Origin of the sequence: Gilliamella apis (genome assembly GCF_030758615.1) — a bacterium.
Taxonomy (GTDB): domain Bacteria; phylum Pseudomonadota; class Gammaproteobacteria; order Enterobacterales; family Orbaceae; genus Gilliamella; species Gilliamella apis_A.
In genome coordinates this window covers 980,417-1,095,759 of the sequence record NZ_CP132381.1, presented here as the reverse complement: position 1 = coordinate 1,095,759, position 115,343 = coordinate 980,417, and the positions used below count along the sequence as shown (strand labels likewise).

General features: G+C 34.7%; 94 protein-coding genes, 1 tRNA gene and 4 pseudogenes (2 of these 99 running past the window's edge). 52 read left to right on the top strand and 47 right to left on the bottom strand.

The window, feature by feature from the left end; genetic code table 11:
- The 3 genes in view from birA to murB are tightly spaced (at most 49 nt apart) and all read right to left on the bottom strand, a layout consistent with a single transcriptional unit that may run on beyond the window.
- Window positions 1-873: the 5' portion of a bifunctional biotin--[acetyl-CoA-carboxylase] ligase/biotin operon repressor BirA gene (gene birA, locus RAM17_RS05060; RefSeq protein WP_110448259.1), read on the bottom strand. It extends 81 nt beyond the left edge of the window; 873 of the gene's 954 nt are visible here — the first part of the coding sequence; it begins with the start codon at window positions 871-873; its stop codon lies off the left edge, out of view.
- 8 nt (window positions 874-881) lie between these two features.
- The gene (locus RAM17_RS05055) at window positions 882-1,994 is read right to left on the bottom strand and encodes an MFS transporter (protein ID WP_110448260.1); all 1,113 of its coding nucleotides are present in this window, start codon (window positions 1,992-1,994) and stop codon (window positions 882-884) included.
- A 49-nt stretch (window positions 1,995-2,043) separates the two neighbouring features.
- Window positions 2,044-3,054, bottom strand: coding sequence for a UDP-N-acetylmuramate dehydrogenase (murB, locus tag RAM17_RS05050; protein ID WP_110448261.1), 1,011 nt, complete (start codon window positions 3,052-3,054; stop codon window positions 2,044-2,046).
- Between the two features lie 535 nt (window positions 3,055-3,589).
- Here murB and RAM17_RS05045 point away from each other — a divergent pair.
- From RAM17_RS05045 to RAM17_RS05000, 10 genes are all read left to right on the top strand, one after another.
- Window positions 3,590-4,819: a phosphopentomutase gene (locus RAM17_RS05045; RefSeq protein WP_110448262.1), complete on the top strand. Its 1,230-nt coding sequence runs from the start codon at window positions 3,590-3,592 to the stop codon at window positions 4,817-4,819.
- 57 nt (window positions 4,820-4,876) lie between these two features.
- A complete protein-coding gene (gene deoD, locus RAM17_RS05040) occupies window positions 4,877-5,590 on the top strand; it encodes a purine-nucleoside phosphorylase (RefSeq protein WP_110448263.1) in 714 nt (237 codons plus the stop codon).
- Window positions 5,591-5,789: 199 nt separating this feature from the next.
- Window positions 5,790-7,043, top strand: coding sequence for a nucleoside permease (locus RAM17_RS05035; RefSeq protein ID WP_110448264.1), 1,254 nt, complete (start codon window positions 5,790-5,792; stop codon window positions 7,041-7,043).
- 335 nt (window positions 7,044-7,378) lie between these two features.
- Window positions 7,379-8,548: an adenosine deaminase gene (add, locus tag RAM17_RS05030; RefSeq protein ID WP_110448265.1), complete on the top strand. Its 1,170-nt coding sequence runs from the start codon at window positions 7,379-7,381 to the stop codon at window positions 8,546-8,548.
- Between the two features lie 26 nt (window positions 8,549-8,574).
- Window positions 8,575-10,551 carry a bifunctional 2',3'-cyclic-nucleotide 2'-phosphodiesterase/3'-nucleotidase gene (locus tag RAM17_RS05025; RefSeq protein WP_110448266.1) on the top strand — a complete coding sequence of 659 codons (1,977 nt, stop codon included), beginning with the start codon at window positions 8,575-8,577 and terminating at the stop codon, window positions 10,549-10,551.
- Between the two features lie 181 nt (window positions 10,552-10,732).
- Complete coding sequence (locus tag RAM17_RS05020) at window positions 10,733-10,906, top strand: hypothetical protein (RefSeq protein ID WP_220000089.1); 174 nt, start codon at window positions 10,733-10,735, stop codon at window positions 10,904-10,906.
- Window positions 10,907-11,056: 150 nt separating this feature from the next.
- Entirely contained in the window at window positions 11,057-12,358 is a 1,302-nt protein-coding gene (locus RAM17_RS05015) for a pyrimidine-nucleoside phosphorylase (protein ID WP_110448267.1), read from the top strand.
- Window positions 12,359-12,387: 29 nt separating this feature from the next.
- Entirely contained in the window at window positions 12,388-14,073 is a 1,686-nt protein-coding gene (gene ushA / locus RAM17_RS05010; RefSeq protein WP_110448268.1) for a bifunctional UDP-sugar hydrolase/5'-nucleotidase UshA, read from the top strand.
- 130 nt (window positions 14,074-14,203) lie between these two features.
- On the top strand, window positions 14,204-15,751 hold the full coding sequence (locus RAM17_RS05005; RefSeq protein ID WP_198221821.1) for a YjjI family glycine radical enzyme: 1,548 nt from the start codon (window positions 14,204-14,206) through the stop codon (window positions 15,749-15,751).
- Window positions 15,726-16,598 (top strand): YjjW family glycine radical enzyme activase, encoded by an 873-nt coding sequence (locus tag RAM17_RS05000; RefSeq protein WP_110448270.1) that lies wholly within the window; start codon window positions 15,726-15,728, stop codon window positions 16,596-16,598. Before RAM17_RS05005 ends, RAM17_RS05000 begins: the two co-directional genes overlap by 26 nt.
- Before the next feature lie 212 nt (window positions 16,599-16,810).
- Here the strand turns inward: RAM17_RS05000 and RAM17_RS04995 are convergent, their stop codons facing one another.
- Both RAM17_RS04995 and RAM17_RS04990 read right to left on the bottom strand, forming a co-directional pair.
- On the bottom strand, window positions 16,811-18,295 hold the full coding sequence (locus tag RAM17_RS04995; RefSeq protein ID WP_146208343.1) for a hypothetical protein: 1,485 nt from the start codon (window positions 18,293-18,295) through the stop codon (window positions 16,811-16,813).
- 639 nt (window positions 18,296-18,934) lie between these two features.
- Window positions 18,935-21,100, bottom strand: a pseudogene (locus RAM17_RS04990) (Tex family protein); the annotation flags it as partial.
- Between the two features lie 44 nt (window positions 21,101-21,144).
- Between RAM17_RS04990 and greB the strand changes: the two are divergent.
- From greB to RAM17_RS04975, 3 genes are all read left to right on the top strand, one after another.
- Window positions 21,145-21,627: a transcription elongation factor GreB gene (gene greB / locus RAM17_RS04985; protein ID WP_110448273.1), complete on the top strand. Its 483-nt coding sequence runs from the start codon at window positions 21,145-21,147 to the stop codon at window positions 21,625-21,627.
- Between the two features lie 95 nt (window positions 21,628-21,722).
- The gene (locus tag RAM17_RS04980) at window positions 21,723-22,823 is read left to right on the top strand and encodes a YcbX family protein (RefSeq protein ID WP_110448274.1); all 1,101 of its coding nucleotides are present in this window, start codon (window positions 21,723-21,725) and stop codon (window positions 22,821-22,823) included.
- 65 nt (window positions 22,824-22,888) lie between these two features.
- A complete protein-coding gene (locus tag RAM17_RS04975; RefSeq protein WP_110448275.1) occupies window positions 22,889-24,556 on the top strand; it encodes a tetratricopeptide repeat protein in 1,668 nt (555 codons plus the stop codon).
- A gap of 110 nt (window positions 24,557-24,666) precedes the next feature.
- Here the strand turns inward: RAM17_RS04975 and RAM17_RS04970 are convergent, their stop codons facing one another.
- Window positions 24,667-25,248, bottom strand: coding sequence for a cell division protein ZapC (locus RAM17_RS04970; protein ID WP_198199184.1), 582 nt, complete (start codon window positions 25,246-25,248; stop codon window positions 24,667-24,669).
- A 293-nt stretch (window positions 25,249-25,541) separates the two neighbouring features.
- Complete coding sequence (gene ilvC, locus RAM17_RS04965; RefSeq protein ID WP_065614117.1) at window positions 25,542-27,020, bottom strand: ketol-acid reductoisomerase; 1,479 nt, start codon at window positions 27,018-27,020, stop codon at window positions 25,542-25,544.
- Window positions 27,021-27,197: 177 nt separating this feature from the next.
- Between ilvC and RAM17_RS04960 the strand changes: the two genes are divergently transcribed.
- From RAM17_RS04960 to fis, 5 genes are read left to right on the top strand one after another with little or no spacing between them, the layout of a single operon-like run.
- Window positions 27,198-27,425, top strand: a complete 228-nt coding sequence (locus RAM17_RS04960; protein ID WP_110448276.1) for a YhdT family protein — start codon at window positions 27,198-27,200, stop codon at window positions 27,423-27,425.
- Window positions 27,426-27,436: 11 nt separating this feature from the next.
- On the top strand, window positions 27,437-28,888 hold the full coding sequence (gene panF / locus RAM17_RS04955) for a sodium/pantothenate symporter (RefSeq protein ID WP_110448277.1): 1,452 nt from the start codon (window positions 27,437-27,439) through the stop codon (window positions 28,886-28,888).
- Window positions 28,863-29,729: a 50S ribosomal protein L11 methyltransferase gene (gene prmA, locus RAM17_RS04950; RefSeq protein ID WP_110448278.1), complete on the top strand. Its 867-nt coding sequence runs from the start codon at window positions 28,863-28,865 to the stop codon at window positions 29,727-29,729. The genes panF and prmA overlap by 26 nt, the downstream gene beginning before the upstream one ends.
- 35 nt (window positions 29,730-29,764) lie before the next feature.
- The gene (dusB, locus tag RAM17_RS04945) at window positions 29,765-30,763 is read left to right on the top strand and encodes a tRNA dihydrouridine synthase DusB (RefSeq protein ID WP_306240883.1); all 999 of its coding nucleotides are present in this window, start codon (window positions 29,765-29,767) and stop codon (window positions 30,761-30,763) included.
- Between the two features lie 16 nt (window positions 30,764-30,779).
- Entirely contained in the window at window positions 30,780-31,076 is a 297-nt protein-coding gene (gene fis / locus RAM17_RS04940) for a DNA-binding transcriptional regulator Fis (protein WP_034883623.1), read from the top strand.
- Between the two features lie 92 nt (window positions 31,077-31,168).
- On the opposite strand, the gene RAM17_RS04935 is transcribed toward fis, so the two are convergent.
- The 6 genes from RAM17_RS04935 to rbsD are packed head-to-tail and all read right to left on the bottom strand — an operon-like array spanning window position 31,169 to window position 36,957.
- Window positions 31,169-32,161 (bottom strand): substrate-binding domain-containing protein, encoded by a 993-nt coding sequence (locus tag RAM17_RS04935; RefSeq protein WP_110448280.1) that lies wholly within the window; start codon window positions 32,159-32,161, stop codon window positions 31,169-31,171.
- 11 nt (window positions 32,162-32,172) lie between these two features.
- The gene (rbsK, locus tag RAM17_RS04930; RefSeq protein ID WP_110448281.1) at window positions 32,173-33,102 is read right to left on the bottom strand and encodes a ribokinase; all 930 of its coding nucleotides are present in this window, start codon (window positions 33,100-33,102) and stop codon (window positions 32,173-32,175) included.
- A gap of 48 nt (window positions 33,103-33,150) precedes the next feature.
- Window positions 33,151-34,026, bottom strand: coding sequence for a ribose ABC transporter substrate-binding protein RbsB (gene rbsB, locus RAM17_RS04925; protein ID WP_110448282.1), 876 nt, complete (start codon window positions 34,024-34,026; stop codon window positions 33,151-33,153).
- Between the two features lie 31 nt (window positions 34,027-34,057).
- Window positions 34,058-35,008, bottom strand: a complete 951-nt coding sequence (gene rbsC, locus RAM17_RS04920; protein WP_110448283.1) for a ribose ABC transporter permease — start codon at window positions 35,006-35,008, stop codon at window positions 34,058-34,060.
- Window positions 34,995-36,509, bottom strand: a complete 1,515-nt coding sequence (gene rbsA, locus RAM17_RS04915) for a ribose ABC transporter ATP-binding protein RbsA (protein WP_110448284.1) — start codon at window positions 36,507-36,509, stop codon at window positions 34,995-34,997. The genes rbsC and rbsA overlap by 14 nt, the downstream gene beginning before the upstream one ends.
- A 28-nt stretch (window positions 36,510-36,537) precedes the next feature.
- Entirely contained in the window at window positions 36,538-36,957 is a 420-nt protein-coding gene (gene rbsD / locus RAM17_RS04910; protein ID WP_110448285.1) for a D-ribose pyranase, read from the bottom strand.
- A 255-nt stretch (window positions 36,958-37,212) separates the two neighbouring features.
- Here rbsD and RAM17_RS04905 point away from each other — a divergent pair, with 255 nt between their 5' ends.
- Together RAM17_RS04905 and ruvC are read left to right on the top strand one after the other, a co-directional pair.
- Entirely contained in the window at window positions 37,213-37,956 is a 744-nt protein-coding gene (locus RAM17_RS04905; protein WP_110448286.1) for a YebC/PmpR family DNA-binding transcriptional regulator, read from the top strand.
- The gene (gene ruvC / locus RAM17_RS04900) at window positions 37,956-38,444 is read left to right on the top strand and encodes a crossover junction endodeoxyribonuclease RuvC (RefSeq protein WP_110448287.1); all 489 of its coding nucleotides are present in this window, start codon (window positions 37,956-37,958) and stop codon (window positions 38,442-38,444) included. The genes RAM17_RS04905 and ruvC overlap by 1 nt, the downstream gene beginning before the upstream one ends.
- A gap of 177 nt (window positions 38,445-38,621) precedes the next feature.
- Here the strand turns inward: ruvC and RAM17_RS04895 are convergent, their stop codons facing one another.
- Both RAM17_RS04895 and RAM17_RS04890 read right to left on the bottom strand, forming a co-directional pair.
- Complete coding sequence (locus RAM17_RS04895) at window positions 38,622-41,831, bottom strand: efflux RND transporter permease subunit (RefSeq protein WP_110448288.1); 3,210 nt, start codon at window positions 41,829-41,831, stop codon at window positions 38,622-38,624.
- A 19-nt stretch (window positions 41,832-41,850) separates the two neighbouring features.
- Window positions 41,851-43,047, bottom strand: a complete 1,197-nt coding sequence (locus RAM17_RS04890) for an efflux RND transporter periplasmic adaptor subunit (protein WP_110448289.1) — start codon at window positions 43,045-43,047, stop codon at window positions 41,851-41,853.
- Window positions 43,048-43,425: 378 nt separating this feature from the next.
- On the opposite strand from RAM17_RS04890, the gene zipA reads away from it, so the two are divergent.
- The 4 genes from zipA (at window position 43,426) to RAM17_RS04870 (ending at window position 47,381) form a co-directional block, all read left to right on the top strand.
- Complete coding sequence (zipA, locus tag RAM17_RS04885) at window positions 43,426-44,349, top strand: cell division protein ZipA (RefSeq protein WP_110448290.1); 924 nt, start codon at window positions 43,426-43,428, stop codon at window positions 44,347-44,349.
- A gap of 176 nt (window positions 44,350-44,525) precedes the next feature.
- Window positions 44,526-46,598, top strand: a complete 2,073-nt coding sequence (gene ligA / locus RAM17_RS04880; RefSeq protein WP_110448291.1) for an NAD-dependent DNA ligase LigA — start codon at window positions 44,526-44,528, stop codon at window positions 46,596-46,598.
- A gap of 69 nt (window positions 46,599-46,667) precedes the next feature.
- Window positions 46,668-47,183, top strand: coding sequence for an S-ribosylhomocysteine lyase (gene luxS, locus RAM17_RS04875; protein ID WP_110448292.1), 516 nt, complete (start codon window positions 46,668-46,670; stop codon window positions 47,181-47,183).
- A gap of 9 nt (window positions 47,184-47,192) precedes the next feature.
- Entirely contained in the window at window positions 47,193-47,381 is a 189-nt protein-coding gene (locus tag RAM17_RS04870) for a 2-hydroxymuconate tautomerase (protein ID WP_034901609.1), read from the top strand.
- 127 nt (window positions 47,382-47,508) lie between these two features.
- Here the strand turns inward: RAM17_RS04870 and ribA are convergent, their stop codons facing one another.
- Entirely contained in the window at window positions 47,509-48,114 is a 606-nt protein-coding gene (gene ribA, locus RAM17_RS04865) for a GTP cyclohydrolase II (RefSeq protein ID WP_110448293.1), read from the bottom strand.
- 101 nt (window positions 48,115-48,215) lie between these two features.
- Here ribA and RAM17_RS04860 point away from each other — a divergent pair, with 101 nt between their 5' ends.
- From RAM17_RS04860 to RAM17_RS04835, 6 genes are all read left to right on the top strand, one after another.
- Window positions 48,216-48,935 carry a phosphatase PAP2 family protein gene (locus RAM17_RS04860; RefSeq protein ID WP_110448294.1) on the top strand — a complete coding sequence of 240 codons (720 nt, stop codon included), beginning with the start codon at window positions 48,216-48,218 and terminating at the stop codon, window positions 48,933-48,935.
- A gap of 77 nt (window positions 48,936-49,012) precedes the next feature.
- The gene (locus RAM17_RS04855; protein ID WP_198199171.1) at window positions 49,013-49,318 is read left to right on the top strand and encodes a LapA family protein; all 306 of its coding nucleotides are present in this window, start codon (window positions 49,013-49,015) and stop codon (window positions 49,316-49,318) included.
- Window positions 49,319-49,329: 11 nt separating this feature from the next.
- Window positions 49,330-50,508: a lipopolysaccharide assembly protein LapB gene (gene lapB, locus RAM17_RS04850; protein ID WP_110448296.1), complete on the top strand. Its 1,179-nt coding sequence runs from the start codon at window positions 49,330-49,332 to the stop codon at window positions 50,506-50,508.
- Window positions 50,509-50,519: 11 nt separating this feature from the next.
- Complete coding sequence (locus tag RAM17_RS04845) at window positions 50,520-51,302, top strand: YchF/TatD family DNA exonuclease (RefSeq protein ID WP_110448297.1); 783 nt, start codon at window positions 50,520-50,522, stop codon at window positions 51,300-51,302.
- Window positions 51,295-52,407, top strand: a complete 1,113-nt coding sequence (locus RAM17_RS04840) for a ribosomal protein uL16 3-hydroxylase (RefSeq protein ID WP_110448298.1) — start codon at window positions 51,295-51,297, stop codon at window positions 52,405-52,407. The genes RAM17_RS04845 and RAM17_RS04840 overlap by 8 nt, the downstream gene beginning before the upstream one ends.
- A gap of 288 nt (window positions 52,408-52,695) precedes the next feature.
- Window positions 52,696-53,937: an MFS transporter gene (locus RAM17_RS04835; protein WP_110448299.1), complete on the top strand. Its 1,242-nt coding sequence runs from the start codon at window positions 52,696-52,698 to the stop codon at window positions 53,935-53,937.
- Between the two features lie 61 nt (window positions 53,938-53,998).
- Here the strand turns inward: RAM17_RS04835 and RAM17_RS04830 are convergent, their stop codons facing one another.
- From RAM17_RS04830 to RAM17_RS04815, 4 genes and pseudogenes are all read right to left on the bottom strand, one after another.
- Entirely contained in the window at window positions 53,999-54,478 is a 480-nt protein-coding gene (locus RAM17_RS04830; RefSeq protein WP_110448300.1) for a hypothetical protein, read from the bottom strand.
- Between the two features lie 181 nt (window positions 54,479-54,659).
- A pseudogene (locus tag RAM17_RS04825) lies at window positions 54,660-55,546 on the bottom strand (SDR family oxidoreductase).
- Between the two features lie 439 nt (window positions 55,547-55,985).
- Window positions 55,986-56,159: a hypothetical protein gene (locus RAM17_RS04820; protein WP_181414686.1), complete on the bottom strand. Its 174-nt coding sequence runs from the start codon at window positions 56,157-56,159 to the stop codon at window positions 55,986-55,988.
- A 321-nt stretch (window positions 56,160-56,480) separates the two neighbouring features.
- The gene (locus tag RAM17_RS04815; RefSeq protein WP_110448302.1) at window positions 56,481-56,918 is read right to left on the bottom strand and encodes a hypothetical protein; all 438 of its coding nucleotides are present in this window, start codon (window positions 56,916-56,918) and stop codon (window positions 56,481-56,483) included.
- Between the two features lie 491 nt (window positions 56,919-57,409).
- Between RAM17_RS04815 and ilvG the strand changes: the two genes are divergently transcribed.
- The 6 genes and pseudogenes from ilvG (at window position 57,410) to RAM17_RS04785 (ending at window position 64,619) form a co-directional block, all read left to right on the top strand.
- The gene (gene ilvG, locus RAM17_RS04810; RefSeq protein ID WP_110448303.1) at window positions 57,410-59,086 is read left to right on the top strand and encodes an acetolactate synthase 2 catalytic subunit; all 1,677 of its coding nucleotides are present in this window, start codon (window positions 57,410-57,412) and stop codon (window positions 59,084-59,086) included.
- Between the two features lie 3 nt (window positions 59,087-59,089).
- Window positions 59,090-59,320: an acetolactate synthase 2 small subunit gene (gene ilvM, locus RAM17_RS04805; protein ID WP_110448304.1), complete on the top strand. Its 231-nt coding sequence runs from the start codon at window positions 59,090-59,092 to the stop codon at window positions 59,318-59,320.
- Between the two features lie 157 nt (window positions 59,321-59,477).
- Window positions 59,478-60,407: a branched-chain amino acid transaminase gene (locus tag RAM17_RS04800; RefSeq protein ID WP_110448305.1), complete on the top strand. Its 930-nt coding sequence runs from the start codon at window positions 59,478-59,480 to the stop codon at window positions 60,405-60,407.
- 123 nt (window positions 60,408-60,530) lie between these two features.
- Window positions 60,531-62,380, top strand: a pseudogene (gene ilvD / locus RAM17_RS04795) (dihydroxy-acid dehydratase).
- A 1-nt stretch (window position 62,381) separates the two neighbouring features.
- Window positions 62,382-63,920, top strand: coding sequence for a threonine ammonia-lyase, biosynthetic (ilvA, locus tag RAM17_RS04790; RefSeq protein ID WP_258334371.1), 1,539 nt, complete (start codon window positions 62,382-62,384; stop codon window positions 63,918-63,920).
- A gap of 189 nt (window positions 63,921-64,109) precedes the next feature.
- Window positions 64,110-64,619: a CbrC family protein gene (locus RAM17_RS04785; RefSeq protein ID WP_110448308.1), complete on the top strand. Its 510-nt coding sequence runs from the start codon at window positions 64,110-64,112 to the stop codon at window positions 64,617-64,619.
- Between the two features lie 95 nt (window positions 64,620-64,714).
- On the opposite strand, the gene RAM17_RS04780 is transcribed toward RAM17_RS04785, so the two are convergent.
- Window positions 64,715-65,365: a DUF7424 family protein gene (locus RAM17_RS04780; RefSeq protein WP_110448309.1), complete on the bottom strand. Its 651-nt coding sequence runs from the start codon at window positions 65,363-65,365 to the stop codon at window positions 64,715-64,717.
- 514 nt (window positions 65,366-65,879) lie between these two features.
- Window positions 65,880-66,803 (bottom strand): L-lactate dehydrogenase, encoded by a 924-nt coding sequence (locus RAM17_RS04775; protein ID WP_110448310.1) that lies wholly within the window; start codon window positions 66,801-66,803, stop codon window positions 65,880-65,882.
- A gap of 222 nt (window positions 66,804-67,025) precedes the next feature.
- Here RAM17_RS04775 and RAM17_RS04770 point away from each other — a divergent pair, with 222 nt between their 5' ends.
- The 5 genes from RAM17_RS04770 to RAM17_RS04750 all read left to right on the top strand — a co-directional run bounded on the left by RAM17_RS04770 (window position 67,026) and on the right by RAM17_RS04750 (window position 72,992).
- Window positions 67,026-69,128, top strand: a complete 2,103-nt coding sequence (locus tag RAM17_RS04770) for an autotransporter outer membrane beta-barrel domain-containing protein (protein ID WP_110448311.1) — start codon at window positions 67,026-67,028, stop codon at window positions 69,126-69,128.
- 389 nt (window positions 69,129-69,517) lie between these two features.
- The gene (locus RAM17_RS04765; RefSeq protein WP_110448392.1) at window positions 69,518-70,396 is read left to right on the top strand and encodes a metal ABC transporter substrate-binding protein; all 879 of its coding nucleotides are present in this window, start codon (window positions 69,518-69,520) and stop codon (window positions 70,394-70,396) included.
- Window positions 70,396-71,292 carry a manganese/iron ABC transporter ATP-binding protein gene (locus tag RAM17_RS04760; RefSeq protein ID WP_110448312.1) on the top strand — a complete coding sequence of 299 codons (897 nt, stop codon included), beginning with the start codon at window positions 70,396-70,398 and terminating at the stop codon, window positions 71,290-71,292. The genes RAM17_RS04765 and RAM17_RS04760 overlap by 1 nt, the downstream gene beginning before the upstream one ends.
- Entirely contained in the window at window positions 71,293-72,159 is an 867-nt protein-coding gene (locus tag RAM17_RS04755; RefSeq protein WP_110448313.1) for a metal ABC transporter permease, read from the top strand.
- A complete protein-coding gene (locus RAM17_RS04750; protein ID WP_110448314.1) occupies window positions 72,156-72,992 on the top strand; it encodes a metal ABC transporter permease in 837 nt (278 codons plus the stop codon). Before RAM17_RS04755 ends, RAM17_RS04750 begins: the two co-directional genes overlap by 4 nt.
- A gap of 59 nt (window positions 72,993-73,051) precedes the next feature.
- On the opposite strand, the gene dnaB is transcribed toward RAM17_RS04750, so the two are convergent.
- From dnaB to RAM17_RS04735, 3 genes are read right to left on the bottom strand one after another with little or no spacing between them, the layout of a single operon-like run.
- Window positions 73,052-74,476, bottom strand: a complete 1,425-nt coding sequence (dnaB, locus tag RAM17_RS04745; RefSeq protein WP_086321043.1) for a replicative DNA helicase — start codon at window positions 74,474-74,476, stop codon at window positions 73,052-73,054.
- A gap of 49 nt (window positions 74,477-74,525) precedes the next feature.
- Window positions 74,526-75,317, bottom strand: coding sequence for a tRNA pseudouridine(38-40) synthase TruA (truA, locus tag RAM17_RS04740; protein WP_110448315.1), 792 nt, complete (start codon window positions 75,315-75,317; stop codon window positions 74,526-74,528).
- On the bottom strand, window positions 75,304-76,323 hold the full coding sequence (locus tag RAM17_RS04735; protein ID WP_110448316.1) for an aspartate-semialdehyde dehydrogenase: 1,020 nt from the start codon (window positions 76,321-76,323) through the stop codon (window positions 75,304-75,306). The genes truA and RAM17_RS04735 overlap by 14 nt, the downstream gene beginning before the upstream one ends.
- 178 nt (window positions 76,324-76,501) lie before the next feature.
- Here RAM17_RS04735 and RAM17_RS04730 point away from each other — a divergent pair, with 178 nt between their 5' ends.
- Window positions 76,502-77,551 (top strand): LacI family DNA-binding transcriptional regulator, encoded by a 1,050-nt coding sequence (locus RAM17_RS04730; RefSeq protein ID WP_110448317.1) that lies wholly within the window; start codon window positions 76,502-76,504, stop codon window positions 77,549-77,551.
- A 30-nt stretch (window positions 77,552-77,581) separates the two neighbouring features.
- On the opposite strand, the gene truB is transcribed toward RAM17_RS04730, so the two are convergent.
- From truB to RAM17_RS04670, 12 genes are all read right to left on the bottom strand, one after another.
- Window positions 77,582-78,484, bottom strand: coding sequence for a tRNA pseudouridine(55) synthase TruB (gene truB, locus RAM17_RS04725; RefSeq protein ID WP_372339516.1), 903 nt, complete (start codon window positions 78,482-78,484; stop codon window positions 77,582-77,584).
- A gap of 65 nt (window positions 78,485-78,549) precedes the next feature.
- Complete coding sequence (gene rbfA / locus RAM17_RS04720) at window positions 78,550-78,927, bottom strand: 30S ribosome-binding factor RbfA (protein ID WP_110448319.1); 378 nt, start codon at window positions 78,925-78,927, stop codon at window positions 78,550-78,552.
- Between the two features lie 66 nt (window positions 78,928-78,993).
- Window positions 78,994-81,645, bottom strand: a complete 2,652-nt coding sequence (gene infB, locus RAM17_RS04715) for a translation initiation factor IF-2 (protein ID WP_110448320.1) — start codon at window positions 81,643-81,645, stop codon at window positions 78,994-78,996.
- Window positions 81,646-81,662: 17 nt separating this feature from the next.
- Window positions 81,663-83,138: a transcription termination factor NusA gene (nusA, locus tag RAM17_RS04710; RefSeq protein ID WP_110448321.1), complete on the bottom strand. Its 1,476-nt coding sequence runs from the start codon at window positions 83,136-83,138 to the stop codon at window positions 81,663-81,665.
- 16 nt (window positions 83,139-83,154) lie between these two features.
- Complete coding sequence (gene rimP / locus RAM17_RS04705) at window positions 83,155-83,616, bottom strand: ribosome maturation factor RimP (RefSeq protein ID WP_110448322.1); 462 nt, start codon at window positions 83,614-83,616, stop codon at window positions 83,155-83,157.
- Window positions 83,617-83,808: 192 nt separating this feature from the next.
- Window positions 83,809-83,885, bottom strand: a tRNA-Met gene (locus RAM17_RS04700).
- 216 nt (window positions 83,886-84,101) lie between these two features.
- Window positions 84,102-84,908 (bottom strand): tryptophan synthase subunit alpha, encoded by an 807-nt coding sequence (gene trpA, locus RAM17_RS04695; RefSeq protein ID WP_110448323.1) that lies wholly within the window; start codon window positions 84,906-84,908, stop codon window positions 84,102-84,104.
- Window positions 84,905-86,098, bottom strand: coding sequence for a tryptophan synthase subunit beta (gene trpB, locus RAM17_RS04690; RefSeq protein ID WP_110448324.1), 1,194 nt, complete (start codon window positions 86,096-86,098; stop codon window positions 84,905-84,907). Before trpB ends, trpA begins: the two co-directional genes overlap by 4 nt.
- A 23-nt stretch (window positions 86,099-86,121) precedes the next feature.
- Window positions 86,122-87,504, bottom strand: a complete 1,383-nt coding sequence (gene trpCF / locus RAM17_RS04685; protein WP_110448325.1) for a bifunctional indole-3-glycerol-phosphate synthase TrpC/phosphoribosylanthranilate isomerase TrpF — start codon at window positions 87,502-87,504, stop codon at window positions 86,122-86,124.
- A 15-nt stretch (window positions 87,505-87,519) separates the two neighbouring features.
- Complete coding sequence (gene trpD, locus RAM17_RS04680) at window positions 87,520-89,151, bottom strand: bifunctional anthranilate synthase glutamate amidotransferase component TrpG/anthranilate phosphoribosyltransferase TrpD (RefSeq protein WP_110448326.1); 1,632 nt, start codon at window positions 89,149-89,151, stop codon at window positions 87,520-87,522.
- Window positions 89,151-90,713 carry an anthranilate synthase component 1 gene (locus tag RAM17_RS04675; protein WP_086359749.1) on the bottom strand — a complete coding sequence of 521 codons (1,563 nt, stop codon included), beginning with the start codon at window positions 90,711-90,713 and terminating at the stop codon, window positions 89,151-89,153. Before RAM17_RS04675 ends, trpD begins: the two co-directional genes overlap by 1 nt.
- A 307-nt stretch (window positions 90,714-91,020) precedes the next feature.
- Window positions 91,021-94,104, bottom strand: coding sequence for a tetratricopeptide repeat protein (locus RAM17_RS04670; protein ID WP_110448327.1), 3,084 nt, complete (start codon window positions 94,102-94,104; stop codon window positions 91,021-91,023).
- A gap of 293 nt (window positions 94,105-94,397) precedes the next feature.
- Here RAM17_RS04670 and RAM17_RS04665 point away from each other — a divergent pair, with 293 nt between their 5' ends.
- Both RAM17_RS04665 and RAM17_RS04660 read left to right on the top strand, forming a co-directional pair.
- The gene (locus tag RAM17_RS04665; protein WP_086359750.1) at window positions 94,398-95,306 is read left to right on the top strand and encodes an SPFH domain-containing protein; all 909 of its coding nucleotides are present in this window, start codon (window positions 94,398-94,400) and stop codon (window positions 95,304-95,306) included.
- Between the two features lie 92 nt (window positions 95,307-95,398).
- The gene (locus RAM17_RS04660) at window positions 95,399-95,863 is read left to right on the top strand and encodes an NfeD family protein (protein WP_198221897.1); all 465 of its coding nucleotides are present in this window, start codon (window positions 95,399-95,401) and stop codon (window positions 95,861-95,863) included.
- 247 nt (window positions 95,864-96,110) lie between these two features.
- On the opposite strand, the gene RAM17_RS04655 is transcribed toward RAM17_RS04660, so the two are convergent.
- The 7 genes and pseudogenes from RAM17_RS04655 to dapD form a co-directional block, all read right to left on the bottom strand.
- Window positions 96,111-97,781 carry a bifunctional metallophosphatase/5'-nucleotidase gene (locus tag RAM17_RS04655; protein WP_110448328.1) on the bottom strand — a complete coding sequence of 557 codons (1,671 nt, stop codon included), beginning with the start codon at window positions 97,779-97,781 and terminating at the stop codon, window positions 96,111-96,113.
- A gap of 248 nt (window positions 97,782-98,029) precedes the next feature.
- Window positions 98,030-100,177: a carbon starvation CstA family protein gene (locus tag RAM17_RS04650; RefSeq protein ID WP_232351540.1), complete on the bottom strand. Its 2,148-nt coding sequence runs from the start codon at window positions 100,175-100,177 to the stop codon at window positions 98,030-98,032.
- Between the two features lie 286 nt (window positions 100,178-100,463).
- A complete protein-coding gene (gene btsR / locus RAM17_RS04645) occupies window positions 100,464-101,183 on the bottom strand; it encodes a two-component system response regulator BtsR (protein WP_110448330.1) in 720 nt (239 codons plus the stop codon).
- Window positions 101,183-102,877, bottom strand: a complete 1,695-nt coding sequence (locus RAM17_RS04640; RefSeq protein ID WP_110448331.1) for a sensor histidine kinase — start codon at window positions 102,875-102,877, stop codon at window positions 101,183-101,185. The genes btsR and RAM17_RS04640 overlap by 1 nt, the downstream gene beginning before the upstream one ends.
- Before the next feature lie 53 nt (window positions 102,878-102,930).
- Window positions 102,931-105,208 (bottom strand): annotated as a pseudogene (gene bglX / locus RAM17_RS04630) (beta-glucosidase BglX).
- A gap of 248 nt (window positions 105,209-105,456) precedes the next feature.
- On the bottom strand, window positions 105,457-105,948 hold the full coding sequence (locus tag RAM17_RS04625; protein ID WP_110448333.1) for a YajQ family cyclic di-GMP-binding protein: 492 nt from the start codon (window positions 105,946-105,948) through the stop codon (window positions 105,457-105,459).
- 94 nt (window positions 105,949-106,042) lie between these two features.
- The gene (gene dapD, locus RAM17_RS04620; protein WP_110448334.1) at window positions 106,043-106,876 is read right to left on the bottom strand and encodes a 2,3,4,5-tetrahydropyridine-2,6-dicarboxylate N-succinyltransferase; all 834 of its coding nucleotides are present in this window, start codon (window positions 106,874-106,876) and stop codon (window positions 106,043-106,045) included.
- Window positions 106,877-107,094: 218 nt separating this feature from the next.
- On the opposite strand from dapD, the gene RAM17_RS04615 reads away from it, so the two are divergent.
- From RAM17_RS04615 to RAM17_RS04600, 4 genes are read left to right on the top strand one after another with little or no spacing between them, the layout of a single operon-like run.
- Window positions 107,095-107,571 (top strand): prepilin-type N-terminal cleavage/methylation domain-containing protein, encoded by a 477-nt coding sequence (locus RAM17_RS04615; RefSeq protein WP_110448335.1) that lies wholly within the window; start codon window positions 107,095-107,097, stop codon window positions 107,569-107,571.
- The gene (locus RAM17_RS04610; RefSeq protein ID WP_110448336.1) at window positions 107,565-108,128 is read left to right on the top strand and encodes a prepilin peptidase-dependent protein; all 564 of its coding nucleotides are present in this window, start codon (window positions 107,565-107,567) and stop codon (window positions 108,126-108,128) included. Before RAM17_RS04615 ends, RAM17_RS04610 begins: the two co-directional genes overlap by 7 nt.
- Before the next feature lie 40 nt (window positions 108,129-108,168).
- Window positions 108,169-108,549 (top strand): DUF2509 family protein, encoded by a 381-nt coding sequence (locus RAM17_RS04605; RefSeq protein ID WP_181414688.1) that lies wholly within the window; start codon window positions 108,169-108,171, stop codon window positions 108,547-108,549.
- Window positions 108,542-108,865 carry a type IV pilus modification PilV family protein gene (locus tag RAM17_RS04600; RefSeq protein ID WP_146208344.1) on the top strand — a complete coding sequence of 108 codons (324 nt, stop codon included), beginning with the start codon at window positions 108,542-108,544 and terminating at the stop codon, window positions 108,863-108,865. Before RAM17_RS04605 ends, RAM17_RS04600 begins: the two co-directional genes overlap by 8 nt.
- A gap of 49 nt (window positions 108,866-108,914) precedes the next feature.
- Here the strand turns inward: RAM17_RS04600 and RAM17_RS04595 are convergent, their stop codons facing one another.
- The 3 genes from RAM17_RS04595 to RAM17_RS04585 form a co-directional block, all read right to left on the bottom strand.
- Window positions 108,915-109,088, bottom strand: coding sequence for a hypothetical protein (locus RAM17_RS04595; protein WP_181414689.1), 174 nt, complete (start codon window positions 109,086-109,088; stop codon window positions 108,915-108,917).
- A gap of 31 nt (window positions 109,089-109,119) precedes the next feature.
- Window positions 109,120-109,656: a LysR family transcriptional regulator gene (locus tag RAM17_RS04590; RefSeq protein WP_110448339.1), complete on the bottom strand. Its 537-nt coding sequence runs from the start codon at window positions 109,654-109,656 to the stop codon at window positions 109,120-109,122.
- Between the two features lie 369 nt (window positions 109,657-110,025).
- Window positions 110,026-110,775, bottom strand: coding sequence for an alpha/beta fold hydrolase (locus RAM17_RS04585; protein ID WP_086363685.1), 750 nt, complete (start codon window positions 110,773-110,775; stop codon window positions 110,026-110,028).
- Window positions 110,776-110,898: 123 nt separating this feature from the next.
- Here RAM17_RS04585 and RAM17_RS04580 point away from each other — a divergent pair, with 123 nt between their 5' ends.
- The 4 genes from RAM17_RS04580 to RAM17_RS04565 all read left to right on the top strand — a co-directional run.
- The gene (locus tag RAM17_RS04580) at window positions 110,899-112,839 is read left to right on the top strand and encodes an exoribonuclease II (RefSeq protein WP_110448340.1); all 1,941 of its coding nucleotides are present in this window, start codon (window positions 110,899-110,901) and stop codon (window positions 112,837-112,839) included.
- Between the two features lie 188 nt (window positions 112,840-113,027).
- Window positions 113,028-113,270 carry a YecH family metal-binding protein gene (locus tag RAM17_RS04575; protein WP_110448341.1) on the top strand — a complete coding sequence of 81 codons (243 nt, stop codon included), beginning with the start codon at window positions 113,028-113,030 and terminating at the stop codon, window positions 113,268-113,270.
- A gap of 168 nt (window positions 113,271-113,438) precedes the next feature.
- Window positions 113,439-114,104, top strand: coding sequence for a hypothetical protein (locus RAM17_RS04570; RefSeq protein ID WP_110448342.1), 666 nt, complete (start codon window positions 113,439-113,441; stop codon window positions 114,102-114,104).
- Between the two features lie 71 nt (window positions 114,105-114,175).
- Window positions 114,176-115,343, top strand: the 5' portion of a protein-coding gene (locus tag RAM17_RS04565; RefSeq protein WP_444848747.1) for a glucan biosynthesis protein G. Its footprint extends 341 nt past the window's final position; only the first 1,168 of its 1,509 coding nucleotides appear in the window; the start codon lies at window positions 114,176-114,178; the stop codon falls past the right edge of the window.

Sequence of the window (115,343 nt, the reverse complement as noted above, 5' to 3'; positions counted from 1 at the left end):
TTCATTTATTCCTTTAGCAACACCACGAATGACATTATCACCAATTAATAATTTAACTGGACGATCAACAAAATTGTCGAGTCGTAGCCAATCATCAAGAAATGGTGCTAAACCATGTTGTTCAAAGTCAGTAAGTTTTGATGTTAAGTTCTTGACCACTTTGGCCACTAATAAATTGCGGTCAACTTTACCTAAGTTAGCCCATTTCTGATTAACAATATTAGGATCGGGATTAGTCATCATTAAATTGACACCAATACCAATAACAACATGAGCACAGTCACCTGTTTTACCAGCAAGTTCAACTAATATACCCGCAAGTTTTTGATCATCTAGATACAAATCATTAGGCCATTTAACTTTGATATCTTGACCAGAAATTGCCCTTAACGTATCAGCCATTACAATACCAACCACTAAACTCAGTCCCATAGCAGCAGCAATGCCCTGATCGAGTCGCCAATACATCGAAAAATAAAGATTACTGCCAAATGGTGCGAACCATTGACGCCCTCGCCTGCCTCGGGCTTTGGATTGAAACTCGGCAACACAACTGTCACCCGTTGTTAATCTTTCTATATTATTTAATAAATATTGGTTAGTCGAATCAATGATAGGCAACACTTCGACGTGACTATCTGCGCCATAATAGTTATCGATTTTAGTTTTATCGAGTAAGTCAATAGGTGATGCTAAGCAGTAACCTTTACCTTGTACAGAAGATAAAGTAATCCCCCACTCTCTTAGTACTTTGATATATTTGTTGATACCCGCACGAGTAATACCAAATAGATTAGCTAACTCTTCACCAGAATGAAACTCTCCATCAGCTAATATATTAATCAGCTTCAATGGATTTTGGTTACTGCGCATTAAATCCCTCACTTTTTGACTAACAATAAAACAACAAAATATAGTGAAATTATAGCAAAACTGATGAATAAATAAGTATTGCTTAACTTATCCATTATAAAGGCTATAACCGCTGGTGCAACTAAACTACCAAGAGTATTAGTTAATAACATCGCTTGATTCATTGATACAATTTCTTGTTTGCGTACACACGAACAAGCCCACGCCATAGATATTGGATAAATGGTATAAATGGTTGAACCTAATAAAATAATGGCTAATACGCCACAAACATTAAATATCAGCAAGCTACAAGCAAACATCATTAAGATTGATTCGACCAGTAGCACTATACGCCTTCCAAACTTGTCAGCACACCAGTTGGCAGGCATTTGAGCAATAACACCTGAAAGTATCAGCAATACCATCCAATTTGCTACTTGATTATCAGTATAACCTAAGTGAGAGTAGTAAGCAGGCATTAGTGAATAAAGTGATCCAATTAACATACCAGCAATAGCACAACCAATTAAACCAACTCGAGAAGGTTTGTATAATATCATTGGCATAATATTAAAACTGCTTTTTTTCTTTTTCGGCAATTTATAGTGGGTTAGCAATATAAATAAGATGGCTAATCCCATTAGTACGGTAATCACTAAACCAAAATAGAGTACGTCTTGCGGAAAATATTGTAGCAATGCTTGTCCTAATACAGTACCTAAGTAATAGGTAGTTAGATATACAGCAAGCATTTTTCCTCGGGTGCGTACTGTACCAGTGACTAAAATACAACTTTCAATCACAACCCAAGTGACAGCACAGGCAATACCAATAAAAAAACGCCATATTGCCCAACTGTAAAAATCCATAGAGAAACTTAAACCAATTGTGGCAATCGCAAAAATGATGCAACTGTAGGTATAAGTAAATCTGGCGTTAAATCGGCTAATAAACCAATTTGCCATAATCGTGCCAAGCAAGTTACCAGTGAAATAGCTTGAACCAACTAAACCTATCTGTCCAAGCGAAAAATCTTCACGGACTAGCCAAAGCGGCACTTGCGTATTGAGTGCCGATAAGGCAATGGTAACAAATAATAAACTTGTTAATAAAATAGGAAATGAATACGAATGTTTCATAGTTTTATTGTTTATAAGTAGTTTTATTATCTATAAAGCGTTTGCCACTTTATAAAAAGTTATCCACGTCAATTTCACCTGTCGAGCCCATAAATCGAATTTCTGGCGATAGGTGCACCGAGAACTTTTGTAATACTGCATCTTTGATATAACGCGCTAACGCAACTACATCTTGCGCTGTAGCATTATCTTTATTGACTAATACCAGAGCTTGTTGTTGATGAACTGCTGCACCACCAATTTGATAACCTTTTAGACCACACTGATCAATTAACCAACCAGCAGCTAATTTTATTTGATTATCTATTTGAGGATATATAGGCATTGATGGGTATTTTTCAAGTAGTTTATCAGCAAGTTTTTTATCTACCACGGGATTTTTAAAAAAGCTACCACCGTTACCGAGTACTTTTGGGTCTGGCAATTTACTACGACGAATCTCACATACTTTGTCGAAGATCATTTGGGCTGTAACATTCTGCGGATCAAAATTTTTTAATTCCCCATAAGTTAGCACTGGGGTCCACTGTTTTGGTAATTTAATTCCTACATAGACAACCGCATAACCTTCGGCGTATTTTTGTTTAAAAATACTTTCACGATAACCATATTGACCATCAGTAATGCGAATAATTTGACCAGTCGCAAATTCAAGCAATTCAACATAATCTGCTACTTTTTCAAATTCAACACCATAAGCACCAATATTTTGGATTGGTGCAGAACCAACACATCCAGGAATCAGAGCTAAGTTTTCAAGTCCAGAAATATTTTGGTTAATAGTTTGAGCAACAATATCATGCCAATATTCACCGGCACCAACTTTTAAATGCCAGTGTGTTTGCGTTTCAGTAATAGTTAATCCTTTGATTCGATTAACAATGATTGTGCCAGCAAAATTTTCGGTAAATAACGTATTACTACCTTGCCCAATCATCATGATTGGCTGATTATTGGGGTTGTTTTTCCAAACTTGCATTAGTTGTTCAACTGTTGCGATAGTTTCAACTTGTTTAGCATAAACATCTAAGGCAAAAGTGTTAGGAATTTTTTGATTCATTAATAATGACCTTTTATAAAAACAGACTTTTAATTTTGTTTAAACCAATCTTATTTGGCATTTTTATGAATTATTCCATTTGTTTGATTAGTTTTAGCGTTTAAAAACATCAAATTAATGGCTTTATCAATTGCATATATGATATAGCTTCTTTATGCAATTGTATTTACTCTTCATTTAGTTACTATTTTAGCACAATGCAAAACGATCTTTTATTTATTAAAATTTTTTTACAGATCTTAATGAGTTACTTGAGCAAAAAAGTGCCAAAAGATTAAGCAAATAATCAAGTAATGTAGATCGATCTCTTTTTTGTTTTTTTTTATCATGTATTATAGTCAGCCAAGCGATCTTTTTTATAAATTGAGTTAAAATCTATTTTACTCAAACTAATGGTAAACGTTATTATTAAAAGGCTTTTAAAAAGCTGATAAATCAGTCATTGATCCTATTTTCTAAAGATCATGGCTTTAGATGGCTTAATAATTTAGAATTGTTGCTATATTTAAAAAGTAGTTGAGATTTAGAGGAAAATATGAAAAGAGTTTTTATTATGATCCTCGATTCCTTCGGGATCGGTGGTGCAGAAGATGCAAAAAAATATGGTGATGAAGGTTCTAATACATTAGGTCATATTGCCGAAGCTTGTGCTTTAGGTAAAGCTGATAACGGCCGTCATGGACCATTAAGTTTACCAAACTTAGGAAAGTTAGGTTTAATTGAAGCTGCCTACGAATCAACTGGTTCATACCCAAAAGGAATGGCTACTGAAGGTAATGTTATTGGTGCTTATGGCTATGCCAGTGAAATTTCATCAGGTAAAGACACACCATCAGGTCACTGGGAAATCGCTGGTGTTCCTGTGCTATTTGATTGGGGATATTTTACTAATACTACTAATAGCTTTCCGCAAGAATTATTAGATAATATCGTTAAACGCGCCAAGTTGCCTGGTTATCTTGGCGATTGTCATTCATCAGGTACAGTGATTCTCGATGAACTTGGCCTTGAACATATGGCTACTGGTAAACCTATCTTTTATACTTCCGCTGATTCTGTGTTTCAAATCGCCTGCCATGAAGAAACTTTCGGTTTAGATAAGCTTTATGAAGTGTGTGAAATTGCTCGTGATGAACTTAATAAAGGCGATTATAACATTGGCCGAGTTATTGCTCGACCATTTTTAGGTAATAAACCAGGTGAATTCGTGCGTACTGGTAATCGTCATGATTTAGCTGTTGAACCACCAGCACCGACGATGATTAAAAAATTGGTTGATGAAAAACAAGGTAACGTTGTGTCAATCGGTAAAATTGCTGATATTTACGCCGAGGTAGGTATCACAAAGAAAGTGAAAGCAACTGGCATTGAAGCACTATTTAATGCTTCACTTGATGAAATTAAACAAGCTAAAGACAACACTATTGTATTTACCAATTTTGTTGATTTTGACTCATCATACGGCCACAGACGTGACGTTGCTGGTTATGCTGCAGCATTAGAATATTTTGACCGTCGTTTACCTGAAATGTTAGAACTGATTCAACCTGGTGATCTATTAATTATTAGTGCCGATCATGGTTGTGATCCTACTTGGCCGGGAACAGATCATACTCGTGAACATATTCCTGTTTTAGTTTATGGTGATAGTGTTCCTGCTGGGTCATTAGGTCATCGAAAAACATTTGCTGATATCGGACAAAGTGTTGCGGATTATTTTGATTTATCACCGATGGATTATGGTGAGTCATTTATTCGCAAATAGTAAACTGTTTTTTTGTTAGTGTAGTAACGTATTTTAGACATAAATCAGGAGAGTTAAATGCCTACCCCACATATTAACGCCGCCGATGACGCTTTCGCTCAAACGGTTTTGATGCCCGGCGATCCATTACGCGCTAAGTTTATTGCCGAAACTTTTTTAGAGAATGCTAAAGAAGTAACCAATGTTAGAGGAATGCTAGGTTTTACCGGTGACTATAAAGGTAAGAAAATTTCTGTTATGGGGCATGGTATGGGCATTCCATCCTGTTCTATATACACAACCGAACTGATTAAATTTTATGGTGTTAAAAACATCATTCGTATCGGTTCCTGTGGCGCCATCAGCCCCGCTGTCAATCTTGGTGATGTGGTTATTGGTATGGGTGCCTGTACTGATTCAAAAGTCAATCGGTTACGTTTTAAAGATCATGATTTTGCTGCGATTGCTGATTTCGGTTTAATTTGTAATGCAGTTAATGCTGCTAAACAATTAAATGTTAATGTGAAAGTGGGTAATCTTTTTTCTGCTGATCTATTTTATAGCGTCGAGCCAGATCTTTTCGATATCATGGAAAAATACAATATTTTAGGTGTCGAAATGGAGGCCGCTGGTATTTATGGTGTAGCAGCAGAATACGGAGCTAAAGCATTAGCGATCTGTACTGTTTCAGATCATATTCGCAAAGGCGAAGCTATGTCATCTGAACAGCGCCAGCTGGGTTTTAAAGAGATGATTACAGTCGCTTTAGAATCGGTATTAGTTAATTCATAATAAATAATGGCAGAATATCTGCCATTTTTTTTGGTTACTCAAAAAAGAGGAACCAATAGTTTTAACATTGACGTTATTATTAACGGTAAATGTTGTTGAGCGTTATAACTAGGTTATTAATAGTAATAACAAAATTTTATCTTTATTCATTAATTTTTATCTAATAGGTTAGAAAGATCTCATTTAATAAGGAATCGAAATGAATACCAAGCTACAACTGAAAGTTATATTATTCTTACAATTTTTTATCTGGGGGAGTTGGCTAATTACCTTAGGCTCCTATATGATGATTAAATTAAAATTTACTGGTATTGAAGTTGGCGCCGTATATGGCACCATGGGTATTGCTTCAGTATTTATGCCTAGTCTGCTTGGTATCGTAGCTGATAGATGGATACCTGCTAATCGCTTATATGTGTTATGCCATTTGGTTGGCGCAGTAACCTTATTTATCGCTGCATCTATCACATCGCCATTTTTAATGATGATTGTGATGCTTATCCATTGCCTTGCATTTATGCCAACTATTGCCATTTCTAATTCAATTTCTTACTCTTGTTTAGAATCACAAGGACTAGACGTTATCGAACAGTTCCCTGCTATTCGAATCTTCGGCACTATCGGCTTTATCGTAGCAATGTGGATGGTTAGTTTTATGCAGTTAGAACTCAGTAATATGCAACTTTATATTGCAGCTGGTAGTTCAGTTTTATTAAGTCTCTATTCATTAACCTTACCTTTAATTGAAGTTGCAAAAAATGATGGCAAAGAAAAGTCTATTGTAAGTTCATTAGGTTTAGATGCATTTGTATTATTAAAACAACCTAGATTGGCTATCTTCTTTTTATTTGCTGTATTATTAGGTGGGATTTTACAAATTACTAATACTTTTGGTAATCCGTTTCTACATGACTTCGACAAAGTACCAGAATATGCTGATAGCTTAGTGGTTAAATTCCCATCAGTGTTATTATCTATTTCACAAATTTCGGAAGTTGTATTTATCTTATTTGTACCATTTTTTATGAAAAAACTTGGTATTAAATATGTCATGTTAATCAGTATGCTGGCATGGGTTGCTCGTTTTGGTTTATTTGCTTATGGCGATCCATCACCATTCGGCTTTGTGCTGTTACTGTTATCGATGATCGTTTATGGTTGTGCCTTTGATTTCTATAATATTTCTGGCTCAATGTATGTTGAAAAAACAGTATCACCTAACATCCGTAACAGTGCTCAAGGTTTATTTATGACAATGACTAACGGTATTGGTGCTTATTTAGGTTCAATGATTAGTGGTATTGTTGTTGATCACTATACTTCAGAAGCGGGTATTGATTGGCATAATGTATGGCTTGTCTTTGCAGGTTATTCATTAGTGCTTGCAATTATTTTTGTTTTCATTTTCCAAAATGATACCGCTCAGCAAAAAACAGAAACCATTAGCAGTTAACTAAAATAAAATTCAAGTCAAAGAACCTTCTTTGACTTGAAATATTCAATTAATATTATAGTAAATAGTTGAATCAGATTATTCGTTAATAACTTGATAACATCAACAATTAGGCAACCGTTAAATAGTTGCCTAATTCTTAACTAGGCTAAAATGTTACCAGCCTCACAGAAATTTGATAAGTCACACAAAATGTATGGAAAATAAGTGTCTTATCAAGGTAGAATAAAACGCTTGTAAATAGGGCTTCAATTCGGCTTTTATTACTTAAATCAATTACCGAAATATGACTATTACAAGTGCCCTATAAGCATAATTGAACAGATTAGAACTAGATGAATAAACAAATAATCCCAAAAGTTATACTTCATGAGCATGTAGAAGGCAGTATTACTCCCTTTATGGCTAAAAAACTAGCCGATAAAAATCATTTACCTTTTCCTGATTCATTGTGTTATCAAATCGGCGATTATAATGAGATCGAGTATAAAAATGGTCGATATAATTATGATGAATCTGACTTTGTTTCATTTATCCAAACCTATGATACTGTTTCTAACTTTGTTAAAAGTCCTGACGATTATTACCTAATTACCTATGATTTTTTAAGTAGAAATGCTAAACAAGGGTTAATTTATTGCGAATTATTTTTGTCACCTTATCATATTTGTGCAACAGAAAACCAAGGTAAAGTTGTTTGGGATCAAGCAAGATTTCAACAAACACTAAATCAAATGGATAAAGCAATCATAGATGTTCAAAAAGAGCATAATATAACCGTACGATATCATGTTATTGGTGTACGCCATCTTGGCGCCGATGTAGTATACGATACATTGCAATTTATCGAAAATAATCCGCATCCATTTATTACTGGATTTAATATTGCAGGTAATGAAAAAGCTGGGCATTTTGATGATTTTGAAAAAGCTCATCAACTTGCTGAAAAATTAAATTTAAAAAAATCCTACCATGCAGGTGAAATTGATTCGGCTGAAAGTATTATTCAAGCCTTAAAACATGGTGCAAATCGAATCGGACACGGTATCGCGGCAATTGAAGATGATAGCTTGATTAAACAATTAGTTGATAATGAAATCACGTTAGAAATAGCTCTTACCAGTAATCGTATTTTAGTCAATAATTTACATGGTGATATTCATAAGCACCCAATTCGACAACTTTATGATAAAGGGGTAAGAATTACCCTTAATACCGATGATGCTGGTATTTTTGGTACCGATATCGAAAAAGAGTATCAGCTAGCCGAGCAAGCGTTTCATTTTTCACGTTTGGAATTATTTGATATTACCCTTTGTGGAATTGATGCCGCATTCGTTGAGTCTAACGAAAAATCACGTTTACTCAAGGAGGTTCTATCTTGTTTTAACGACAATGATAAGCAATCTTTACAACAAGCAATTAATACTAAGCAGTATCATCCGGCTATTATTGCCAGATTAAAAAAATACCAAGATTTATTATTACAACATGTTAATGGATAACCATATCAGAAAAATAGGAAATAAATATGAATAAAACTCGATTAACCCTAAGCCTACTGACCCTATTAATTTCTGGAACACTGCAAGCTGCAACGGTTGATTTAAGAATTATTGAAACGACTGATCTGCACGGCAATATGATGAATTACGATTATTTTAAAGATCAGTATATTGATACCTTTGGTTTAGCTAAAACAGCCAATTTAATTCATCAAGCGAGGGAAGAGGTAAAAAATAGCGTATTAGTTGATAATGGTGATCTGATTCAAGGCAGTCCAATGGCTGACTATGCGCTTAATAAAGGACTAAATAAAGGTGATATTCATCCAGTTTACAAAGCCCTTAATACCCTTGATTATGTTGTTGGTAATATTGGTAATCATGAATTTAATTTTGGTTTGGATTTTTTACAAAAAAGTCTAGCAGGGGCAAATTTTCCTTATGTTAATGCCAATGTTTATGATGCAAAGAGCAATAAGCCTTTCTTTAAGCAATATATTATTTTAGATAAAAAAGTGGTTGATAGAGACGGTAAGCAACACTCTATAAAAATTGGTTATATTGGGTTTGTACCACCACAAATTATGCAATGGGATAAACTTAATTTGGAAGGTAAAGTGATAGTTAAAGATATCACTGAAACCGCCAAAAAATTAGTACCAGAAATGAAAGAGCAAGGCGCTGATATCATCGTTGCTATTCCTCACTCCGGTGTTTCTGCGGAACCTTATAAAGCATTAGCTGAAAACTCTGTTTATTATTTAACTCAAGTTGAAGGTATTAATGCCATTATGTTTGGCCATTCTCATGGCGTATTCCCAAGTGAGGATTTTAAATCGCTACCTAATACCGATATTAATACCGGAAATATTAACAATATTCCTGCAGTGATGCCCGGACAATGGGGAAGCCATTTAGGGGTAGTCGATTTAGTGATTGAGGGAGACAAATCTAACTGGAAAGTAGTTTCTGGTAAATCACAAGCCCGCCCTATCTTCGATAGTAAAAATAAAAAAGCACTAGTTGATGCAGATAAAAATATAACCAAGGTATTAAAAGATGATCATGAAGGTACCCGTGAATTTGTTGGTAAGCCAATTGGTAAGGTATCAACGGATATCAATAGTTATTTAGCCTTAATCGAAGATACATCTGCTTTACAGATTATTAGCGATGCCCAAATTGATTATGTAAAACAATTTGTTCAAGGTGATCCTGATCTAGATGGGTTACCAATTTTATCGGCTATTGCACCATTTAAAGCTGGCGGTCGCAAAAATGATCCTACAGCTTATGTTGATGTGAAAAAAGGTGATTTAACATTTAGGAATGCAGCCGATATCTATCTTTATCCTAATATTTTATCTGCCGTAAAAATTACAGGAAAAGAGGTTAAAGAGTGGTTGGAATGTTCGGCTGGTGTTTATAATCAAATTGACATCAATTCCTCAAAACCACAATATTTGATTAATTGGGATAAATTTAGAACTTATAATTTTGATACTATCGATGGAGTAAGTTATGAAATTGATATCACTAAACCAGCACGTTACGATGGTAGTTGTCAATTAATTAATCCTGAATCAGAACGTATTATAAACTTAACCTATCAACAAAAAACAATTGATCCAAATCAAGCATTTTTAATTGCTACTAACAACTATCGTGCTTATACCGGTGCATTCCCTGGTACAGGTGGTAAAAATGTTAAATTTAATTCACCTGATGATTTAAGAGTTATTCTTTCAGCTTACATTACTAATTACACTAAAAAACAGGGACAAGTTGATGTAACTGTTGATAGTAACTGGCGAATTGCACCAATTACCAGCCAAACTAATTTGGATATTCGTTTCGAATCATCACCAACTGATGAAGCTAAAACCTATATCGAAACACATTCATTGTATCCAACTAAGTTTGTTGAAAAAGATAATTTAGGCTTTGGTGTCTATCAACTTAATTTACAAGCACCAATAAATTTACAATCTAAAAAACAATAACATCTTGATGATGACAAGGATTATGACTATGCAAATTGAATAATTAATCGAACTAGCAAAAATAGCCCACTTTAAGGCTTATGTACCCTATCCTAAATTTCAAGTAGGTGCGGTATTAATAATCGAAGATGACGAAGCAATTTTAGGTTGTAACATTGAAAATACTTCCTATGGAATTGTTGTGATTGATTATACTAAAGAACCAATCTCAACTTATGTTGCTTGTCGTAAAATAATTATTGAGCTTTGTACTAAAGATATGCCAGAGATTTTGATCAATATGCAAGAGAAAATCCAAGAAACCACTGTTGGTGAATTGTTGCCTTGGTGTTTTTCACAAAGTGATTTAGATTAATTTTATTGTTGAACAATGTAATTTAACATATTGAAAAAGAAAAATAGCGATTGATGATAGTTAACCAAGATCAGCTCACTCATCAGTCCAAATTTTGGATGAGAAGAATATAATACTAATTTGCTTTATTAATATTAAGAGAGAAGTGTAATGAGATTTGTAGATATTATTGAAAAAAAACGTGATGGTAATGCTTTAACAACCGAAGAGATTCAATTTTTTATAACTAACTATACCAATGGTTCTATTCCTGATTATCAAGTCAGTGCCTTACTTATGGCGATTTATTATCAAGGCATGACTTCAAAAGAGTGTGCTGATTTAACTAGTGCGATGATGTATTCAGGGGATACCGTTGATCTATCATCAATTAAAGGCATTAAAGTTGATAAACATTCAACCGGTGGTGTGGGTGATACAACTACTTTAGTGTTAGCACCATTAGTTGCTGCATTAGATATTCCAGTAGCTAAAATGTCAGGTCGTGGATTAGGCCATACTGGTGGAACGACTGATAAATTTGAAACAGTACCGGGTTTTAAAATTGAATTAGATAAACAAGAATTTATTGATCAAGTTAATCAAAAAGGTGTCGCTGTTATTGGTCAATCCGGCAACCTAACCCCTGCCGATAAAAAACTTTATTCATTACGTGACGTAACAGGTACGGTTAACTCTATTCCTCTTATTGCTAGCTCAATTATGAGTAAAAAACTCGCAGCTGGTGCAGATGCTATTGTTTTGGACGTTAAAACAGGTGACGGTGCTTTAATGAAGACCATGGAAGACTCAGAAAAATTAGCTCATGAAATGGTTAATATTGGTAATCAAATTGGTCGTAGAACCATGGCGATTATCTCTGATATGTCTCAACCTTTAGGTTATGCGATTGGTAATGCGTTAGAAGTTAAAGAAGCCATAGATACATTAAACGGCCATGGTCCTGCTGATTTAACTGAACTGGTATTAACACTTGGCAGTCAAATGGTGGTGTTAGCGAATAAAGCTGAAACACTAGATGAAGCAAGAAAAAAACTACAAGAAGTGATTAAAAATGGTAAGGCCATTGAAAAATTCAAAACATTAATTGAAGCTCAAGGTGGTGATAGTTCAGTGGTTGATTACCCGGAGAAATTAGCTAATGCGCCTTACCAAATTGATCTACCAGCGCAAAAAGCAGGTTATGTATCACGCATTATTGCTGATCAAATTGGTATTGCTGCGATGCAACTGGGTGCAGGTCGAGCAACTAAAGAAGATGTTATCGATCCTGCGGTTGGTATCGTACTACATAAAAAAGTAGGTGATAAAGTTGAAGTAGGTGAAACACTGTTAACTATTCACGCAAGTAGTGATCGTATTGATACAATAAAACAAAAACTATATGACAATATTACTATTAGTGATAGCGCTGAACAGCCACAATTAATTTTTAAAGTAATTACGGAATAGCTTTAATAAATACGGATTCAGGAGACATCATGCATCGTTTAAAATTAAACAAAAAACTGTCACTACTTGTTATTTTAAGTTTGTTTTCAGTCAATTCATTCGCAGCTGTTGCTACCAAACAGTCTACGGCACCTGCTTGGGAAAAAGACAAGTCCTATTCTTTTACTATTTTACATACTAACGATCATCATGGCCGTTTTTGGCAAAATGATATTGGTGAATATGGGTTAGCAGCACAAAAAACAGTTGTTGACCAAATAAGAAAAGAAGTAGCAGAAAAAGGCGGAAAATTACTTCTGCTTTCTGGCGGAGACATTAATACTGGTGTTCCTGAATCCGATGTGTTACAAGCAAAGCCCGATTTTATCGGTATGAATGAAATTGGCTATGATGCAATGGCAGTAGGTAATCACGAATTTGATCATCCGTTAGCGATTATTCGTGAACAACAAAAATGGGCTCATTTTCCATTTTTATCAGCAAATACTTACTTCAAAAATACCGATAATCGTGTTTTTGATGCCTATAAAATATTTGATTTAAATGGTATTAAAGTTGCAGTATTTGGTTTAACCACTGATGACACTATTTTCCTTGCTTCGCCTAAAAATACCGATGGTGTTGAATTTCGTAAAACGCTACCAGAAGCGGAAAAAGTCATTAGCCAAATTAAAAGCAATGAACGTCCAGATATGATTATTGCGGTTACTCATATGGGGCATTATGAAAATGGTGAGCATGGTTCAATGGCTCCAGGTGATGTTGAGCTAGCCCGAGGATTAAAAGCTGGTGAACTAGATATGATTGTCGGTGGCCACTCACAGAACCCAGTATGTATGGCTAGCCCTAACAAACGTATTACCGAATATGTCCCTGGAACACCTTGTGCTCCAGATCAACAAAATGGTACGTGGATTGTTCAAGCTCATGAATGGGGGAAATATGTTGGTCGTGCTGACTTCGTATTCTTAAACGGTAAAATTACCCTCAAAAATTATCAGTTAATTCCAATTAATTTGAAAAAAGAAGTTGATAACGGTAACAATACCAAACGTCTTGAATATTACACCAGTGAAATCGAACAGGATAAAAAACTGTTGGAAACACTAAAACCTTATCAAGAACAAGGTAAACAACAATTACTCATTAAAAGTGGTGAGTTAACCGGTCGTTTAGAAGGCGATCGTAACGTAGTTAGATATCAACAAAGTAATATGGGGCAATTATTACTTAGTGCCTTTATTGAAAAGACAAATGCCGATATTGGTATTATGTCTGGAGGTATGATTCGTGACTCACTTATAGAAGGCGATATTACTTATCGTGATATTTTGAAAGTTGAACCATTTGGTAATAGTGTTGTTTACTTTGAATTAACCGGAAATGAATTAATCGATTATCTTAAAGTTGCATTAGGTAAAAAACAGGGTTCGGGTGGTTATACGCATTTAAAAAATATTAGCCTAACTAAAACTGGCGATACTATCAGCGACATTAAAATTAATAATGAACCAATTGATTTGCAAAAATCATATCGAATTGCAACATTAGACTTTTTAGCCGCTGGTGGAGATGGTTACCCTATCGTCAATAACTCGCCAACTTATGTGGATACAGGTTATCGAGATGCCGACGCAGTAAAACAATATTTTGAAGCGCATTCACCAATTAATGCAGCCGATTATCAACCGTCTAACTTTATTTTAGAAAAATAATTCTATGGTTTAAAACAGAAATATAAAAACTAATGGCACTGATAATCATAATTCTCAGTGCTAATAACTAAATGATTAGTCATAAAGATTTAATCTTTGCTTTCAGCATATAGGTAATATAGAGGTATTTATGAACATGACAGAATTTCAAAAAAATTGTTACGATATAGTGACCGATGCCAATTTGTCACCCAAACAAAAAGCGAACCTTCTCGCATTAGCCGCAGAAAATAATTTACCTTATGTTGATTTAGATAGTGAAACGCAAAATGCGCTCAATGAACGGGTAATTTGTGATATGTACGAAGGACATGCACCGTATAAACCTCGTTATGTGTTACCTGATTATGCAAAATTTCTTAAACAAGGATCTGAATACTTAGAACTCGAACCAGCAAAAACCTTTGATGATGCATTAAATATGCTCACTATTGCTTATCATCACGTACCTTCGGTCACTGGTATGCCGGTTTATTTAGGCTGTTTAGATCAAGTGTTACTTCCTTATGTTGGTGATTTGACAGAAGAAGAACTTTATCCACGATTAAAGCGTTTTTGGATTATGCTGGATCGCAATCTTCCTGATGCATTTATGCATGCCAATATTGGGCCAACCGATAATGTGATCTGTCGGGTTATTTTACGTGTTGATCGCGAACTTAAACAAGTTGCCCCTAATTTAACTTTTATTTATGATGAAGATATCACACCAGAATCTTTACTAAATACCGCAATTGGAAACATTTGTGAAACAGCAAAACCACATATTGCTAATAATATGATGATTAAAAAAGATTTTGATGAAAAAGGTTATGGTGTTGTGAGTTGTTATAACTCTCTTCCTGTGGCTGGTGGTGGTAGCACTTTATCAAGAATCAATTTAAAAGAGGTTGCGTTAAAAAGTAGAAGTATCACCGACTTTTTACAAAATACTTTACCTTATTATTGTCAATTGCAATTAAATTTGATCAAAGCAAGATCGGAATTCCTTTATGAAAAATCTAATTTCTTCCAAAATAGTTTTTTAGTGAAGGAAGGATTAATTGACGCTACCCGATTTGCACCAATGTTCGGTATTTATGCCATGGCTGAAGCAGTCAATATTTTACAAGAAAAATCTAACTTAACCGGACGTTATGGTGTTGACGAAGATGCGAATGAATTGGCAACAACCATTTCTAAACAGCTAGCTGACTTTATTGACAGCCATACAATTAAGCATGCTTGGAAAGGTAAAGCAATGTTACATGCTCAATCTGGCATCAGTTCAGATAGAGGCGCTACGCCAGGTTTACGTATTCCTTATGGTCATGAACCAGATCCAGTAACCCATATTATGGCATTATTCAAACACCATAAGTATTATACCTCTGGCATTAGTGATATTTTAACCATTGATGAAACGATTAAAAATAACCCATTAGCCTTAGTACAGATTTGTAAGGCGGCATTTAAATTTGGTTTTCGTGAATTTACCGCTAATATCAGTGGCAATGATCTGGTCCGTGTAACTGGCTATATGGTGAGATTGTCAGATATCAAAAAATATAAACAAGAAGGTTCACGAATTAATACCACATTTTTAGGTAGTGAAGCAGCCGAAGATACCGATAACAATAGTTACTTATGCCGAACACCTCGAGTAATTAGTCATGAACAAGTCATGGGCAATCGTTAATAAACTTTTACCTTTTTCTTGTGTTGACGGACCGGGAAACCGGTTAGTTATTTTTTTACAAGGTTGTAATTTTAAATGTTTAAATTGCCATAATCCTTACACCATTTCACGGTGTAAGAATTGTGGTGATTGCGTTACTACCTGTCCACATCAAGCATTAACATTTATCAATAACAAAGTGATTTGGCAATCTTCAAATTGCCAGCAATGTGATACCTGTATTAATACTTGTAGTTATCAATCCACACCAATGACCTATAACTACAATGTTGAAGATATTCTACTCGAAATTCGTAAATACTTACCTTTTCTAAATGGCATTACAATTAGCGGTGGTGAAGCAACATTACAATTACCTTTTATTGAAAAATTATTTCGAGCAATTAAACAAGCAGATGATTTAAAACACCTGACTTGTTTTATTGATAGTAATGGTTACTTAGCTGAAACTGGCTGGCAAAAAGTTGAAAAGGTTATGGACGGTGCGATGATCGATCTAAAAGCTTGGGATACTCAAGTTCATAAAAAACTCACAGGTCGGGATAATGATCGCGTCAAACAAACCATTGAATATCTAGCCAAAATAGAAAAACTATATGAAGTCAGATTTTTAGTGATTCCCGAGCATACTGATTTGCAAAACAGTGCTAAACAACTTGCTAATTTTCTAATAAGACTCAATCCACAACCACAAATTAAAGTCAGAATTAATGCTTTTCATAATCATGGTGTACATGGCATAGCCAAAACATGGCCAGCGGCTACACAACAGCAAATCGAATCTTTTGCTGCTAAATTAAAACATTATGGATTACAGAATATTATTTTGCCGAGTGTATATTTGTAATATTTTGAAAACAAGATCATAAACGAAGCGACTAGTGGCAATAGCTATCTACCTTAAAAGGTCTACAAGCTCAAAAAATTGAAGTTTTTCGTTTGGCTATAATATTAAGAATATATTAGAGTAATAAATTTATTTAACTAAAACGCATCAAAAGAAGTTTCATTACAAAATATTAGCAATTTTGTAATGAAACATAAAATATCGCAAAATTATCAGTACTTAACACACATAGTAAAAGCGGAATCTGGCTCTACAATAACATTACCTTCAACAGAACCAATACTATAACGCCTTGTCAAACCATTGTTATCTTTTAATTGCGACAATTCGTAAGTGAAATAAAAGTCATAAGCAACAAAGTGTTTTAAAGAATCCGTTATATCTGCCATCATATCTCTTCCTGAATTATCAATACCATTAGGCGCATATGGATACAGTTTTCCCCACTCGGATATTAATCCTTCACCGATAGCTCTTTTATAACCGTTTTGAGGTATATACCAATTTTCATTATTTGTTACACCAGTAGCTAAAAATGAATTGGTTAATTCGGCTCTAGATGGTAATCGGTCGTTATTAGCAGTGCACAACCTTTCAGCGGTATTATAATCTACCCAATTTAACTGTTGTTGGTATATATACATCCAATGATTTAATGAAAAACGATAATAAAACTGAGCTTTAGTCTGATTATTCTTTACCAATATTATAAATTGATCATCTTTTGCGGGAGCATTGTCAGTAAATTTAAATTCACTTTTTGAATCTGGATTTGAACTCCTTGCAGTACTTATTAAAGCACCATTAGGATTTTTAACTAATGTATAAGTATAATTAGATATTGCATTTACGGGTACAATTCTAAATCTTGCTTCAGGAAATGCAGTAGTAGGGAAATGATGACCTGTTGAATCAGTAGCTGAAGCTTTAAATCCTGAATGTAAAACAAATTGATCTGGATTGTAAGCATCTGTACGATTGATAGTATCTGCACCGTACGACAACCAATTATCCGTTTCGCTCCAACCACCTTTTGCAATTATGGCTAATACCCCTGGTCTAATATAACAAATACCATCGTTAGCTTTTACGGTAAATGTTTTTGAAATTTCTTTAGGCTGAGATTCGGCGGGATTACCATACTGAGTTTTAGCAGAAATACTAAAAGTAAGTTTTAGTGTTGAATCACCTTTATAAGTAGCTGAATTACAAATATTACTACCTAATGGAGCTGTTGAATCAGAAGAAATTATATTATTTTTACTATCACGCCATTCAGCTGTTACACTATCCACTTTAAAATTTTTGCTACTTCCCAAATAATCACCATCAACATCAATAATATCATCATCGTTCATGGCTGAAAAATCAATATCAAATGAATACATGCTTGGTGAGGTATCATAAGCAACAGATATTTCATTAGACGAACCTGGGGTAATAACTAGAGGAGCATTATTTGGTACCTGCAATTTTAGTTGAATACCATTAAGCGCTTTTGCACTACCTGACATTTTAATTTCAGGAGCATTACCATGAATATACATTTGCGTAGTCACGGATAATGATAAAATTGCAAATAGATTATTGGAAAAAATCAATAACATTAATAGCAATAATCTCTTTTTGAAAAATAATCTCAAAGAAATTTTTTTTAAAACAACAGTACAATTATTCATCGCTACTCCTCTACTCATAAACTTCTCCGCCTATCCGAATAAGATTATTGATTTGAAGCATTAGTGAATTAACAATTTTTATAAGTTGTTCAAAAATTGTTACCCGTTAATATCAGAGCTAAGACAATTAAAATCGTTATTTTTCTAACAGAAATTCATCCATATCTAATATACGGCTCGAACAAAATAATTTGACTACAACAATTTGTTTGTTGTTTAAGACTTAAATCGTAACATCCTAAATTTTAAAACTTGTAAAATAAGAACATCAGACAAAATTTGGAAAAGCTAAAAAGGTAAGACTCAATAAAGAAACTGAATTTGAAAACAGTTACTAATTAATTCAAATTTAGTAGTAGCATTATTATATATGATTATACTTTGATAAGGGAATAGTAAAAAAAATTATTTTCCGTTTATTAATACTAATTCATTGAAGAATTTAAAAGTAATGATATTAATTAAGTTATATCTCAATAATCAAAAAGGGGATAATTCCCCTCTTTTTAATTTGATATATAATTACTTGCCTTTTTTAAATGCGGCAGCAAATGCATTACCCATAGCACTGTTAGTCAGCGTTGCAGCAGATTGATTTTTATTAGATACCTTATTGTTAGCCGATCTGCTACTATCTTGTTTCGGCGTAGCTGTATCATCTAAACGCATTGATAAAGCAATACGTTTTCGGGCAATATCAACTTCTATTACTTTCACTTTAACAATATCGCCTGCTTTTACAATGCTTCGCGGATCATCAACAAATCGATCTGATAATGCTGAAATATGAACTAGACCATCTTGATGCACACCGATATCAACAAAAGCACCAAAATTTGTCACATTAGTTACAGCCCCTTCCATAACCATACCGATTTTTAGGTCTTCCATTGTTTCAATGTTATCGGCAAATTGCGCTGTTTTAAATTCAGGCCTTGGATCTCGTCCTGGTTTATCTAATTCTTTAATAATATCAGTTACTGTCGGCACACCAAAATGGCCATCAACATAATCGATAGCTTTTAGTGATTTAAGATAATTCGAATCACCTAAAATGTCTTTTAAGGCTTTATGATTTTTTTCTAAAATCCTTTCAACAACAGGATAGGCCTCCGGATGAACCGCTGATGCATCAAGCGGATTTGCACCTTCCATAATTCTTAAAAAACCGGCACATTGTTCAAAAGCTTTGGGACCTAATCGTGACACTTTTAATAATTGTTTTCTATCAGTAAATTGACCATTTTGGTTACGCCAATCGACAATATTTTGGGCGATCACTTTATTAAGGCCAGCAATACGAGCAAGTAACATCATAGAGGCTGTATTTAAGTTAACCCCTACCGCATTTACCCCATCTTCAACTACTGCATCAAGTTTTTTAGCTAATTGAGTTTGACTTACATCATGTTGATATTGACCAACACCTATCGATTTTGGATCAATTTTCACTAATTCAGCTAATGGATCTTGTAAGCGTCGAGCGATTGAAACGGCTCCTCGAATTGATACATCTAAATCAGGAAACTCTTGTGCAGCAAGTTCTGAAGCCGAATAAACAGATGCACCAGCTTCACTTACAATCACTTTTTGACCTTTTACTTCTGGATATTTCTTTTGTACATCAAGATAAAAACGTTCTGTCTCTCGTGAAGCCGTACCATTACCGATTGCGACAAGTTCAACTTGATATTTTATACATAACGCCGCAACAACCATTGCCGCTTTATCCGCCTGACCGGTATGTGGATAAATAGTTTCGGTAGCAACTAATTTTCCTGTTCCATCAACAACAGCAATTTTAACACCGGTACGTAAACCCGGATCCATACCCATGGTAACTTTCATACCAGCCGGTGCGGCCATTAACATATCATGAAGGTTAGCCGCAAAAACGTTGATAGCTTCTTCCTCAGCTCTTTCTCGCAGCGTAGTCATAAGTTCAGTTTCCATATGCATTAAGATTTTAATGCGCCATGTCCAGTTGATCACTGCTTTTCGCCACTTATCAGCTGGCTGATCGTTGAAGCGCACACCTAAATGTTCAGTAACAATCTGCTCGCAATAACTCTCTTTAGGTGCTTCTTCAAACTGTGGATCAGCATTTAATGATAACTGTAAAAATCCTTCATTTCGACCACGGAACATCGCTAAAGCTCGATGTGATGGTACTTTGGAAATAAGTTCACTTTGCGCAAAATAATCTCTAAATTTAGCACCTTCTTCCTCTTTACCGGTAATAACTTGAGAAACAAGGTGGGCATTATTCCAAAGATAATGACGAACTTTAGCTAGTAAAGCGGCGTCTTCGGCAAAGCGCTCCATTAAAATATAACGCGCTCCATCTAATGCTGATTTAGTATCAGCTACACCTTTTTCTGAATCAATATATTTTTCAGCTTCTGCTTCTGGATTGAGATCCGGGCGTTGCCATAAATTATCAGCAAGTGGTTCAAGACCTGCTTCGATTGCAATTTGCCCACGAGTACGACGTTTTGGTTTATAAGGGAGATAGAGATCTTCTAATTCGGTCTTACTAAGGGTATTGGTAATTTTTTGACTTAATTCAGAGGTTAATTTACCTTGTTCCTCAATTGATTTTAAAATCGTTAGTTTACGATCTTCAAGTTCTCGCAAATAACTTAAACGACTATCTAAAGTACGTAACTGGGTATCATCTAATCCTCCCGTTACCTCTTTACGATACCGAGCAATAAATGGCACGGTGCTTCCATCGTCTAATAATTGAATGGCGGCTAAAACTTGTTCTGGTTTTACGGTTAATTCACCCGCTATAATATGGCTAATTTGATTATTTATCATGGTATCTCTGTATATCTTGTCGATTAACGGAATTTATATTCATCATGCAAAAAGCTAATTATATAACAAGAGAAGGCTACTTGGCACTCGATCGTGAGTTGAAATATTTATGGAAAGAAGAAAGACCTAAAGTAACTCAGGCAGTATCTGATGCCGCAGCACTCGGTGATCGTAGTGAAAATGCCGAATACATTTATGGAAAAAGAAGGTTACGCGAAATTGATAGACGAGTTCGTTTTCTAACTAAACGTTTAGAGACGCTAACCATCGTTGATCCAGATCCACGTCAAGAAGGTAAGGTTTTTTTTGGCGCATGGGTAAAACTTGAAGATGAATCTGGAGAATTACATATTTATCGTATTGTTGGTGCTGATGAATTTGATCCGAAAAAAAATTGGATATCAATTAATAGTCCTGTTGCTAGAGCCTTAATAGGTCATAAAATTGATGATGAAATATCAGTTTTAACACCAAATGGTAAAACATATTATGTTATTGTTGATATCAGTTATCAAAAAATAAGATGATTAAGCAAACCAAAATAATTTACCATATTATTCTCCCACTATAAGAAATTGGCTATATAATTTTATTTAATAATAAATTTAAGTTTTTAAACATAATGATCAAAGTTAACCAACTATTTATCTATCCTATTAAATCGATGCAAGGTATAGCATTAACAGCCGCCAATAGTATTGATGGTGGTTTTAAATATGACCGTATTTTGATGATAAGTGAACCAGATGGCACCTTTATTACGGCTAGACAATATCCAGTACTTTTAAAACTTAAAACTACTTTACAAAATAATAAAATAAGGGTTTCGCTGCCAACTAACCAATCAATAACTATTGATTTTGATGAGTTTTCATTAAGCAATGAAGCCACAGAGGTCTGGGGAAATCACTTCACCTCACATATTGCACCAATAAAAGTTAATCAATTTTTTAGTCATATTCTCAAAAAAGATGTACAAATGCGCTGGATAGGCAAACAACTAACCAGAAGAACTAAACGCTACCCAGACGTACCGGTAAGTTTTGCCGATGGTTATCCCTATTTATTATTAAATCAAGCTTCATTCAATTATCTGCAACAGCAATGTCCTGAAACATTGGATATTCAGCAATTTCGTGGCAATATTATTATTGATGGTGCTCTTCCGTTTGCTGAAGATGGATGGAAAACGATTAAAATAGGCGAAGTAATTTTTGATATCGTTAAACCTTGTACCCGTTGTGTACTAACCACCTTCAATGTTAATTCGGCCAAAGCATTACCGAATAATGAACCTTTAAGAACTTTAGGTTACTTTAGAGCTGATTTAGAAGGGAAAATCGATTTTGGCATAAATATGATTGCTCGCAATCATGGCAGTGTATCTATTGGCGATAACATTGAGATACTTGAGCGGCAACCTGCTAAAAATTACATAAAAAACTTCCCTAAACAAACAACAAAAGACTCTCAACTTTGTACAATTACATTCGAAGATAAAAAAATTGTCGGTAATAATCAGCAAACAATTTTAGAACAACTCGAACAACATCATATTTCACTCCCTAATTCTTGTCGAGCTGGCGTATGTGGCCGTTGCTCAGTATTATTAAAAAAAGGAAATGTAAAATCTTTAACTCAATCAGCAGTCAAACAAAATAAACATATTCTTGCTTGTAGTTGTATACCTAAAGGGGATATCACGATAGAATTGGTAAAATGAAAATAACTTTTTTTGCAGGACGTAAAATTTATTAAAATTATAAGAAAGATAAAAGGTTATCATGGATGTTTAGAAAATTATTTTTATTTATATTTCTCTGTTCGCTTTCTACAGCTGTATTTTCTTTGGATCATTATAAAATGGTGTTTGATGATATAAAGGAAGGAAAAGAAGCTAAAATTCTTAAAGAACTAAATGAAGGCAATACAACAAACCTCAGTACCCTTTCACAATTAGGTATGAATTATATCGAATTAGCGCATAATTTTAGCTTAAAAAATTGTAAAAAGGTTTACAAAATTAATGAGTTGGTGTCTAGTTGGAAGGATCATTTTGTTTTGACCGAAGATATCTACTATAACGAATATGATGAGGAAAAAGAATATAATGACTCCTTATCATATAGATGTAAAAAAGTAGATTATGCAGACATAAATTATTTTATTAAACCTAAATTAGTGGATAAAGGATTATCACTAATTCGAATAGCAATCCTGAATGGTGATTTAAACGCAGTTAGATTATTAATAGATTTAAAAGATTCAGATAAAATACCATACGGTTATGTCATTAATTTAATTGAATGTTTAAAAACAGATAATGAGATAAATGTTAATCAATATGCATCATTTTTAATTGGGCAAGAGTATCTTACCTCCCCACAGATTGATCCAACAAGCGCATTGCAACAATTTGCTAATGCAACAGATATTGATGATCCATCTTTATCCTATTTTATTGCTTACGCTAAAATTGAAAAGCTAATTGAGGATTTATTAGATAATAAATACAGTTTTAGTGACGAAGATTATAAACATGAAAACAAAATAATTGATAAAGATACCTTAGAAAATATTCAAGAGAAAGCTTCTCGAGGCAATATAAAATCCCTACTTTATTTGAGCAAATATTATGTAAACGAAGTAAAGCTAAGTAAAGCTTTGATGTATTTTAATCAAGCTTGCTCACTAGCGTCTTCACGAGCATGTGAAATGTATCAGTTACAGTTCAAGCTTTCAGAAAATCGAGAATTTTACACTTTATTAGAAAAATTTGATAAAGATACACTTGATCCTGAAATAGCCATTGCCATTGCTAAATGGTGTGAATCACACCACAAGTATTTAGCTGCAATTTATTTCTATTCACATGTTGCTGATAACAATCCTCAATTATTTCTTCATATAGCTGATTTATATCCTAAAACAGAGCTTTTTACCTCCGAAAAAGATGCAGAAATATTGAAAAATTATATCAAGTACGTGAATTATGTTAAAAGTCCTAAAATCATGGAAAAGATTGCTTTCAAGTATGACGATGATTCAAATCTTGATCAAAAAATTTATTGGTTAGAAGCGGCTGCAAATGCGGGTAGTTTTTCATCTAAACAAACATTATCCGAAATGTATATGAAAGGCGATTATGTAACTCAAAATTATGACAAAGCAATTTACTGGCATCAAAGATACTGTTTCGATGAACAAGATGGATATACATGGGGAAGTTGTATTGCTTTAAATAAATTAAAACAAGATCCTCAATTACAACGTGCATTAGATAATGGTGATATGGAGGCCCAGTACAAAGTAGGTTCAATGTTTATTGAACATACAACATTGTATGAAATAGGGGTAGATTTACTTGAAAAAGCAGCCAAACAAGGTCATAGCTCAGCTGAACTGAGACTAATTTTGAATCGTAGTAAACGCAGCGATTTAAACTTTTCTCAATGATATTAAATTGAAAGTAAAATTATTTTATTAGATGGAATTGTTAATTTAAAAAAGAATAGATTAATAAATGAGTAGAAACTTGCTACTCATTTTGAATAAAATTATATTAATTAAGAAATGGCTTTTAATGCTAATTGCTCATTCTCAGAAACTGCTGAATTTTCTGTTTTTGCTAATGAGTTAACTAAAGCTAATCTGTCATTCATCACTTTGATTGCTTCTGAAAAATAGAAAGTTTTATTCATCGCTACAAATGTTGGTTGTGCAATAATACAAAGTGAGGCGTTTTCACCCGCTTCAACAACTAATAAACATACTTTTTGGCCATTCTCTTGCATATTTACGCTAACAACATCAGCTACTTTAGGTTGGTAAAACATTGGCTGTTGAGAAAAATACCAGCTTTTAGGCATTTGTGGCTTTAAAAAATTTGCTGCAACAATTGCATTAATGGATAATTCAATTTTTTGAGAGTCAGTTAACGCCAACGATTGACAGCTATCATAAAACTGATAATAAGCTGTTGCATCATCAACTGAAAAAGAAAACTCATTAAATACATCTGGAATTAATATTTTGCTAGCATAATTACAACGAAATAGCATTTCTGATGAAATTTCAAGCATTAAACTATCATATTCATTATCAAAATACCAACGCCAGCTGTCTGTTGGTCGAAAAGCCATTTTCATTGATATTTCATCCTTTCAAATTGAACTAAATTTGAACAAAATATATCATGATTTATATAAAAAATAAATAAAAATTTAAAATAAGAAAATTTTAATTATTTAATTTTTAAAAATTTTATGTCGATCCACTCAAGAACAAAATGATCTAAGTTAGATCTAAATTTAGATCTTAATGATCCTTTCGGATCAAATTTAATTTTAATGAAAATAGCATGTATATATAATTATAAATAACAAATTTTTAGCATAAAAAAAGGTGCTATTTAGCACCTTTTTATAATCAGTTAATAGAATTAACTTGCAACATTAATACGTTTCATATCAGTCATATAGCTACGAAGTTTACGTCCAATAACTTCGATTGGATGATGACGAATAGCTTCATTAACATCACGTAGTTGTGCGTTATCAACACTTCCTTCAGGGATTGCTTTCCCTAAATCACCAGCTTGTAACATTGGCATAAATTTCTCTTTTAATAATGGTACAGCAGCATTAGCAAATAAATAGTTACCATATTCAGCTGTATCTGAAATAACAACATTCATTTCATACAGACGTTTACGGGCAATAGTATTTGCGATAAGTGGTAATTCGTGTAATGATTCATAATAAGCTGATTCAGGTAAAATTCCAGACTCAAGCATGGTTTCAAATGCTAGTTCAACACCAGCTTTAACCATAGCAACCATTACAACTCCTTGATCGAAATAAGCTTGTTCATCAATCTTACCTTGGTATTCTGCCGCTTTTTCAAATGCAGTTTCACCTGTTTCTTTACGCCATTTCAATAAGTTAACATCATCGTTAGCCCAATCTTTCATCATAGTAGATGAAAACTCACCAGAAATAATGTCATCCATATGTTTACGATAAAGATCAGTCATGATCACTTTTAATTCTTTAGCTAACGCATTAGCGCGTAACTTAGCTGGATTTGATAAACGATCCATCATTAAGGTAATACCACCTTGTTTTAATGCTTCAGTGATCGTTTCCCAACCAAATTGTAATAATTTACACGCATATGCTGGATCTACGCCATCAGCAACCAATTTATCAAAGCAAAGTAATGATCCAGTTTGTAACATACCACATAAAATAGTTTGTTCACCCATTAGATCTGATTTAACTTCAGCAACAAAAGAAGATTGTAACACACCGGCACGATGACCACCTGTTGCTGCCGCCCATGCTTTAGCAATTGCTAGACCTTCACCTTTCGGATCGTTTTCTGGATGTACAGCGATCAAGGTTGGTACACCAAATCCACGTTTATATTCTTCACGAACTTCTGTTCCTGGACATTTTGGCGCAACCATAACGACAGTAATATCTGGTCGGATTTTTTCACCAACTTCAACGATATTAAAACCATGTGAGTAACCTAATGCCGCATCTTTTTTCATTAATGGTTGTACTGCTTGTACCACAGCAGAATGTTGTTTATCTGGAGTAAGGTTGATAACCAAATCAGCTGTTGGGATTAATTCTTCATAAGTTCCTACTTTAAAACCATTCTCAGTAGCTTTTTTCCATGATGCTCTTTTTTCATCAATAGCTTCTTTACGTAATGCATAAGCAATATCTAAACCAGAATCACGCATATTTAGCCCTTGGTTAAGACCTTGTGCACCACAACCTACGATGACAATTTTTTTACCTTTTAAAAAATTAGCTTCTGATGCAAATTCATCGCGCGCCATAAAACGACATTGACCTAATTGTTCTAATTTTTCGCGTAAATTTAGTGTATTAAAATAATTTGACATTATTCTCTCCATGAGTTGAATTTCTGATAATTAAGTTGTATGCACTATACCGTAAAAGCATAATTGCGGAAATTGATATATTTAGAATATTATGTTGCATAAATTGCAATATACTTGCTAAGTTAACTACTTTCTTTTACTCTAAGCCACCCCAGATAACTTAACCATTTATTTATTATGGATACTCGTTACAAGCAAGCTAATAAAGAAGCAAAACTTTCATTGCTACTGACTATCATTTACTTCGCTGCATGGGTAATTACTGCTTATATTGTCAAAAATCAAACCGGATTTTTGGGTTTACCATTATGGTTTGAACTATCCTGTATATTTGTACCATTGGGTTTTATCTTGTTGTGTTTTGTTATAGTAAAAAAACAATTTAAAAATATTTCACTAGAATAGGTCATTAAACCGTGCAATTAGATATTATTCTTCCTCTTGTTATTTATCTTATATTTGTATTTGCATTATCAATTTATGCATATGCAAAACGAAAAAAAGTAAACCAATTTACTGATTATTTTATTGGTAATCGGACTATGGGCGGTTTTTTACTGGCAATGACTTTAGCTGCAACTTATATTAGTGCCAGTTCTTTTATCGGTGGTCCAGGTGCTGCTTATAAATATGGTCTCGGTTGGGTTCTGTTGTCGATGATTCAAGTTCCTACCGTATTATTATCACTTGGTATTCTTGGCAAAAAATTCGCAATTTTAGCGCGTAAATACAATGCAATAACGCTAAGTGATATGCTCTATTCTCATTATAAAAGCAAACTAATTGTATGTTTTGCCAGTATTGCGCTTATTGCGGCTTTTATTGGTGCTATGACCGTACAATTTGTCGGTGGAGCCCGATTACTACAATCATCTGTAGGTATTCCCTATGATATAGGATTACTTATTTTTGGTATTGGTACCGTAATTTACACAGCTTTTGGCGGATTTAGAGCCAGCATATTAAATGATGCATTTCAAGGGTTGGTAATGATGATTGGCGCCATTTTGTTATTAGTTGCCATTATTTATGCTGGCGGTGGCATTACAAATATAGTTGATCGTTTAAATCAGATCGATCCTGCTTTATTAACACCTCAAGGCCCTGACAATTTTATGGACTTTCCATTTATGGCATCATTCTGGGTTTTAGTCTGTTTTGGAGTTGTTGGTTTACCTCATACCGCTGTTCGTTGTATGGCTTATAAAGATAGTAAGGCTGTTCATCAAGGCATTATTATTGGTACTGCTGTTGTGACAGTCATCATGTTAACAATGCATCTATCTGGCGCACTTGGAAGAGCAATAATAAGTGATTTAATTATTCCAGACCAAATTGTACCAACATTAATTATAAAGGTTTTACCTCCTTTAGCCGCAGGAATTTTTTTGGCAGCACCATTATCAGCAATTATGTCCACCATTAATGCACAATTATTACAAGTTTCATCTGTAATTATTAAAGACCTGTTCTTAACGATGAGACCAAATACTAAATTTAGTGATAAAATGCTTACTCGCATATCAATTATCATCACCTTTATTTTTGGTGGTTTATTAATTGTCGCTGCATGGAACCCACCAGAAATGATCATATGGCTTAATTTATTAGCTTTTGGTGGACTTGAAGCAGTATTCTTATGGCCTCTAGTACTAGGATTATATTGGAAAAAAGCTAATTCAACAGGTGCTTTTTGCTCGATGTTTGCTGGTGCTATAAGCTACACATTACTTGCTGTTTATAACATTAAAATTTATGCTTTCCATCCAATAGTGCCATCATTACTTATTGGATTAGTTATATTTATTATTGCCAATCATTTTGGCCAGACGGGAAAATATTATGCCTTGGATTCAACTCAGAATTAACACAACTAGTGATTTAGCTGAAAGTATTAGCGAACAATTAGAAGAATCAGGGGCAGTGTCAGTCACTTTTCAAGATACTTTTGATAACCCTGTTTTTGAACCTTTACCTGGTGAAACAAAACTTTGGGGGAATACCGATGTTGTCGGATTATATGATGCTGAAACAGATATTGACGAGTTAAAATCAATTTTAAATCTTGAGCAATATTCTTATAAAATCGAACAATTGGAAGATAAAGACTGGGAACGAGAATGGATGGATAATTTCCATCCAATGCAATTTGGTAAACGATTGTGGATTTGCCCTAGCTGGCGTGAAATACCCGATCCTAATGCGGTTAATGTAATGTTGGATCCGGGTTTAGCTTTCGGTACAGGTACTCATCCTACGACGGCTTTATGTTTAACTTGGCTAGATAGTCTCGATCTTAATAACAAAATTGTGATCGATTATGGATGTGGTTCAGGTATTTTAGCCATTGCTGCGTTAAAATTAGGTGCAGCAAGAGTTATAGGCATTGATATTGATCCTCAAGCGATCCAAGCAAGTCATGACAATGCTGAACGTAACAAAGTAAGTGAAAAGATTGAGCTTTATTTAGCAAAAGATATTCCTAATAATTTACAAGCTGATGTGGTAGTAGCTAACATTTTGGCGGGCCCGTTGAAAGAACTTAAACCCCAGATTAGTAAATTAGTAAAGCCATCAGGAGAACTTGGACTATCTGGAATTTTGGCTAATCAATCGCAAAGCGTATGTGAAGCATATCAAACTGAGTTTGTCCTTGATCCGGTTATTGAACAGGATGAATGGTGCCGTATAACCGGTAAAAAATTATAAAAAATTAACATTACCCCTTTTAACTTCGAGAAAAAATGCGTAATATAGCCGGCCTTAATTCGCTTAGTATCGGCAAGGTCAATTTAAAAAATAATCTGATTGCTGCTCCAATGGCAGGAATCAGTGATAAACCGTTTCGGAATTTATGTCACCGCTTTGGTGCTGGAATGACTGTCTCTGAAATGTTTTTAGCAAATTCTGATGTTTGGCATACTGATAAATCAGCATTAAGAATGATTTCAAATGATGATGTCGGTATACGTGCAGTTCAAATAGTTGGCTCAGACCCCGACGAAATGGCGAGAGCGGCTGAATTTAACGTCAAACATGGAGCTCAGTTAATTGACATCAATATGGGGTGTCCGGCTAAAAAGGTGAATAAAAAATTAGCTGGCTCTGCTTTAATGCAGTATCCAGAGCTAATAAAAACTATTTTGCAGAAAGTTGTTGGTGCTGTTGATGTACCAGTAACATTAAAAACTCGGACTGGATGGGATAAAAATAATAGAAATTGCATTGAAATCGCACAAATTGCGCAGGATTGTGGCATAAAGGCCATTACTATTCATGGGCGAAGTCGTGCATGCTTATTCAATGGAAAGGCTGAATATGAATCCATTAAAGCAGTTAAAGAAAAGGTAACTATTCCGGTAATTGCAAATGGTGATATTTGTACCCCAGAACAAGCAAAAGATGTTTTTAAATATACGCAAGCTGATGGTATAATGATCGGCCGAGCGGCACAAGGGCGACCTTGGATATTTGAAGAAATTGCATTCTATTTAACACACGGACAGTTAAAGAAAAATAAGTCAATTGATGAAGTTGAGCAAATAGTGTTAACACACCTTGAAGAACTTTATCAATTCTATGGAGAATACAAAGGATTACGGATTGCCAGAAAGCATGTAAATTGGTATACCAAGAACTATGCTGACAGCAATCAATTCAGGCGCTTATTTAGTGTACTTAGCAATTCATGTGAGCAAGTAAAAACACTAAAAGCATTTTTTAGTCAAATTAGAAACAAATAAAAGAGTTAAATATACTATGTCAGAACAACGCGTTACAGCTGCAGCACTTAAATTTACAACTGTAAACTCACAAGACCAAATAACACAAAAACCTTTGCGAGATTCGGTAAAACAAGCTTTAAAAAACTATTTATCACAATTAAATGGTGAAGATCCTACTGATCTATATGAATTAGTGTTAGCTGAAGTTGAACACCCATTCCTTGATATGGTTATGCAATATACTCGTGGCAATCAAACTCGAGCAGCAAATATGCTTGGTATCAACCGTGGTACTCTACGCAAAAAATTAAAACAATATGGAATGAGTTAGTCTAAATCTCTAAAACCATATTATAGGATTATTTAAAAGCGTCTTCTTTGGAGGACGCTTTTTTTGTTCTCAATATATCAATTAGATGTTATTTACGCTGAAAAACGTTTAATTAATGTAGGAGTTAAAGTCAATATTTGTCGCGACTCTTGAGGATTTTGAATACGATTTAGTAAAGTTTCGACTGCTAACTGGCCTAATTCTTCTTTTGGTTGATGGATAGTTGTCAAAGAAGGAGTCATGTATTGCGCAATTTCAATATCATCATAACCAATAATAGCGATATCTTTGCCAACTTCAAGACCATTTCGATATAGAGTTTGGTAAGCACCAATTGCCATGGCATCATTAAAACAAAATACCGCTTCCGGCGGAATCGGTAAATCTAATAATTGCTGCATAGCAATCACGCCAGATGAAAAGTGAAAATCCCCTTGTACTTCATAGCCGTCAAGTATGGTTATATTAGCGGCTTGCAGAGCATTTCTAAAGCCTTTTAAACGCAATTGAGATTGGTTATTATTCAATGGCCCAGTAATACAAGCAATCTTTTTATAATTTTGTTCAATGAGATAATTGGTAGCTAAAGTAGCACCATATAAAGAATGATCCTTTATAATATCATAAAGAGCACTAAATGGTGTCCGGTCCACCATAACTATGGCAAGTTTAGGATATTTAGTGAATATCTGTTGTGGGATTGGCTGAGTTTCAGTACACATTGTTAGTAAACCATCAACACGTTTTTGTAATAAATGTTCAATATTAATTAACATTCGTTGCTGGTCACCTTCGGTATGACATAATATTAAATTATACCCCAGCCTATAACAACATCTCTCAACGCCCTGCACGACTTCTGAAAAGAAGGGGTTATTACTTGCTGTTACTACCATACCAATAGTAAATGTTTTATTACTTTTTAAACTTCGAGCAATGGCTGAAGGTGTATAATTTAATTGTTTGATTGCCAATTCAACTTTTTTGCGAATAGTTGGACTAACATAACGGTCATTATTAATGACATGAGAGACAGTTGATGTCGATACTTTCGCAAAATTTGCGATATCCTTCATAGTTGCCAAGTCGAAACTACCTATTTACTTTGTTGTTCAAGAAACTCTTCTACTTCATTTCGAGATGGTACTGCTGTTTGAGCTCCCGGTTTCGTAACTGATAATGCACCAGCTGCATGGGCATATTTAATCGCTTGTTCTAAAGTTTTACCTTCTAACAACGCGGTAACTAACATACCATTGAAAGTATCACCTGCACCAATAGTATCAATTGCTTTGACTTTAAATCCAGCAATGATTGCCCCTTGTTGTGCAGAACTTACCCAGGCACCTTTACAGCCTAAAGTAATAATAACCGTTTCGATACCTTTTTTATGTAAAAAGGTCGCAGCTTGCTCGGCATCTTTTTCCGTTAAAACTTTAATACCTGTTAAGTATTCAGCTTCAGTTTCATTAGGGGTAATAATATCAATGTGTTTAAGTAAATCATCTGATAATTTTTGTGCTGGAGCCGGATTTAAAATAACTTGAGTCTGATGTTGTTTAGCCAATTTTGCTGCTTGTTCAATTGTTGCCAACGGTGTTTCCAATTGCATTAAAATAGCATCAGCATTGATAATATCTTCTTTATATTTAAGTAAATATTCTGTAGTAACTTGTGCATTTGCACCAGCATGGATAGCAATTTGATTTTCACCTTGTGCATTAACTAAAATCAAAGCTACCCCAGTATTTTGCCCTTCAATACAAGCTACTGAACAAGTATTAATATTATCATTGTTAAGCTGCTGTTTAATTTTGTTACCTAGTTCATCATTTCCGACAGCAGCAATAAATTGAATATTTGCACCCAATCGACCTGCTGCAACAGCTTGGTTTGCCCCCTTACCACCGAAAGAAATTTTATAGTTTGATCCTGATAATGTTTCACCCGGTTTAGGAAACTTAGGAACATTTAAAATATGATCAACATTAACACTACCTAAGACAATCAATTTTTTACGTTTCATTTATCTAATTCCTAATTAAATAGGACGTTTATCACGTCCTATACTAATCTATTTACTAATTAATTTTAACTCCACAGGAATACTCGGACTGACTTTTTCACCTTTTATAACTTTATCAGCGATTTCGACCCCAATTGCGCCAATTTTATCGGGTTGTTGTGCCACAGTTGCAGCTAATTTACCGCGTTCTACAGATTTGATACCATCATCAGTACCATCGAATCCAACGATCAAAATGTCAGTTCGACCAGCGGTTTGAATCGCTCGCATTGCACCTAATGCCATTTCATCATTTTCTGCAAATACAGCTTGAACAGTGGGATAAGCCGTTAATAAATTTTGCATAACATTCATACCTTTAGCTCTATCAAAATCCGCAGGCTGTGCCGTTAAAATGGTAAAATTATTTTCTTGTTGTGACTGATTAAATCCTTCACCTCTTTCACGTGAAGCCGAAGTACCTACAATTCCTTGTAGTTGAATGACTTTTGCCTGTTTACCTAACTTATTAACAATAAAATCACCAGCCATTTTACCGCCAGCAACATTGTCTGATGCTATATGGCTAACTACCTCACCTTTCACTGAACCACGGTCAAGGGTTATAACAGGAATATTTGCTTTGTTAGCCGCTAGAACAGCGTTACCAACTGCTTCCGAATCTGTCGGATTAATTAAAATAATCTTTGTTCCTTTAACAATTGTATCTTCAACATTTGCTAACTCTTTGGCGGGATTATTTTGGGAATCTAACACTACTAAATCGTAACCTAGTTCATTAGCTTTTTTTACGGCTCCCTCTTTTAAAGTAACAAAAAATGGATTGTTTAGCGTGGATATTATTAAAGCAATATTCTCTTTTGCCGAAGCTTGAAAGACAAATAAAAAACTTATTAATACAGCAATGTACTTATTTAATCTCATAACTTTCTCCTAGCTACTTTTATTAAAAAAATTACTTATTAGTTTTTTTATCAACTAAAACCGCAAGTAATATGACGCCACCTTTGACTATCATTTGATAATACGCATCGACCCCTAACATATTTAAGCCATTATTCAAAAAACCTAGAATTAACGCACCGATTAGGGTCCCAATAATTTTACCGCGCCCTCCTGACATACTTGTGCCGCCAAGAACAACAGCAGCAATTGCATCCATCTCGTAACCAGTTCCTGCTGTAGGTTGAGCTGAGGACAATCTTGAAACCTCAATTGTACTGGCAACAGCACACAGTAAACCACTCATCGCATAAACAATAATTTTTACCTTATCAACATTGATACCTGATAATTGTGTTGCTGATTCGTTACCGCCAAGGGCATAAATATAGCGACCTAAACGCGTATATTTCAACAAATACCATGCCGCGGCAAACACAACCAACATAATGATAATTGGTACTGGAATACCGAATACTCGACCAAATGCGATCCATTCAAACATTTCGGAATTATCATTAGTACCAATAGAAATTGGACTTCCTTTTGTATATACCAGTGTTGCACCACGTAAGATTAACATCATCACTAATGTTGCAATAAAAGCTTGAAGCTTTCCTTTCGCGATAATGACTCCAGAAAAGGCCCCTAATATTGCACTTAAAATTAAAGCAGCACATATAGCAATAAAAGGGGAAATGTCGGCACCAATCATCGATGCGGTCACAGCGCCCGCTAGTGCAAATATCGAGCCAACTGTAAGATCAATACCGGATGTTAGAATGACTAAGGTCATTCCAACCGCAATAATGGCGTTAATTGAGGTTTGCTGCAAAATATTAAAAATATTATTTAACGTGAAAAAGTTATCACTTAAACATGAAACGATTAAGATTAATACCAGTAACGTTATTAATGACTTCTGCTCAACTAATACATTTTTGAGCGTTTTATTTTGCAGCATCAGATTTCTCCTGTGTTTTTCCTACGGCAGCGGCCATAAGTTTTTCTTGTGTTGCTTCATTAATAGTAAAATTTCCGGTTACTTTTCCTTCATGAATAACTAAAATACGATCACTCATGCCAAGAATTTCGGGCATGTCGGACGAAACTAAGATAACACTTAATCCTTGTTGTTTGAATTGATTGATCAGTTGATAAATTTCCTTTTTAGCGCCAACATCAACACCTCTGGTTGGTTCATCCAAAATTAATATGCTTGGGCGTGTCATTAATCCTTTAGCAATAGCAACTTTTTGTTGATTACCACCTGATAATAAACCTATAGTTTGATTAATTGATGGGGTTTTAATATTGAATAGTCCCACATAATCATCAACCGCTCGTCGTTCATTTTTTAGTTTTAACTGTTTAAATTGATTAACAAAATAACCAAGGGAGTTGAGTGACATATTATCTTTCACTGACATGCCTAAAATTAATCCATCTCTTTTGCGGTCTTCAGAGATATAAACAATGCCGTTCATTAAACCATCTTTTGGCGAACGTGTTTTAATGGCTTTGCCATTTAAAGTTATTGTTCCTGATTTAGCGGGATTTGCGCCATAAATCATCTTCATCAACTCGGTTCGTCCAGCCCCCATAAGACCAGAGATGCCTAATATTTCTCCTTCATGAAGAGAAAAACTAACATCATTCACACCATCACCAATAAGGTGGTTAACCTGTAACGTGATATTTCCTTTTTCCATTTCGATGCGTGGATATTGTTCTTCAAGCTTACGACCCACCATCATCTCAATTAAACTATCTTCATCCAATTGCGTGATCTTCTTTTCACCCACAAATTGACCATCACGTAATACAGTCACTGCATCGCAAATTTGAAAGATTTCTTTTAGACGATGAGAGATATAGACAATGCCACAATTTTGTTTTTTGAGTTTATTAATGACTTCAAATAATGAAGCGGTTTCTGTATCGGTGAGAGCATCGGTTGGTTCATCCATAATGATAACTTTAGAATCAAAACTTAGCACTTTGGCAATTTCAACCATTTGCTGTTCACCAATCGACAAATCACTAATCAATCTTCGACTGTTATAATTCAAATGCAATTGCGCTAATAATTTATCGGCTTCAGCATAGGTTTTTTGCCAATCAATACAACCGAATTTATTGGTAAATTCTCGACCTAAAAAGATATTTTCGGCGATGGATAATTGCGGTATTAAATTCAATTCTTGATGAATTATACCTATTCCGGCTAATTGCGAAGCTTTGGGACCATTGAAGTTAACTTTACTACCTTGATAAATAATTTCACCAGAATCTTTTTTATATATTCCTGTGAGTACTTTCATTAATGTAGATTTACCCGCGCCATTTTCGCCGATTAAGGCCATAACTTGACCAGCTTTAACAGTCAGATTAGCGCCTGAAAGCGCTTTAACACCGGGAAAAGATTTAGATATATCAGTAAGCTGTAATAAAATATCACTCATAAAATTCCCATTATTTTAATTGTTGTTTTTAAAAAATTACTCCCGACTGTAGAATAATATTCGCGTAAGGTGAACATTCACCAGTCCTAATTACCGCTTTGCATTCGCTGGTTTGCTGTTTTAACATTTCGTGAGTGACATATTCTATATCAATTATATTTTGTTGTGATTCCTCAATTTGTTTAATCTGAGCTAATATTTTTTTATTTATCTCTGGATTATGTTCAAGGATCTCTTCTGCCAGAAGAACTTTTTCAATTTGCATAGATTCAGTTACAGTTTCCAAAACTTGCATAAAAGATGGCACGCCAGAAGTCAACGCCAGATCTATTCTTTCAACATTTTCAGGGATGGGTAAACCTGCATCACCAATAGCAATTTGATCGGTATGTCCCATTTTGGCTAAAGTTTGAACTATTACTGAATTGAACAACTTACTTTTATACATAATGCAATCCTAAGAATAATAATGAAATTGTTTATCGAAACGTTTCGATGAAGGCATGATTTATCAAAATCAAAGATATAATGAATTAAAATTAAATGAGTTGCAATGAATAAAATATGTATATTTGATACGAATCTACATAATTATTCATTATTAAAATGACATGAACCAATGAAAAAATAGATTGATAATGAACTTTAGTTAAAAGTTTGTTAAAATGATGCGATTTTTAAATTATTTAATCTGGAGAACTCTATGGCAGGTCATAGTAAATGGGCCAATACCAAACACCGCAAAGCAGCTCAAGATGCTAAGCGCGGTAAAATCTTTACCAAAATTATTCGCGAACTTGTAACGGCAGCCAAAATTGGTGGTGGCGATCCAGCGTCTAACCCTCGTCTACGTGCTGCTATGGACAAAGCATTATCTAATAACATGACTCGAGATACCATGAATCGAGCTGTTGCTCGTGGTGTCGGTGGTGAAGATGATACTAATATGGAAACTATCATCTATGAAGGTTATGGACCTGCAGGTACTGCAGTAATGGTTGAATGCTTAAGTGATAACCGAAACCGTACTGTATCTGAAGTTCGTCACGCTTTCACTAAAACTGGCGGTAATCTAGGTACTGACGGCTCAGTATCTTATTTATTTACTAAAAAAGGTGTGATCTCTTATCCTGCAGGCACTGATGAAGATCAAGTAATGGATGCGGCACTTGAAGCTGGTGCTGATGATGTGGTTACTTATGATGATGGTGCAATTGATGTATTTACTACACCTGAATCATTCGGTGAAGTTAAAGATGCACTCGATGCTGCTGGTTTAGTGGCTGAATCCGCTGAAGTTTCAATGATTCCAGCAACCAAAGTTGATCTTGATATTGAGTCTGCACCAAAATTACTACGTCTTATCGATATGCTTGAAGATTGTGATGATGTTCAAGAGGTTTATCATAACGGAGAAGTGTCAGACGAAGTTGCTGCAACACTCTAATGACTATTATTCTGGGTATTGACCCAGGCTCTCGTTTGACGGGTTATGGCGTAATTCGTCAAACGGGACGACAACTCACCTATCTTGGCAGTGGCTGTATTCGCACTGCTGTCGATGACTTACCCACACGTTTGAAACGTGTCTATGCAGGAGTAAGCGAAATCATTCTTCAATTTCAACCGAACATGTTTGCTATTGAACAAGTCTTTATGGCACGTAATGCCGATTCTGCTTTAAAATTGGGTCAAGCACGAGGCTCTGCAATTGTCGCAGCAGTCAATCATGATTTACCCGTTTTTGAATATGCTGCACGCTTGGTCAAACAAAGTGTAGTTGGCACTGGAGCTGCCGACAAAAAACAAGTTCAACATATGGTTAGACTACTATTAAAATTACCTGCAAGTCCTCAAGCAGATGCGGCAGATGCACTAGCTATAGCAATTACCCATGCCCATATGAGTCAACAATTAATCAAATCACGTAAATAATCTAATACTATTCCATATTAACGCCCTGCGTTTATAACTTAAAAACCCCTTTGCTCAACTTTTATTCAACTGTATGAAAACTGTTAAACAAAATATCGAATAGGTAATCTATTAAAAGTTAGATAAAAAAAGCACCAATATTATTGGTGCTTTAAATTGATATTAATTATTCATTAACTATTTCTCTGTTTTACCAGTATAGTTAGCAGGCAACACCACTTTATTCTTATGTTTAGTGAATAATTTCGTTATAAACAAGAAGAATAACGGAACATAGAATATCGCTAAGAACGTCGCCGTTAACATACCTCCAATAACCCCAGTACCTACCGCATTCTGACTTACAGAACCGGCACCGCTACTGGTAGCCAGTGGATAAACACCGAGGATAAAGGCAAATGAAGTCATTAAAATTGGGCGTAAGCGTAAGCGACACGCTTCTAATGTTGCATCAATTAATGACTTACCTTCTTTTTCAAGCGCATCTTTAGCAAATTCTACGATCAGAATAGCATTCTTAGCCGATAGACCCATTGTTGTTAATAGACCAACGATAAAGTAGATATCATTATCAAGGCCTCTAAACATAGTTGCATATACAGTACCAATAATACCTAATGGGATAACGAATAAGATAGAAATAGGTACAGTCCAACTTTCATATAATGCAGCTAACGATAGGAACACTACGATAAGTGAGATAATATAAAGTGTTGTCGTTTGTGAACCTGTTTGACGTTCTTGGTAAGAAATATCTGTCCAATCATACGAGAAACCTTTCGGTAAGTTTTTAGATAGTTCTTCCATTATTGCCATAGCTTGTCCTGAACTCATACCTGGTGCAGCAGCTCCACTGACACCCATGGCTGCAACGCCATCATAACGAACTAGAGATGGCGAACCATAACTCTTAGTTGTAGTGGCAAATGCATCATAAGGAACCATTTCACCTTTTTGATTTTTAACATGCCAAAAGCTGAAATCATCAGGTAACATTCGATAAGCCGAATCTGATTGTAAATAGACTTTTTTAACCCGATTGTTATAAACAAAGTCATCAATATAAGCTGAACCCAATGCTGTTGAAAGTACGGTATTTACGCTACTTACTGCAACACCAAGTGCTTGAGCAGTTTCAAAATCAACATTAATCTTATATTGTGGAACATCTAGCATACTACCTGGACGAACTTGTTGTAGATTAGGATTCTGTGCAGCTTGCCCCAATAATTGGAAAAATGCCCCCATTAGTGCCTCATGGCCAAGTCCAGCGGTATCTTTTAACATGTAAGAAAAACCATTTGCCATACCAAGTGATGGTACAGCCGGTACATTCGTAATAATGACCCGACCTTCAGTAATAGTAGAAGCGAATCCCCAACCACTACCAACTAATGCATCAACTTTTTGATCCGGGCGTTTACGTTCATCCCAATCTTTTAATCGAATAAAGCCAAGTCCCATGTTTTGTCCACGACCAACCATGCTAAAACCTGCAACTGTAAAAATCTCTCTGACTGAATCAGCTTTTTCATTCATATAAAATTGAGAGGTTTTGTTCAATACACCCATGGTTTGTTCTAATGTCGCACCGGGTGGTAACTCAACCATTACAATCAACACCCCCTGATCTTCATTTGGTAAGAAACCAGTTGGTAAACGGTTAAAGCCAAATACTAAGCCAACAACTATCAAGACATAGCAAACAAATGAAATCAGTGGATAACGAATAAACTTAATTACCCCTTTTTCATAGGCATATAAACTTTTGTTATACAAATTATTGAACTTATTGAAAAACCATTTAGTTCCAATTGAAAGCCACGTAAACGGAGGTATGGTTTGTAATTTTTCGCCTAATGTTGTTATCTTAACTTTATTTTTCGATGGTGCTTTTAAAATTTGTGCGCAAAGTGCTGGCGTTAATACAATTGCCATCAATACTGATAAAGCCATTGACGTTACAATTGTGATTGAAAATTGACGATATATCCCCCCTGCAGCACCACCATAAAATGCCATTGGTACGAATACGGCGGATAATACCACAGCAATACCCACTAATGCCGAAGTAATTTGTTCCATCGATTTAACCGTTGCATCATAAGGCGAAAGGCCTTCGTCATGCATAATACGTTCAACGTTTTCAATTACTACGATGGCATCATCGACCAGAAGACCGATGGCCAGCACCATAGCAAACATAGATAACGTATTAATGGTAAATCCAAATATATATAAAACTGCAAAGGTACCTAACAATACTACTGGTACGGTAATAGTTGGAATAAGTGTAGAACGCAGATTTTGTAAAAAGACATACATAACGATAACAACCAATATGATTGCTTCAATTAATGTATGCACAACGTTATTAATCGATAATTTAACAAACGGAGTTGTATCATAAGGATAGGCAAATTTGATATCTTCAGGAAAAATCTGTGATAATTCTTGAATTTTTTGGTCAACTTTTGCTGATGTATCGAGTTGGTTTGCTCCTGTCGCCAAATAAATACCTAAACCAGCTGATGGTTTACCGTCATAACGTGAAAGAAAGTTATAATCAGCAGCACCAATTTCAACATTGGCAACATCTTTTAATAAGATGTTTGAGCCATCTGTGTTAACACGTACTAAAATATTTTGAAATTGCTCAGGTGTTTTTAACCGTGATTGAGCTGTAATAGTTGCATTGAGCTCTTGACCTTCAGTTGCTGGTAAAGCACCTAATTGCCCTGCAGTAACCTGCGCATTTTGTGCTTGAATAGCAGCAATAATTTCTTCAATAGATAAATTAAAATAATTTAGTTTATTAGGATCTAACCAAATACGCATTGCATATTCAGAACCAAATAATTGAGTATCACCGACACCTTGTACACGACGTATCTGATCTTGTACTGTTGAATAAATAAAGTCAGCGATATCTGCTTGTGTTTTTTGAGGATTGGTAGAATAGAAACCAATAACTTTTAAGAAGTTGGTATTATTTTTAGCAACCGATACCCCATTTTTTTGCACGCTTTCTGGCAAACGAGATTTAATACTTTCTACTTTATTTAAGACCTGTACTTGCGCAAAATCAGGGCTAGTGCCGGGAGCAAAAGTCAGAGTGGTTTGTACAACCCCTTGAGCACTACTGGTTGATTTCATATAAATCAAATTATCCAAACCAGTCAAGTTTTGCTCAATCAATTGGGTAACTGTATTCTCAATAGTTTGAGCATCAGCCCCTGGATAAACAGCAGAAACCGTAACAGCTGGTGGTGCGATATCAGGATACTGTTCAACAGCGAGTAGCTTAATACATAAAGCACCGCCCAGCATCATCATGATAGCAATTACCCATGCAAAAACAGGTCTATCAATAAAAAACTTAGCCATAATTAACTCTACCCCTGTTTTATTTCACGCTGCTTTTGATGATATTGTCTAATTGCTCTTGAGAAAGAGTAGCTGGCTTATCTACTACTTGAGCCTTCATTGGTTGCCCCCTTTCTACTGCGGTTAAATTAAGTAAACCAGTAGTAATCACTTGTTCACCAACATCAATGCCACTGGTAACAACCCAATAACCACTGATGCCAGTATAAACTTTAATATCTTGACGATATTCAACTGTATTATCTGGTTTTAAAATCTTAGCTGTATATTGACCTTTTTGGTTACTAGTAATACCTTGCTGAGGAACTAGTACTGCATTTTTGATAGTACCTAATGTCAATTGTGGTTTTACAAACATCCCCGGTAAAATTTTACCTTCAGCATTTGAAAATTGTGATCGCAAAGTAACTGTTCCAGTCGTTTCATTAACCGTCATATCTGAAAATTTAATATTTCCAGATAGAGCATATTTTGATCCATCATTAAAAAACAATTCAACATTATCGCCTTGAGCTGGTTCATAAATTATATTTTCATCTTGAAGATATTTATTATAACGAGTTGCAGCTTCAGTCATATCAACATAAATTGGATCAAGTTGCTGTACCAAAGCTAATGGAGCAGCTTGCCCTGCTGACACTAATGCCCCCTCCGTGACACTTGATTTACCAATATACCCATCAATTGGCGAGTATACTTTCGTGTAGTCCAAATTAACTTTGGCTGCGTGCTCTGCTGCTTGAGCAACTAAAACACTTGCCTCAGCTTGTTTGGCATCGGCAGCCGCTTTATCATATTCTTGCTGACTGATAGATTTAGTATTCAAAAGTCCAGCATAACGCTTTAAGGTTAGTTGAGCTATATTAGCGTTAGCTTTCGCACTAGCTACACTGGCCACCGCACTATCATAATTCGCTTGATAAATGGCTGGGTCAATTTGATAAAGTGATTGACCAGCTTTAACATTTGAACTTTCTTCAAATTCTCGATTTAGTACAATCCCACTAACCTGTGGTCGGATTTCAGCGATCTGGGAAGCAACGACCCGTCCAGGTAAGTTTATTTTTAGAGTATAGTCTAAAGGTTCAACTTTAAAAACAGTTACCTTTGGTAATTGGCCAGCACCATCTTGTGATTGATTATTATCACAACTTGTTAATAACAATAGACTAGTTAATGCCGCTGGCAGAGTAAGTAATAGCTTATTAAATCTCATATAAAAAAGACCTCGGTAACTTAATAATTATTTTTTAAATAAAAACAATGAATATTATTCAAAAGTGATCGGAGATTTTACAAAAAATATGCATAGATTGTAAGAGTCTTAACGCCTTAATAGCACAGAGTTCTAAAAATTATCTGACTTATTAGCCTTAAAAGCAAATTAATAAAAAAATTCTATTGATAATTATGATTATTGCTAGAAATAAAGTAATATAGACTAATAGTTTTTTTGCGCTGTAATAAGTGAGTATGGATTTAACTTAAATGTAAAAAGTAAAAAAATTTCGTTGTGGTATTTTTTAATCCTTTTTTTTCAATTATATTATTGAATAATTTGAATCTATATTTAATTTAATTCTGAGTGGGTATTATGGATAATTTACGTACTGTTCTAATTGTAGTGGCATCCTTGGTCATCATTGCATTATTAATTCATGGGCTTTGGATCAATAAGAAAGAACGTTCTTCTTTATTTAAGTTAGGCAAAAAAGATAAATTCACAACAAATACTCAGCAATATGAAGACATCTATAATGATGAAGATGATGTGATTTTACTCACGCCAAAAAGCAAAACAAATCAGGACGATGCTAATATTTCTATTAATAAAGCACTAGTAGTAGAAGAAGAACAACTACCCCTTCAAGTTGATCTATTTTCAGATGATGACGAACAACAACCAAAAATCGAAACTAAGGTTTCTAATGAGTCGACTCACGATGTTCAACAGGATATCTTTACTGATGAGCCAATTAAAGAAACGCCTGAAATCGAAAAATCAACCAACACTAATGAGGATATAAAAACAGATGCTCCTCAACCTGAAGAAAAACTCGAAAAACAAGACAAACTAACGATAGACGATAGTGAAGAAAGCAAAACTGAAATTATTGTATTAAATGTTACTGGCTTAAATGGCAAGGAATTACAAGGTGATATGCTATTAGCTAGCATCATGCAATCAGGATTTCAATTTGGTGATATGCGTATTTTTCATCGCCATGTTGACCCAGCAGGTAATGGGCCGATATTATTTAGTTTAGCAAATATGATTAGTCCGGGGCATCTAGATCCCGAAACTATGCACGAATTTACAACACCAGGTGTATCAATTTTTATGGTTGCACCAACCCATGGAAACAATCAACAAAATTTCAAATTAATGCTACAAACAGCACAACGTATTGCCGATGATGTTAATGGTGTCGTTTTGGATGATGAACATCATATGATGACACCTCAAAAAATCGATAGTTATAAAGAACGCATAAAAAAAGCTTGTAATGAAATTTAAGCTAGCTATTTAAAATTCCTCATTTTTGCTGCTATTCCACTAAAAAATTAGTGGAATAGTCTGACTTATATTAGATAATTGACTATATTTAGTAAAATCTGTTGTTCTAAATACAGTTAAATACTATTTTAGTAATAAGCTTAAAAACCTTCTTGATAAATTAAGAGTTTAAAATCATGCCACAATCAAATTTAACTGAACATTCAGTAGCGCCATCTAGCTCTAACCAAGATGTAATAACACAGATCTCGACTTTACGTGATCTGATAAGACATCATGAATACTGTTATTATGTGTTAGATGCTCCCGAAATACCCGATGTGGAATATGATAAATTAATTAAACAGCTGCAAAATCTGGAGCTGACTCATCCTGAACTTATTACCCCTGACTCACCAACCCAACGTGTTGGAGGAGCACCATTATCACAGTTTTCGTCGATCAGACATCAATTACCTATGTTATCATTGGATAATGTTTTTGATGAATCGAGTTTTATCGCTTTTAATAAAAGAATAAAAGATCGCTTAGAGCTTGATGAAGAGCAAGCCGTTGAATACTGTTGCGAGTTAAAACTTGATGGATTGGCGGTAAGTCTGTTATATGAAAATGGCCAATTAATTCAAGCTGCTACACGAGGAGATGGAACGACTGGTGAAGATATTACAGCCAACGTTCGAACAATAAAAACTATTCCACTCGTATTGCAGGGTGAGAATATTCCGTCTCGCCTAGAAGTTCGAGGTGAAGTTTTTATGACGCATAAAGGTTTTGCTAAATTAAATGCAGAAGCTGAAAAACGTAACGAAAAAATATTTGCTAACCCTCGTAATGCTGCTGCCGGTTCATTAAGACAGTTAGATCCTAAAATCACGGCTAAAAGACCACTTACTTTTTTCTGTTATGGCGTTGGTATTAATGAAGGAGCAGATTTACCCAATACTCACTATGCAAGACTAATGCAATTTAAAGCTTGGGGCCTACCAGTAAGTGACAAAGTTCAAATTCGCCATGGTGCACAAGAAGCACTAGATTATTTTAAGCAAATTGGTGATCAAAGAATGTCATTAGACTTTGATATCGATGGTGTTGTAATCAAAGTCAATAGCATTGCTGAACAAGAACAACTTGGTTTCGTTGCTCGTGCACCTCGTTGGGCTACTGCATTCAAATTTCCAGCACAAGAAGAAGTAACAAAGTTAAATAAAGTTGACTTTCAAGTCGGGCGTACTGGTGCGATAACGCCAGTAGCCAGATTAGAGCCAGTATCAGTTGCTGGGGTAATTGTCAGCAATGCCACACTGCATAACAGCGATGAAATCATCCGGTTAGGTATTCGTGAGGGTGATTATGTCACCGTTCGTCGAGCTGGCGATGTTATTCCACAAATTGTCGCAGTAATTAAAGATCGAAGACCTGCTGATACTAAAGAAATTATTTTTCCAACTCACTGCCCGATTTGTGGTTCAATCATTGTCCGTGATGAAGGGCAAGCGATATCTCGTTGCGCAGGGGGATTAATTTGTCAAGCACAACGCAAAGAAGCTTTAAAACATTTTGTTTCTCGTCGAGCGATGAATGTCGAAGGTTTAGGCGATAAAATAATTGAACAATTAGTTGATAAAGAATATGTCGAAACACCAGCAGATCTTTATAAACTCACAGTGCCAATTTTATGTTCATTAGATAAAGTTGGCGAAAAACTAGCCAATAATTTATTGGGCGCATTAGATAAATCTAAAAATACAAGTTTGAATCGATTTATTTTTGCGCTTGGTATTCCGAATGTTGGTGAAGTCACTGCGGAAAATTTAGTTAATCAATTAGGAAATTTAACCGCAATTGAAAACGCATCTTTGGAACAATTACAATCGGTAAATGATATTGGCGCTGTTATTGCAGAAAGTATTATCGACTTCTTTCAAGAACCTCATAACCGCACAGTAATTGATCAGTTAATTAGTGAGGAAATTGGTATACACTGGCCAGATGTTGAAATACAACTGCTAACAACTGACTCACCATTTTCTGACAAAACCGTCGTGTTAACAGGAACTTTATCAATATTAACACGTGACGAAGCAAAAGCTAAATTAAAACAACTTGGTGCTAAAGTAACAGGTAGTGTTTCAAAAAAAACCGACTTTGTAATTGCTGGAGAAGCAGCTGGTTCAAAATTAACCAAAGCTCAAGAACTTGGAATAAAAGTGATTGATGAACAAGAATTGATAAACTTATTAAATCAATGAATATAAAATAGTGGAGTATATTAAGCTAATCAAGCAAAATGGCTTAATCCCAAATTCAAGGAGAAAATTATGCCTTTATTAGACAGTTTTAAAGTTGACCATACCAAAATGAAAGCGCCTTTTGTACGAATAGCCAAAACCATGGTAACCCCAAAAGGCGATGATATTACGGTATTTGATCTTCGCTTTACCATTCCTAATAAAGCACTATTACCTGAAAAAGGTATTCATACCTTAGAGCATTTATTTGCAGGCTTTATGCGTGACCATTTAAACAGTGATAAAGTTGAAATCATTGATATCTCACCAATGGGTTGCCGAACTGGTTTTTATATGAGTTTAATTGGCAAACCAGAAGAATCTTCAGTTGTTAATGCTTGGTTGCAAGCTATGCATGATGTTATGAATGTAAAATCTCAATCAGAAATTCCTGAATTGAATGAATATCAATGCGGAACCTATACCATGCACTCTTTAGATGAAGCCAAAGCGATTGCTGAAAAAATTATCCAAACTGGAATTGGAATATGCCATAATCAAGACATCGCATTAACCGATGAACAACTAGCCTCCATTAATAATTAGGAAATATTTATGCCAAATGTAGTGATTGATTTTTTAGAAGGACGCACCATTGAACAAAAACGTGAAATGGCAAAACGGGTAACTGATGCCATTGTTGAAACGCTTAACTGTAAACCTGAAGCGGTACAAATTATTATGCATGAAGTCTCAAAAGATCAAATTGCTAATGGTGGCGTACTAAGATGTGACAAAGATTAATAAATTTTTTATTAACAGATAAAAATTAACCTCAAAACTACTGATAGATTTTGAGGTTAAACGATTAAAGAATAATAATAACTAAATCAAAAAAACGATAACTCCTTAAAACTCACCTTTTAAAGTGTTAGTGATTACAGTGGTGTAAATGTAATAAATGCCCCAATTTATTAGCTTTAGTCGCTAAATAATGCTCGTTGCTCGGGTTTTCGCCTACTTCCAAAGGTACTCTTTCAGTAACATTAATACCTGCTTGCTCAAGAACTTTTATCTTTTCTGGATTATTCGTTAATAATCTAACTTGAGAAACATTTAATAACCTTAGCATATCAGCACACAAAGTAAAATCACGCTCATCAGCAGCGAAACCTAATTGCTCATTTGCTTCAACCGTATCTAACCCCTGATCTTGAAGCGCATAAGCCCTAATTTTATTTAGCAAACCGATATTACGCCCTTCTTGACGATGATAAATCAAGACACCTTTACCCTCTTTAGCTATCTGCTTCAATGCAGCTTCTAATTGAAAACCACAATCACAACGTAAACTAAATAATGCATCGCCCGTCAAACATTCTGAATGAACGCGTGTTAATATGGATGAATGATCATTAATGTCACCAAACACTAATGCGACATGATCCTTACCTGTTGCAATTTCTTCAAAACCAACAATAGTAAAACATCCCCAAGGGGTTGGTAGTTTAGCTTGTGCAACATGTTTTAATTGCATTATTATCTCCAAGTTTCGTCACAACATGATTAAGATTTTTTAAAAATAAATCGTATTTCCATGTTAAAATAAATAAATTTTTATGCTTAATTGAGTTTTAAATGGGGTTAGTAATAAAAAAAACAATAGTGCCATTGATCTTATTTCTGATTATACCTTTATCTGTTATAACCGTAAATTGGCAGTGGCAACCAACGTCAATAAATAATACATCTAAATATTTATTTTGGGTAACTGAAACTGCTAGTTTTCCGTGGGCAATAATAACATCTGGACTGTTTTTTTTACTCTTTTACCTAAAACTAGTTAATAAAAATAAAAAAACATTATTACTATTATGGCTAGTTTTAGTCAGTGCTATGTTAGGTGGTCAAATTATTAAAAGCATAATCAAACAACAAACTGCTGAAGCCAGACCTTATGTGATATGGTTAGATAAAGAGTTTAATCTTAATCAACAGCAATTTTATTCACAAGCAAGAGCAGAACGTAAAGCTAATATTGAAAAATTGTTAGCCAATTCAACCATTATTCCTAGATGGCTATCTAATCATTGGCAGAATGAAACAGGTTATGCTTTTCCTTCTGGGCACACCTTATTTGCAGTAACTTGGGCTTTATTAGCCATAATACTACTAAGTTTTAAACGACATTTTTTTATTGTATCAATCATTACTATTTGGTCATTGCTCATTGAAACGAGTCGGCTATTACTAGGCATGCATTCTGCTTATGATTTAATATTAGGGATATTGCTTGCTTGGTTAATTTCACTTATCTGCTGTTTTTATGTTAAAAAATGGCATATAGTAATGGAATAACACTAGGAAAAAGAATAGTTTTAAAGAAAAGAATTAGATTAAATCAATATTTTTAATAAAATAATAAGGTTAGCATTATGAAATTAGTAATATCAATTTTATTGATAATTCTTATTTTCGCCATTTCGATAACAATAGGTTCAGCTAATAATCAAATAGTGACTTTTAACTATTTAATTGCTAAAACTGAAGTCAGATTATCAGTATTATTGGCAATATTATTTGGCTCAGGTTTTTTAGTTGGTTGGATATTAACTGGAATATATTTCTTAAAATCTAAATTCCAACATTCATCGACTAAACGTAAATTAAATAAATTGCAAAAAAAATATGATGAAGACATATCAAATCATCAAAAAATGAATTTAACCAATACCAATTAAAATAGGTAATTATGTTTGAATTGTTATTTCTGTTACTGCCAATAGCCGCTGCCTATGGCTGGTATATGGGTGACAGGAATGCCAAACAAAAATATTTAAATCAATCGAATCGATTATCTCGAGAATACGTAGATGGTCTAAATTTTCTTTTGTCTAATCAAAAAGATAAAGCGGTTGACATCTTCCTTGATCTACTTAAAGAGGATGAAGGTACTCTCGAAGCGCATCTAACATTAGGAAACTTGTTCCGTTCGAGAGGCGAAGTTGATCGAGCAATACGTATTCATCAAGCATTAATGGAAAGTTCATCATTATCATTCGATCAACGATTATTGGCAATTCAGCAACTCGGCCGAGACTACATGGTTGCAGGCCTTTATGATCGTGCTGAAGAGATGTTTTTACAATTAGTTGATGAAGAAGACTTCCAGCAACATGCTCTACAACAATTACTTATTATTTATCAATCTACAAGTGAGTGGATCAATGCAATAAATACCGCATCTAGACTAGTGAAACTTGGCAATGAAAAATATAAAATCGAAATCGCCCAATTTTATTGTGAACTAGCCGTACTCGCTATATCTAATGATGATTTAGATCAAGCATACAACCTATTAAAGAAATCCGCGACAGCCGATGCTAACTGTGCTCGCACGTCATTAATGCTTGGACGAGTATTCATGGTCCAAGACAAAACCGAACAAGCAATTGAATCTTTTCAACAAATAATAAACCAAGACAAGGCTTTTATTGGCGAAGCATTGCCACTATTAAAAGCATGTTATGAAAAAATAAATCAGCCACAACTATTAAAACAGTTTTTAGAAATTTGTGTCAAACAGGACACTGGTAATGTAGCCGAACTAATGCTTGCCGATATTGTTGAAAAGAACAACGGATTAGATGCCGCCCAATATTACCTTTATCGTGAACTATTAAAACACCCAAATCTTAAAGGATTCTACCGTTTAATGGATTACCATGTGGCAGATGCTGAACAAGGAAAGGCTAAAGAAAGTCTACTACTACTTCGAAATATGGTAGGCGAACAAATAAAATCAGTTCCTAATTACCGGTGTCAAAAATGTGGATTTACCGTTAATACTCTCTATTGGTTGTGCCCAAGTTGTCGCTCATGGTCAACCATAAAACCTGTTCGTGATTTCGAACATCATTCAAATAATTAAAAGAGCTTAATATGTTTCTAATTGATTCGCACTGTCATTTAGACAGTTTGGACTATACTAATAAAACGCTTGATAGCGTTTTGCAAGAAGCACTACACAATGATGTGAAACATTGTCTAAGTGTTGCAACAACGTTGTCGGGTTATGAATCGATGAAAGCAATGCTAATGCCCTATAAAAAACAGTGCTCGTTTTCATGCGGTATTCACCCTCTCAATTTAGATGATGAACCTTACGATGCCGAGCGTTTTGCCCACCTCGCTCAAGAAGACAATGTTATCGCTCTTGGCGAAACAGGTCTTGATTATTACTATCAACAAGATAATCTTGAACTACAGCAATACAATTTTATACAACACATTCATTTAGGTAAGCAATTAAAAAAACCAATAATTGTCCACACCCGTAACGCTAAACAAGATACCCTAAAAATATTAAAAGAAGAGCAAGTTTACTCGGGGGTTTTACATTGTTTTACAGAAGATATTGATACAGCTAAAGCTTTATTAGATATTGGTTTTTATATTTCATTTTCAGGAATTATCACCTTTAAAAATGCCGAATCTCTTCGAGAAGTAGCAAGATTTGTGCCATTAGATCGTATGTTGATTGAAACTGATTCCCCTTATTTAGCACCTGTTCCCTATCGGGGAAAAGAAAATCAGCCCGCTTATGTTAGAGAGGTAGCTAACTATTTAGCCGCACTAAAAGGCGTAACTCTTGACACTATTGCACAACAAACTACAACAAACTTTTGTCAATTATTCAATTTACAAGGAGTAATTAATGAGTAATAAATTAACAATCAATTGGGATGACTTTTTAACTAATTATTGGCAAAAAAAACCAGTTATTTTACGTAATGCTTTTAGTAATTTTATCGACCCAATTTCTCCTGAAGAACTAGCTGGTCTTGCCATGGAAGAAGAAATCGAAAGTCGAATTGTTACCAACAAAAATGGGGAATGGGACGCAAAATATGGGCCATTTATCGATTATAGTGACTTAGGTGAAGATCATTGGAGCCTGCTTGTCCAAGCTGTCGATCATTGGCATGAGCAAGCAGCCAGTTTAGTCGAACCATTTAAATGCATTCCACAATGGCAATTTGAAGACCTAATGATATCTTATGCAACCCAAGGTGCTGGTGTTGGCCCTCATATTGATAATTATGATGTCTTTATCATTCAAGGTAAAGGCCGCCGCCGTTGGCAAGTCGGTGATCGCAATCCTAACTATAAACAGTTTAGTGCTCATAAAGCTTTATTACATGTTGAAGATTATCAACCTATTATTGATGAAGAAATCACTGCTGGAGATATTTTATATATACCAATTGGTTTTCCACACAATGGAGTATCGATTGGCGAATCACTTAGTTACTCAGTAGGATTTAGAACCCAAACATCACAAGACTTACTCAGTGGATTTGCCGATTATATTATCGATAATTTGCCTAATGGTATTTTTTATCAAGATCCAGAGTTAAAATTACCAAAAGATCCTTATTTAATTCAACCATATGAAATTGAAAAGCTTCAAAGTCAAATGATTGATTTAATAAAAAATCCTGCTTTGTTTAATGATTGGTTTGGTAAACATATCACAATGCCTATGCATGAACTAAACATCATTCCTATTGAAGCAGCTTATGATTTAGATGAATTCGAAGCAATTCTCAAAGCTGGAGCTGAACTCTACCGAGTTCCTAGTATTCGTATCTTAAAAATCGATGATACCGCCTATATCAACGGCAAAAAAATACCTTTACCAATGACAACAATCAATCTGTTATGTGAAACTGAAGTACTTTACTACGAGCAAATACAAGACCAAACAACCTTAGATGTCATGTTAAAATTTGTTAATCTCGGTTATTGGTATTTTGCTGAAGAGTAAAATTTCATCTCAATAATATCGGTTACTAAGCTATCAGCTAACATCCGTAAAATGGCAAAATTATCGGTTAATTTGTCTAAAAAATTAGATATTTTTCAATATTAAACAGATAATTTTGCCAAAACAACAATAAATAAAATAAAAGCTGATATTTTTGGATTTTCATTTAGCTTTTTGCCATTTTTAAGTATATACTTGCCCCCGCTTTTGAGCCCCTTCGTTTAATGATTATTTAAACAAAATAACGCTTATATTAAACCACTATCTTTTTATTGACTTGAGGTAAACATGAATATTAACGCAAACATGACCAACCAAGCTGAGAGTGAAAGCGCACAAACAACTCCTTATCAAAAACGTACTTTATTTGCATCAACGGTAGGATATGCATTAGATGGTTTAGATATGATGATTTTAGGTGTTTGTTTTAGTCTAATTGCAACCACTTTTAACCTAACTAAACCCGATCTAGGTACATTAACTTCAGTAACATTATTAGGAGCTGTATTAGGTGGAATTCTTTTCGGCGTGCTTGCTGATAAATTTGGCCGTGTTAGAGTATTTTCATGGACAATCTTAATCTTTTCATTATTTACAGGCCTTTGTGCTATTTCACCAAATTACGAAAGCTTTTTAATTTTTCGCTTTGTTAGTGGCCTTGGTCTAGGTGGTGAATTTGGTATCGGCATGACATTGGTATCAGAAAGCTGGCCTAAACACAAACGTTCCAGAGCAACATCGATTGTGGCATTAGGCTTTCAAGTGGGGATAATTCTTGCCGCTTTAACAGTTAATTTTATTGGTGAAGTGCATGGCTGGCGTTGGGCATTTGCTATGGGTGTATTACCAGCACTATTTGTTGCATGGACACGTAAAGGATTAAAAGAGCCTGAAATTTGGCAAAACTTAAAAGACCAAAACAAAAATAAAATTGCTATCGGTAAACTATTTAAATCCCCTAGAATAACAGCTACTACTATTGGCTTAACTATTGCTTGTGCAGTACAAAACTTTGGTTTTTATGGGCTTATGGTTTGGATGCCAAACATGATTGCGACTGAATTAAAACTACCGTTCAAAAACACGATGTTTTGGACCATATCAACCACGATTGGTATGTCATTAGGGATCTTAATTTTCGGCTGGTTATGTGATAAATTTGGTCGTCGCCCATCTTATATAATATTCTTACTTATATCAGCTATTTCAATATGGTTTTATTTTCACCAAACTGATATGTTAGTTTTAATTCTATTTGGTTCAGTAATTGGCTTTTTTGTTAATGGTATGATGGGTGGATATGGGGCTTTACTGGCTGAACATTACACTACTGATGCCCGTTCTAGTGCTGAAAATATTATCTTTAACGTGGGTCGTGGTATTGCGGGTGTCTCGCAAGTACTCATTGCCTATTTAGCAACTGTTTACTCTATCAGTTATGCATTAGCATTACTTTCTGGAGCTTACTTATTATCAGCAATAGCCTTTATCTTCTTGATCCCTGAAACCAAAGGCAAAGCATTAGAATAATTACATAAAAAACAGGGCTAAATAGCCCTGTTTTACTAATAAAAGTAATAGTTATTTTTAACTATTTTGCATCACAATCAGAAGGTTTTAAGTGAATACTAAATACCACTTCATCTTTAATATAATAATTATGAATCGCACCATCAGGGAAAGCATTTTTAAAAGCTTTCATTTCACTATTATCTGAACAATAAAGAGTTTTTAATGCATCAGCGGTAATTTTTTTACTTTGGTCAATATCTAACTCATCTTTAGATATATCCATTACATATTTATAGTTAATTGAATTATTTTCTTTATAAAGATCAACTAGGCTTGAATTTGAATTCACTTTTGTTGGTAAGAAACCTTTAGCTTCACTTATATAATTGTCTTGAGCTTTACTTAGATCTGTCTTGGCTGCCTCCGCATCATTAGAAGCTGGTGCAGTTTTGGCTGGCTCACTATTGGCACTGTTATCTGCTGGTTTAGATTTTGAATCATCACAACCGAATAGAGCGGCAGCCATTAGGACAAATGCCGAATATTTTAAACCTTTCATATAAATTCCTTATTATAAAATTAATTAATGATTTAATCAGATTAAAAAGACTATTAAATTGTAAATTATAACTATAAAAAAATATACAACTTTTCATATTGAAAAAGAAAGAAAAAATCGTTCATATACAATATAAAAAAAGGGCTAATACAGCCCTTTAAAATATTATAATTATTGAAAATTAATTAATATGCATACCGCCAGTTACACCATATACTTCCGCGGTGGTATAGCTTGATTCTTCTGATGCAAGATGAACATAAACGCCAGCAAGTTCAACAGGCTGACCAGCACGTTTTAATGGAGTTTGTTTACCAAATTCAGGTATTACTTCGCTTGGTTGACCACCACAGATTTGTAATGGTGTCCAAACTGGACCAGGTGCTACACAGTTAACACGGATACCTTTACCACCTAATTGTGCAGCTAAACCTCGAGTAAATGCTATAATTGCAGTTTTAGTTGCAGCATAGTCCAATAAATTAGCACTTGGTTGATAAGCCTGAACTGAAGAAGTAGTAATAATCGTTGCCCTGGTTTTAAATACCCCAATGCGGCTTTAGTTAGCCAAAAGAGTGAAAAAACATTAATTTCAAAGGTTTTTCTAATTTGTTCACTAGTAAGATGCATAATATCTTCAACAGCTGTTTGTTTACCAGCCACTAAAGTTAGATTATCAAGCCCACCTAATTTTTTATGCGCTTCATCAACTAATTTTTTACAAAATGCCTCATCACTTAAATCCCCAGGAATCAACACTGCTTTACGCCCTACAGATTCGATAACTTTAGCAACATCTTCAGCATCTTTTTGTTCAGCTAGCAAATAGTTGATTGCCACATCAGCACCTTCTTTTGCATAAGCAATAGCTGCTGCACGACCAATCCCTGAATCCCCACCAGTAACCAACATTCTTCGACCTTCTAACCTTTGATGACCTTGATAACTTTTTTCACCACAATCAGGCACTGGATTCATTTCATATTGTAAACCGGGAGGAGTTTGCTTTTGTTTAGGAAACTTGTCATGATGATATTTGGTTGTCGGATTATAGGTTTGCTTACTCATAATTTTCTCCTAAGTTAGACATGTATTTGTAGACAAATTCAATATAACTTAAATGAAATCAATTAATAATCACAAAATCCTATTGCTAGATTTATTTTATATCTTTAAAATATTTAATTAATTCAATTAATTATATTAACTGATAACACACTGTAAAAATATTAATCATTAATAACCAAAATTTGAAAATAAAGTAACAGTGACTTCCTTGAATGGCCTAGCGAGGACAGAATAGACTTATGCTAAAACCATGACTGATTATAAATTGAACAGCAAAAATAGTGTAACAAATAAATAAACATTAAGCTAGCAACGCCTGCTTAATAATCGCTATTTATTAGTTGAGCAAGCAATCACGACTATAGTTAACACACTTTTCCCTTCAATATAATAGATAAATTTCGCACCTTGATTAAAATATTTTTTTCACCCTTTTCATTTAGGGAATCTCTTTGCAATAACTTTCAACCATTCCCTGACGAATTTGCTGTTTATTTTTTGGCGACATTAAAAACTTTCTAGCTATCCCTTTAATTTTATAATGATAAACAATAATATTATTTTCAGCTGTAACATCAAATAAGATCGTATGAACATCAATAGTAATAGACAATATTTCCTTAATTATACTGATGGCAGCAGCTTTATCATCATCTAAACCATAAGGTTTATTATTTTTTAACGCATTGTATTTTAACGCATTGTATTTTGCATAATTAGCTTGATCGATCAGTTATAATCGCTTCTCGGTCTTTTCAGCTCCAACATTTTACACAAGTCTATCAATTTTCTTATTATCTATCGGTTAATTATTACAACCAAATTGGAGCATAACCAACACAATAAAACAAATAATCTTCTTTATTCCTAATCCTTAGCTAGCCTATTTCTTATACCTTCTTTGAAGAATGATCATTTTATCAATTACAGATAATTATTTAACATGACAATCTACCGGGGTTAATTCAACCACGACAATCTCTTTATTATCAATAAAATAATGATAGTTTGCGCCATCAGGAAATGCTGTTTTTAACTGTTGCATTTCTTCATTATTTTCACAATAAGCCTTAAACAAAGTTTGACGGATAGTATCAAGTGTACTTGGCAATAATAACGTATGTTCAGAGGTATTTTTAACCTCATATTGGTAATTAATGATGTTATGATCTTTATCTTTATCGATACCAATCAAAGTCGTTAACTCATCAATCACAATGGGTAAAGCTTTCTTGATGGGTTCAATCATTGCATTTTGTACCGCAACAAGTGATTCATCATTAACGTTATCCACGGTATTGTCTTTTGCTTTTTTACAACCAAACACTAAAAAACTCACTAGCAAAAATGCAACCAATCTAAGTATTTTCATATAAACATCTCTTAATGAGTAATAAATAATAATTAACAATACTAGGTTAAAACAGCTAGCTTACTTTTAAGATCAATGATTAATATTTATACACTAACCAGCCATAAAAAGCCAAATTAAAACCGAAAATAATCTTTTTTTAAGTCTAAAAAACCCCTTTCCTCAAACTTTTTTCAAACAATAAACAAATTAATTAAAGCTGCTTTTGAAAAAAGCATAAAAAATTGTTGCACTTTTTTTTAAAACGAGTATTTTGATTAAACATCTTTCGAAAATGACAAAAGAATTACAAAAGCATTATGATTTTTTCACTCATCGTCGTCCTCATTAACATTATTGTCAGCGTGGTCATTATTCCAACGCGGGGGCGTCTTTTGAGTTAAATATATGGTTACCATATTTCAAAAACCCCCGCCCCAAAAAGCGGGGTTTTTTTTATGAAAAATTTTGACATTAACAATAAATGAGCAAAAGTAACAAGTGAGGAATAAATGTTAGGAACACAGTGGATAGTAAGAACCTTAAAAGAAAAAGGCATTACCACCGTTTTTGGATATCCTGGTGGTCAAATTATGCCTCTATACGATGCACTTTATGATGGTGGAATTGAACACGTATTATGTCGTCATGAACAAGGTGCCGCAATGGCAGCCATTGGTTATGCTCGCGCCACCGGAAAAATTGGAGTTTGTATTGCAACATCAGGCCCTGGCGCGACCAATATTATTACTGGCCTTGCTGATGCATTAATTGATTCAGTACCTGTTATAGCCATTACAGGACAAGTTCCAACCACATTAATTGGTACTGATGCCTTTCAAGAAGTTGATGTTTTAGGCTTATCCTTAGCTTGCACCAAACATAGCTATTTAATTAATGATGCCACCCAGTTGCCAAATACCTTACAAGAGGCCTTCAATTTAGCCAATTCGGGTAGGCCGGGACCAATATTAATTGACATCCCAAAAGATATCCAGCTTGCCGAACATGATTACCAAACCTATTTAACACCGACAACCATAAAAACCCCTTCTGATAATGCTCAATTATATCCAATCTCATCTGACGAGATAGCCCTTGCTAAACAAATGATTGGCCAAGCCGAAAAACCAATGCTTTATATTGGTGGTGGCGTTGGACTATCAAATGCAATTGCTGAAATGCGTGAATTTATGAACTTAACGCAAATACCTAGTGTATCGACATTAAAAGGACTCGGTGTTGCTGATCTTAACAATCCTTATTACTTAGGATTAATTGGTATGCATGGCGCCAAAGCAGCTAATTTAGCGGTACAAGAGTGTGATTTATTGATTGCTTTAGGCGTTAGATTTGACGATCGAGTAACAGGCAAACTCAATGAATTTGCTAAACATGCTAAAGTCATTCATATTGATATTGATCAGTCTGAAATCAATAAATTACGCCAAAGCCATTTAGGATTGCAAGGTGATATCAAACATGTTTTACCAATGCTTCATCAAACTGTCTCTATTAAAGATTGGCACGAGAAAATTAAACAATTGAAGGCGCAGCACCCTACTCGCTATGATCATCCAGGTGAAGCAATTTATGCGCCAGCATTATTAAAACGTATTTCGGAAAGAAGGCCAGTCAACAGCGTAATTACCACTGATGTTGGTCAACACCAAATGTGGACAGCGCAACATATGAGTTTTAATCATCCACAAAACTTTATTACTTCTAGTGGATTAGGAACAATGGGCTTTGGTCTACCCGCAGCTATAGGTGCACAACTGTCCAGACCTGAAGATATGGTGATTTGTGTATCTGGTGATGGTTCTTTTATGATGAACGTACAAGAATTAACCACAATAAAACGTAAAAAATTGCCAGTAAAAATTGTACTAATTGATAATCAACGTTTAGGTATGGTGAGACAATGGCAAGAGCTGTTTTTTAATGAAAGATATAGCGAAACCAATTTATCGGACAACCCTAATTTTCTAATGTTAGCTAAAGCATTTGATATTCCGGGACAAATGATCAGTAAAAAGTCGGAAATCGAATCAGCGCTTGACAATCTATTTAATTCATCTGGAGCTTACTTACTGCATGTATGTATTGATGAACTAGAAAATGTATGGCCACTAGTACCACCAGGGGCAGCAAATGAAAATATGTTAGATAAAAGTAATAAGGAGTAAGTGATGAATCAAATAGCAACACATCAATTTACTATAAAAGCCAATGATAAATTGGGTTCTCTTGAACGCATTTTACGCGTTGTTCGCCACCGTGGCGGACATATACAACAGATGCAAATGCAATCAATTGATAATCATTTATTTATCTTAAATCTAACATTAACTACGGAACGATCACTATCATCATTACAAAGCCAAATTAGCAAATTGGAAGATGTTATAGAGATAGAATAAAGTATAAAATAAACCTTAGTGAAACAATAAGTTAAATAAAAAAAAGTAATTTTTTTAGCAGTTAAACAAACAAAAAAGTGATGTATAATGCTTACCATTAAATGAATAAAAGCAGTATACATGCTTAACAAAAGTAAATTTAAGAGGAAAACAAAAAATGGGTACTACAGCAAAATCTGATTATATTTGGTTCAATGGCGAAATGGTTCCATGGGCAGATGCGAAAATTCACGTAATGTCACATGCTCTGCATTATGGTACTTCAGTATTTGAAGGTGTCCGTTGTTATGAAACTAACAAGGGGCCAGCAATTTTTCGTCATAAAGAGCATGCGCAGCGCCTATTAAATTCAGCTAAAATTTATCGTTTTCCTGTTCCTTATTCACTTGAAGAGATCATGGAAGCAACACGTCAAGTAATTAAGAAAAACAACTTAAAAAGCGCATACATTCGTCCATTAGCATTTATTGGCGATGTTGGTATGGGGGTTATTCCACCAGCAGGTTATCAAACAGATGTTATGATTGCCGCATTCCCATGGGGAGCCTACCTTGGTGAAGACGCCTTAGAACAAGGTATCGATGCAATGGTATCATCATGGAACCGTTTTGCTCCAAATACCATTCCAGCAGCAGCAAAAGCTGGTGGTAACTACTTATCATCACTACTTATCGGATCTGAAGCTCGTGCTAATGGCTTCCAAGAAGGGATTGCATTAGACGTAAACGGTCAGCTTTCGGAAGGTTCAGGTGAAAACCTATTCATCGTTAAAGACGGTATATTATTTACCCCATTACTATCATCATCTGCACTTCCAGGAATCACTCGTGATGCGATCATTACCCTTGCTCGTGATCTAGGCATTGAAGTACGTGAACAGACTCTGTCTCGTGAATCACTTTATCTTGCTGACGAAGTGTTTATGACCGGTACTGCAGCCGAAATCACACCAGTACGAAGTGTTGACCGTATTCAAGTTGGTATTGGTCGTTGTGGCCCAATCACTAAACAAATCCAACAGACATTCTTCGGATTATTCAATGGCAAAACTGAAGATAAATATGGTTGGTTAGATCTAATTAAATAAGCATTAATAAGAGCCGCCGATTAAGATTAATTCGGCGGTGTCATCATTTTACTATTTATTAAGAACTCAAAAATGTACCGATAGAAATCGGTCACTTGCATTAGGAAAAATTGGGAGCAACAAATGCCTAAATATCGTTCAGCAACCTCAGTTGAAGGTCGCAACATGGCAGGCGCCCGCGCCTTATGGCGTGCAACAGGCGTAAAAAATGAAGACTTTGGTAAACCCATCATTGCAGTGGTTAATTCATTCACACAATTCGTACCTGGCCATGTCCACTTAAAAGATATTGGTCAACTAGTGGCAAAAGAAATTGAAGCTTGTGGTGGTATTGCCAAAGAGTTTAACACTATTGCTGTTGATGATGGTATCGCTATGGGCCATGGTGGTATGCTTTATTCCTTACCATCTCGAGAACTCATTGCCGATTCAGTTGAATATATGGTTAATGCACACTGTGCTGATGCTATGATCTGTATCTCAAACTGTGACAAAATTACCCAGGGATGTTAATGGCATCACTGCGTTTAAACATTCCAACTGTGTTCGTCTCTGGCGGTCCAATGGAAGCCGGTAAAACTAAACTGTCAGATCAAATCATCAAACTCGACTTAGTTGATGCTATGATCCAAAGTGCTAACCCAAATGTTAGCGATGCCGACAGCGAGGCTATTGAACAATCAGCCTGCCCGACTTGTGGATCATGCTCTGGAATGTTTACTGCTAACTCAATGAACTGTTTAACCGAAGCATTAGGTCTCTCTTTACCGGGTAATGGCTCACTGGTTGCCACCCACAAACAGCGTGAACAACTTTTCTTAAATGCGGCTAAGCGCATTGTTGAAATAACCAAACAGTATTACGAACATGATGATGTAGCTTATTTACCTCGATCAATTGCAACTAAAGCTGCTTATGAAAATGCTATGTCACTTGATATCGCCATGGGTGGCTCAACAAATACCGTATTACATTTACTTGCCTCAGCGCAAGAAGGTGAAATAGACTTTACCATGTCAGACATTGACAGATTATCACGTAAAGTTCCTCATTTATGTAAAGTTGCACCAAGTACCGCAATTTATCATATGGAAGATGTCCACCGTGCTGGTGGTGTGGTCTCTATCATGTCTGAATTGGACAAAGCAGGATTACTAAACCGTAACGTACATAACGTACTTGGTTTAAGTTTACAAGAAACCTTTGCCAAATATGATATTACGCAAACAACTGACGAAGCCGTTAAAAAAATGTATCGCAGTGGTCCAGCAGGCATTCGCACCACCAAGGCCTTCTCTCAAGATTGTTATTGGGATAGCTTAGATGATGATCGTGAAAATGGCTGTATTCGTAATAAGGCACATGCTTATAGTCAAGATGGTGGATTAGCAACCCTTTATGGTAACGTCGCCCAAGATGGCGCTATTGTAAAAACCGCCAGTGTTGCTGCCGAAAACCTAGTCTTCCGTGGTCCAGCCAAAGTTTATGAAAGTCAAGAAGATGCCGTTGATGCAATTTTAGGTGGCAAAGTAGAAGCAGGCGATGTGGTAGTAATTGTCTACGAAGGACCAAAAGGTGGGCCGGGTATGCAGGAAATGCTTTATCCGACAAGTTACTTAAAATCAATGGGGCTTGGTAAAGCGTGTGCATTAATCACTGATGGTCGTTTTTCTGGTGGTTCATCTGGATTATCTATTGGTCACATTTCACCAGAAGCCGCTAATGGTGGGGTGATTGGTCTTGTTCGTGACGGCGATATTATCGATATCGACATCCCAAATCGTACATTAGAACTCATCGTACCAGAAGATGAATTAGAACGTCGCCGTGTCGCAGAACTTGCTCGTGGTGATAAAGCCTTTACTCCTCATAATCGTGACCGTTATGTCTCATATGCACTAAAAGCTTATGCTAGCTTAGCAACTAGTGCAGACAAAGGTGCGGTACGTGATAAAAGCAAATTAGGTGGTTAATGTGAATCAACAAGCTAACAAACTAACCGGCGCTGATTATTTAAAAGCTACACTATGCAGTGCCGTGTATGATGTCGCCCAAGTGACGCCACTGGAACATATGGAAAAAATATCCACTCGTTTAAAAAATCAAATTTTTGTTAAACGGGAAGATCGTCAATTAGTCCACAGTTTCAAAATTCGTGGCGCTCAAGCCATGATAGCCAGCTTAACCCCCGAAGAACGTAAATGTGGCGTAGTTGCCGCATCAGCCGGTAATCATGCCCAAGGCGTTGCATTTTCAGCAACTAAATTAGGGATTAAATCGTTAATTGTCATGCCATTAAATACGGCTGATATCAAAGTCGAAGCCGTAAAAGGCTTTGGTGGTGAAGTACTACTCTATGGAGCCAATTTTGACGAAGCTAAAGCCAAAGCAATGGAACTGGCTAAGCAACAAAATCGGATATTTATTCCACCTTTTGATCATCCACTAGTTATCGCAGGTCAAGGCAGTATAGCTATGGAACTGCTACAACAAAATGCCAAGCTTGACCGCATTTTTGTGCCCGTCGGTGGTGGTGGACTCGCTGCTGGTATTGCCGTATTAATTAAGCAAATCATGCCATCAATCAAAGTGATTGCGGTTGAACCTGAAGATGCTGCCTGCTTGAAAGCGGCTTTAGTGGCAGGACATCCAGTCGATCTTGATCGGGTTGGTTTATTTGCTGAAGGTGTTGCAGTTAAACGAATTGGTGATGAAACATTTAGACTCTGTCAGCAATATATTGACGATATCATTACTGTTGATAGCGATGAAATCTGTGCGGCAGTTAAAGATCTATTTGATGATGTACGTGCCATTGCAGAACCATCGGGTGCAGTAGCATTAGCTGGTCTTAAAAAGTATGTCGAACAAAATAACATCTGTAGTGAAAATTTAGCCCATATTTTATCTGGCGCTAACTTAAACTTCCATAATCTACGATATGTATCTGAACGTTGTGAATTAGGTGAAAAACGTGAAGTACTCTTAGCGGTAACTATACCTGAACAAAAGGGTAGCTTTTTAAAATTTTGCCAATTATTAGGTGGACGAGCAGTCACAGAATTCAACTACCGCTATCATGACGATAAATCGGCTTGCGTTTTTGTTGGCGTTAAAATTGCTCGAAGCAATGAAAAAGACGAAATCATGCAAGAACTCAGCGCAGCTGGTTATCAAGTTGTCGATCTCACTGATGACGAAATGGCCAAACTACATGTTCGTTATATGATTGGTGGTAAACCATGCCAACCTCTTAACGAACAAGTTTACAGTTTTGAGTTTCCTGAATCACAAGGTGCATTGCTTAAGTTTTTACAAACGCTAGGTACTAATTGGAATATATCAATGTTCCATTATCGCAGTCACGGTACCGATTATGGCCGAGTACTAGCTGCTTTTGAAATAGATAAAGCTAGCCATACAACCTTTGCAAAACATTTAACCGAGTTGGATTATGGTTTTAATAATGAAACTGAAAATCCATCACTTAAATTATTCTTAACCAATGAATAATTCAACTGCCCCTAAAATAAATTAGGGGCACTTTTTCTGCCTAATAAATAGCATAATTTTTTAATTAATAATGATAATTTTGGGCAATTAAATAGACTAAAAAACGTCGTTCCTCACATTTTTTTGCCAATAATTATCTTTCGATTATTATGAGATATGCACTAAGTCATTTAATATGGGAAATTAATTATGTGTCGCCCAACCTTTAAATATCATCCTAATGCCTACGAACTTGATATATTTATTCATGAAGAGGGGGAGTGTTCGGTCTGTAATCAATTACGCCATCTTAAATATTCAGCAGATTTTTATAGTGAAGAAGAACCAGAATATATTTGCCCATGGTGCATAGCTAATGGCCTAGCAGCGGAAAAATTTGCTGGTTCATTCAATGATTATATTGGCGTCGAAGTTATACCTAAAGATAAACTTGATGAAGTGTTATATAGAACACCAAGTTATATATCTTGGCAACAACAAGTATGGCTATCACATTGTAATGAACCATGTGCTTTTTTAGCTTATGTTGGTGCAAAAGAGATATTACCTTTTTGGGATGAGCTTATTGAAGATATAGAACAACAGGAACTTTCTGCAGATTTTGTTAAAGCCAATTTATCCAAAGATGGGGATATGATTGGATATTTATTTGAATGTCTTCATTGTTCAAAAAAGCGATTACATATTGATTTAAATTAATTTCATTTATTAATAGATGAATTTGGTAAACTAATTTAATTAGCATTTATATAATAAAAAAACCTCATGCGAGGTTTTTTTATTTAGTTAGGTTCTTATTTTTCTAATTTCATTCTATTGCTTAAATCTTCATAAATAATTGATACACCATTATCAAATGCAGATGACACAGAAACATCAGATAATTTGAATGTGCTTTCTTTTCCAGATAACAGAGTGTAAGTCGATACAGTCATGGGCTTACCATTTATATATGATGCATGAGCAACAATATCGACATTTTCGCTAGTATCATTTTTAAGTTTTATTGTTACTGATGGCTGTATTTTAGACATTCCTGACTTACTGACTTTGTCAATTTTAGTTTTTAAGTTTGGTGACATTTTTACCACCAAACCTCCACCAAAATCGGCATTAGCTAATTGGATATCACCAGTTAACTCTTTACCACCAACAGTGATAGGAATTTCAAATAACGCTTTTGAATCCATTTTTTCTCTATAACATTCAATATATTTGGCATCACCAAATACTTCTGTTATCCCCTTTTTAGCTTGGATTAAGCTAGATGATTCATTACGAGAATCTTTATAATCAGCACATGCTGTCACTTCTACAATTAATTTTGATGAAATAGTTTTCGCTGTATCACTATTTATGTCGCTTAAATTTACGGTTGGAGCCAATTCAACTTTACAGCCAGTTAATAACACCACTGACATTAAAGACATAAGTACTTTTTTCATGTATTACTTCCTTTTATTAAAACAATCTCATTAAGGTTATTGAATTAGATTTAATTAGTAATAATTAAAGTTAAGATTATAACTAAGATATATAACGATATATTACATAATAATGATTCCAATCAAATCGGCAAATAACCACTTTGTATAGTAGCAATTGTGTAAATGGTTTTTAATTATATGATAGTTATAAAAATAATATTATTAACTGAAAAATATACCATTCAAAATTATCCACTAACTTCAGTTAATCCCATTGAAATAATAAATATTAGAATATAACAATAAAGATTATCTACTAAGGATCTAGCGAAGACGATTGATCAATCCAATAGAGATTATGAAATTTTAAATGGAAAACATCAATTGCCTTAACAACGATAAAAAATCTAAATCATATATTGAATATTTCATTTGTGATCTTAATTAGATAATTTGTATTGAGATAACATTGGGCGTAATCAATAGCTGATAATAAGTCTGAAAACGCCCCTATAATCAAATTTTTTAACAATTAGAAACTAATATGATCAATATATCCTTTCACTATATTGACACTATTAGTGAATAATTTTTTTTCGTTGTCATTAAAATTAAGTTCAATAACTTTTTTAATACCATGTTGATCTAAAATTGCCGGTACGCCTATTGCCAAATCTTTATAACCATACTCACCATCTAATACACAACTAAGAGCTAATGCTCGGTGACTATTGGTAAAAATATGTTGGCAGATCTCTGCAATAGTGCTAGCTATACCATATTCAGTACAATGCTTATATTTGGCAATTTCAAAGCCTTTGTTTTTTGCTTTTAGCCCAATATCATTAAAATCGATTTTTTTACTTTCTAAATCGTTGAGATTGATACCATAAACCGATGAGTGTGACCAAACGGGAAATTGGGAATCACCATGCTCGCCAACAATAAATGCATCAATACTTTGTGGACCAATATCCATCTGTTCTCCTAATAGTCGTCGTAAACGCACGGTATCAAGCCAAACACCAGTACCAATAACTCTATGACGAGGTAAACCAGATAACTTCCACACTTGATAAGTAATCGCATCACACGGATTAGTAGCAATTAAAAATATCCCTTTAAAGTCACTTTTCATCATACTAGGAATAAGATTAGCCATAATTTTAGACGTACCTACAAGTTCTTCAGCCCTGCTTTTTTGCGCTAATCCGGAGGTAACAGTAATGACTGCAATATCAATATCGGCACAGTCCGTCGATTCACGCAAACTGACTTTAATCATATTTTGTCGATATGCTGCGGCGTCTAATAGATCTTGCCCATGACCGTAAGCTAAATCCTTATTAAGATCAACCAGTGCAATTTCTTCACAAAAGCCACGATTGACCAATGTATAAGCGGTAGTTGAACCAACATTACCTACACCAATAACCATTACTTTACGCAGTTTCATATTTAAATCCACCTTTTTAAATTACTGATTTTTAAGTTGTATAAATATCGTTGATTACTTCACTATCATATACCTTTACCATTAATAAGCAAGGAGCAGCAAATAGTTGATATAAATCGTTTTTAATAATAATTATTCGATAATAACAATTACTAATTTGAGTAACCTATTTTATTCTGTTAGGCTGTTTGTGAATATATAAGGAAAAGAAAGAGAAAAGAGATGAAAAAGAAAAAATTAATTACATTATTATCCCTAGTTATGCCATTAACGGTTAACGCTTTGAATTTACAAGGTACACAAACTTTTACTGATGAAGTAAATATTCCGGAAACACATAATTTCGAGAGTTTTAGAGATAATGTTACATCGGCAATAAATATAACTTCTGGAAGTAATACTGTTTTTGAAAAAGATGTTAGCATAATTATGTCCAGAGATGATTTACACAATCTTGATGATAAGTTTAATATTTCAGGTATTAGCGCATTTTCACCGTGGTCTCCGATAGGAGAATCATTTGTTGTATTTAATGGAGATCTTAACATTGAAATGAACGGCGAGAAAATGAATGCTATTTCTTTATTAGATAAAAATGTCAACTTGACTGTTAATGGAAAAGCAAATTTAAGATCTAAAAGTAGCGAAGATGATGAGACTATTTTTATTATGGGAGGAAGTAGTATAACATTTAATGATGAAACACATATAGATAGTGATATTGATGCTATTTTTCTATCAGGAACTGGTTCAAATGTGACATTAAATGGTGAATCTTATATCAATGGTAATCTTTTTATTAATAGCGGTGCATTATTAGAAATCAAAAATAAATCCATTATAAAAGGCGATATATGGGCTGAGTTTGGTGGTAAGGTAATTCTAGATTTAGCTGCGGGCTCTAAAATTGTCGGGGAAGTTTCAGCATTTGGAGACCCTGATGATCCTGACGAGCCTAATCAAGATACCACAGGAATTATAAAAATGAATCTAGCCAAAGGCTCTTCTTGGGAACTTGATGGTTACGATTCTTATTTAACTGAATTATCAGGACAAGGAAATATAATATTTACTAATATTGAGAATGATAATGATGACTACTTTGGTGAGCTCGTTATCGAAAATTTAAAAGGAGCTTCGACGTTTAATTTACGTACCGATATTGCCGCTCAACAAAGCGACAAAATTATTATCTCAAAATCATCTGATACCAATCGAACAGTTTCAGCTGAAGGAACCCATACGATTAACCTAATTAATAATGGTTCTGCAAAAACTACTGGTAATGAAAAGTTAACTCTAGTTGAAATCGATGAGAATGCGACAAATACAGCAGAATTTAAAACTAATCATGATGTAGAACTCGGTGGTTATCAATATAGTTTAAATAAAGAAGGGAAAGATTATGTCCTCACAGGACAACCGATTACCTCATCGGCTATGGCGAGTGTTAGTTTTCTTAATGCTAACTATTTGATGAGTTATGTTGAAACTCAAACCCTTTTAAAACGTTTAGGTGATATGAGAACTAGTGGTGAATTTGGTGATGTTTGGTTACGTGGTTTCACCGGTAAATTAGATTCATTTTCTGGTGGCAAATTAAGCAAATTTGATATGCGCTATCATGGTTTCCAATTTGGGGCAGATAAACAACTATCTGAAAATTCACCATTTGTCATTGGTGCTTTTGTCGGACAAACATATGGTGATCCAAATTATCGTAAAGGTGATGGTTCACTGCGTTCATTTAACGCCGGTCTATATGCAACTTATTTAGATAATAGTGGCTTTTATATTGATGGTATTGCCAAATATGACCGTCTAAAAAATCAATTTAAAGTTAGAGATACAGCGAATAATCGTGTGCAAGGTTCAGGACATTCCAATGGAGTTGGTGTATCAATGGAATTAGGTCAGAAATTTAAAATTAATGATTTCTATATCGAACCACAAACACAGTTATCATATAGTCATCAAAATGGTACTACGATTAATGCTTCTAATGGCCTTAATGTTAAATTAGGCAACTATAATTCATTACTAGGCCGAGCATCAGCTCTATTTGGTTATGAATATAAATCAGATAAAAATAGCATCAATCTCTATGCTAAAACCGGTATTGTAAGAGAGTTTGATGGTGATACTTACTATAAACTAAATAACCATAAAGAGAGCCATTCATTTAAAGGCAATTGGTGGAATAATGGCGTTGGTATAAACGCTCAAATAAATCAAAATCATAATATTTATTTAGATTTAGAAAGCTCACCAGGGAATAAATTCGATTTATTACAAGTTAATGGTGGTTACCGCTATTCGTTCTAATGCATAACTTTATTTAAATCGATCATATCAATCACACGCTGATTAATTGAGCGTGTGATTTTTTCAATTATCATTAAGTTTAACACTACATTAGCTATCAATCTAATAGATGTATCTATCTCCGCTTTTTTTGTATCTTTATTTAACATTAATAGAATTAGTTATAAAAAATAATTTGACTTTCATTAATTAAATGATAATAATTCTCATTAACATTTAAATGTTATGATTTTGTTATTAATAATTTATCTAGAGAAGGATTTCATTCATTTCTGATTAGTTTTATCTATAACTTATTTTTGTATTTCGATCTAGCTTGAGCAAGTAGTATTAATAAGGATTCGCTAATGAAATTTAATTTTTTTAAAAGCCGCAAAACGTTATTAAATATGATATTAACATCATTGTTAGTTTTAACTGGCTTAGCTAATTCAGCATCGGCTGATGAAAAGAAATTTAAAGTGGTTACCACATTTACCGTCATTCAAGATATTGCCCAAAACGTTGCAGGTGATGCTGCAATTGTTGAATCCATTACCAAGGTAGGAGCCGAAATTCATGAATACGATCCTACCCCAAAAGATATTACTAAAGCTCTCTCTGCCGATTTGGTGCTTTGGAATGGTTTAAATTTGGAACTTTGGTTTAAACGTTTTTTTGAGGATATTAAAGATGTACCTTCAGTTGTAGTTACAGAAGGAATCGATCCTATGCCAATTCAAGAAGGCAGTTATAAAGGTAACCCAAATCCACATGCTTGGATGTCACCAACCTTAGCTTTAATCTATATTGAAAATATTCGAGCCGCTTTTGTTAGATATGATCCTAAAAATGCCGAAATTTATAATAAGAATGCCGCAGATTATGTAGCTAAAATTAAAGCGCTAGATGCCCCACTTCGTGAGCGTTTAGCTAAAATTCCAGAATCACAACGTTGGTTAGTCACCAGTGAAGGGGCATTCAGTTATTTAGCTCGTGATTATAATCTTAAAGAAGCTTACTTATGGCCAATTAATGCGGAACAACAAGGTACTCCCAAACAAGTTAAGAATCTTATTGACTTAGTTCGAGCGAATAATATCCCTGTCTTATTTAGTGAAAGCACCATTTCAGATAAACCTGCAAAACAAGTCAGTAAAGAAACCGGTGCTAAATACGGTGGTGTGCTATATGTTGATTCACTTTCAACTCAAGATGGCCCAGTACCAACTTATATCGATTTATTAAAAGTGACTGTTGAAACAATCGCTAAAGGATTTGAAAAATAATGACTCAAATTTGCTTAAATGTTGATGATATTACCGTGACTTATAATAACGGTCACACCGCAATTCATGATGCAAGCTTTCGTTTAAATGGTGGCACAATCTGTGCGCTGGTTGGCGTTAATGGTAGTGGTAAATCAACACTATTTAAAAGCATTATGGGAATGATAAAACCAACTAAAGGACAAGTGACTTTTAATAATATTTCGGTAAAACAAGCATTGAAGCAAAATATTATTGCCTATGTTCCACAAACAGAGGAAGTCGATTGGGATTTTCCGGTTTTAGTTTCTGATGTGGTGATGATGGGACGCTATGGTCACATGTCTTTTTTGCGAATACCAAGTAAAGAGGACAAAAGACAAGTCGATTTAGCGCTAGAACGGGTCAATATGTTAGATTTTAAACATCGCCAGATTGGTCAACTTTCTGGTGGTCAAAAAAAACGTGTTTTTTTAGCAAGAGCTTTGGCTCAGCAAGGTAAGGTATTGTTGTTAGACGAACCTTTTACCGGCGTCGATGTTAAAACAGAAAATGCTATTATCGATCTGCTTAAAGATCTTCGTGATGAAGGCCATTTGATTTTGGTTTCTACCCACAATTTAGGTAGCGTACCTGAATTTTGTGATCAAGTGGTGTTAATTAACCAAACCGTATTGGCTTTTGGCGAAACCAAAACCACCTTTACACCACAAAATTTGATGACAACTTTTGGTGGTGCATTACGTTATTTAAGCTTATCAGGTGAACAATTGCATGAGGATGAAGATCCTCGCAAGATGTCAATTTTAACTGATGATGAACGTGCTGCTGTATTTTACGGTGAAGGTGGTGATAGTTCACCTCATCAAGATTTATTAGTCGAACCAACGATAATTGAACCTAAAGGGCAAAACTAAATGGAACTACTTCTGGAACCTTTTACCTATGGCTTTATGTTAAAAGCAATTTGGGTAAGTAGTATAGTTGGCGCCGCTTGTGCATTTTTATCAGCGTTTTTGATGTTAAAAGGCTGGTCTTTAATGGGTGATGCTCTTTCCCACTCTGTAGTACCTGGTGTAGCTGGTGCCTATGCGATCGGCTACCCTTATTCGGTTGGGGCGTTTTTTACTGGCTTGTTGGCAGCTTTATCAATAATCATTGTCCGTGCTTTTACCCGTTTAAAAGAAGATGCAATTATAGGTTTTATCTTTTCCACCTTTTTTGCTATTGGCCTTTTAATCATCTCATTAAATCCAACCTCAATTAATGCCCAAACCATAATTTTTGGCAATATTTTGGGAATTGATGATAGTGATATGAGACAAGTGCAAATCATCATTTTGGTTTCGTTTATTTTGTTACTCTTATTCTGGAAAGATCTGTTAGTGGTGTTTTTTGATGAAACACATGCACGCTCTATTGGTTTAAAACCATTACCATTAAAGATTCTATTTTTCACTATTTTAAGTGCTTGTACGGTTGCAGCTCTGCAAACTGTGGGGGCAATATTAGTCATTGCGATGGTGGTAACGCCAGGCGCAACCGCTTACTTACTCACTGATAGGTTTACAAGGTTATTAATTATTTCAGTGGTTATTGGTGCATCAACTAGTGCAATTGGTGCTTGGATAAGTTATTTTTTAAATGGCGAAACCGGTGGCGTGATTGTGACACTACAAACCTTAATCTTTTTGACTGCTTTCTTCTTTGCGCCAAGACAAGGATTGATTTCCAACCGTCGTCGAATTAGACAAGCAAGACGCATTAAAGGGGGAGTGGTATGACTATGTTATGGGAGCTTATTTATCATCCCCTAACAATTCCTTTTGTTCAACGTGCTATTCTGGCTGCCTTAGCTACGGGGATTGTTTGTGCTTTGCTATCGTGCTTTTTAGTATTAAAAGGCTGGTCATTAATGGGGGATGCTATTTCTCATGCAGTATTACCTGGTATTGTACTCGCTTATTTAATTGGAATCCCCCTAATGATAGGTGCGTTTACTTCAGGATTATTTTGTTCTGTCGCCACCGGTTATATTAAGGAAAACAGTCGAATTAAAGAAGATACCGTGATGGGTATTGTTTTTTCGGGAATGTTTGCTTTTGGCTTGGTGCTATTTTCTAAAGTTGAAACATCCCAACATTTAAACCATATTCTATTTGGTAGCGTATTAGGTACTAGTTATCAAGAATTAATACAGATTATTGCTATTGCGGGCATTGTTTCGGTTATAGTGATTGTTAAGCGCCGTGATTTAATGTTGTACTGCTTTGATGCCGTACAAGCCAAAGTGGTAGGTTTGCCTGTTAAATTATTGCATTACGGTTTATTAAGTATTTTAGCATTAACCATTGTTGGATCACTAAAAGCCGCGGGTGTTATATTGGTTATTGCAATGCTAATTGCACCTGGTATCACTGCATTTTTATTAACCAAACGATTTGAGAAAATGTTAATAATTGCCGTGATTGTATCGGTTTTTTCGACAGTAACGGGCACATTAATCAGTTTTCATTTAGATGCATCTACCAGTGCTTGTATTGTGATTTTACAGGCGTTTATCTTTATTGTTGCTCAGTTTTATCGAGTCTATGCTAACCATAAGATAAAGCGTTAATTGCTCTAGTGTAAATGTTATATTTTTTCACATTTACACTAGTTATTTAGTTGAGTTTATTATTCATCATCTAAATATTTACCAGCATCAGCATAATTATCAAATCTTGAAAATTGACCTTGGAATTTTAATCTCACTTTACCTATTGGACCATTACGCTGTTTACCTAAAATGATTTCGGCAATACCTTTATGTTCCGAAGCTTCGTTATAGACTTCATCACGATAGATAAACATAATCACGTCAGCATCTTGTTCAATAGATCCTGATTCACGTAAGTCAGAGTTAACAGGTCGTTTATCGGCACGTTGCTCTAAGCTACGGTTAAGCTGAGAAAGTGCAACCACTGGGATTTGCAATTCTTTTGCTAATGCTTTTAATGAGCGTGAAATTTCAGCTATCTCAAGTGTTCGGTTTTCAGAAATATTAGGTACACGCATAAGCTGTAAATAATCGACCATGATCATACTTAATCCTTTATGTTCACGATAGATTCGTCGTGCTCGTGAACGCAACTCCATAGGTGTTAATCCTGATGAGTCATCGATATAGATATTTTTCTTCTCAAGGAGTAAGCCCATAGTGCTCGATATTCTAGCCCAGTCATCATCTTGTAGTTGACCAGTACGAATTCGAGTTTGGTCGACACGTGATAGTGATGCTAACATACGCATCATAATTTGCTCTGATGGCATCTCAAGACTAAAAATAAGAACAGGTTTTTCTTGCATCATGGCGGCATTTTCACAAAGATTCATAGCAAAGGTGGTTTTACCCATTGATGGACGAGCCGCAATAATAATTAAATCTGAACGTTGTAAACCTGCGGTTTTCTTGTCTAGGTCAAGGAAGCCTGTCGATACGCCAGTTACCCCATCATGTGGGCGTTGGAATAGTTCTTCAATTTTTGCTACCGTAGCTTCAAGCACATCGGTAATATTTTTAGGCCCTTCACCTTGCTTGGTACGACTTTCGGCAATTTGGAAAATCTTGCTTTCAGCTAAGTCTAAAATTTCCGTACTATCTCGACCTTCAGTTGAGTAACAGTTATCGGCTATTTCATTTGAAGCACTAATCAGTTCACGCAATATAGCTTGTTGACGAATAATATCGGTATATGCAACCACATTAATCGCACTAGGGGTATTTTTAGAAAGTTCAGCTAAATACGCAAATCCACCAACATCGATCAGCAAATCCTTACTTTCTAAACTTTCGGAAAGTGTTATTAAATCAATCGGAGTACCACGACTGACTAAGGTATGCATTTCTGAAAATATCAATTGATGATGACGAGAATAAAAATCACGGTCAGTAATCATTTCTGCGACAACATCCCAACGTTGATTATCCAACATTAGGCTACCAAGCACTGCTTGTTCTGCTTCGATAGAGTGAGGAGGCAACTTTATATTTTGCAGTTTTGATTTTTTTGCGTCTTGATTTTTAAGTTCTTTATTCGAACTTGTTTCATCATTTTTCATTGCATTCATCTTTGTGTTTTTAAATTAATTTAACCTATAACTAATTCGCTTACTGTATAAATAATGGACCTAAAGCGCAATTAGGAATTTGATATTCTAATGGATAATCCACCTGAACCAAATATAATCCTTCAGGTTTTGCCGTTGCTGCTGCTTGGGTACGATCTTTTGCCACTAATAAAGCTTCGATCCATTGTGGTGATTGGTTACCAGCACCAACTTCCAACAAACTGCCAACAATATTACGCACCATATGGTGAACAAAAGCATTAGCTTTAATATCGACAACAACATATTCACCCCGTCTTGTAACTTCAATATGGTGAATATTACGCCATGGAGTCCGTGACTGACATTGCGCAGCTCTAAATGATGAAAAGTCATTTTCACCTAATAAATATTGTGCTGCTTGATGCATGAGTTGTTCATTTAATGGCAAATAATAATGTGACACACCTTTAGCTAAAATAGCCGGACGATAACGATGATTATAAATGATATATCGGTAACGGCGAGCTGTTGCGCTAAATCTAGCATGAAAGCTATCATCAACACTTTTTGCCCAACGTACAGCGATATTGTCAGGAAGTTGGGAATTGACTCCCATTGTCCATGCTCCTTCAGCACGCTGAGCAGTGGTTTCAAAATGAATTACTTGCCCTGTTGCATGGACTCCTGCATCAGTTCTCCCTGCGCAAAATACTGCGATAGGTTCATTAGCGATTACTGACAAGGCTGATTCTAATCTTTGTTGTACTGAATCAACATGTTGTTGACGTTGCCAACCAAAATAACCGCTACCATCATATTCAATACCTAAGGCAATCTTACAGGTAGTCATTAATTAAGATCTCTAACGTCTCGATTAACATTAAACCACCTAAATAACGGACATTATCCGCCACTGACCAAAATTGGATTTGCTCATAATTACCATAACTGTGTCGTAAATTAGCAAGTTTGATCGTCAGATTACTTTCAGCATCAGTATTTACTTCGGTTACCGGTGTTGGTAAATCTTCACTTTTTACTTCAACGCCAAATTCACCAAAACGGGCCATATCTAATTCAATTGGTAAACTGCTTGAAACATTAACTGCTTGGGCCAATCCATAAAATACGGGAACAATAACTGATTCAATAGAGATAGGTAAATCATAATTGCTTATCACTTTACGAATTTGATTAATTTGTGAGTGTTCACCTAAACTTAAGTGGTCAGACTCATGAGAAACAGGTAACAAATTAAAAGCAAGTTGATTGTCAAACAGTTGATTATCAACAGGCATACCATTTAGTAACCGAGCACTTTGCCCAGCAAGTTCGTCAACACCTGGTTTGCCATATAATGAAGAAGGAATAAAACTACTTAAATGTAAATTAGTCAATAACTGAATATCGGTTAGCGAAGCAACACAGCGTAGTAATTGTGAAACGGTAGGGCTAGCAACAGCTATAATGTTTTCATTGCGATATTCGGTGAGTACACTGTCATTTACTTTCGGTACAATTAATGGAATATGATCCTGATCAGCAAAAAAACCACTAGCATCAATAACGATACAGCCTGCTTGCGCTGCTGTTTGAGCATATTTTTCACTGGTTTTACTGCCGGCAACAAAAAAAGCAAAATGACATTGACTCCAATCCATCTGCTCACTATCAATAACCGTTAAATTTTTACCAGCAAAACGCACCACTTCGCCAGCGCTGTTATCACTACCAACTAGGTAAAGATTATCAATTTCAAAACTTTTTTTTGGTAAGCTATGTTCTTGCAATAACTCAACCAACGCAGAGCCTACTTGCCCTGTTGCACCAACAATAGCTATATTCCATGCAGTCATATATTAAACCCAAATTAAAAAATATAGCTGTAATTATACCACTATATTGCCAAAGATTTTGCAAAAAAGATGTTTTCTAACTTTGGAATATTGCTCGAAAAAATAGATATTAGCTAATTACAATTTCGCTGTTGTTCGTTAAAGTGATTTTATCTGTTATTCGATTGCAGTAAGAATTATGGCAAAAATCACATTATCAGCGATTGCGAAAAAAGCTAAGGTTTCAGTAGCATCTGTATCTAGAGTACTAAGAACTCCTAATATGACATCGTCACGAACTCAATCTATTGTTTATCAAGCCATGAAAGCTTTAAATGTTGATCTGTCAGAAAACTTGAAAGATTACCAACTAGATCATTCCAGTAATAGAATACTAATTATTGATAACCAACTTATTTCAAAAAGTTTAATCAATTTTGGTATTGAACAAGCTTTATATGAAGTTAAATTACAATTTTGCTATTTACAATTTTCTTACCAAGACGACAGTGATATTTATCATTTGATTCAGTACATTACTCAAAATCGCTTTATTGGTATTTTAATAATTAATCAAGCACCTTATTTAGACCATCTGTATAGTTATAAAAAATCACTACCGCCAATGGTATTTGTGAATCATTTTAAACATAATTTTTCTTGTGTCTATTTTGATCATCTCACAATTGGTTTTAAAACAACGCAATATTTAATTAAAAAAGGCAACCAACGGATCGCTATTTTTGTTAATAGCGATAAAAGCATCAACTCATCGTTTTTCCTACAAGGTTATCAACAATCCTTACAACGACATAATTTACCAATTGATTCTGACTATATCATTCAAGGCTGTTTAACTTATGAACATGGTCGAGATGCAATTAAAACTTTATTAAATAGTAATAAACCACCAACAGCTATTATTTTTGAAGATTTAAGCAGTTTATCTTTCTTCAATTCAGATAGTTATCATGCACAAAATTATTTATCTTGTTATCGTTCTCTATTTGGTGCCTTACATCAAATCAATAAAGGCCAATCAAATCAGTTAAAATCACTGTCAATTGCTTATATTAGCCATAGCAATGAATATCAATATAATGACTTGGATAAATTGAATAGAATTAACAAACCACTCTATGAGATGGGCAATAAATCAGTACACTTACTTTGTGATTTACTTAAACAAAATATGACATCGTTAGCACGATGCCATATTATTGAAACCGAAGCTTTTTTTATCAACTAATTATTTGTTAATAAAAGGTAGTTAAAAAAGTTAAGAAGTTGAAATCAATCTTTTAGGTGACAATTTATCCAATAGTTGTATACCTGCACCAATAAATTGCTGATCTTGATAAATTCTAACTAAAGTTTCTACTGCTACACTGTCAGCTAATTTGATAGTTCTACCTAATAAGATATCGCTACCTTGGCTATCATTCAATTGCACTTTCGGACTATCTTGTAATGGACTATCTACCGGCATAAGTAATTGTGTTTTATCAGTAATATTTTCTAACTCATCCAAGCCAATCATTTTATCGATTGGATAATTTGACACTTGTAAACGTCTTAAATAAATCACATGGGCTCCACAACCGAGTAATTCACCTAAATCATCAATGATAGTACGGATATAAGTCCCTTTTGAACAATGGATCTCTAACGTTAATTCCTGTTTAGCCGAATCATATTGAATAAACTGGTTTTCGTAAACCGTGATCGGTCTGGCTTCCCGTTCAATGACAATACCTTGACGAGCATATTCATAAAGCGGCTTACCTTGATATTTTAAAGCCGAAAACATGGTGGGAACTTGTAAAATATCACCACGAAAATGAGTTAATGCTTGCTCAATTTGAAGTTGAGTAACATCAACGGATTTGGTACAGATTATTTGCCCATCAGCATCAGATGTGTCTGTCCGCTCACCCAATTTAGCAATTACTCGATAACGCTTGTCAGAATCTAATAAGTATTGTGAAAATTTAGTTGCTTCGCCAAAACAAATCGGTAACATTCCTGTTGCTAAAGGATCGAGAGCACCAGTATGACCTGCCTTTTTAGCATTAAATAGTGTTTTCACTTTTTGTAAGGCATCATTTGATGTCATGCCTTGTGGTTTGTCTAATAACAAAACGCCGTGAACATCACGGCGAATTTTTTTTATATTCATCATAGATATTTAAATTGAAACGGATAACACTCCTCAATATTTTTACAAAAATTGAGTGCTTTTAATTATTAATCTTTATGACGTTCGTTGTCTTGCTTAATCACATCAGAGACTAAACTAGACATCTGCATACCTTTGACAAGCGATTCGTCATAAAAGAATTTAATTTCAGGAATAATTCGTAAACGCATAGCTTTACCGATCAACGTTCGAATATACCCTTTTGCATCATTTAAGACATTCAATCCTTGTTCAATAACTTGTGGATCATCATCATTTAAAAAAGTGACAAATACTTTGGCATAAGAGAGATCACGAGAAATCTCTACACCAGAAACAGTCACCATGCCTAAGCGTGGATCTTTGATTTCACGCTGTAAAATAATCGCAATCTCTTTTTGTAATTCATGTCCAACTCGAGATGATCGATTAAATGCTTTTGCCATATCTATTTTCCTTAAAATGTGAATAAGCAAGGCTAAAACCTTGCTTATAACATGTTAACGTATTAATTAAATAGTACGTTTGATTTCAACAGTTTCAAAGACTTCGATATTATCACCAACACGAACATCGTTGTAGTTACGAACACCAATACCACATTCCATACCATTACGAACTTCGTTAACATCATCTTTGAAGCGACGTAATGATTCAAGTTCGCCTTCATAGATAACCACGTTATCACGTAATACACGAATTGGATTATGACGCTTAACTACGCCTTCGGTTACCATACAACCAGCGATTGCACCAAATTTAGGTGATTTAAACACATCACGTACTTCGGCAAGACCAATAATTTCTTGCTTATATTCTGGAGCAAGCATACCGCTCATTGCTTGTTTAACTTCATCAATAAGGTCATAAATAACTGAATAATAACGTAAGTCTAAGTTTTCAGCCTCTACAACTTTACGCGCAGATGCATCAGCACGAACGTTGAAGCCTAAAATGATCGCATTAGATGCTGCAGCAAGTGATGCGTCAGTTTCAGTAATACCACCTACACCTGAACCAATAATTTTAACTTTAACTTCATCAGTAGAGAGTTTAAGTAATGAATCAGAAATTGCTTCAACGGAACCTTGTACGTCAGCTTTAAGGACGATATTAAGTTCAGATACATCACCTTCAGTCATGTTAGTAAACATGTTTTCAAGTTTAGCTTTCTGTTGACGAGCTAGTTTAACATCACGGAATTTACCTTGACGATATAGAGCTACTTCACGAGCTTTCTTTTCATCACGAACAACTGTCGCTTCATCACCTGCTGACGGTACACCAGAAAGACCTAAAATCTCTACCGGAATTGAAGGACCAGCTTCAGTAACTTCTTTACCTAATTCGTTACGCATCGCACGAATACGGCCATATTCGAAACCACACAATACAATATCACCTTTACGTAAAGTACCTGATTGAACCAGCACAGTTGCCACTGAACCACGACCTTTATCAAGGAATGATTCAATAACCACACCACTAGCCATACCCGTTTCATAAGCAGTAAGCTCAAGAACTTCCGCTTGTAACAGAATCGCTTCTAATAATTGGTCAATACCCGTTCCCGCTTTTGCTGAAACATGAACGAATTGAGTATCTCCACCCCAATCTTCTGACATAACGCCATATTGAGCTAGTTCGCCTTTAACACGATCTGGATCGGCTTCAGGTTTATCAATTTTGTTAACCGCAACGACAATTGGTACATTAGCGGCTTTAGCATGTTGAATCGCTTCAATGGTTTGTGGCATAACACCATCATCTGCTGCAACAACTAATACCACGATATCAGTTGCTTTAGCACCACGAGCACGCATTGAAGTAAATGCAGCATGGCCTGGGGTATCTAAGAAAGTGATTTCGCCACTTGAGGTTTTAACATGGTAAGCACCAATATGCTGAGTAATACCACCGGCTTCACCTGAAGCAACTTTCGCTTTACGAATATAGTCAAGAAGAGATGTTTTACCATGGTCAACGTGTCCCATGATAGTCACAACTGGAGCACGTGAAACTTTTTCTGCACCTGTATCACGGTCGCTCATTAGTGATTCTTCAAGTTCGTTTTCACGACGAAGTACCACTTTGTGTCCCATTTCTTCAGCAACCAATTGTGCTGTTTCTTGGTCAATAACCTGATTAATAGTTGCCATTGCCCCCATTTTCATCATGGTTTTGATAACTTCTGAACCTTTTACAGCCATTTTGTTGGCTAGTTCGGCAACAGTAATGGTTTCACCAATAACTACATCTCGGTTAACAGCCTGAACTGGTTTATTAAAACCTTGCTGTAAAGTACTTTTGCCTTTTTTCTTGTGGTTACCACGAGTGACAGCTCGAGCTTCTTCACGTTCAGCTTTACCTTCAGATAATTTGCTGGCTTTTTTCTGTTTAGTCTGTTTAGTACCACGACCACGACCTCGACCGCCTTCGACTTCACGATCGGTATCATCTTCAGCAGCACGAGCATATTTAGAAGTAGTTACGTGATAATCTTCATCATCACTGTTATTATTGGTTTCTTCTGTTTCGTTATATTGTTCAGCAAGTTTACGCGCTTCTTCCGCCATACGTTTGGCTTCTTCTTCAAGTTTACGGCGGTTTTCTTCTTCAGCTTTACGTTTAATTTCGTTAGCTTCAGCTTCTAAACGTGCTTTTTCTTCTTGTGCTTTTTTCACTTTAGGATCAGCTGCTTGTTCTTGAGCGGCTTTAGCCTTTTGTTCTTGACTACGCTTTCTAGCTTCTGCTTCATCACGTTTCTTTTGTTCTTCAGCCGCTAATTTTGCCTTTTCTTCGGCTTCTTTACGTGCTTTTAACTCAGCTTCTTGTTGCGCTTTTTGTTCTGCTTCAAGACGTGCTTTTTCTAATTCCGCTGGATCTTGTTTAACAATAGTTCGTTTTTTACGAACTTCAACTTTAATTTCTTTGCTTTTACCACCGCCACTTGACACATTCAATGTTGAATGTGTTTTACGTTGTAGTGTTAATTTTGTTGGGCCTTGCTGAGGATTTAAATGCGCAAGCAAAGCTTCTTTTTCCTTTTGGGTAACAGAATCCGATGCAGTTTTTTTAATACCAGCATCAGCAAACTGTTGCAAAAGCGTTTCCACTGGAGTTTTTATCTCTTGAGCCAGTGTTTCGATTGATACTTTGGTCATGTATTACTTTCCCTCAATTATTCATTTGCAAACCAACAAATATTACGGGCAGCCATAATAAAATCGCCAGCTTGTGTGCTTGTTAAACCTTCAATATCCGCAAGATCATCTGTACCTTGTTCAGCTAAATCTTCTAAAGTTACCACATCTCGTTGTGCTAATTGATAGGCTAATTCTTGTGTCATACCTGGTAGATCTAATAAATCTTGAGCAGGTCGTTTATCACCACTATGAGCAAGAGCGATAGTTGTTAATGCATCTTTTGCTCGATTTCTTAATGCTTCAACCAGCTCTTCATCAAGTTCATCAATTTCTAATAACTCTTCAACTGGTACATAAGCTAGTTCTTCTAATGAAGTAAAACCTTCTTCAACTAAAAGCTGGGCAAGATCTTCTTCAATATCTAAATGTTTCATTAGATTATTAATTGCTGCAAAAGATTCTGCTTGATGTTTTTCTTGCAAATCTTCTGTGCTCATAACATTTAACGTCCAACCAGTAAGTTGTGATGCTAAACGAATATTTTGTCCATTACGACCAATTGCTTGTGGTAATGTTTCAGCATTAACTGCGACATCCATAGTGTGTTTATCTTCATCAACCACGATTGACACAACATCGGCTGGCGCCATAGCATTGATAACATATTGTGCAGGATTATCATCCCAAAGAACAATATCGATACGCTCACCACCAAATTCATTTGAAACCGCTTGAACACGTGCGCCTCGCATACCAACACAAGCACCAACAGGATCAATACGACGATCGTTACTGCTAACCGCAATTTTTGCACGAGAACCTGGATCACGAGATACACCTTTAATGTCTATCATCTCTTCACCGATTTCCGGCACTTCAATGCGGAATAACTCTTCCATCATTTTCGGGTTTGAACGGCTAACACAAAGTTGTGCTGGTTTATTATCTTGTTCAACAAGATATAAAATACCTCGCACACGATCACCAATTCGGAAATTTTCACGAGGTAACATATCATGGCGAGACATCATTGCGTCAGCGTTATTACCTAAATCGAGGATAACGCTATCACGATTGGTCTTTTTAACAATACCAGTAACGATATCACCGATTCGGTTTCTAAACATGTCAATCACCATTGCACGCTCAGCTTCACGTACTTTTTGGACAATAACTTGTTTAGCGGTTTGAGTTGTAATACGGTCAAACGCGACTGACTCAATTTGTTCTTCTACGTAATCACCTAATTTTACATCAGGCTCTTCAAACTGTGCTGCTTCAAGGGTTATTTCTTTGGTAGGTTGAGTTACTTCATTTACCACTAACCAACGACGGAACGTATCATAATCGCCAGTTTTATGATCGATTTTTACAATAACATCGATATCAACAGTATGTTTCTTTTTAGTGGCCGTCGCTAATGCGGTTTCAAGCGCTTCGAAAATCTTATCTCGGGTAAGTGCTTTTTCATTAGATACTGCTTCAACAACAGCTAAAATTTCTTTATTCATCCTTTACACCTGTACTCTATTTAAGGTTAAAATTCGGTACAATGTTTGCTTTTTGAATATTACTAAAAGCAAACACTTCATCATTTCCATCTACATTTAACGTAATCATTTCATTCTCAATGGATTTAATCTGTCCTTTCCACTTGCGACGATTGGCAACAGGAATACGCAAACTGACGATGACTTCTTCACCAACAAAACGTTGATAGTGTTCAAGCGTAAACAAAGGCCTATCCATACCTGGAGATGAAACTTCAAGATTGTAGGCGTCTGTGATAGGGTCTTCAACATCAAGTACCGCACTAATTTGTCGACTAACATCAGCACAGTCATCAACGGTAATACCATTTTCACTATCAATATATACGCGTAAAACGGGATAACGACCACGAATATATTCAATACCAACTAGCTCAAAACCAAGCGCATTAACTGGTTCTTGAATGATATCGGTCAATTGCTGTTCTAAATTAGCCAAACAAACCTCCACTGCAGAAAATAAAAAAGGGCATAAAGCCCAACATTCCTTTTAAACTCACGTTTGAATCATAACGCATAAAAAAACCCCGACAAGCGAGGCTACATTTAAAATTTAATATAATGAAGCCACTTGATTCGAACTTTCAGACAATAATAATAGGATAGATTAATGTATGAATGAAAATTTAAGTGGTTGCGGGGGCTGGATTTGAACCAACGACCTTCGGGTTATGAGCCCGACGAGCTACCAAGCTGCTCCACCCCGCGATAGATGGCTGAAGATTATACTATGTTTTGTAAAATATGCAACCCAAAATCATACTAGAATTATCAAAATCGTTTAAAGTCATTGAAAACTAAGCAGCTATAATTTTGTGTCGCAACTAATTACAATTAATCTCAAGTTATGATTAATATAAGTACAATTATTGTTTTTTCAAGTAATAAATTCCGCTGAATAATCAGCGGATAGTTTTACTGTTATTATTTTTGCGTTGCAGCTTTCATCGTTTTAACGAAACTAGCTAGTTCGCTCAACATTTTGGTTGGATTATTAAGGTTATTCTCAATAATTTTGACCGTTGCCGATCCTGCAATTGCGCCAGCAGCACCAGCTTTAATTGCTTCACTCACTTGATTTGGTTCTGAAATACCAAATCCTTGAATCGCAGGCGGTGCTTTAAACTCTGTCAATTTTTCCAGTAAATGAGTTAACGGTTTATTCGCACGATTTTCAGTACCGGTTACACCAGCTCGTGAGACTAAATAAGTATAACCTTTACCATGCTTAGCAATATTTTTTATTACCTCATCATCAGCATTAGGTGGGCAGATAAATATCGGAGCTATGCCATGTTTTTCTGCAGAACCAGTAAACTCTTGTGCATATTCAACCGGTAAATCAGCAACTAAAACAGAATCAACACCAGCTTTAGCGCATTTAGCATAAAAGTTATCAATACCATTTTTAAATACTAAATTGGCATAGATTAACAATCCAACAGGAATATCTGGATTGCTAGTTCGAATGTTAGTTAAGATTTCGAAGCATTTCTCAACAGTTATACCGCCATTAAAAGCACGAATATTAGCATTTTGAATTGTTGGTCCATCCGCCATTGGGTCAGAAAATGGAATACCTAATTCTAACGCATCAGCCCCTGCATCAATCATGGTTTGAATAATTTGACTTGAAAGTTGTGGATTTGGGTCACCAACTGGAACAAAAGGAACAAATGCACCTCGTTTTTCGACTGTTAAACGATCAAACAGTTTTTGATAACGACTCATTCTATTTCTCCTTTTGCTTTAAATATATCATAAACCGTAAAGATATCTTTATCACCACGACCAGATAAATTAACAATTAATAATTGTTCTTTATTTGGATTTTCTTTAATCATTTTCAGTGCATAAGCTAATGCATGCGATGACTCTAATGCAGGAATGATACCTTCACTTCGAGATAATGCTTTGAAGGCTTCAAGCGCTTCATCATCAGTGGCAGAGACATATTCTGCTCGACCAATACTATCTAAATATGCATGTTGTGGTCCGACTGCCGGAAAATCAAGGCCAGCAGAAACCGAATAAGACTCTTCAATTTGCCCTTCATCCGTTTGCATCATTGGTGTTTTCATACCAAAGTAGATACCGAGTTTACCATGTTTTAGCGATGCACCATGTTCACCACTTTCAATACCATGTCCACCTGGCTCTACACCAATTAATCTAACTGATTTATCATCAATAAAATTAGCAAACATACCAATTGCGTTTGAACCACCACCAACACAGGCGATGACTGCGTCAGGCAAACGACCTTCTTTTTCCATAATTTGCTGTTTTGCTTCACGACTAATCATTTGTTGAAATTCACGCACAATGGTCGGAAATGGATGTGGGCCAGCAGCTGTACCTAACATATAGTGTGCGGTTTCATAACTACCAGACCAATCACGTAATGCTTCATTACAAGCATCTTTTAACGTGGCAGAACCGGTTTCAACTGGAATGACGGTAGCACCCATTAATCGCATTCTAAATACATTTGGAGCTTGGCGTTGAACATCTTTTGCTCCCATGTAAATTCGGCATTTTAAACCTAATAATGCGCAAGCTAATGCTGAAGCGACACCATGCTGACCAGCACCCGTTTCGGCAATAATCTCTGTTTTACCCATTCTTTTAGCCAGTAATGCTTGGCCTAGGACTTGGTTAGTTTTATGGGCACCACCATGGACTAAATCTTCTCGTTTTAAATAAAGTTTTGTTTTGGTACCTGCAGTAAGATTTTTACACAATGTTAATGCGGTTGGTCGACCTGCATAGTTCACCAAAAGGTCATTAAATTCTTTTTGAAAACTTGCATCGTGTATCGCCGATATAAAGGCATCCTCAAGTTGTTCTAGCACTGGCATTAATATTTGTGGTACATATTGACCACCAAATTCGCCAAAATAAGGATTTAATTTAGACATAACCATTCCTTCAATATAATTAGTTAAATTTGTTCAAATACTGCTGTAATTTTTTGTTTATCTTTAATTCCGGCCGATATTTCAACACCTGAGTTAAGGTCAACGCCAATAACATCAGTAGCGAGTGCTTGACTTACATTTTGTGGATTAATACCACCAGCCAAAATGACATTACTTAAATCTTTACCCTTTAATAATGACCAATCAAAACTTTTACCCGTTCCGCCAGCACCATTATCAAATATATAACGAGAGACTAATGGATTATCATGGTTCGGAATACTATCACTAATACTTAATGCTTTCCAAATTTGACAAGTTGTTGGCAATTGTTGGCGGAGTGTTTGAATATAATTATCATCTTCATGACCATGTAATTGTACTGCGTACAGTGATAATTGTTGCGCTATTTGGCAAACTTCGTCTATATCACTATTTTTAAAAACTCCCACCCAATTTAATGGTGCTGCTGCAATAACACTACGTGCTTTAGTTGGTGTAATATATCTTGGTGAATTAGAGACAAAAATTAATCCGCCATAAATCGCACCTGCTTGATAGACAGTTATCGCGTCCTGCGCTCTGGTTAAACCACAGACTTTATTTTCACCTAGGATCACCTTACGAATAGCTAGATTTAAATTTGACTCAGACATTAACGCGCTACCAATTAAAAAACCGTTAGCATAATGGCTAAGATCTTTAACTTGATTATGAGTGTAAATACCCGATTCACTGATAATAATTCGATCATCAGGAATAGATTTAGATAATGTTTTTACTCGATTTAAATCTACTGACAGATCACGAAGATTACGATTATTAATACCAATAACTTTGGCGCCAAGATTAATGGCTCGCTCAACTTCACGTTCCGTACTGGCTTCAGTCAAAATTCCCATATTAAGTTGATGAGCAATTTGGCTAAGATGGCGATACTCATCATCATTTACCACTGATAACATTAATAAGATAGCATCCGCTTGATAATATCGCGCTAAGTAAATTTGATATTCATCGATAATAAAATCTTTGCAAAGTACTGGTTGTGTGACTTCATTACGTACCATAGGCAAAAATTCAAAGCTACCTTGAAAATATTTTTCATCAGTTAAAACTGAAATCGCTGAAGCATAATCTTTATAAACTTTAGCAATCGTTGCCGGATCAAAATCATCACGAATTAAGCCTTTAGATGGTGACGCTTTTTTACATTCTAAGATAAATACCGTTTTCGGTTGTGTTAATGCTTGATAAAAATCACGATCACTCAGTACAACTTTGCTTTTAAAGTTAGCCAGTGGATTTTTAGCTTGCTGTTCAGCCAGCCATAGTTGTTTATCTTCAATGATTTTTTTTAATACTGTTGCCATTTCAACATTTTCGGTTAATGCTGCAATTGCCATGTTATTCTCCACTTATTATCTTGCTGCTAACTTTTGTAATAGCTCATAAGCCTTGCCACTATGCATCAATTCAATTGCACGTTGTGCATTTTGTTTTAAGTCTGGTTCACCAAACAAGCTAATTAACATAGCTACATTTGCAGCAATAGCCGCTTCATGAGCTGGTTTACCATGTCCTTGTAAAATAGCTAACAACAAATCACGATTCATTTCAGGTGTACCACCCTCAATATCTTTTAAAGTATATTGTTGTAAACCAAAATCCTTTGGTGTTAGCGTAAAATAGCTGATTTCACCATTTTTTACTTCGGCTACTTGAGTCTCGCCATGAATAGCCACTTCATCCATACCTGCACCATGTACTACATATGCATGGGTATAGTTCAACATTTTTAATGTTTCTGCAATCGGTTTTATCAAATCAGGATGATAAACACCGAGTAAAATACGTTTTGGTCGTGATGGATTTATCAACGGACCTAGCACATTAAAAATTGTTCGTGTTTTTAATTGTTGACGAACTGGCGCAGCATGACGGAAACCTGAATGATATTGTTGAGCAAATAAGAAACATACCCCTAATTCATCAAGCGCTTTACGTGAGGCTTCCGCTGACATGTTTAATTTAATACCTAAAGCAGATAGTACATCGGAAGATCCTGATTTACTTGATACCCCTCGGTTACCATGTTTAGCGACTTTATACCCTAAGGCTGCAGTAACAAAAGCACTAGCTGTTGATATATTAATACTATTCGTGCCATCACCACCTGTACCAACAATATCGGTAAAATCATAATCAGGGACTTCAAAAGCATCTGCATTTTCAAGTAATGCTTGCGCAGCACCAGCAATTTCATCTGGTTTTTCACCTCGCACTTTCATACTTATAATCGCAGTTGCCAAAACAGTTGGTTCAATTTTACCTTGAATAATTAAGTTAAATAGTATTTTGCTCTCTTGTTGTGACAATACTTGTCCTAAATACAATTTATTTAAAATCGGTTGAATGTTGTATTCTTGCTTATCGACAATTGCCTCTTGTTTTGCTTGCGGTTGTTTTTGGACTGGATTAAGAGCCCATTCAATGGTTTGCTCTAATAATTTTACCCCTTGAATGGTTAAAATCGATTCAGGATGAAATTGAAAACCACAAACCCGATCCTCATCATTACGTACTGCCATAACAATGTTATTACACATGGCATTAATCGTTAATGTTTTCGGTATATTTTCACCTTTTAAAGAGTGATAACGAGCCACCGGTAATGGATTTGGTAAGCCTTTAAACATAGCTTGACCATCATGTTCAATTAATGAGGCTTTACCATGCAAAATATCACCAGCTGGTACAATCATACCACCATAAGATTCGACAATCGCTTGATGGCCTAAGCAGATACCAATAATCGGTAATTTCCCTTTTAAACGTTTTAGTAATTCAGGCATTGAACCAGCTTCGCTTGGCGTACCTGGTCCTGGCGATAACATTAAGATAGGATTTTGCATATGTGATAATTTTTCGATAATCACATCCGCCGGAATAGTATTACGGTAAATCGTCACGTTATGTTGATTATGACGTAACTGATCAACTAAGTTATAAGTAAACGAATCAACATTATCAATAAATAAGATATTAGCCATTAAAATACACCTTCTACATTATGTGCTGCCATAATCGCGCGAACAACAGCACGAGCTTTGTTACGTGATTCGTCGGATTCTGATTGAGGTTCTGAGTCTAAAACCACCCCACCACCAGCTTGCACCGTGGCAATGCCATCTTCAACATAAGCACTACGGATAACAATACAGGTATCCAAATCACCACTAGCGGTTAAATACCCCACTGCTCCACCATAACTGCCACGTTTTATTTTTTCTGATTCAGCAATTAACTGCATTGCTCTTACTTTAGGTGCGCCGGTTAATGTTCCCATATTCATTGTTGCTTGATAAGCATGTAGTGCATCAAGATCAGTCCGCAACTGGCCAACTATTCTTGAAACAAGGTGCATAACACACGAATAACGGTCAACTTTTAATAACTCTTTAGTATAACGAGTGCCCGGTTGGCAAATACGAGCTAAATCATTACGGGCTAAATCAACCAGCATTAAGTGTTCTGCCAACTCTTTTTTATCAGTGCGCATTTCAAGTTCTAGTCGGCTATCCAAATCATAATCAATCTCACCACTTGCGGTTAAACCACGTGGTCGAGTACCGGCAATAGGGTAAATTTCAACTTGATTATTGGTCTTGTTATATTTAAGGGCACTTTCCGGTGATGCACCAAATAGAACAAAATCGCTATCTTGCATATAAAACATATATGGACTTGGATTGGTATTTTTTAACACTTGGTAAGCAGATAATGGTTCAGGGCATGGTAATGAAAAACGTCTTGAAGGAACGGCTTGAAAAATTTCACCTTGTTGGATAGCATCCTGCATTTTTTTAACTATGGTATTGAAATCATCATCACTCTTATTACATGAAACATTTATTTCTGCTAAAGATTGAGTCTTAATCGCTTTCATCGGTTGATTAAGTTTACTTTGCAACTCAGTTAAGCGTTGATTCAAACGTTTTGTCTCATCAGGACAAGAAGTAAATGCCGTTGCTTTTAATAATGAAACACGGTCTTTATGATTAATTTCCAGTAATGTTTCAGCTAAATAAAAGCGAAAGTCTTGGCAACGTTGTTCGGTTGGTAACAGAGGTAAATCCTCAAAGCCAGCAACAAGATCATAAGCAAATAAACCACCGACAAATACTGCATCAGAACTCGCTTGTTGTGGGATATTAACGATGTTTAATAATGTTCTTAGTGCATCAAAAATTGATAATGACTTTAAGCGAGAATCTTCATCTTGCAAATTATCAATAGCCGGAAAAACTAGCTGAAGATTATGTTCATCTAATTGTGTTTTAGCAACGTTATCAGGAAAAGCTTGTAGCAATAAAGGCAATAATTTTTTTCCGTTACTGGTTAAAGCTTGAAAAGTGACTTGGTTATTGAGTGCAGAAATAGTCAAAGCACTATCAACTATCATTACACTTTTAATACCTTGCTTATTATCAATTTCAGCTGATTCCAGTAACAATGTTGCCGGTTTGTTATCACAAAGTTGATAAAATACCTGAGTCGGATCCTGATAATAACCAATGGTTTTAATTATCTGTGTTAATGTAGGCTTATTCATTGTTGACTCTCTTTTATAAAATTATTTTTATCTTTGCAAAACTAAAATACCCGCACTGAGCGGGTATTATGAAAAAAGGATATCATCACATCACCCGCAGGAAGTAATGCGCCACCAACCAAAGTGAATGAATGGACAAGTAATCAGATGTAAAAATTGTATTTTCATAATGTTATTGGTATAAAATAGATTTTGTACTATTAAACTAGTTCAATGATGCGATGTCAAGTGAATATTTTATGTTCGATAAATAAAAACAATTTTTACAAAATAAAAATGCGCGCTGATTAAAGCGCGCTTTTTATGGTTAACGTAATGGCATTTCCGATTGAACTACTTTAATCGGCTTGCTTCTAGTTTTAGACTTAGAGGTTCTTACATGGTTTGTTATCCACAATTTATGATGAGGTTGACATTGAGGACCTAAATAGATCTTTTCAAGATAATCTTCTATTTTGCCATAATTAACAAATAGACTATTTGCATAAGCATAATCTTTCGGTGCTTGTATTAGGTCATCTGCAATATTGGTAATATAAATCATCCGGCACTCATCTTCATCCTCAAAAGCAGCATGCTTGACTAAACATGAGATAGGCATCAATGCTAAAGCAATCAATTGATCTAAATTAGTTATTTTATCCATTATCTTTTTTTGCTTAGTTTTTTTAGGATTTTTCAAAGAATGAATAATTTCTTCAATTTGTTGTAATTTTTTTCTAATTATATTTATTTTTTCTTCTTCGTTTAGCGAGTATAAATAATTATTCCATTTTGCATCAATATTTTCAGGAGAATTACTTTGATGCTCTAAATAAAAGGAGTACTTGTTACGTTTAGCAATACTAATGTAGCCATTTTTTGGATCGAAATAGAGGCAGCGGAATAATGGCAAAAGACCAACAGAAGATGTAATATTTTTTTCAGCAATAGTTTCAGAGTTTTTTGGGGCTGAATTTTTGTTTAAATCATTTTCGGTTTTATCATTCTTATGATTTAAACTTTTATTTGAAACATTTATTCCCATAGTTGCAACTGTTTTTTTAGCTAAAACATTTTGTTGCGAACTAAAATTTTTATATTTTAATGAAGAATTAATACTCTCAGAGTTAATAATTCCCTCAATATTTTTACTAAAAAATTCCTGATTAAAAACCACACTGACACTTGATCCGACAATATTGTTTTCATTACCATAAAGCCTAAATTGATTTAATGAATTATGATTAAATGAAAAACTAGCTAAAAAAGTTTTGATCTCATTGTCTTTTTCAGTCTTAACACTTAACCAATCAGTTAACACTTGGTTTTCTGTCGGGTCATTCATAAAATCAACCACATTTAAACGAAAATCACTTGGTTTATTTTTTAAAAGATTAAATAAAACTTCTGGTTTGGTATAATGAGCCACCTGCCGCTCAAATACTAGTCCATCATTATTTTTAGATTCATTTAAATTAAATTTTACAAGTAATTCCTTTTGTATCTCAATCGTTAATTCTCTAATATTACAAATTTTGTTTACCAAGTCATTTCGCTGTTTTTCTTCAAATATTGATAAATTTTTATTGCCAATTACAGATAACATGATTTGAGCAATAATATAAATTTCAAACATATCATCATAATAAACCACATTTTGATAATACTCTTCCGCTGATTTTAATTTATTTTCCGTTTTCCCATAAAAAACATTATCACCTAATCTACATTGTGCAAAAGCAAAAACCATTGGATAATCTTGCTTTTCAACTTTTAAATAATAGTGTTCAGACTTTTCAATATCATTTTTTTCCTCTCGATAAATATCACCTAAAATCAACTGTACAAAAGCATATACCTTTGGATTATCTTGCTTTTTAACATTTAAATAATATCGTTCGGCCTGCTTAATGTTATGTTTTTCTTTTTCGTAAATAACACCTAAATTTAATTGTGCTAAAGCATATACCTTTGGATTATCTTGCTTTTCAATATTTAAATAACAGTGTTCAGCCTTTTCAATATCGTTTTTCCCTTTTCGATAAATAACACCTAAATTAAATTGTGCTTGAGCATATACCTTTGGATTATCTTGCTTGTTAACATTTAAATAATATCGTTTAGCCTGCTCAATGTTATCTTTTTCTTCTTCGTAAATAATACCTAAATATAATTGTGCTTGAGCATATACCTTTGGATTATCTTGCTTGTTAACATTTAAATAATATCGTTCGGCCTGATCAATGTTATCTTTTTCTTCTTCGTAAATAATACCTAAATATAATTGTACTTGAGCATATACCTTTGGATTATCTTGCTTGTTAACATTTAAATAATATCGTTCGGCCTGCTCAATGTTATCTTTTTCTTCTTCGTAAATAATACCTAAATATAATTGTGCTTGAGCATATACCTTTGGATTATCTTGCTTGTTAACATTTAAATAATATCGTTCGGCCTGCTCAATGTTATGTTTTGCTGTTTGGTAGATAATACCTAAATTCAATTGTGCATTAGCATATACCTCTCGATTATCTTGTTTTTCAACATTTAAATAATATCGTTCGGCCTGCTCAATGTTATGTTTTGCTGTTTGGTAGATAATACCTAAATTCAATTGTGCATTAGCATATGCCTTCTGGTTATCTTGTTTTTCAACATTTAAATAATATCGTTCGGCCTGCTCAATGTTATGTTTTGCTGTTTGGTAGATAATACCTAAATTCAATTGTGCATTAGCATATACCTTCTGGTTATCTTGCTTTACAACATTTAAATAATATCGTTCGGCCTGCTCAATGTTATGTTTTGCTGTTTGGCAGATAATACCTAAATTCAATTGTGCTTGAGTATATGCCTTTGGATTATCTTGCTTTTCAACATTTAAATAATATTGTTCAGCCTTCTCAATGTTATGTTTTACTGTGTAGTAAATAATACCTAAATTAAATTGTGCTTGAGCATATGCCTTTGGATTATCTTGCTTTTCAACATTTAAATAATATTGTTCAGCCATATCAATATTATGTTTTGCTTCTTGATAGATAACACCTAAATTTAATTGAATCCCAGCATATAACTTTGGATTATCTTGCTGCTCAACATTTGAATAATAACGTTCCGCCTGCTTAATATCTTGTTTTTCATATTGGTAAATACTACCTAATCTAAATTGTGCATCAGTATATAGTTGAGGATCATCCTGCTTTTCAATATGTAATAAATGATCTATTGCTTTTTGCCAATCTTTTTTATATTTGTAATAAATTTCACCCAATTCATACTGAGCCAGTGCATATTCTTCATCACCATCTTGACCATCATGCCGAGTGATTTTTTTGAGTTGCTCAATTCGTTGTTCGATTTCTGCTTCTGTTTTTTGTTGTTCCATTTCAATCCCTTTTTTCATTATTTTTATCTTCAATTAATAGTAGTTAAGGTCTTGCACTGTTAATAATATTTGGTTATTTTTTGAGTTATTTGATTTTATCAACAGTTAAATAAAATACGAAAATATTTTGTTAATAAATATTATTTTAAATAACTTTGTTATAAATATGTTTATGTCCATAAATAGACTGAACACAAGAAGCTATTTTAATTTCATATAGTTATATCAATTAATAGTTTGTCAAATTACCTCATACCGATTAAAATAATCTTTACATTTAAATTCACAATAAAAATTAGAGATTTTGATCTATGCCTATATTTTATATTTTTATAGCAGTAATCGTTTTACTTGCTTTAGTTACTGTTTTTAAAACCATCACTATTGTTCCGCAAGGATACCAATATACTATCGAGCGTTTCGGTAAATACACTCATACCTTAGAACCGGGCTTAAATATTATTATTCCTTTTATGGATGGTGTGGGCCGTAAAATTAATATGATGGAACAAGTGCTTGATATCCCATCTCAAGAAGTTATTTCTAAAGATAATGCAAATGTACAAATTGACGCAGTTTGCTTTATACAAGTACAAGAAGCAGCAAGAGCAGCTTACCAAGTTAACCAACTTGAGCGTGCTGTTATTAATCTGATGATGACAAATATCCGTACAGTACTTGGTAGTATGGAACTAGATGAGATGTTATCACAACGTGACCATATTAACTCAAAACTACTTAGTATTGTCGATGATGCAACTAGCCCATGGGGAATAAAAATTACTCGTATTGAAATTCGTGACGTTCGACCACCGGCAGAACTAATTGCAGCCATGAATGCACAAATGAAAGCTGAACGTAATAAACGTGCGGAAATCCTTGAAGCGGAAGGTATCCGTCAAGCAGCTATTTTACGTTCTGAAGGTGAAAAACAGTCAGAAATTTTAAAAGCTGAAGGTGAAAAACAAGCAGCATTTTTACAAGCTGAAGCACGTGAACGTGCGGCCGAAGCAGAAGCTAAAGCAACACAAATGGTTTCGGACGCTATTGCAGCAGGTAATATTAATGCTATCAACTACTTTGTTGCGCAAAAATATACTGAAGCGTTACAACAAATCGGTGCTTCAGATAACAGTAAAGTTGTGATGATGCCGCTTGATGCTTCAAGTCTAATGGGTAGCATTGGTGGTATTGCCGAATTAATCAAAAATACTAAATAGACTAAGTTTAGCAAAATCATATCCCTAACTGATAATAAATTGGTTTGAGAGATGATTGGAAATATAATTTAATTAATAATAGGTAACAACCAATGACAGATTTTTTAATGGTTATTTATGATTCTCCTCACTGGGTATTTTTTGCTTTAGGCGGTATTTTGCTGATAGCTGAATTATTAGGAACTGGCGGATATGCACTTTGGAGTGGAATGGCAGCCATTATTGTTGGCTTGATTGCTTGGATTTTACCACTGTCTTGGCCTGTTTTATGGATTTTGTTTGCTATTTTTACGTTAATATCAGCTTATCTTTGGTGGGCTTGGTTAAAAAAACGCGATAATAACAAATCAAGTAAAGTTGAAATTAATCAACCACAACAAGAATTAATTGGCATTAGAACAATCGTTACCGAAGCCATTACTAATGGTTCAGGTCGAGTAAAAATCAAAGACGGCACATGGTCAGCAAAATGTAATCAAGATCTAGAAGTAGGTCATCCTGTTGAGGTTGTTGCAGTTGAGGGCATAATACTGAAAGTAAAAGCACTCAATAAATAAATTAATAATTAAATACGAGTCAATGACTCGTATTTTTTTGTTTATCATAAAAAATAATCAATCAGATAAACCGATTATTAAATATCTTCTATAGTAAAAATTCATGGTAATTATCATAATAAGATAATTACTGTTAATCCAGCTTCAATATAAAATTTAAAGTGCTTAAGTACTTATAACAGTAATTATCATTTTTACTAAAAACTAGTGTAAAAATAAGCCAATAAGAATGCTAACACTAATTCGATTATTTAGGATCAATACCAATAACTTTCCAATTATTATTTGATTCATCGGTAATCTTACCTTTCTTCACATCGGTAATATATTTAATGGTCATATTACGAATGGTACCTTCTTCATCACCTAATGCCGTGCGAGAATTCCAAATTGGCTCGACTCGGCGCCCTTCTAATGGACCACCTTTTTTCACCAGCATTTCATAACGATAAGCATTCATACCTAGTTTGAGTTTCATATCATCAGTAATAACTTTACCATTTAAAAGTGTTAGATTTTTAATTCGATTTCCTACTGGTTCACTTAAATCAATAATATATTTAACGCCACCAAACATATCATAAGTCATATATTTAGATGCGCCTCGCACTGAATCATATTGATAATTTTTATCCGTTGGTTGTACTTGAGCAAAATATGCCGCTGACCATTCCATATAATCTTTAAGATCCTTTCCGGTAACTTCAAAAATAGAGGTTTCACCAGCAGTATATTGATAATTGTTAGCAATATCTTTGCGAGCGATTGGCCCTTTATTTAATATCGCTTTTTTATTATCGACTAAAACCGCAGTCACATCCGCACCGCTATAATAAATTTGTACAGAATTAAGTAAATTAGTTAAACCACTTTCTTGCAAGTAAACCGCTGGTATACCATGTATTATCTCTTGTGGTACAAGATCTTTATCTGTTTCACCAATAACTTGATTAGAAATTTCTCTTAATTGTTGATGATAAGGTGAATAAATTTTTTCGATTTCAGGATCAGCTGGATAAGTTTTTACTGGTAATGTTTGCGATTTTTTTGCTTTTAAGGTTTTTTTATTGCCATCAATATCAAATTTAAGATCAACCACCGATACTACTGTTCCATAGCGATGAGGTTCAGTAATAACCACATTATTAATGACTTTTTCACTAATATTTTGATGATTATGTCCGGCAATAATTATGTCAATTTCAGGTAATTGATTAGCAACATCGGCAACACCTGTACCAGGTTTATTGTTTTCATTATCTAATCCCATATGGGTAACTAAAACAATAGCATCAACTGATTGTTGTTTGAGATTAGCAATTTGTTTTTTTATTTCCGGTATTGGCATGGTAAATTCCATTTGATTTACATAGCCAGTTTTATTCTCGTATTCAGGAACAAAAGGGGTAGTTGCACCAATAAAGCCAATTTTAATACCTTCTTTCTCAATAATGGTTGTGGCGGGTAAATAAGGTTTACCGGAATCTTTATAATAAATATTAGCAGCTAAAGATTGGCCTTTAAATTCAGAAATAACTTTATCGACTATCGGCATACCAAAATTAAATTCATGATTGCCAAGTACCATAATGTCATAATGCATGGCATTTAATGCCGCAATAGCCGGATGATTTTGCACATTATGAAATCGTTCAATTTGATTATCTTGAATAATATCACCAGCATCAACCACAATGACATTTTCATGTAGTGAACGGTACTCCTTTAAAAACGAAGAAATCTGCGCATAAGAGCCTGAAGAGTCTGCTTTGTCAGTACCATAATCCCATGGCAACATTCGCCCATGCACATCTGACGTTGCTAAAATAGCAACATCAACTTCTTTTGCATTAACCTGAAATACACAACCTAATATGAATAAACCGCTTAACAAAGCACGTTTTTTGCTTACCAACATCCTTATCTCCTATTACTATTATGTAAAATTAATATCCTAATTAATTTAAATCATTTTTATAAAAACAGTCTATTATTCTAAATTATTATTTTTTCAATTAAAGCGTTTTTATAAAAAAATAAGCTACTTAATCAGTGATAAAAAATGCCTAACGATAGTGACTATTGTTAGGCAAAATAAGGAGTACGAAAGTTATTTTCATAAACAGACAGAATGTTACTTTAATTTAACATTCTGTTTACTGTTAATTAATGTGACATCGTAGTTTTAACACCACCTTCAGGAATAGGCACATAAGCGGTTTCTTTATCAGTTCTTTGTTTATTATTACGCACTTTAAGTGCAGTTTTAATACCAAAGAAGATAATGCTATACACAACCACTAGGAATAAGATACTTAAACCGGCGTTAGTGTAGTTATTAATGACAATATGATGCATATTATCAATTTGTTGTGCTGTTAATTCGCTACCTTCGGCAATTCGACGGTTATACTCATTAGCTAAATAGAAGAATCCTTCTAAATTAGGATCATTACTAAATAGTTTAAGTGCTAATGCCCAAGTAGTACAAATCAATAACCAAACGGCAGGAATAATAGTCACCCAAACAAATTGAGCTCGTTTCATTTTAATTAATACAACTGTAGCTAATACTAATGCTACGGCTGCTAGCATTTGATTTGAAATACCAAATAATGGCCATAAGCTCTTAACACCACCTAATGGATCAACCACACCTTGGTAAAGTAGATATCCCCATAAACCAACACATCCTAAAGTACCAATAAAGCCAGCAATAAGTGAATCGGTTTTTTTCAAGAATGGTACAAAGTTACCTAATAAGTCTTGCAACATGAATCGTCCAGAACGAGTTCCTGCATCAAGCGCTGTTAGAATAAATAGTGCTTCAAATAAGATACCAAAGTGATACCAGAAGCCCATATTTGCGCCTGGAAGAATTTGATGGAACACATGCGCAATACCTACGGCTAAGGTTGGTGCACCACCGGCACGATTTAATACTGATGGTTCGCCAATATCTTTGGCTGTTTGTAAAATTTGCTCAGGTGAAATCACAAATCCCCACGAACTAACTGTAGCCGCAGCATGTGCTGTCACATCTTGTAGTTGAGACATTATCATCGCCGCATCGCCAGTACCTAATTTATGTAAATCAGGCATAGTTATTCCTAGCGCAGCTGGTGGAGTATTCATAGCAAAATATAAACCTGGCTCAATAATTGATGCAGCCACTAAAGCCATAATAGCCACGAAAGACTCCATTAACATAGCACCATAGCCGATAAAACGTGCATCCGTTTCATTAGCAAGTAATTTTGGTGTTGTACCTGATGAAATTAAGGCGTGGAAACCAGAAACGGCGCCACAAGCAATAGTAATAAATAAGAATGGGAATAAAGAACCTTTCCAAACAGGGCCTGTGCCATCCACATATTTAGTTACATCTGGCATTTTTAAATCAGGATTTAAAATAACAATACCAATAGCTAAACCAACAATTACACCAATTTTTAAGAAAGTGGCGAGATAATCACGCGGTGCTAAAATTAACCATACAGGCAACATCGCAGAAACTAAGGCATAACCAACTAAAGTAAAAGTAATCGTGGTTGCTTTGAAAGTTAATGCTGGTCCCCAATATGGGTCATGAGCAATAACACCACCAAACCAGATAGATAAGATGAGTAATACAATACCAATTATTGAAACCTCTAAAACACGACCCGGTCGGAGGTATCGCATATAAATACCCATAAATAATGCGATTGGCACGGTAGAACAAACAGTAAATACGCCCCAAGGACTTTCAGCTAATGCGTTAACAACAATCAATGCCAATACAGCTAAAATAATTAGCATGATTAAGAAACAACCAAATAAGGCAATTGTTCCAGGAATTGGTCCCATTTCATCTTTTATCATTTCACCTAATGAAGCCCCTTTACGGCGTGATGATAAAAATAGCACCATAAAGTCTTGTACTGCACCAGCAAATACCACACCAGCCAATAACCATAGAGTACCCGGTAAATAACCTACTTGTGCTGCAAGTACAGGGCCTACAAGCGGTCCAGCACCGGCTATTGCCGCAAAATGGTGTCCAAATAAGACATATTTATTGGTTGGAACATAATTTAAGCCATCATTATTGATAACTGCCGGTGTCGCTCGTGTCGGATCTAACTGCATTACTTTATTGGCGATATATAAACTATAATATCGATAAGCAACGAGATAAACGGACACTGCAGCAGCAACAATCCACAATGCACTAATATGTTCCCCTCGACGTAGTGCGATGACAGCTAAACAGCATGCACCAACGATAGCAAGAATAACCCAAGGTATATGCTTTAGTATTCTATTATTCATAATAATTCTCTTTATCGCTTTAAGATTAATATCATCTATTTAATTTTTAACTTAATTATATAGTTAAAAAGGTAGATAAAATTTATTGATATTAACTTCAAATTGTTTTTGAATTTGGTTGTATTGAATCATGAGATAAAGCTTACTTTATGCTCAAGGGTATAGTAATTTTTTAGTTAATTGAATGGTATAGGAAATTTAGTTACAGGTTGAAACGACTATATGAGTGGTTAAAAATGGTTGGTAAACGGTATCTCTATAGATGAAATAAACCCAGATAAAATGATTATAGTCCTAATATCTCTTTAAGCGATTTTAAATATCGACGACTCACAGGCACAGCAACATCATTATTTAAAATAATATCAACACTACCTGCTTCATTAAAACGAATCTCTTTTAACTTTTTTAAATTAACTAAATATTGTCTATGGCAACGAATAAGCGAGGTTTTATCTTCTAACGTTTTTAGTGTCAGTTCAGTAAAATATTCATTATTATTTTGATTAAAAACATAAATACCACAGACTTTAGATGAAATATAAAAAACATCATCATTAGATAGTAAATAAATTCGATTATGACCAATACAAGGTATATATTTTAACTGTTGATCAATGCCTGATAATTGATTTATATCAGCTACAGGACATTTTTTGTGTAAGCGGCTTAATGTTTTATTTAGCCTATCTTGTTCAATAGGTTTTAATAGGTAATCAAAAGCTTGTTCTTCAAAGGCTTTTACAGCAAACTCACTATAAGCAGTTAAAAAAACAATATGAGGCATAGTTTGTGGATCAAGCATTGATAACATTTCAAGACCATTTATCTTCGGCATTTGAATATCAAGAAAAACAACATCAGGCGCTAACCGATGAATTTCACGTATAGCATCCATTGCATTATTACATTCTGCGACAATATTAATTTGGCTATCGTTGTCTAGCAAACAACGTAAATTTTCGCGAGCAAGTAATTCATCATCAACAATAATCACATTTAACATTAAACTACGACATCCTCTAGCAAAGGCAAAGATAACATTACATTTGTATATTCGTCTGGTTTACAGATTATCTTTATACCATAGTTTTCACCATAGCGGATCTTAATTCGTTTATCTACTAAATTAAGACCAAGCCCTTTATTATCTTTTTTATTTTCTCGATAATTACCTGCATTATCAATAACCTCTAAAATTAAAGTCAGATCATTTTCATAGGCTCTAATCGTTACTTCTCCTTGACTAATTAATTGTGATGTACCATGTTTAATGGCATTTTCCACAATTGGTTGTAATGAAAATGCTGGTAATTGCGCATATTCGAGTTGTTCAGGAATATCAAAATTTATACTTAACTGCTCCATAAAACGCATTTTTTCGATCTGTAGGTAAGCATTTACATGCTCTATTTCATCTCTTAACGTTACTATTTCATCAGTACGTTTTAAGTTTTTACGGAAAAAAGTTGATAAGTTTTGCACTAATTGCGATGCTTGTTCTTTATCACGCCTAATAATAGCCAGTAAAGTATTTAAGGCATTAAATAAGAAGTGAGGATTTACTTGGGCATGTAGTAGTTTAATCTCAGTTTTAGACAATAACTGTTTGTAGTACTCATTTTGCCCGGCCAATATTTGCGCAGATAACAAGCTGGCAATACCTTCACCTAAAGTTCTATTTATTGAGCTAAATAATGTATTTTTACCTTCATAAAGTTTAATAGTACCAACTACATTATTATTTTCACCACGCAGAGGAATAACCAAAGTTGCACCTAAACGACAATTTTTATTGATTGAACATTGATAAGGTTGATGTGTACCATCAAGATATTTAACATCATTTTGCTCAATTGCTTCTAAAGTAACATTTGAAGTAATTTGAGTACCAGGTAGATGATGATCGTCACCTACCCCAATAAAAGCAAGAATTTTTTCTCTATCTGTTATAGCTACAGCGCCAATATCTAATTGTTGATAAATAATTTCTGCAACTTTAGTACTATTTTCTTGATTGAAGCCTTCGCGCAATAGACCTTCAGTACTCACTGCGATTTTAAGAGCCTTGGCAGAAAAAGCCGATGTATAACGTTCAAAAATCGCCCGTCTATCTAGTAAAATTCGCATAAACATTGCAGCGCCAATACTATTAGCAACAATCATCGGTGCAGCAATACTACGCACTGCATGTAGAACAACATCAAAAGGTCTCGATATTAATAGTACTTGAATCATTTCTAACGATTCAACCAAAACACCTAATACTCCGACTAAAAATGGATTATAGACTAAATCAATTCGACCTCTTTTCATTAAGGTATAGTGAAATAGCCCACTAATTAAACCTGTCAAGATAGTCGATAACATACAACTTTCAGCTGTAATACCACCTAATGTATAACGATGAATACCACCAGTTAAGCCAACTAAAAGGCCTACTACTGGACCACCAAGCAACCCTCCTAAAATAGCGCCAATAGCACGAGTATTCGCAATAGTATCTTCAATATGTAAACCAAAATAGCTACCCATAATGCAAAATAAAGAAAAAATAAAATAACAGACTAATTTATGAGGTAAATGGATGGTGACTTGCATTAAAGGAATAACAATTGGGGTTTTACTTAACAAATAAGCAATAACCAAATACACGCACATCTGCTGTAAAAGCTGTAGTACAAGATCAAACTCAAACATAACAATAACCACGGCACAAAACCGCCGACCAAAGTCGACGGAAAATGCTAACTTTAATTATCAAGTAAAGTAAATGTTTGCTTATCTTTAGTTGTAGAATCCGCACCTACAAACACATTAAATTTACCAGGTTCTGCAACATATTGCATTTTATCATTCCAGAATTTTAACATGTCATATTTGATAACAAATTTTACTTGACCTTTTTCATGCGGTTTAAGAGTAATAGATTCAAAACCAATTAACTCTTTTACCGGTCGGCTTACTGATGCTGTCACATCTTGCAAATAGAACTGCACCACTTGTGCACCTTCTCTTTCACCAGTATTTTCCACATTAGCAATAACTTCAATTTCCCCATTTGGTGACATTTCAGTTTTTGATAATGAAAAATCAATAGTAAAATCAGTATAACTTAAGCCAAAACCAAATGGAAATAAAGGCTCATTCGGGCTATCAAAGTAAGACGTTGTGTATTTACCCATATTAACTGTACCATGTGGTCGACCAGTTTTTAAATGGCTATAATAAACAGGGATCTGGCCAACATTATCTGGAAAAGACATAGGTAATTTAGCTGACGGATTATAATCACCAAACAGCACATCGGCCACAGCATTTCCCCCTTCAGTACCCAAAAACCAAGTTTCAAGCATAGCATCAGCTTGCTGATATTCTTCTTTCACAGTAAGTGGACGGCCATTCATTAAAGCAATAATCAGTGGTTTACCAGTAGCTTTTAATGCTTTAATTAATCGTTTTTGACTAGCTTGAAGATCAGAGATCGGTTCGACTTGATGATTCATGTGCCATGCCTTGTGCTTCGCCAACAAAAACCACAACAACATCTGATTTTTTAGCTTGAGCAACAGCTTCGGCTATCATCTTATTAGCGGGTCGTTTATCAAATTTGCTGCTTTCACCATATAAATTTAAAAATTTATCAAGGTTAGGATCATCCGAGAGATTAGCCCCCCATGCGTAACTCACTAATTTGGGATTTGCGATGGCATTTTTAATGCCTTGCAACGGCGTTACCGCTAAATTAGCACGCCCAGCACCTGACCAGCTACCTAAAATATCTCGTTTTGAATCAGCCAATGGTCCAATGACAGCTATTTTTTTATTTTTGTCTAATGGTAATAAATTATTTTCATTTTTTAATAATACAATACTACGACGAGCTACATCTCTGGCTTCAGTACGATGTAGGCGATCGTTAGCAAACATAGTTTCAATATCAAAATTAGGATCTAAATTTCGATGCGGATTTTTAAACAACCCCATATCATATTTAAGCTCTAACACATGGCGACAAGCTTGATTAATCAGATCTTCTGAGATTGCACCTTCATCAACCAATTCTGGTAAAAACTGTAAAAAGTATTCATCATTCATACTCACATCAATACCAGCTTTGATAGCAATACGTACCGCATCTTTAGCATCCTGTGCAACGCCGTGATTAATTAATTCACGGATAGCACCATGGTCACTAACAACTACTCCATCAAAGTGCCATTGGTTGCGTAATACATCAGTTAATAACCAATGATTAGCTGTAGCAGGAATACCATTTACACTAACCAGCGCAACCATAACCGCTCGGCTACCGGCATCAATAGCCGCTTTATAAGGCACAAGATATTCTTGAAACATTTTGCGTTCACTCATATCGGTGCTGTTATATTCGCGTCCTGCTTCTACCGCACCATAAAGTGCAAAATGTTTAACCGTTGTGACTAATGATTTTTTATCAGCCAAGGATTGCTTTTGCATTTTTTCAACAAAAATTCGCCCTGCTTCTGAAGCTAAATAAGGATCTTCACCAAATCCTTCGGAAACTCGTCCCCACCTAGGATCACGAGTAATATCCACCATTGGCGCCCAAGTAACATTAAGTCCATCAGATGTAGCTTCATCAGCAGAGACCTCAGCCACTTTAGCGAAAGCATTACGATCCCAAGTTGCAGCTATACCTAAATTAATTGGAAATACTGTACGATGCCCATGAACAATATCAAAACCAAAATAAACCGGAATTTGGTTTGGTGATCTTAAAGCTCTTTCCTGCATTCTGGATAGATCGGGTTCCACAACAGTATTAAAAATGCCACCTATTTCACCAGCTTCTATTTGATCAAGTACTTTGTCTAAGGTTAGATCACCGCCGACACTAATTAACCGCAATTGCCCCACTTTTTCTTTAATAGTCATTTTTGATAATAAGTTATCAATAAATACTTTCTTTTCTTCGTCATTGGGATTTTGTGCAAATAAAGGACATGAAAAAATAAAAAAAACAAAAAAGAAAACTAATTTTTTCAGCATAATAAGTATTGTTATAATATAAGAGGATAGACAAGCAAATAGAATAACGTATTTAGTCAAAAAAATCTCGTTATTTGAAATAATGCCTCACCAAAAATAAAAATAAAAGCACATATTATTAAAAATTTAGCCGCAAAAAAGTGCTTTCCTCAAATTTTTTAAAAGTTGATTCTGTGAATAAATAAAAACATATTGCCGAACAATTTTGTCAAAACAATGTCGGCAATAATAAAGATTAGAATGATTGATTAGTCGCGGAAATTAGTAAATTGAAATGGTTGACCTAACTCACCATTTTTAACTAGTGCCATAGTTGCTTGTAAATCATCACGTGATTTTCCAGTAACCCGAACTTGGTCACCTTGTACTTGTGCTTGGACTTTAATTTTACTATCTTTGATTAATTTAACTATTTTTTTAGCTAATTCTTTATCGATACCTTGTTTCAGCTTAACTGTAATACTATAAAACTTACCACTATGTTCCATCTCTTCTGGAATTTCCAGCGCGCCACCATCAATACCACGTTTAGCTAACTTATCACGTAAAATATCCAGTAATTGTTGTACTTGGAAATCTGATTGGCTCGTCGCTTTGATAGTTTCATTTTTCTCATTAAGCTCAAATGATGCTTCGACATTTTTGAAATCCCAACGTGTTGCCAATTCTCGAGTCGCATTTTCGACCCCATTTTTGACTTCTGGCATTTGAATTTCTGATACAATATCAAAAGAAGGCATAAATTTTCCTCTTCTAATCGTTATAAGATATAACTCACTTTAAACAACTCATTTTATTGCTACCGTAACATTTACGGTAGCTTTAATAGATAGATTAATAAAATAAATCAATAGTACGAAGTAATTCGTTAATACCGACCTTACCTAACGTTTTAGCATCTACTTTTTTAACGATTACTGCACAATAAAGGCTGTATTTACCATCTTTAGTTGGTAAGTTACCTGATACCACCACAGAACCAGCCGGTACGCGACCATAGTGAACTTCACCAGTTGCACGATCATAAATTTTAGTACTTTGTCCAATAAATACACCCATTGAGATAACGCTGCCCTCTTCGACAATCACACCTTCAACAATTTCACTACGAGCACCGATAAAACAGTTATCTTCAATAATAGTTGGATTTGCTTGTAATGGCTCTAATACACCACCAATACCAACGCCACCAGATAAATGGACATTTTTACCAATTTGTGCACATGAACCTACAGTTACCCATGTATCAACCATAGTCCCTTCATCAACATAAGCACCGATGTTGACGTAAGAAGGCATTAATACTGTATTGCGAGCTACATAAGCGCCTTTACGTGCAATTGCTGATGGAACTACGCGGAAACCTTCTTGTTGGAAACGCGCTTCATCATAATCAGCAAATTTTAACGGTACTTTGTCATAATAATTAGTTGCGCCACCATCAATAAGTTGATTTTCATTAATACGGAATGAAAGCAACACTGCTTTTTTTAACCATTGATGAGTTACCCAATCGCCATTAATCTTTTCTGCGACACGCATTTTACCGCTGTCTAATAAAGCGATACATTGATTAATCGCATCACGTGTCACTGTATCAACATTTGAAGGGGTAATTTCAGCACGACGTTCAAATGCTGCCTCAATAATAGTTTGTAATTGTTGCATTTCTCGTTTCCTTTAACTTAAAGTCCGTTAGCAAATTTAATTGGCCTAACAGTATAATATAATATGCCGCTATTTTTAAGTGGTTTATCTTATCATTAAGATCTCTCAAAAAAAGTTAATTATTTGGAATACCTTTCACAAAATCTTAGTAAAAGTTAATACCGTGATTTTATTTGGATATAAAGTTTAATTCTCATTAAATTTCTCAATAAAAAATAATGCAAAACAGCGGATTTTCTTTATTAGAGCTTTTATTAGTTATCAGCATTAGTGCTATTTTGGCCGCAATTGGTGTACAACATTGGAAAGAATTACAACTGCGTAATGAACTAACAACCACCACAAAACAGCTTGCCTATTTTTTAGAAGAGGCTCAAGCAAGAGCTTACAACACTAATGAAAACTATCACGTATATTATTTTTTTAAGCCTTGGTGCATAAGTATTGGCAAGGGCGAAAAACCAACCACTTGCCAAGAAGGCACCGCCTATTTTATGAAGCCTAATAATTCTGTTGAATTGAGTGATTTAACTGATAAAAAAACCATCTCCTTTTGGGGCCGGAAAAATATGGCACAAACGGGGACAATCGAATTACACAACGCCATTGGTACCACGCAAATTATCATTTCTTATCGAGGGCGGATCCGATTTTGTAAGAAAAATAGTTATTTACCCGGACTACCGCGATGCTAAAACAAAATGGATTTTCATTATTTGAAATAATGTTAAGTATTGCATTTTCCAGTTTAATATTTATAGGTATCACCTCATTCTATAGTAAATTACAATCGATATTGTTGGAAAAAAATTTGCATATTCATTTAGAAAAAAATATTCATCAAGGTTTAGCTAGTATAACCAAAGATCTAAAACGTGCTGGATTTATTGCCAATAGCCCCGAAAAAATGAAACAATATCCAATTGAAATCAATACTTCAAACAATTGTTATATTTTCCGTTATGATAGTGAAATTCGCAATGATTGGATTTATGATCGTAATGCGCCAAGTAAATCAGACATCTTTGCTTATCGTTTCTACAAAAATAATTTGGAATATAAAGTAGGTTCAATAAGTTGTGAGGGTGTAAATTGGGAGAAAATATTCGATCCACATGACATTAAAATAACGCAATTTTCAATAAAACAGCAAAACAGCTATTTTGTAATAAATATTGCTGCTCAATTAAAGAAAAACAAAAAAATAATCTATCAAACGGTAACCATTATCAAAAATGAAAATCCATTTTAATAAAAAAACAACGCAAGCCGAAGGTTTTAGCACGCTAATAATGGTAATTATCCTAACCATTGTCGGCCTCATTTTATTAACCGGTTTTCAGGCTCTAGTTAATTCATTAAAAAAAACCTATTTGATTGAGATTCAATATTATCGTCAGTTTAATCAAGCAAGCTCAAGTTTAAATTGGGCAAAAAAACAGGTTTGGCAACCTCCGAGTGAGCAATGGCAATGTTTATTAGATAATCAATATCAATTCAAGGCTTGCATCAAAAAATCACGATTAAAAATCGATAACTATACTCTACTGAGAGCTCAAGCTGATGACTATTATCTTTATATGTTAACGTATTTTGCTGATAATCACTTGATTATTGAAAAAGGCCATTGGCTAGATTATTGTCCAGAAAAAAGGCTCGTTGATTGTGAATAGTAAAAATATAGCCGGATTCAGCTTAATTGAAGTCATGATTTCTTGCTTAATGTTTGCCATCATTATGCTAGGTTTTAGTGGTTATTTAACCGCAATCATTAGTCAACACCACTATTTCCAAAAACAGTTTAAAGCGGAACAAATCGCCTTTGCTTTACTTGATAGTTATCCTCATAATGTACAGCAAATCATACCAAATAATTGGCAATATCAAGTTTATAGCCAACCTTATGGTAGGTCTTGTCAGATGGTTTTTGTTAGCGTCACCCCTATTCATCACAAAACGATTAAACAACAACGTTTTTTATGTGATTAATATTTATGTCCAAAAATAAATCGCGCTTTTTATTTTCAATTCTTTTATTTCACGCCACGGCAATATCCCATCCCAGTTGCGCTAAATCTAGTGTAATGAGTTTCACACCTTTAGGTAAAAAATGACGAACACTAGCTGGCACAAAAGCAATTCCATTTTTAGCGGCAATTAACGCTAAAAGCGTAGGAAGATCATTAGTTGTTCCTCCTTGTATTAAAGTCACATTAATTCCTTCAAGCATTAATTGGGTTTGTTCAGTTAAACAAGGGGGCTAAATCTGGATTTATCTGCAATAACGGGTGCGTTGCCAGTATCTCGTTAATATTACCGGAACTCACTTTTACCTCAGTTGGTACCGCCAATACAATATACTCTTTAGATAATATAATTGAACGCAATGATTCTGGCACCGGCATCCGGACAAAACCAATATCGAGTTCACCTTGCATTAACAGATTTATTTGCTCACTAGAAGGTAGTTGTTTAGTCACAATATGACATTCAGGGGATCCATCAGAAAAAGTCCGAATCCATTTAGGCACCTGTTGAAAACAAGAGATACCAAAACCAATTGATAAGCATTCATTCGCTTTTTTCTTAATATTATCGGCAAATAACAGGAATTTCTGATGTTGTTGCAGTAGTTTTTTAGCTTCGGGATATAACGCATTGCCTATTGCAGTCAATGTTGCTCCATTCCGACCACGGATAAACAGTTTTTGATCGATGACTCGTTCAAAAGATTGAATTTGTTTAGTTAACGCTGGTTGTGTTATGAATAGCCGGTGCATATTGTGTCGGCATTGGTAATGCTGAACTGATCCAACATGGTGCGCAAACCGCAATTGCTAATTTTTCTAAAGTCAAAGTTATGAACCAAAACAACAATGATATTCGTATCTGGTTAGATAATGAACATAAATTGATTTATAATAAATAAATCACACCATAAAGAATAAAAGAAATACGTATTGGCTAATACTGCTTATACTATGACTATTCATGTTGGTTGATTGAATTTACCAAACAACCAATCTTATTTTTTAGTGTTACTGCTTATTAAATCATGCAATCTTTAGTTTCAATTAAAAAATAAAAATCAGTAACCATCAATTAAGCAATGGTGGTACTGATTAATTTTATTGTGGAAATAATTATAATCAGTCAGCTAACCAATGATATAAATGTTGCAATACTTGCTCTGTTTTTTCAGCATGAACATTATGACCAGCGCCTTCTACAATATCAATTTGTGCATTGGGAAATTGATTAAATATAGCTGGATAATTTTCATCACTGATATAACTAGAATTACCACCGCCAATAAATAACGTTGGTATGGCACTGGCTGAAATAGTTTGCCAATCACAAATATTGGCATACTGATTAATAATTACATCAGCATTAAATAGCCAACGCTCACGTTTAAAGGATTTAAGCAAAAATAAAATCGTTGGTTCATTCAATCCATGTTGTCGCATAACTTCAGCGATTTGCTTTCTATCAACTAATTGTTGATCAATGCATTGTGCCAATGCTTTTATGACCGGAGTATTAATTGTTTGAGTATATTTAACTGGCGCAATATCAATTGCACAAATGTTGCTAATCAGTTGCGGAATAAGTTGGCTTAATTGTAAAGCAACTTTGCCACCCATTGAATGACCAATTAAGATTAAGTTCTGTAATTGCAAACCATGACAGAGTTCCGCGATATCTTCCGCCATAGCTTGATAGTTCATGATATTTGACCATGGCGATTGGCCATGATTACGTAAATCAACTTGTATAGTTTGATAATTTGCAACGAGGTCTTTAGCTAACATGTTTAAGTTATCTAAACTACCAAATAGCCCATGCATTAATAAAATCGGTTGTTTATTGCCTTGTAATTTATAATTTAATTTCATGTTTTAACTCTTTATTTATTGTAACTGACTTCAATAGCCAGTCATTGATGAACAATTCAATAACCCCTAAAAGCATAAGTATGATAGAATTTAGTCTAAATTTTTCAATTAATATTAAGCCATATGTTTCAAAATAACCCATTACTCGCCCAACTTAAACAAGAATTTGCAGAACAAAAACCTCATGTTGAAGGTATCGTCCGAGCACACGAAAAAGGATTTGGTTTTTTAGATGTTGATAATAAAACAAATTATTTTATTCCTGTTGCCAAAATGAAGCAGCTTTGCCATGGAGATAAAGTATCGGGAACCATCATCAGCAATAATGATAAAGAGTCATTTGAACCTGAAATATTAATTGAAAGTAGCTTACAAAAATTTATTGGTAAAATCGGCTTTTTAGATCGCGCTATGGTGATTTATCCTGAAAATATGCCAACTAAGTTTGCTATACGTTGTCAAGTTAACACCGAAGTTAAGCAAAAATTAACCGAAGGTGATTGGGTTGTGGCAACATTACAATCGCATCCATTGCAAAAAGATAAACAACAATTTCTTGCTCAAGTAACACAATTTATCGCAAGATCTGACTCTATTTATCAATTATGGTTGAAAACCTTAGCTCGTTACCAATTAGAGGATAATGCCCCCCAAGCTGAATCATTAATCATTTCTGAAAGTGAACAACAAAATCGACAAGATTTAACCAATGTGTCGTTTTTCACTATTGATAATGAAAATACCGAAGATATGGATGATGCGATTGCTATTTGCCAAGATGAAATGGGTAATTATAACTTAATGATAGCCATTGCAGATCCTACGGCCTATATTTTACCTGATAGTGAGCTGGATAATATTGCCAAAGTTCGTAATTTTACAACTTATCTGCCCGATTTTAATATTCCAATGTTACCTAAACAATTGGCTGATGACCTATGCTCATTAAAAGCCAATCAAAAACGTCCAGCAATGGTATGTAAAATTCACCTAGATAAAACGGGACAATTTACTGCTGATGATATCCATTTCACCTCGGCTTGGATTGAATCCAAAGCTAAGCTTTGTTATAACAATGTTTCTAATTTCCTTGAAAATCAAAGTGATTTAAATTTTGCTAACACAGAAATCAAAACCCAATTGAAATTGTTAGCTGATCTAGCAAAAGTTCGTATCAATTGGCGACAACAAAATGCGTTAATTTTTAAAGCAAACAATGATTATCGATTTGTACTTGATGATAATCGCCAAGTTCAATCAATCCTCAAAGAAGAACGAGGCATCGCCAATAATATCGTTGAAGAAATGATGATTATTGCTAATTTAGCTTTGACCTTATATTTAACTGAAAAGATTGGTACCGGCGTCTTTAATACTCATTCAGGCTTTGATAGTAAGTACATTGAACAAATTTTAAAAATATTAGTTGATAATGGCATTTCTGATTTTGATAAAGAGTCACTAACTTCATTTGAAGGATATATTAGATTACGCCGATTAATTGATAATAACGATTTTCTATCAACTAAATTGCGTAAATTCCAAAGTCCTGCTGATTTTTCGATAACGCCACAACCCCACTATGGTTTGGGCTTTTTAGCCTATGCCACTTGGACTTCACCAATTCGCAAATATGGAGATATGATAAACCATCGTTTACTTAAAGCTTCTCTTAAACAGCAACCATTCCCTGCACCAACTAACGAACAATTAGAAAGTATGGCTGATCGTCGTAAGAAATTACGTTTAGCTGAACGAGATATCGCCGAAAATCTTTATAGCCAATACTTATACGATAAACAAGAGCAATGTTTTACTGCTGAAATAGTTGACATTAATCGAGGTGGGGCCCGAGTTCGATTAACAGAGATAGGCGCATTCGCATTTTTACCACTATCAATGATTCATAACGCTCGTGATGAAATAACCTTAAATATTGATGAAGGTTCAATTAAAATTAAAGATGAACTGATACTTAAACTAGCTGACAAACTATCAGTTGTGATCCATCAGGTTAAAATTGAAAACCACTCAATTATTGTAAAAATCGGTGAAAATAAATAAAGATTATCTTGTGAATCTGTCTTTTTTCACTCTAATTATTTAACCCTGATAATAATCAGGGTCAATCTAAATACAATTAATGATTTTTTTAACATTTAACCTCTTTTTTTTATTAAAAATATCTGCTATCTTTCACCGCTTAAAAAATAATAATTAGAGCGAGATAAACCGCAATCTAGGAGAGGAAAATGATATCAATTCACGGTCATGAAGTACTACAGATGATGGATGGAAACAATTATACCGAATCATCTTTACTTAATGCTATCCATGAAAAATTTGGTACCGAAGCTAGATTTCATACCTGTTCTAACTCCGATATGAATGCCGAGCAGCTTATTGCTTTTTTAAAAGCAAAAGGAAAATTTAAGCCAGCTTTAACCGATGATTCACAATTTACTGTCGATATTAAAAAAATATGCCGACATTAAACAAAATCGGCAAACGAATATTTAGTGCGTTTTTTACTAAATTAATGTAATCATCTAGTGTTTTTAAAAGAATAAGAGTATATAATTTCGCGTTACGACTTCACTACAAAGTGTTAAGTTTCTCAACCTGAAATTTCAACTCAAGAATATGTTCATGGAATTTGATATATGAAAATAAGTAATATCCTTACATGTGCCATTGTCTTTATTCTTGCCACAGGCTGTGTAAAAAACAATATGTCTAAAACAAAAAATAATGGCAAAAATATTGAAGTCGATCCGTTAACAATATTAAAAGAACAAACGGAACAAAATAACCCGTTTGTATCTAATGCCAAAAATCAATTACTTCAATTGGTTGGCGATAAACAATTTGACAGTTATATAAAAAAACAAGGTATTTTAGACTGTAAAGATGATAGTAACGAATCATCCTGTGTGTTAAATTTTTATCTTAACGAATTCTATAAGTTAAAATATGATATACAACTCAAAAAAGTGATTGAAGAAAATCAAGCCGAACATAAAATTGAGTTAAAGAAAATTAATCCAACCGACAATAACCTAAACAATTACTGTCAATGGTCAGCTGATTTCGTTGCCGCAGTTTACAGCAAAGATACCGAAAATATAACCAATCGCTATCAACCATTATTTAGAATGTCAGAACAAGATTTGGCTGCATTAAAAACTAAAATTCTCAAAGATAATTACTCGCATTTTTTAATTGATGAAAATCCAAGTATTCTTGACGAAATGAAAACTGATTATCTTGAAAATTGTTTAAGTAGCCCTAAAGACAATATTATCAATTACATTAATATTTTTAGATAATACTTAAGTGAGTCTTTTTTATGTACAATTTATTACCTATTAGTCGATTTAGTAAAACAATAACTTGCAAGATGTTATGCATAGCATCAATATCTTGTTTGAGTTTTTCTTCATGGGCTTTTACTTTTAATGATGTAGTGACAAAAGCAGAAAAATTATCAAAAAAGTCTTATGTCCAACCATCTAAAAATATTCCTAGTGAGCTATCTTCACTGCAATTTGCTGATTATCAAAAAATTTCTTTTAAACATGATAAAGCTTATTGGAATGATCGCAAAAGCCGCTTTAAACTTGAGTTTTATCATGAAGGTATGTATTTTGACATGCCAGTTAAAATTAACGAAATTGTCAATAACCAATTTAATGAAATTAAATACGATCCAGATTATTTCGACTTGAGTCAACTTCATTTAGATAATTTAAATACCAAAAATCTTGGTTTTGCCGGTTTTAAAGTTCATTATCCAATTAACAAGCCAACAAAAACCGATGATGAAATATTTACTGCGCTTGGTGGTAGTTATTTCCGTGCCGTTGGAAAAGATCAACGATATGGCCTTTCTGCTCGAGGTCTTGCTATCGACACCGGTGAAATGTCTGGAGAGGAATTTCCTCGATTTAAAGAATATTGGATTGAACGTCCAGAACCAAATCAAAAGCATTTAGTCATTTATGCATTACTTGACTCTCAAAGTGTGACTGGTGCTTATAAAATCACCCTAGTACCAAGTATTGATACCACCGTTACGGTAGAAGCAAAAGTATTCTTCCGTAATTCAGTTAAAAAATTGGGTATTGCGCCATTAACTAGTATGTTCTTATATGGTCCAAATCAACCATCACCACTACTTAATTATCGTCCAGCAATGCATGACTCAAACGGGTTATCTATTTTGGCTAATAATAATGAGTGGATCTGGCGTCCCTTAAATAATCCTAAGCGTTTATCTTTTTCATCATATAGTTTAGAAAATCCTAAAGGTTTTGGTCTAATCCAACGAGATAAAGGGTTTGATGACTATCAAGATTTAGATGACCATTACGAACTAAGACCAAGCGTTTGGGTTGAAATCTTAAATGATTGGCAAAAAGGGCGAGTTGAACTTGTCGAAATTCCAACAGCAGATGAAACCAATGATAATATTGTTTCTTTCTGGGTTCCTGAAAAGCAATATAAAGGCGGTGACCAACTTACTTTTAAATATCGACTACATTACACACTAAACGAACAAAATCGCT

Coding starts and splice junctions, on each gene's coding strand:
- RAM17_RS05055 (WP_110448260.1), bottom strand. CDS start 1,994: ATGAAACATTCGTATTCATTTCCTATTTTATTAACAAGTTTATTATTT.
- murB (WP_110448261.1), bottom strand. CDS start 3,054: ATGAATCAAAAAATTCCTAACACTTTTGCCTTAGATGTTTATGCTAAA.
- RAM17_RS05045 (WP_110448262.1), top strand. CDS start 3,590: ATGAAAAGAGTTTTTATTATGATCCTCGATTCCTTCGGGATCGGTGGT.
- deoD (WP_110448263.1), top strand. CDS start 4,877: ATGCCTACCCCACATATTAACGCCGCCGATGACGCTTTCGCTCAAACG.
- RAM17_RS05035 (WP_110448264.1), top strand. CDS start 5,790: ATGAATACCAAGCTACAACTGAAAGTTATATTATTCTTACAATTTTTT.
- add (WP_110448265.1), top strand. CDS start 7,379: ATGAATAAACAAATAATCCCAAAAGTTATACTTCATGAGCATGTAGAA.
- RAM17_RS05025 (WP_110448266.1), top strand. CDS start 8,575: ATGAATAAAACTCGATTAACCCTAAGCCTACTGACCCTATTAATTTCT.
- RAM17_RS05015 (WP_110448267.1), top strand. CDS start 11,057: ATGAGATTTGTAGATATTATTGAAAAAAAACGTGATGGTAATGCTTTA.
- ushA (WP_110448268.1), top strand. CDS start 12,388: ATGCATCGTTTAAAATTAAACAAAAAACTGTCACTACTTGTTATTTTA.
- RAM17_RS05005 (WP_198221821.1), top strand. CDS start 14,204: ATGAACATGACAGAATTTCAAAAAAATTGTTACGATATAGTGACCGAT.
- RAM17_RS05000 (WP_110448270.1), top strand. CDS start 15,726: ATGAACAAGTCATGGGCAATCGTTAATAAACTTTTACCTTTTTCTTGT.
- RAM17_RS04995 (WP_146208343.1), bottom strand. CDS start 18,295: ATGAGTAGAGGAGTAGCGATGAATAATTGTACTGTTGTTTTAAAAAAA.
- greB (WP_110448273.1), top strand. CDS start 21,145: ATGCAAAAAGCTAATTATATAACAAGAGAAGGCTACTTGGCACTCGAT.
- RAM17_RS04980 (WP_110448274.1), top strand. CDS start 21,723: ATGATCAAAGTTAACCAACTATTTATCTATCCTATTAAATCGATGCAA.
- RAM17_RS04975 (WP_110448275.1), top strand. CDS start 22,889: ATGTTTAGAAAATTATTTTTATTTATATTTCTCTGTTCGCTTTCTACA.
- RAM17_RS04970 (WP_198199184.1), bottom strand. CDS start 25,248: ATGAAAATGGCTTTTCGACCAACAGACAGCTGGCGTTGGTATTTTGAT.
- ilvC (WP_065614117.1), bottom strand. CDS start 27,020: ATGTCAAATTATTTTAATACACTAAATTTACGCGAAAAATTAGAACAA.
- RAM17_RS04960 (WP_110448276.1), top strand. CDS start 27,198: ATGGATACTCGTTACAAGCAAGCTAATAAAGAAGCAAAACTTTCATTG.
- prmA (WP_110448278.1), top strand. CDS start 28,863: ATGCCTTGGATTCAACTCAGAATTAACACAACTAGTGATTTAGCTGAA.
- dusB (WP_306240883.1), top strand. CDS start 29,765: ATGCGTAATATAGCCGGCCTTAATTCGCTTAGTATCGGCAAGGTCAAT.
- fis (WP_034883623.1), top strand. CDS start 30,780: ATGTCAGAACAACGCGTTACAGCTGCAGCACTTAAATTTACAACTGTA.
- rbsK (WP_110448281.1), bottom strand. CDS start 33,102: ATGAAACGTAAAAAATTGATTGTCTTAGGTAGTGTTAATGTTGATCAT.
- rbsB (WP_110448282.1), bottom strand. CDS start 34,026: ATGAGATTAAATAAGTACATTGCTGTATTAATAAGTTTTTTATTTGTC.
- rbsC (WP_110448283.1), bottom strand. CDS start 35,008: ATGCTGCAAAATAAAACGCTCAAAAATGTATTAGTTGAGCAGAAGTCA.
- rbsA (WP_110448284.1), bottom strand. CDS start 36,509: ATGAGTGATATTTTATTACAGCTTACTGATATATCTAAATCTTTTCCC.
- rbsD (WP_110448285.1), bottom strand. CDS start 36,957: ATGTATAAAAGTAAGTTGTTCAATTCAGTAATAGTTCAAACTTTAGCC.
- RAM17_RS04905 (WP_110448286.1), top strand. CDS start 37,213: ATGGCAGGTCATAGTAAATGGGCCAATACCAAACACCGCAAAGCAGCT.
- ruvC (WP_110448287.1), top strand. CDS start 37,956: ATGACTATTATTCTGGGTATTGACCCAGGCTCTCGTTTGACGGGTTAT.
- RAM17_RS04895 (WP_110448288.1), bottom strand. CDS start 41,831: ATGGCTAAGTTTTTTATTGATAGACCTGTTTTTGCATGGGTAATTGCT.
- RAM17_RS04890 (WP_110448289.1), bottom strand. CDS start 43,047: ATGAGATTTAATAAGCTATTACTTACTCTGCCAGCGGCATTAACTAGT.
- zipA (WP_110448290.1), top strand. CDS start 43,426: ATGGATAATTTACGTACTGTTCTAATTGTAGTGGCATCCTTGGTCATC.
- ligA (WP_110448291.1), top strand. CDS start 44,526: ATGCCACAATCAAATTTAACTGAACATTCAGTAGCGCCATCTAGCTCT.
- luxS (WP_110448292.1), top strand. CDS start 46,668: ATGCCTTTATTAGACAGTTTTAAAGTTGACCATACCAAAATGAAAGCG.
- RAM17_RS04870 (WP_034901609.1), top strand. CDS start 47,193: ATGCCAAATGTAGTGATTGATTTTTTAGAAGGACGCACCATTGAACAA.
- ribA (WP_110448293.1), bottom strand. CDS start 48,114: ATGCAATTAAAACATGTTGCACAAGCTAAACTACCAACCCCTTGGGGA.
- RAM17_RS04860 (WP_110448294.1), top strand. CDS start 48,216: ATGGGGTTAGTAATAAAAAAAACAATAGTGCCATTGATCTTATTTCTG.
- RAM17_RS04855 (WP_198199171.1), top strand. CDS start 49,013: ATGAAATTAGTAATATCAATTTTATTGATAATTCTTATTTTCGCCATT.
- lapB (WP_110448296.1), top strand. CDS start 49,330: ATGTTTGAATTGTTATTTCTGTTACTGCCAATAGCCGCTGCCTATGGC.
- RAM17_RS04845 (WP_110448297.1), top strand. CDS start 50,520: ATGTTTCTAATTGATTCGCACTGTCATTTAGACAGTTTGGACTATACT.
- RAM17_RS04840 (WP_110448298.1), top strand. CDS start 51,295: ATGAGTAATAAATTAACAATCAATTGGGATGACTTTTTAACTAATTAT.
- RAM17_RS04835 (WP_110448299.1), top strand. CDS start 52,696: ATGAATATTAACGCAAACATGACCAACCAAGCTGAGAGTGAAAGCGCA.
- RAM17_RS04830 (WP_110448300.1), bottom strand. CDS start 54,478: ATGAAAGGTTTAAAATATTCGGCATTTGTCCTAATGGCTGCCGCTCTA.
- RAM17_RS04815 (WP_110448302.1), bottom strand. CDS start 56,918: ATGAAAATACTTAGATTGGTTGCATTTTTGCTAGTGAGTTTTTTAGTG.
- ilvG (WP_110448303.1), top strand. CDS start 57,410: ATGTTAGGAACACAGTGGATAGTAAGAACCTTAAAAGAAAAAGGCATT.
- ilvM (WP_110448304.1), top strand. CDS start 59,090: ATGAATCAAATAGCAACACATCAATTTACTATAAAAGCCAATGATAAA.
- RAM17_RS04800 (WP_110448305.1), top strand. CDS start 59,478: ATGGGTACTACAGCAAAATCTGATTATATTTGGTTCAATGGCGAAATG.
- RAM17_RS04785 (WP_110448308.1), top strand. CDS start 64,110: ATGTGTCGCCCAACCTTTAAATATCATCCTAATGCCTACGAACTTGAT.
- RAM17_RS04780 (WP_110448309.1), bottom strand. CDS start 65,365: ATGAAAAAAGTACTTATGTCTTTAATGTCAGTGGTGTTATTAACTGGC.
- RAM17_RS04775 (WP_110448310.1), bottom strand. CDS start 66,803: ATGAAACTGCGTAAAGTAATGGTTATTGGTGTAGGTAATGTTGGTTCA.
- RAM17_RS04770 (WP_110448311.1), top strand. CDS start 67,026: ATGAAAAAGAAAAAATTAATTACATTATTATCCCTAGTTATGCCATTA.
- RAM17_RS04765 (WP_110448392.1), top strand. CDS start 69,518: ATGATATTAACATCATTGTTAGTTTTAACTGGCTTAGCTAATTCAGCA.
- RAM17_RS04760 (WP_110448312.1), top strand. CDS start 70,396: ATGACTCAAATTTGCTTAAATGTTGATGATATTACCGTGACTTATAAT.
- RAM17_RS04755 (WP_110448313.1), top strand. CDS start 71,293: ATGGAACTACTTCTGGAACCTTTTACCTATGGCTTTATGTTAAAAGCA.
- RAM17_RS04750 (WP_110448314.1), top strand. CDS start 72,156: ATGACTATGTTATGGGAGCTTATTTATCATCCCCTAACAATTCCTTTT.
- dnaB (WP_086321043.1), bottom strand. CDS start 74,476: ATGAAAAATGATGAAACAAGTTCGAATAAAGAACTTAAAAATCAAGAC.
- truA (WP_110448315.1), bottom strand. CDS start 75,317: ATGACTACCTGTAAGATTGCCTTAGGTATTGAATATGATGGTAGCGGT.
- RAM17_RS04735 (WP_110448316.1), bottom strand. CDS start 76,323: ATGACTGCATGGAATATAGCTATTGTTGGTGCAACAGGGCAAGTAGGC.
- RAM17_RS04730 (WP_110448317.1), top strand. CDS start 76,502: ATGGCAAAAATCACATTATCAGCGATTGCGAAAAAAGCTAAGGTTTCA.
- truB (WP_372339516.1), bottom strand. CDS start 78,484: ATGATGAATATAAAAAAAATTCGCCGTGATGTTCACGGCGTTTTGTTA.
- rbfA (WP_110448319.1), bottom strand. CDS start 78,927: ATGGCAAAAGCATTTAATCGATCATCTCGAGTTGGACATGAATTACAA.
- infB (WP_110448320.1), bottom strand. CDS start 81,645: ATGACCAAAGTATCAATCGAAACACTGGCTCAAGAGATAAAAACTCCA.
- nusA (WP_110448321.1), bottom strand. CDS start 83,138: ATGAATAAAGAAATTTTAGCTGTTGTTGAAGCAGTATCTAATGAAAAA.
- trpA (WP_110448323.1), bottom strand. CDS start 84,908: ATGAGTCGTTATCAAAAACTGTTTGATCGTTTAACAGTCGAAAAACGA.
- trpB (WP_110448324.1), bottom strand. CDS start 86,098: ATGTCTAAATTAAATCCTTATTTTGGCGAATTTGGTGGTCAATATGTA.
- trpCF (WP_110448325.1), bottom strand. CDS start 87,504: ATGGCAATTGCAGCATTAACCGAAAATGTTGAAATGGCAACAGTATTA.
- trpD (WP_110448326.1), bottom strand. CDS start 89,151: ATGGCTAATATCTTATTTATTGATAATGTTGATTCGTTTACTTATAAC.
- RAM17_RS04675 (WP_086359749.1), bottom strand. CDS start 90,713: ATGAATAAGCCTACATTAACACAGATAATTAAAACCATTGGTTATTAT.
- RAM17_RS04670 (WP_110448327.1), bottom strand. CDS start 94,104: ATGAAAAAAGGGATTGAAATGGAACAACAAAAAACAGAAGCAGAAATC.
- RAM17_RS04665 (WP_086359750.1), top strand. CDS start 94,398: ATGCCTATATTTTATATTTTTATAGCAGTAATCGTTTTACTTGCTTTA.
- RAM17_RS04660 (WP_198221897.1), top strand. CDS start 95,399: ATGACAGATTTTTTAATGGTTATTTATGATTCTCCTCACTGGGTATTT.
- RAM17_RS04655 (WP_110448328.1), bottom strand. CDS start 97,781: ATGTTGGTAAGCAAAAAACGTGCTTTGTTAAGCGGTTTATTCATATTA.
- RAM17_RS04650 (WP_232351540.1), bottom strand. CDS start 100,177: ATGAATAATAGAATACTAAAGCATATACCTTGGGTTATTCTTGCTATC.
- btsR (WP_110448330.1), bottom strand. CDS start 101,183: ATGTTAAATGTGATTATTGTTGATGATGAATTACTTGCTCGCGAAAAT.
- RAM17_RS04640 (WP_110448331.1), bottom strand. CDS start 102,877: ATGTTTGAGTTTGATCTTGTACTACAGCTTTTACAGCAGATGTGCGTG.
- RAM17_RS04625 (WP_110448333.1), bottom strand. CDS start 105,948: ATGCCTTCTTTTGATATTGTATCAGAAATTCAAATGCCAGAAGTCAAA.
- dapD (WP_110448334.1), bottom strand. CDS start 106,876: ATGCAACAATTACAAACTATTATTGAGGCAGCATTTGAACGTCGTGCT.
- RAM17_RS04615 (WP_110448335.1), top strand. CDS start 107,095: ATGCAAAACAGCGGATTTTCTTTATTAGAGCTTTTATTAGTTATCAGC.
- RAM17_RS04610 (WP_110448336.1), top strand. CDS start 107,565: ATGCTAAAACAAAATGGATTTTCATTATTTGAAATAATGTTAAGTATT.
- RAM17_RS04605 (WP_181414688.1), top strand. CDS start 108,169: ATGGTAATTATCCTAACCATTGTCGGCCTCATTTTATTAACCGGTTTT.
- RAM17_RS04590 (WP_110448339.1), bottom strand. CDS start 109,656: ATGCACCGGCTATTCATAACACAACCAGCGTTAACTAAACAAATTCAA.
- RAM17_RS04585 (WP_086363685.1), bottom strand. CDS start 110,775: ATGAAATTAAATTATAAATTACAAGGCAATAAACAACCGATTTTATTA.
- RAM17_RS04580 (WP_110448340.1), top strand. CDS start 110,899: ATGTTTCAAAATAACCCATTACTCGCCCAACTTAAACAAGAATTTGCA.
- RAM17_RS04575 (WP_110448341.1), top strand. CDS start 113,028: ATGATATCAATTCACGGTCATGAAGTACTACAGATGATGGATGGAAAC.
- RAM17_RS04570 (WP_110448342.1), top strand. CDS start 113,439: ATGAAAATAAGTAATATCCTTACATGTGCCATTGTCTTTATTCTTGCC.